Source organism: Desulfatitalea tepidiphila (assembly GCF_001293685.1).
GTDB lineage: Bacteria > Desulfobacterota > Desulfobacteria > Desulfobacterales > Desulfosarcinaceae > Desulfatitalea > Desulfatitalea tepidiphila.
Map to the genome: position 1 here is coordinate 2,330,172 of NZ_BCAG01000003.1, position 115,343 is coordinate 2,445,514.

At 55.0% G+C, this 115,343-nt stretch carries 97 protein-coding genes, 1 tRNA gene and 2 pseudogenes (1 of these 100 only partly in view); 43 read left to right on the forward strand and 57 right to left on the reverse strand.

Annotated elements, in window-relative coordinates; genetic code table 11:
* Positions 1–245, reverse strand: the 5' portion of a protein-coding gene (locus DFT_RS14945) for a LysM peptidoglycan-binding domain-containing protein (RefSeq protein WP_054031950.1). The gene continues 421 nt to the left of window position 1, outside the view; 245 of the gene's 666 nt are visible here — the first part of the coding sequence; the start codon lies at positions 243–245; the stop codon falls past the left edge of the window.
* A 329-nt stretch (positions 246–574) separates the two neighbouring features.
* Between DFT_RS14945 and DFT_RS14950 the strand changes: the two genes are divergently transcribed.
* Complete coding sequence (locus DFT_RS14950; RefSeq protein ID WP_054031951.1) at positions 575–829, forward strand: hypothetical protein; 255 nt, start codon at positions 575–577, stop codon at positions 827–829.
* 90 nt (positions 830–919) lie between these two features.
* Here DFT_RS14950 and DFT_RS14955 read toward each other — a convergent pair whose 3' ends face one another.
* The 4 genes from DFT_RS14955 to DFT_RS14970 form a co-directional block, all read right to left on the reverse strand.
* Positions 920–1,279, reverse strand: a complete 360-nt coding sequence (locus DFT_RS14955; protein WP_054031952.1) for a response regulator — start codon at positions 1,277–1,279, stop codon at positions 920–922.
* Between the two features lie 254 nt (positions 1,280–1,533).
* Positions 1,534–2,031 carry a bifunctional nuclease family protein gene (locus tag DFT_RS14960; RefSeq protein WP_054031953.1) on the reverse strand — a complete coding sequence of 166 codons (498 nt, stop codon included), beginning with the start codon at positions 2,029–2,031 and terminating at the stop codon, positions 1,534–1,536.
* Positions 2,032–2,035: 4 nt separating this feature from the next.
* Positions 2,036–3,451 carry a tRNA (N6-isopentenyl adenosine(37)-C2)-methylthiotransferase MiaB gene (miaB, locus tag DFT_RS14965; protein ID WP_054031954.1) on the reverse strand — a complete coding sequence of 472 codons (1,416 nt, stop codon included), beginning with the start codon at positions 3,449–3,451 and terminating at the stop codon, positions 2,036–2,038.
* A 2-nt stretch (positions 3,452–3,453) separates the two neighbouring features.
* Positions 3,454–3,702 carry a DUF4911 domain-containing protein gene (locus DFT_RS14970; protein ID WP_054031955.1) on the reverse strand — a complete coding sequence of 83 codons (249 nt, stop codon included), beginning with the start codon at positions 3,700–3,702 and terminating at the stop codon, positions 3,454–3,456.
* A 337-nt stretch (positions 3,703–4,039) separates the two neighbouring features.
* On the opposite strand from DFT_RS14970, the gene recJ reads away from it, so the two are divergent.
* From recJ to DFT_RS14990, 4 genes are all read left to right on the forward strand, one after another.
* A complete protein-coding gene (gene recJ / locus DFT_RS14975) occupies positions 4,040–5,755 on the forward strand; it encodes a single-stranded-DNA-specific exonuclease RecJ (RefSeq protein ID WP_054031956.1) in 1,716 nt (571 codons plus the stop codon).
* Between the two features lie 195 nt (positions 5,756–5,950).
* Positions 5,951–6,370 carry a hypothetical protein gene (locus tag DFT_RS14980; protein WP_054031957.1) on the forward strand — a complete coding sequence of 140 codons (420 nt, stop codon included), beginning with the start codon at positions 5,951–5,953 and terminating at the stop codon, positions 6,368–6,370.
* 10 nt (positions 6,371–6,380) lie between these two features.
* The gene (locus DFT_RS14985) at positions 6,381–7,391 is read left to right on the forward strand and encodes a ribonuclease Z (RefSeq protein ID WP_054031958.1); all 1,011 of its coding nucleotides are present in this window, start codon (positions 6,381–6,383) and stop codon (positions 7,389–7,391) included.
* A 52-nt stretch (positions 7,392–7,443) separates the two neighbouring features.
* Positions 7,444–8,229, forward strand: coding sequence for an SDR family NAD(P)-dependent oxidoreductase (locus tag DFT_RS14990; RefSeq protein ID WP_054031959.1), 786 nt, complete (start codon positions 7,444–7,446; stop codon positions 8,227–8,229).
* 23 nt (positions 8,230–8,252) lie between these two features.
* Here DFT_RS14990 and mqnC read toward each other — a convergent pair whose 3' ends face one another.
* From mqnC to DFT_RS15015, 5 genes are all read right to left on the reverse strand, one after another.
* The gene (gene mqnC, locus DFT_RS14995; RefSeq protein WP_054031960.1) at positions 8,253–9,374 is read right to left on the reverse strand and encodes a cyclic dehypoxanthinyl futalosine synthase; all 1,122 of its coding nucleotides are present in this window, start codon (positions 9,372–9,374) and stop codon (positions 8,253–8,255) included.
* 25 nt (positions 9,375–9,399) lie between these two features.
* Positions 9,400–10,209, reverse strand: a complete 810-nt coding sequence (locus DFT_RS15000; protein ID WP_054031961.1) for an MqnA/MqnD/SBP family protein — start codon at positions 10,207–10,209, stop codon at positions 9,400–9,402.
* On the reverse strand, positions 10,206–11,300 hold the full coding sequence (locus tag DFT_RS15005) for a CofH family radical SAM protein (RefSeq protein ID WP_076750741.1): 1,095 nt from the start codon (positions 11,298–11,300) through the stop codon (positions 10,206–10,208). Before DFT_RS15005 ends, DFT_RS15000 begins: the two co-directional genes overlap by 4 nt.
* A gap of 137 nt (positions 11,301–11,437) precedes the next feature.
* Positions 11,438–13,213, reverse strand: a complete 1,776-nt coding sequence (locus tag DFT_RS15010) for a UbiD family decarboxylase (RefSeq protein WP_054031963.1) — start codon at positions 13,211–13,213, stop codon at positions 11,438–11,440.
* A complete protein-coding gene (locus DFT_RS15015) occupies positions 13,213–13,785 on the reverse strand; it encodes a UbiX family flavin prenyltransferase (RefSeq protein ID WP_054031964.1) in 573 nt (190 codons plus the stop codon). Before DFT_RS15015 ends, DFT_RS15010 begins: the two co-directional genes overlap by 1 nt.
* Before the next feature lie 537 nt (positions 13,786–14,322).
* Between DFT_RS15015 and DFT_RS15020 the strand changes: the two genes are divergently transcribed.
* Positions 14,323–15,165 carry a DsbA family protein gene (locus tag DFT_RS15020; protein WP_054031965.1) on the forward strand — a complete coding sequence of 281 codons (843 nt, stop codon included), beginning with the start codon at positions 14,323–14,325 and terminating at the stop codon, positions 15,163–15,165.
* A 37-nt stretch (positions 15,166–15,202) separates the two neighbouring features.
* Here DFT_RS15020 and DFT_RS15025 read toward each other — a convergent pair whose 3' ends face one another.
* The 6 genes from DFT_RS15025 to guaB form a co-directional block, all read right to left on the reverse strand.
* Entirely contained in the window at positions 15,203–16,030 is an 828-nt protein-coding gene (locus DFT_RS15025; protein WP_054031966.1) for a UbiA-like polyprenyltransferase, read from the reverse strand.
* Positions 16,027–16,656 (reverse strand): 5'-methylthioadenosine/S-adenosylhomocysteine nucleosidase family protein, encoded by a 630-nt coding sequence (locus DFT_RS15030; RefSeq protein WP_054031967.1) that lies wholly within the window; start codon positions 16,654–16,656, stop codon positions 16,027–16,029. The genes DFT_RS15025 and DFT_RS15030 overlap by 4 nt, the downstream gene beginning before the upstream one ends.
* Positions 16,653–17,456, reverse strand: a complete 804-nt coding sequence (locus DFT_RS15035; protein WP_054031968.1) for a 1,4-dihydroxy-6-naphtoate synthase — start codon at positions 17,454–17,456, stop codon at positions 16,653–16,655. Before DFT_RS15035 ends, DFT_RS15030 begins: the two co-directional genes overlap by 4 nt.
* Positions 17,457–17,479: 23 nt before the next feature.
* The gene (locus DFT_RS15040) at positions 17,480–18,616 is read right to left on the reverse strand and encodes a DegT/DnrJ/EryC1/StrS family aminotransferase (RefSeq protein WP_054031969.1); all 1,137 of its coding nucleotides are present in this window, start codon (positions 18,614–18,616) and stop codon (positions 17,480–17,482) included.
* A 242-nt stretch (positions 18,617–18,858) separates the two neighbouring features.
* Positions 18,859–22,383, reverse strand: coding sequence for a DNA polymerase III subunit alpha (dnaE, locus tag DFT_RS15045; protein ID WP_054031970.1), 3,525 nt, complete (start codon positions 22,381–22,383; stop codon positions 18,859–18,861).
* Positions 22,384–22,392: 9 nt separating this feature from the next.
* Positions 22,393–23,859 (reverse strand): IMP dehydrogenase, encoded by a 1,467-nt coding sequence (guaB, locus tag DFT_RS15050; protein WP_054031971.1) that lies wholly within the window; start codon positions 23,857–23,859, stop codon positions 22,393–22,395.
* A gap of 327 nt (positions 23,860–24,186) precedes the next feature.
* Here guaB and DFT_RS15055 point away from each other — a divergent pair, with 327 nt between their 5' ends.
* Positions 24,187–24,795 carry an L-threonylcarbamoyladenylate synthase gene (locus DFT_RS15055; RefSeq protein WP_054031972.1) on the forward strand — a complete coding sequence of 203 codons (609 nt, stop codon included), beginning with the start codon at positions 24,187–24,189 and terminating at the stop codon, positions 24,793–24,795.
* 163 nt (positions 24,796–24,958) lie between these two features.
* Here DFT_RS15055 and sppA read toward each other — a convergent pair whose 3' ends face one another.
* The 9 genes from sppA to DFT_RS15100 form a co-directional block, all read right to left on the reverse strand.
* Positions 24,959–25,858: a signal peptide peptidase SppA gene (gene sppA / locus DFT_RS15060; protein WP_054031973.1), complete on the reverse strand. Its 900-nt coding sequence runs from the start codon at positions 25,856–25,858 to the stop codon at positions 24,959–24,961.
* Positions 25,859–26,022: 164 nt separating this feature from the next.
* Complete coding sequence (locus DFT_RS15065) at positions 26,023–27,771, reverse strand: 30S ribosomal protein S1 (protein WP_054031974.1); 1,749 nt, start codon at positions 27,769–27,771, stop codon at positions 26,023–26,025.
* Positions 27,772–27,973: 202 nt separating this feature from the next.
* Positions 27,974–28,666: a (d)CMP kinase gene (gene cmk, locus DFT_RS15070; protein WP_054031975.1), complete on the reverse strand. Its 693-nt coding sequence runs from the start codon at positions 28,664–28,666 to the stop codon at positions 27,974–27,976.
* 79 nt (positions 28,667–28,745) lie between these two features.
* Complete coding sequence (gene hisC, locus DFT_RS15075) at positions 28,746–29,903, reverse strand: histidinol-phosphate transaminase (protein WP_235506239.1); 1,158 nt, start codon at positions 29,901–29,903, stop codon at positions 28,746–28,748.
* A 42-nt stretch (positions 29,904–29,945) separates the two neighbouring features.
* On the reverse strand, positions 29,946–30,482 hold the full coding sequence (locus DFT_RS15080; protein WP_054031976.1) for a 2-oxoacid:ferredoxin oxidoreductase subunit gamma family protein: 537 nt from the start codon (positions 30,480–30,482) through the stop codon (positions 29,946–29,948).
* A gap of 282 nt (positions 30,483–30,764) precedes the next feature.
* Complete coding sequence (locus DFT_RS15085) at positions 30,765–31,544, reverse strand: thiamine pyrophosphate-dependent enzyme (protein ID WP_054031977.1); 780 nt, start codon at positions 31,542–31,544, stop codon at positions 30,765–30,767.
* A gap of 90 nt (positions 31,545–31,634) precedes the next feature.
* Entirely contained in the window at positions 31,635–32,702 is a 1,068-nt protein-coding gene (vorB, locus tag DFT_RS15090; protein ID WP_054031978.1) for a 3-methyl-2-oxobutanoate dehydrogenase subunit VorB, read from the reverse strand.
* A gap of 145 nt (positions 32,703–32,847) precedes the next feature.
* Positions 32,848–33,075, reverse strand: coding sequence for a 4Fe-4S dicluster domain-containing protein (locus tag DFT_RS15095; RefSeq protein ID WP_054031979.1), 228 nt, complete (start codon positions 33,073–33,075; stop codon positions 32,848–32,850).
* 21 nt (positions 33,076–33,096) lie between these two features.
* Entirely contained in the window at positions 33,097–33,813 is a 717-nt protein-coding gene (locus DFT_RS15100) for a hypothetical protein (protein WP_054031980.1), read from the reverse strand.
* Between the two features lie 461 nt (positions 33,814–34,274).
* On the opposite strand from DFT_RS15100, the gene DFT_RS15105 reads away from it, so the two are divergent.
* Together DFT_RS15105 and DFT_RS25545 are read left to right on the forward strand one after the other, a co-directional pair.
* Positions 34,275–35,456, forward strand: coding sequence for an exo-beta-N-acetylmuramidase NamZ family protein (locus DFT_RS15105; protein ID WP_054031981.1), 1,182 nt, complete (start codon positions 34,275–34,277; stop codon positions 35,454–35,456).
* Positions 35,457–35,523: 67 nt separating this feature from the next.
* Complete coding sequence (locus tag DFT_RS25545) at positions 35,524–36,165, forward strand: ribonuclease HI (protein ID WP_161807173.1); 642 nt, start codon at positions 35,524–35,526, stop codon at positions 36,163–36,165.
* Positions 36,166–36,295: 130 nt separating this feature from the next.
* On the opposite strand, the gene DFT_RS15115 is transcribed toward DFT_RS25545, so the two are convergent.
* A complete protein-coding gene (locus DFT_RS15115) occupies positions 36,296–36,574 on the reverse strand; it encodes a hypothetical protein (RefSeq protein ID WP_054031982.1) in 279 nt (92 codons plus the stop codon).
* 372 nt (positions 36,575–36,946) lie between these two features.
* Between DFT_RS15115 and DFT_RS27530 the strand changes: the two are divergent.
* The 5 genes and pseudogenes from DFT_RS27530 to DFT_RS15140 form a co-directional block, all read left to right on the forward strand.
* Positions 36,947–37,783 (forward strand): annotated as a pseudogene (locus tag DFT_RS27530) (hypothetical protein); the annotation flags it as partial.
* A gap of 226 nt (positions 37,784–38,009) precedes the next feature.
* Positions 38,010–39,584 (forward strand): 1-acyl-sn-glycerol-3-phosphate acyltransferase, encoded by a 1,575-nt coding sequence (locus DFT_RS25550; protein ID WP_083453531.1) that lies wholly within the window; start codon positions 38,010–38,012, stop codon positions 39,582–39,584.
* A complete protein-coding gene (locus tag DFT_RS15130) occupies positions 39,581–41,269 on the forward strand; it encodes a sugar phosphate nucleotidyltransferase (RefSeq protein ID WP_054031985.1) in 1,689 nt (562 codons plus the stop codon). The genes DFT_RS25550 and DFT_RS15130 overlap by 4 nt, the downstream gene beginning before the upstream one ends.
* Before the next feature lies 1 nt (position 41,270).
* Complete coding sequence (dapB, locus tag DFT_RS15135) at positions 41,271–42,110, forward strand: dihydrodipicolinate reductase (protein WP_054031986.1); 840 nt, start codon at positions 41,271–41,273, stop codon at positions 42,108–42,110.
* An 81-nt stretch (positions 42,111–42,191) separates the two neighbouring features.
* Entirely contained in the window at positions 42,192–43,025 is an 834-nt protein-coding gene (locus tag DFT_RS15140; protein ID WP_054031987.1) for a cytidylate kinase-like family protein, read from the forward strand.
* A gap of 62 nt (positions 43,026–43,087) precedes the next feature.
* Here DFT_RS15140 and DFT_RS15145 read toward each other — a convergent pair whose 3' ends face one another.
* Positions 43,088–44,161 (reverse strand): hypothetical protein, encoded by a 1,074-nt coding sequence (locus tag DFT_RS15145; protein WP_054031988.1) that lies wholly within the window; start codon positions 44,159–44,161, stop codon positions 43,088–43,090.
* Positions 44,162–44,444: 283 nt separating this feature from the next.
* On the opposite strand from DFT_RS15145, the gene DFT_RS15150 reads away from it, so the two are divergent.
* Entirely contained in the window at positions 44,445–44,903 is a 459-nt protein-coding gene (locus DFT_RS15150; RefSeq protein ID WP_054031989.1) for a chemotaxis protein CheX, read from the forward strand.
* 125 nt (positions 44,904–45,028) lie between these two features.
* Here DFT_RS15150 and alaS read toward each other — a convergent pair whose 3' ends face one another.
* From alaS to DFT_RS15170, 4 genes are all read right to left on the reverse strand, one after another.
* Positions 45,029–47,656, reverse strand: coding sequence for an alanine--tRNA ligase (alaS, locus tag DFT_RS15155; RefSeq protein WP_054031990.1), 2,628 nt, complete (start codon positions 47,654–47,656; stop codon positions 45,029–45,031).
* A gap of 40 nt (positions 47,657–47,696) precedes the next feature.
* A complete protein-coding gene (gene recA / locus DFT_RS15160; RefSeq protein ID WP_054031991.1) occupies positions 47,697–48,731 on the reverse strand; it encodes a recombinase RecA in 1,035 nt (344 codons plus the stop codon).
* 118 nt (positions 48,732–48,849) lie between these two features.
* On the reverse strand, positions 48,850–49,428 hold the full coding sequence (gene thpR / locus DFT_RS15165; protein ID WP_054031992.1) for an RNA 2',3'-cyclic phosphodiesterase: 579 nt from the start codon (positions 49,426–49,428) through the stop codon (positions 48,850–48,852).
* Positions 49,429–49,536: 108 nt separating this feature from the next.
* The gene (locus tag DFT_RS15170; protein WP_054031993.1) at positions 49,537–50,907 is read right to left on the reverse strand and encodes a M23 family metallopeptidase; all 1,371 of its coding nucleotides are present in this window, start codon (positions 50,905–50,907) and stop codon (positions 49,537–49,539) included.
* A gap of 156 nt (positions 50,908–51,063) precedes the next feature.
* Between DFT_RS15170 and kdsA the strand changes: the two genes are divergently transcribed.
* From kdsA to DFT_RS15240, 14 genes are all read left to right on the forward strand, one after another.
* Positions 51,064–51,894, forward strand: coding sequence for a 3-deoxy-8-phosphooctulonate synthase (kdsA, locus tag DFT_RS15175; protein WP_054031994.1), 831 nt, complete (start codon positions 51,064–51,066; stop codon positions 51,892–51,894).
* Positions 51,895–51,897: 3 nt separating this feature from the next.
* Complete coding sequence (locus DFT_RS15180; RefSeq protein ID WP_054031995.1) at positions 51,898–52,419, forward strand: KdsC family phosphatase; 522 nt, start codon at positions 51,898–51,900, stop codon at positions 52,417–52,419.
* Positions 52,412–52,981 (forward strand): LPS export ABC transporter periplasmic protein LptC, encoded by a 570-nt coding sequence (lptC, locus tag DFT_RS15185; RefSeq protein WP_054031996.1) that lies wholly within the window; start codon positions 52,412–52,414, stop codon positions 52,979–52,981. The genes DFT_RS15180 and lptC overlap by 8 nt, the downstream gene beginning before the upstream one ends.
* Positions 52,962–53,543: a lipopolysaccharide transport periplasmic protein LptA gene (gene lptA / locus DFT_RS15190; RefSeq protein ID WP_054031997.1), complete on the forward strand. Its 582-nt coding sequence runs from the start codon at positions 52,962–52,964 to the stop codon at positions 53,541–53,543. Before lptC ends, lptA begins: the two co-directional genes overlap by 20 nt.
* A 56-nt stretch (positions 53,544–53,599) precedes the next feature.
* The gene (gene lptB / locus DFT_RS15195) at positions 53,600–54,322 is read left to right on the forward strand and encodes an LPS export ABC transporter ATP-binding protein (protein WP_054031998.1); all 723 of its coding nucleotides are present in this window, start codon (positions 53,600–53,602) and stop codon (positions 54,320–54,322) included.
* A gap of 1 nt (position 54,323) precedes the next feature.
* Complete coding sequence (gene rpoN, locus DFT_RS15200; RefSeq protein ID WP_054031999.1) at positions 54,324–55,760, forward strand: RNA polymerase factor sigma-54; 1,437 nt, start codon at positions 54,324–54,326, stop codon at positions 55,758–55,760.
* 120 nt (positions 55,761–55,880) lie between these two features.
* On the forward strand, positions 55,881–56,408 hold the full coding sequence (gene hpf, locus DFT_RS15205) for a ribosome hibernation-promoting factor, HPF/YfiA family (RefSeq protein ID WP_054032000.1): 528 nt from the start codon (positions 55,881–55,883) through the stop codon (positions 56,406–56,408).
* A gap of 138 nt (positions 56,409–56,546) precedes the next feature.
* On the forward strand, positions 56,547–57,005 hold the full coding sequence (locus DFT_RS15210) for a PTS sugar transporter subunit IIA (protein ID WP_054032001.1): 459 nt from the start codon (positions 56,547–56,549) through the stop codon (positions 57,003–57,005).
* A gap of 2 nt (positions 57,006–57,007) precedes the next feature.
* Positions 57,008–57,880: an RNase adapter RapZ gene (rapZ, locus tag DFT_RS15215; protein ID WP_054032002.1), complete on the forward strand. Its 873-nt coding sequence runs from the start codon at positions 57,008–57,010 to the stop codon at positions 57,878–57,880.
* A gap of 32 nt (positions 57,881–57,912) precedes the next feature.
* Positions 57,913–58,332 carry a PTS sugar transporter subunit IIA gene (locus DFT_RS15220; protein WP_054032003.1) on the forward strand — a complete coding sequence of 140 codons (420 nt, stop codon included), beginning with the start codon at positions 57,913–57,915 and terminating at the stop codon, positions 58,330–58,332.
* A gap of 55 nt (positions 58,333–58,387) precedes the next feature.
* Positions 58,388–59,392 carry a type I glyceraldehyde-3-phosphate dehydrogenase gene (gap, locus tag DFT_RS15225; protein ID WP_054032004.1) on the forward strand — a complete coding sequence of 335 codons (1,005 nt, stop codon included), beginning with the start codon at positions 58,388–58,390 and terminating at the stop codon, positions 59,390–59,392.
* Between the two features lie 35 nt (positions 59,393–59,427).
* Positions 59,428–60,189, forward strand: coding sequence for a triose-phosphate isomerase (gene tpiA / locus DFT_RS15230; RefSeq protein WP_054032005.1), 762 nt, complete (start codon positions 59,428–59,430; stop codon positions 60,187–60,189).
* Between the two features lie 14 nt (positions 60,190–60,203).
* A complete protein-coding gene (gene secG, locus DFT_RS15235; RefSeq protein WP_054032006.1) occupies positions 60,204–60,614 on the forward strand; it encodes a preprotein translocase subunit SecG in 411 nt (136 codons plus the stop codon).
* A 15-nt stretch (positions 60,615–60,629) separates the two neighbouring features.
* Positions 60,630–60,715: transfer RNA gene (locus tag DFT_RS15240), tRNA-Leu, on the forward strand.
* Between the two features lie 30 nt (positions 60,716–60,745).
* Here the strand turns inward: DFT_RS15240 and DFT_RS15245 are convergent.
* From DFT_RS15245 to DFT_RS15270, 7 genes are all read right to left on the reverse strand, one after another.
* Positions 60,746–62,008 (reverse strand): tyrosine-type recombinase/integrase, encoded by a 1,263-nt coding sequence (locus tag DFT_RS15245; RefSeq protein WP_054032007.1) that lies wholly within the window; start codon positions 62,006–62,008, stop codon positions 60,746–60,748.
* Between the two features lie 70 nt (positions 62,009–62,078).
* Entirely contained in the window at positions 62,079–62,303 is a 225-nt protein-coding gene (locus tag DFT_RS15250; RefSeq protein WP_054032008.1) for a helix-turn-helix domain-containing protein, read from the reverse strand.
* 259 nt (positions 62,304–62,562) lie between these two features.
* Positions 62,563–63,198 (reverse strand): recombinase family protein, encoded by a 636-nt coding sequence (locus DFT_RS15255; protein WP_054032009.1) that lies wholly within the window; start codon positions 63,196–63,198, stop codon positions 62,563–62,565.
* Positions 63,199–63,757: 559 nt separating this feature from the next.
* Entirely contained in the window at positions 63,758–64,084 is a 327-nt protein-coding gene (locus tag DFT_RS25925) for a hypothetical protein (RefSeq protein WP_152972011.1), read from the reverse strand.
* On the reverse strand, positions 64,081–66,738 hold the full coding sequence (locus tag DFT_RS15260) for a DNA primase family protein (RefSeq protein ID WP_054032010.1): 2,658 nt from the start codon (positions 66,736–66,738) through the stop codon (positions 64,081–64,083). Before DFT_RS15260 ends, DFT_RS25925 begins: the two co-directional genes overlap by 4 nt.
* Before the next feature lie 191 nt (positions 66,739–66,929).
* Entirely contained in the window at positions 66,930–67,814 is an 885-nt protein-coding gene (locus tag DFT_RS15265; protein WP_054032011.1) for a hypothetical protein, read from the reverse strand.
* 57 nt (positions 67,815–67,871) lie between these two features.
* Positions 67,872–69,431, reverse strand: coding sequence for a sigma-54-dependent Fis family transcriptional regulator (locus tag DFT_RS15270; RefSeq protein ID WP_235506240.1), 1,560 nt, complete (start codon positions 69,429–69,431; stop codon positions 67,872–67,874).
* Positions 69,432–69,664: 233 nt separating this feature from the next.
* Here DFT_RS15270 and DFT_RS15275 point away from each other — a divergent pair, with 233 nt between their 5' ends.
* From DFT_RS15275 to DFT_RS15290, 4 genes are read left to right on the forward strand one after another with little or no spacing between them, the layout of a single operon-like run.
* A complete protein-coding gene (locus DFT_RS15275) occupies positions 69,665–69,955 on the forward strand; it encodes a hypothetical protein (RefSeq protein ID WP_054032013.1) in 291 nt (96 codons plus the stop codon).
* 5 nt (positions 69,956–69,960) lie between these two features.
* Positions 69,961–71,046, forward strand: a complete 1,086-nt coding sequence (locus tag DFT_RS15280) for an efflux RND transporter periplasmic adaptor subunit (RefSeq protein ID WP_083453533.1) — start codon at positions 69,961–69,963, stop codon at positions 71,044–71,046.
* A 43-nt stretch (positions 71,047–71,089) separates the two neighbouring features.
* Positions 71,090–75,511 carry an efflux RND transporter permease subunit gene (locus DFT_RS15285; RefSeq protein WP_054032015.1) on the forward strand — a complete coding sequence of 1,474 codons (4,422 nt, stop codon included), beginning with the start codon at positions 71,090–71,092 and terminating at the stop codon, positions 75,509–75,511.
* 48 nt (positions 75,512–75,559) lie between these two features.
* Positions 75,560–76,360, forward strand: a complete 801-nt coding sequence (locus DFT_RS15290; protein ID WP_054032016.1) for an enoyl-CoA hydratase/isomerase family protein — start codon at positions 75,560–75,562, stop codon at positions 76,358–76,360.
* Here the strand turns inward: DFT_RS15290 and DFT_RS26530 are convergent.
* Complete coding sequence (locus DFT_RS26530; protein WP_152972012.1) at positions 76,354–76,599, reverse strand: hypothetical protein; 246 nt, start codon at positions 76,597–76,599, stop codon at positions 76,354–76,356. The genes DFT_RS15290 and DFT_RS26530 overlap by 7 nt on opposite strands.
* A 156-nt stretch (positions 76,600–76,755) precedes the next feature.
* Between DFT_RS26530 and DFT_RS26280 the strand changes: the two genes are divergently transcribed.
* Positions 76,756–76,926, forward strand: a complete 171-nt coding sequence (locus DFT_RS26280) for a hypothetical protein (RefSeq protein WP_161807174.1) — start codon at positions 76,756–76,758, stop codon at positions 76,924–76,926.
* A 198-nt stretch (positions 76,927–77,124) separates the two neighbouring features.
* Positions 77,125–78,342 carry an IS256 family transposase gene (locus DFT_RS15295; protein ID WP_054032017.1) on the forward strand — a complete coding sequence of 406 codons (1,218 nt, stop codon included), beginning with the start codon at positions 77,125–77,127 and terminating at the stop codon, positions 78,340–78,342.
* Between the two features lie 382 nt (positions 78,343–78,724).
* Here the strand turns inward: DFT_RS15295 and DFT_RS15300 are convergent, their stop codons facing one another.
* The 9 genes from DFT_RS15300 to DFT_RS15345 form a co-directional block, all read right to left on the reverse strand.
* Entirely contained in the window at positions 78,725–79,213 is a 489-nt protein-coding gene (locus DFT_RS15300; RefSeq protein WP_076750579.1) for a gamma-glutamylcyclotransferase family protein, read from the reverse strand.
* 169 nt (positions 79,214–79,382) lie between these two features.
* Entirely contained in the window at positions 79,383–80,969 is a 1,587-nt protein-coding gene (locus DFT_RS15305; RefSeq protein WP_054032019.1) for a hypothetical protein, read from the reverse strand.
* Complete coding sequence (locus tag DFT_RS15310) at positions 80,962–83,544, reverse strand: phospholipase D-like domain-containing protein (RefSeq protein ID WP_054032020.1); 2,583 nt, start codon at positions 83,542–83,544, stop codon at positions 80,962–80,964. Before DFT_RS15310 ends, DFT_RS15305 begins: the two co-directional genes overlap by 8 nt.
* 207 nt (positions 83,545–83,751) lie before the next feature.
* The gene (locus DFT_RS15315; protein ID WP_200907062.1) at positions 83,752–85,824 is read right to left on the reverse strand and encodes a 3'-5' exonuclease; all 2,073 of its coding nucleotides are present in this window, start codon (positions 85,822–85,824) and stop codon (positions 83,752–83,754) included.
* Positions 85,821–88,325 carry a S8 family peptidase gene (locus tag DFT_RS25155; protein ID WP_076750581.1) on the reverse strand — a complete coding sequence of 835 codons (2,505 nt, stop codon included), beginning with the start codon at positions 88,323–88,325 and terminating at the stop codon, positions 85,821–85,823. Before DFT_RS25155 ends, DFT_RS15315 begins: the two co-directional genes overlap by 4 nt.
* Before the next feature lie 17 nt (positions 88,326–88,342).
* Entirely contained in the window at positions 88,343–89,329 is a 987-nt protein-coding gene (locus DFT_RS15330) for an AAA family ATPase (protein ID WP_054032023.1), read from the reverse strand.
* Positions 89,330–89,377: 48 nt separating this feature from the next.
* Positions 89,378–92,188, reverse strand: a complete 2,811-nt coding sequence (locus tag DFT_RS15335; protein WP_054032024.1) for a site-specific DNA-methyltransferase — start codon at positions 92,186–92,188, stop codon at positions 89,378–89,380.
* 132 nt (positions 92,189–92,320) lie between these two features.
* Positions 92,321–93,397, reverse strand: coding sequence for a Fic family protein (locus DFT_RS15340; protein ID WP_054032025.1), 1,077 nt, complete (start codon positions 93,395–93,397; stop codon positions 92,321–92,323).
* Entirely contained in the window at positions 93,397–96,471 is a 3,075-nt protein-coding gene (locus tag DFT_RS15345; RefSeq protein ID WP_054032026.1) for a BPTD_3080 family restriction endonuclease, read from the reverse strand. Before DFT_RS15345 ends, DFT_RS15340 begins: the two co-directional genes overlap by 1 nt.
* A 216-nt stretch (positions 96,472–96,687) precedes the next feature.
* Here DFT_RS15345 and DFT_RS15350 point away from each other — a divergent pair, with 216 nt between their 5' ends.
* The gene (locus DFT_RS15350) at positions 96,688–97,524 is read left to right on the forward strand and encodes a tyrosine-type recombinase/integrase (protein WP_235506242.1); all 837 of its coding nucleotides are present in this window, start codon (positions 96,688–96,690) and stop codon (positions 97,522–97,524) included.
* A 487-nt stretch (positions 97,525–98,011) separates the two neighbouring features.
* On the opposite strand, the pseudogene DFT_RS15355 reads toward DFT_RS15350, so the two are convergent.
* A pseudogene (locus DFT_RS15355) lies at positions 98,012–98,881 on the reverse strand (vWA domain-containing protein).
* 214 nt (positions 98,882–99,095) lie between these two features.
* On the opposite strand from DFT_RS15355, the gene DFT_RS26990 reads away from it, so the two are divergent.
* Complete coding sequence (locus tag DFT_RS26990; RefSeq protein ID WP_268750675.1) at positions 99,096–99,230, forward strand: hypothetical protein; 135 nt, start codon at positions 99,096–99,098, stop codon at positions 99,228–99,230.
* 290 nt (positions 99,231–99,520) lie between these two features.
* Here the strand turns inward: DFT_RS26990 and DFT_RS15360 are convergent, their stop codons facing one another.
* The 5 genes from DFT_RS15360 to DFT_RS15380 all read right to left on the reverse strand — a co-directional run bounded on the left by DFT_RS15360 (position 99,521) and on the right by DFT_RS15380 (position 103,738).
* A complete protein-coding gene (locus DFT_RS15360; protein ID WP_054032028.1) occupies positions 99,521–99,799 on the reverse strand; it encodes an HU family DNA-binding protein in 279 nt (92 codons plus the stop codon).
* A 284-nt stretch (positions 99,800–100,083) separates the two neighbouring features.
* On the reverse strand, positions 100,084–100,683 hold the full coding sequence (locus tag DFT_RS15365; RefSeq protein ID WP_083453534.1) for a PAS domain S-box protein: 600 nt from the start codon (positions 100,681–100,683) through the stop codon (positions 100,084–100,086).
* A gap of 44 nt (positions 100,684–100,727) precedes the next feature.
* Positions 100,728–102,242 carry a GIY-YIG nuclease family protein gene (locus DFT_RS15370; protein ID WP_161807175.1) on the reverse strand — a complete coding sequence of 505 codons (1,515 nt, stop codon included), beginning with the start codon at positions 102,240–102,242 and terminating at the stop codon, positions 100,728–100,730.
* Positions 102,243–102,559: 317 nt separating this feature from the next.
* Positions 102,560–102,721 (reverse strand): hypothetical protein, encoded by a 162-nt coding sequence (locus DFT_RS26285; RefSeq protein ID WP_161807176.1) that lies wholly within the window; start codon positions 102,719–102,721, stop codon positions 102,560–102,562.
* A gap of 33 nt (positions 102,722–102,754) precedes the next feature.
* Positions 102,755–103,738, reverse strand: coding sequence for a GlxA family transcriptional regulator (locus DFT_RS15380; RefSeq protein ID WP_054032032.1), 984 nt, complete (start codon positions 103,736–103,738; stop codon positions 102,755–102,757).
* Between the two features lie 132 nt (positions 103,739–103,870).
* On the opposite strand from DFT_RS15380, the gene DFT_RS15385 reads away from it, so the two are divergent.
* The 4 genes from DFT_RS15385 (at position 103,871) to DFT_RS15400 (ending at position 106,939) form a co-directional block, all read left to right on the forward strand.
* A complete protein-coding gene (locus DFT_RS15385; protein WP_054032033.1) occupies positions 103,871–104,059 on the forward strand; it encodes a hypothetical protein in 189 nt (62 codons plus the stop codon).
* Between the two features lie 60 nt (positions 104,060–104,119).
* Positions 104,120–105,232, forward strand: a complete 1,113-nt coding sequence (locus DFT_RS15390; RefSeq protein ID WP_054032034.1) for an NADH:flavin oxidoreductase — start codon at positions 104,120–104,122, stop codon at positions 105,230–105,232.
* Between the two features lie 137 nt (positions 105,233–105,369).
* On the forward strand, positions 105,370–106,476 hold the full coding sequence (locus DFT_RS15395; protein ID WP_076750584.1) for an ATP-binding protein: 1,107 nt from the start codon (positions 105,370–105,372) through the stop codon (positions 106,474–106,476).
* 121 nt (positions 106,477–106,597) lie between these two features.
* A complete protein-coding gene (locus DFT_RS15400) occupies positions 106,598–106,939 on the forward strand; it encodes a hypothetical protein (protein WP_152972013.1) in 342 nt (113 codons plus the stop codon).
* Positions 106,940–107,170: 231 nt separating this feature from the next.
* Here the strand turns inward: DFT_RS15400 and DFT_RS15405 are convergent, their stop codons facing one another.
* From DFT_RS15405 to DFT_RS15415, 3 genes are all read right to left on the reverse strand, one after another.
* Complete coding sequence (locus tag DFT_RS15405) at positions 107,171–108,415, reverse strand: CaiB/BaiF CoA transferase family protein (RefSeq protein ID WP_083453535.1); 1,245 nt, start codon at positions 108,413–108,415, stop codon at positions 107,171–107,173.
* A complete protein-coding gene (locus DFT_RS15410) occupies positions 108,412–109,629 on the reverse strand; it encodes a CaiB/BaiF CoA transferase family protein (RefSeq protein ID WP_054032037.1) in 1,218 nt (405 codons plus the stop codon). Before DFT_RS15410 ends, DFT_RS15405 begins: the two co-directional genes overlap by 4 nt.
* 162 nt (positions 109,630–109,791) lie before the next feature.
* The gene (locus DFT_RS15415) at positions 109,792–111,522 is read right to left on the reverse strand and encodes a long-chain-fatty-acid--CoA ligase (RefSeq protein WP_235506243.1); all 1,731 of its coding nucleotides are present in this window, start codon (positions 111,520–111,522) and stop codon (positions 109,792–109,794) included.
* Between the two features lie 394 nt (positions 111,523–111,916).
* Between DFT_RS15415 and DFT_RS15420 the strand changes: the two genes are divergently transcribed.
* Both DFT_RS15420 and DFT_RS15425 read left to right on the forward strand, forming a co-directional pair.
* Positions 111,917–113,119: a TAXI family TRAP transporter solute-binding subunit gene (locus tag DFT_RS15420; protein ID WP_054032039.1), complete on the forward strand. Its 1,203-nt coding sequence runs from the start codon at positions 111,917–111,919 to the stop codon at positions 113,117–113,119.
* Between the two features lie 98 nt (positions 113,120–113,217).
* Positions 113,218–115,155 carry a TRAP transporter permease gene (locus tag DFT_RS15425; RefSeq protein ID WP_054032040.1) on the forward strand — a complete coding sequence of 646 codons (1,938 nt, stop codon included), beginning with the start codon at positions 113,218–113,220 and terminating at the stop codon, positions 115,153–115,155.
* Positions 115,156–115,343: the final 188 nt, after the last annotated feature.

The window sequence follows — 115,343 nt, forward strand, 5'->3', positions numbered from 1 at the left end:
TCCATAGCCACCAATTGACGATTGGCAGAATCATCGTTTTTGTTTAGTAGAAGCATTAACAGGGCTGTTACCGATGTGATAATGGCAAGCCCCAGGAGAATATAAATGACTTGGGTCGCCCCCAATTTGCTGCGCTTCGAAGGATCCTTCGCGGTCGACCAGGGTGAATATTGCTCTTCGTCGAAATACTCTTCTTTTGGTTTCTCTTCGCGATCGCTCATTTCATCGGATTCTTTCCATTTCATGCTCTCACCTCCAAACCTCCGGAGTATCTCTACCGCTTGATGTCAATCGAACACCATTTGAAGGAACGCCAATAACCGCTATCGTTCGGTAATCCAGAATGACCGCAAAGCAGCGCCGGAGGGATAACACCTTCGACAAGCACGGCTTGCCGAAATGGGAACTGCCCGCGTTTTTTCTATATAGACCATTTTATTTAATCGCATCAAGCACAAACATGCCAAGAAATGCAATGTTGCGACATCGATGCTTTTGAAGTATGTAGCCCACCATGGACCAGACAAGCCGCACCAGCTCCCATCGCCCTGATGGCAAACACACAGGAGCCGACATGAAACAACACAGCCATGAGTTTATCGAAATCTATGACGGGATGGTCGGGTTCGGGTTTGATCGTGAAACCGATGAGAATACGGTGGTCTACTATCTTCAGAAATTTTCAGATGATCGTCTCATGGCGGTATTAAAGAAAAGAATGACAGACGAAGATCTTACGGCCCTGTTTGAACTACTGTCGTTGTTGCTGCACAAGCACCTGACCGAACAAGAGTATCATCGCCTCTTTTTGAAAGAAGATCATCCCTGATCCTCGCCCTGCGTCGGGCCATCCATCCTGACGATCGTAGCGACTTCATTGTCTGCAGAGGACCGTCAGCGACGATCATGATGGACGTGATCAACTCGCAATGCGTTCCTGGGTCAGGTGCGTCACTTCTTCTATCAGAGCCCGCACCGCAAACGGCTTTTGCAGTACACGATCGAACTCGCTGTTTTGCAACAGCCAAGGCGTGCCGGACACACCGATGACAGGGGTATCTTGCCGTTTCGATTGCCGGATGTGATGAACCACCGAATGGCCGTCCGCGTCCGGCATACGCACATCAGTGATGACCAGATCATATGCACCTTGATCGAACTTTTTCATGCCGATGGCGCCGCTTTCGGCCGTATCGACCGTGTAATCCAGCACGTGCAATACCTGCTGGAGCAGATCGCGAATTAATTTTTCGTCATCGATGACCAACACGACCCCCATGTTCCACCCCTTATGAACAGATCTTGCCTAACGCTTGAACGGCTATAACAATTTTGCGCATTATATAGTGCCGGATTTAAATGTCAAACACAATATATGGTTAAATTGCGCCGATCTAAAAGCGGGCTGGTTGGGGGCGGACACTCAACAGGCATGATCGAGAGGGGGCCGGCATGTTGCCGTAGCATGGGTATGTCATTTCGGTCCCTTCAGTGTTCCTCAGACCTGGGCGGCATTACCTTTTTGCGCATCCATCAGACCTTATATTTCCCAAAGTCCTCGGGTGAAAGATTTTCCAGATATTCCGCCCACTTCTTCCCCTCCTCACTTTGGTCGAGCACCTCCACGGCCCCCTCGCCCCGCTTGGATTTCTCGATCACCTTCTCGTCGACGTAAATCGGGGCTTCAAATCGCAACGCAATAGCAATGGCATCGCTGGGGCGTGCGTCGAGGGTAAAGGATTGGGCTTCGCCGTCAAAGTGAATCAGCGCAAAGAATGTGTTGTCTCTCAGATCGCAAACCTCCACCTTGGAAACCCGGATGTTGAGGTGCTCACTGAAATTTTTGAAAAGATCGTGGGTCATGGGGCGCTCGAACTGGATCTCTTGAAGGACAGAGGCAATCGATGTGGCCTCCAGCAATCCGATCCAAATGGGTATGGTTTGGTCACCCGCTTCGGTTTTCAGAATGATGATTGGCGTATTGGAGGTGGGGTCCATGGTTAGTCCCGCTACGTTGGCTTTATGCAGCATGGGTCTATTCTCCTTTCGCCACAGATTCGGCGGGGGATGAAATGATGTGCCCCCACAGACTATGCGACATCGCTTTTTCTATCATGATCGCCAGGGTGTGCCCTGTCAACCTCTCATTCAAACCGCCGGTGGAACCTGCCGAGGCAAAATGAACGATTTTATTGGTTCCGGTCCGGCCGGCCCAGTGGTCGACCGCACCCCGATCATCGGGCATCCCCTCTTCCGGGTGGTGCGGTCCGGTTTTTCCCAAACCATCCACCAGAACCTTTTGCACGGTACCCACCAGGGCCTGATTCTTCTGGGCGGTGAAGCCGTCCTGTAAGGCCAACACGGCCTGAAGGCGTTCTTTTTTCTCGGCTTCTGCAATTTTATGGTCGAAGTGCGCCGCCGGCACATTGGGTCGATCCGAATAGATAAACGCAAACAGGCCATCGTATTGCACCTGCCGGATTAAATCCAGCGTCAGTTGAAAATCGCTTTCCGTTTCACCGGGGAAGCCTACGATAATGTCGGAAGTGATGGCAATCGAAGGCAGGAGCCGCCTTAGCCGTTCAACTTTTTCCAAATATTGGTCTCGGGTATATCGCCGGTTCATTCGTTTCAACACGGCGTCCGAACCGGACTGAACCGGCAGGTGAATGTGAGGGCACAACTTATCGAGCGAATTGAAGGCGGCCATCAACTCCTGGGAAAGATCCTTGGGATGCGACGTCGTAAAGCGAATGCGCCCCAGGCCATCGATGCCGTTGACCATGGCCAGAAGTTGGTCAAATCGGCACAACCCCTCTTTTTGGCCGTAGCTGTTCACATTCTGTCCTAAAAGGGTCACTTCCCGAACTCCGTTGGCGACCAATCCACGGATCTCGGTCAAGATCTCTTCGGGCGGCCGGCTCGACTCCCGGCCCCTCACGTAGGGAACGACACAGTAAGTGCAATAGTTGTCGCAGCCCCGCATGATCGTGACATACTCACAGATCTCCGACATATGGGGTATGTCGGTTGAAAAGTCATCTGGCGACACGGTGGTTTCCATCTCCACATCCACCACCCGGCATCTTTTGGCCGTAATACGCTGAATCGTCTGCGGCAGACGCCGAATAGCCTGGGTACCGAAAACCAGGTCCACGTAGGGCATCCGGGACAAGATCTGCCGGCCCTCCTGCTGGGCGACACATCCGCCGATTCCGATGATCAGTTCCGGTTTACGCTCTTTCAGCGGTGCCAACCGCCCTAAAAAGCTGAAGGCCTTTTGTTCTGCCTTGGCGCGAATCGCACAGGTGTTGACGATAATGAGGTCTGCCTCTTCCAGACGATCGGTAACCGAAAAACCCAAAGGAGCCAGTAGCCGTTGAATCTGGCCGGAGTCATAGACATTCATCTGGCATCCCATGGTGTTGATGAAAAGTTTTTTAGATCCCATGTTCATGTACCTGAAGGAGCAGTGGCCCGGTCTCCAGAATCAGGGCGGGCCTCAATTAAAAATTGGCGGCCTAAATCGTCCATGATCCCCTCGACCATGGCCTCGCAACCCGGCGCGATGGCCACCACGATATCCCCTTTGTCATTATCAAGGGTCGAAACCACTGCAATGCCCTCATATGCTTCAAATGTGAATCGCAACATACTGATGTGGCGCCGGTCCACACGATAGTATCGTCTGGTGGTCTTCATCAAAAAAACTGCTCCTTTACTATTAATGTCGATCGGGGACAAGCCCCGTCGGGCAAGCTTCGCGATTCTAACCGGATGCTGTTCTTTTTAAAACCGGCGTGAGTCGAACAGTTGGCCAGGGCCACCCTCGCCTGCAATCTCCGTCGCAATGCGAGTTTTTATCAAACTCCTTCTTTAATGCATGCCCTTCAAGGTAAATCACATTCAGTTAGAACTGCTGGCCAAGATTAGACGGCCTGGTACAGTTTACATGGAATGGGTAAAAACTTGGCGCATTGAAACCAGACCATGACCTTTTGCCCTTGTCCCGCCTTTTGTTATAGGATATGGCCCGATCATGCAAATGCAATGGAAAATTCTACAGCCGGAACGCACAGTGGTGGAGCAGATCCGGCGGCGGTTCGAATGTCATCCGGTCACCGCAACCGTCCTGGCCAACCGCAACATCGGTTCACTCGATCATGTGGTTCGATTCATCCGACCGTCCCTGGATGATTTGCCGCCGCCGGATGCACTGCAAGGACTTTCGGCGGCGGTGGATCGCATCATTCACGCGCTCCAAAACAACGAAAGGATCCTGGTGTTCGGAGATTATGATGCCGACGGGGTGACCGCCGGTGTCGTGATGTTCAACTTTCTCAAGGCTGCAGGCGCCCAGGTCAGCCTCCATTTGCCCCATCGGATCCATGAAGGATACGGCCTGAAACCCATGAGCATCATGCAATTGGCCCTGCCCGCACGGATCGGCCTCATCATCACCGTAGACAATGGGTCCAGTAGTTTTGACGCTGTGACGGCCGCCAAACGCTTCGGCATCGATGTCATCATCACCGATCATCACAATATCGAGGCCAGTGTTCCCGAAGCCGTTGCCGTGGTCAATCCCAAACTAGACCCACCTTCCAGCGAGCTGGCCGACCTTGCGGGGGTCGGCGTGGCCTTCTATCTGGTCATTGCCCTGCGAGCGGCACTTCGCAACATGGGGTGGTGGCGCAAGGATCGTCCGGAGCCCAATTTAAAAGCCTATTGCGATCTGGTTGCCATCGGCACCTTGGCGGACATGGTCCCGTTGCGAAACGTCAATCGCGTGCTCGTATGCGCCGGCCTGGAACAGATCAACTGCGGCACCAGAACCGGCGTGCAGGCACTCTTGAAATCGAGCGGCGTTAAAAACACCCCCATCAGTGCCGACGATATTGCATACCGCATCGCACCCCGCATCAATGCGGCCGGCCGTTTAAACAGTGCCAGGATCGCATTTGACCTCTTGACCTGCGACAACCTTGATTCGGCCGCCACGCTCGCAAACGATCTCAACGCGCTCAACCAGCGCCGCCAGCAAATGGAAAATGATATTTTCGAATACATCATCCGGCACCTGGATAACCGATCCGATTTGCTCGACCGAAAGGCCTTCGTGCTGGCAGGAGCCCAATGGCATGAGGGAGTAATCGGCATTGTCGCCGCCAAACTGGTGGCCCGTTACCACCGACCGGTGATCGTGGTTTCGGCCAAGGATGACATGGCCAAGGGGTCCGGCCGTAGCGTTCCCCACATCGACCTCTACACCGCTATCGCCAAATGCGCCCATCTGCTGGAAGCCTACGGCGGGCATCGCCTGGCCGCCGGAATCAGCCTGCAGACCAAAAACATCGGCGCGCTGCAAAACGCCCTCGAAACCGCGGTGGCAGAGATGACACCACCTGATGAAGCCGGCCCGCAATTGACCATCGATCATGAACTTCAGCTCGACCAGATCTGCCCCCAACTGATCGACGAACTGGAATGGTTGTCGCCGTTCGGCACGGAAAATCCGCCACCGCTGTTTATGGCCCGGGGAGTAAAAGTGACCCGGGCCGCCATCATCGGCCAACGCCACAGGCGAATGCAGCTTTGCCAACCCGATCAATGCAGCCCGCCCATCGGCGCCATCGAGTTCAATCTTGCCCAGGATGCGCCGCGTTTAGAGGCCTTCGAACGACTGGCCTTCCGCCTGCAATGGAACCGGTACAAAGGTGAAAAGGAAATTCAAATGATCATCGAAGCCTACTGACCCTTCCAACGCATTTTGGACGCACGAATCGAGAGGGTTCGGACCGGTAAAAATTAAGTTCCTTTGGAAACAATTGTTCTTGAAAACCCAGGCATGAACCATTATGATGCTTTGTCACATGTTGTGCGGCGGACGACAAATCAGCCTAAGCCGGCATCTGGACGAACTCACACTATGTGCTTAAGGCGGTGTTCAATGGGGAAAGTATTTCGGCCAAGCAATCGCGAATCCAGCATCCTGTCTAAAATCGAATCTTCCAAGGAACACGCCCGGCGGCGAACCATCAGTTTGGCAAGAGATCATGTCGACACCCTCGGCAATGCGATTTCCATGAAGCTGGTGGAAAATCAGCTGGTGGAAACGACCAACAAAAACAGCCTCGAAGAGCAGATCGTCAAGTGCATCGAGGGGCTGTGCCGGGCGGATGATTTCGACATCGATTACATGATCGCTCCTTATCGCCAGCTGGTGCAGCATCCCAACATCGTCAGTCTCTATGTGACCGCCTACCTGCTGGAAAAATTGATCAACCACAAATCGGTGGTGGATATCTACGGATCGGACAGCGAAATCTATGGGTGTATTCACCAGCAGGTGATTAAAATATTGCCCTGACCCAAGGCGCATGCGTCCTTCCTTTCAAGCCAGACTGATCAACGGCCCATTCGACGACCCCGGTCTGATCGTTCATTGCAGCCATCAAAAAAGAGTACTTCTTTTCGACCTCGGCGATCTGGGCGCCCTCTCTCCCAACGACGTTCTCAACATCACCCACATCTTCGTCACCCATACCCACGTCGATCACTTCATCGGATTCGACCACGTGCTGCGATTGCTCCTTGGCCGGGAAAAGGTCATCCGCTTGTATGGCCCCGAAGGATTCTTGAAGAACGTGGCCGGAAAACTGGCGGGCTATTCTTGGAACCTGGTCCACAACTACCACGATGCCCTGGTCATCGAAGCAGCGGAGGTCGCAGACAGTCACATTCGCATCCAGACCTTCGACTGCCAAACCGGATTTGCCGCTTCACCGGTCCGCGAACTGCCAACACCGGACGGCGTGTTGCTCCAGGACCCGATGTTGAAAGTCGAAACCGTCGTTCTGGACCACCAGATCCCATGTCTGGCGTTCAACCTTGAAGAACGCTTTCACGTCAACATTTTAAAGCCTCGCCTGGACGCCTTGGGCTTGACGGTTGGGCCCTGGCTGACCGATTTCAAACGCCGCTTACTGCGTGGAGACAATCCGGCCAGCATACTCCGGATACCTTCGCCTTTTACTGCAGCATCCCAACCGCAGGACTATTCCCTGGGTGATCTGCAGCAGAAAATTACCCGCATTACCCGCGGCCAAAAAATCGCCTACGTGACCGATGCCGCCTACCACCGGTCTAACGTAGAAAAAATCGTGGAGCTGGCGAAGGGTGCCGACCAATTGTTCATCGAAGCCGCATTTTTGGACGCCGAACGCGAGGTCGCCATGGCCAAGCACCATCTCACCGCGCGGCAGGCCGGCCTCATCGGACACAAGGCCGGCGTTCGGCAAATGACCGTCTTTCACTATTCGCCACGCTACGCGGGAATGGCCGAGGTACTGAAAAACGAGGCCCGGCAGGCATTTGAACACGGCCGATAATCGGCCGCCGATGCCCCGTAAGCACTGCCATCAAACGAAAGGAGATCTTCCCATGGAACTGAAAGACGCGGTCGCCATCGTCACCGGCTCCTCATCCGGAATCGGTGCTTCCCTGGCCCGGCAGTTGTGTGCCCGGGGATGTCACGTCACTGTCAATTACAGCCGCAACGAGGCAGGTGCCCGGGAGGTGGCGGCCGAATGCCTTGCGCTGGGGCGCGGCCGGATACTGGTTCAGCAGGCCGACGTGGCCAACGACGATGACTGCCAGGCACTCGTCGCTGCCACCGTCGATAGATTCGGCCGCCTGGATCTTTTGGTCAACAATGCCGGGACCACCAAGTTTTGCATGCATCAGAATCTGGCCGGCTTGAGCAAGGATGATTTTCTGAATATCTACACGGTTAACCTGGTCGGCCCATTTCAAATGACCCGCGCCGCCGAACCATTTCTTCGCAGGCAGCCGGTGGCTCACGTCGTAAACATGGCCTCCATCGCCGCCATTACCGGCGTGGGCAGTTCCATCGCCTATGCCGCCTCCAAGGGCGCCCTGGTAACCATGACCCTCTCCCTGGCCCGGGTCCTCGGGCCCCAGATTCGCGTGAATGCCGTCTGTCCGGGCTTCGTGGCCGGTGAATGGCTCAAGAATGGATTAGGAGAGGAGAAATATGAATCGATCCGCGGTCAATACAACGACATCGCCCCGCTGAAAAGCACCGCGACCCCCGAAACGGTGGCCCAGACCGTGGTCGCCCTGGTGGCCGGGGCGGACTGGACCACCGGCGAAACGTTGATCGTGGATGGCGGCGCCCATCTGCACACCGCCCCTCTGCGTCGCTGACCGTGGTCCGGACCGTTTGGCCGTCATCGGTCCGATTGAACCCCAATGGGTCGGGGCGGCGCGTAATGATGGATGACGTTGTAAAAAGAATCCCTCTGTGCCGGAGTGAAACCAGCCCTTCGAATTATGGTTTGGATGTTTTCCAACGTGGTCGAGCGTTCATGGCCGGCCTGCTGAAGAACATTTTCTTCCACCAGAATGCCGCCGAAATCGTCGGCCCCGGCCAACAGCCCCAATTGCCCGGCGCCCGCATTTTCACTGAACCAGGAGGATTGGATGTGATCGAAGTTGTCCAGCACGAGACGGGCAAGGGCGACGATGCGCACGTATTTGGCCGGGTGGACGCTGCGTGCGAGGTCCCGTCCGAGAGCGGTGTCGCCCGGCTTGAACGACCAGGGAATGAAGCTGGCGAACCCCCCGGTGCGTTCCTGCAGATCGCGAAGCAGAAATAGATGTTCCACAATCTCTTCGTCGCGCTCTACATGGCCGTACATCATGGTGGCCGTGGTTCGAAACCCGATGCGATGCGCGGTTTCACAGACGTCGAGCCACTGCTGGACGTCGGCCTTGGCCGGCGCGATCAGTCGCCGGACGCGTTCGCTGAGAATCTCCGCACCGCCCCCCGGAATGGTCCGAATGCCTTCGTTGTAAACGGCTTGGAGCACGTCGGCGACCTGGCATCCCTCTTGATGCGCCATGAAGAGATACTCGGCCGGACTGAACGGATGGATATGCACCTGGGGGCAGGCAGTGCGGATGGCGCGAATGTAAGCCAACCAATCGTCCAGGTGGATCTTCGGATTGTGACCGCCTTGAAACAGGACGGATGTGGCGCCCTGGTCCACGGCGGAACGGACCCGCTGCGCCACCTGCTCCGGGGTGAGCGTGTAGGCTTCGGGATCGTCGGGCGAGCGGCAGAAGGCACAGAATCGGCAGCGGGTCACGCACACATTGGTGTAATTGGGGTTGGTATCGTAGACGAAGGTCACCACGGCATCGGGATGGCGTGCCATGCGGGCGGCATGCGCCCGCGCCATGAGCACGCCCATAGGAGCGCGGGTCAAAAGGTCCAGTGCCTCGCGGCGATCGACGCGATCGACCCTCTGGAACGCCTGGGTGAGTTGTGCCTTGCTGCTGTTATCCATTGGCATTTATCCTGGCCATCGTTGATTACCCTTCATTTTGAAACCATGTGGCGGGTTGGCTTGCGACGAGTTCGTCCCACGCCTCTAGAAACCGCTTCTGCCCCTCGAGATCTTCCGAAGTGAGGCAGCGCCGGATGACCGTCAAATAGCGATGGACATACTCTTCTGGCAGATGGAGGCGGTCCGCGACACCGGGAACCGATCGCAGGATCAATTCGGTTTCCCGGCGACGGAAATCATCCAACCAGGCGGACAGGCTGTGTCGGACGGCATCGGGTGCATCGTTGCGTACGACCCAACGGGCAAACACGAACGGCAATTGGCAATGACGGTGCCATTGGGCCGCCAGGTCGGTCATATATCTAAACCCCTTGACACCTCCGGTACGCTCCCACTCGTGGTGCCAGAGCAGCGCCGTATCGCCGATCACCAACTCGCCATTGGCCGGCTCGCCGGGCCGGGCCAGGATAGGCATTGGGTTGAACCCATTGGCGTAACCCAGCAACAAATAGAGCAACCGTACACTCGAAGCCGACTCGTCGGTCAAACGCACTTTCAACGCGCCAGCGAACGCCTCGAAAGGACGGTCGGAGAAAAAGAGCACGCTCATCACTTTTCGAAACGCCCCAATGCCGTAGGTTCCCACAGGGGATACATATCGTTCCAATGCCTTTAAACCGCCCACCGGCACGGCGGCCGCCCATAGGGCACCCTCTTTGAGGGCTGCGATGCTGTTGCGCGGCGTACAATTTACGAAGTAGCAAACCGCCGGTGGTCCCTGGGCCGCATAGGGCGCCATATTGGCGTAAGGAATCATGGAGATGGGATAGTTCATCTGTGCCCCTCCCCCGCCTCCTTAAACCGCCCGTCCCGCTCCACCGGTGTAAAGCCGGCCATTCGGATCGTTTCGGTCATGCGATCGCGGGCCATGCCTTTGGGGGTCGGGGCGCCGGCCAGATGGGCGATCTTCTCTTCGGAGATGGTGCCGTCCATATCGTCCGCGCCCCAGCTCAATCCGGCGGCGCCCGTTTCCACCCCGCTCATGGGCCAGTAGGACTTGATGTGCGGGATATTGTCCAGCACCAGGCGGGCAATGCCCACTACGGCCAAAGTTTCCAAAGGAGTGGGGCCGTGGGTGATGAACCGGCCCTCACCGGGTTGAAAGGCCAGCGGTATGAAACAGACAAACCCCTTGGATGCGTCCTGCGTTTCGCGCAAGGTCAGCAGGTGATGAATGCGCTCGGTCCAGGTATCGCCGAAGCCGAACAACATGGTGGCATTGGTGAGGATACCCAGGCTGTGGGCCAGCTTGTGAATGCGCACCCAATCGGCCGGACCGATCTTGTTTTTCCAGTGTTGCCGGTAGAGCCGCTCGGAAAAAATTTCGGCGCCGCCGCCCGGTAGGGTTTCGACACCGGCCGCCTTGAGCTCTTCCAGAACCTGCCGTTCGCTTGTGCGGGCGCATTTGGCAAAGTAGGCGATCTCCACCGCGGTGTAGGCTTTGATATGCAGATCCGGATACCGGTTGCGCAGTTGTCGCACCAGTTCGAGATTGCGTTCATAAGGCCATACCTGGTTCAATCCGCCCACGATATGGGCCTCGGTAGGCTGCAGCTTTTCGACCTTGTCCAGAATTTCGGTTTCGCTCATCACGTAGGCGTGGGCGTCGTTCTTGGAGGCCGCGTAGTTGCAGAACGTGCAGCGCGCCCCACAGATGTTGGCCGGGTTGATCTGCAGGTTGAATACGAAGGTGGCTTTCTCTCCATATCGCGATCGCCGGTTGGCCAGCGCCGCCTTGCCGATGGCGTGCAGTCGGTCGGGAGTAATCCAAGCGGCCAAGGCCATGGCCTCATCCACACTGACACGCTCGCATCGCGCGCCCTTGTCCAACGCCGACCGGTATAGATACTCTGTTTTATCACTCATCATTTACTCTGCTTTGATAGAGACCGAATCGATTAGATAACTTCCTTAACCTTCCTAATTTCATACTTTCCTATTTTCCTGCTTTCATACTTTCCCCGGATGAAGCACACGACACCTGATCCGAAGCCCTATTGCCTTCAATCCATTTTGATACCATACGTTTCCCATCGCGCATCGACCCGTCGGACCACCTCGGGATCGAAGGATACCGGCCGTGGATAGCCCTTTTTCCAGCGGGCGTCAATGGCGATGGGGAACTCGAGAACCAGCCGGTTGCCGCGAACGGTGCGTTGGGCCGGGTGAAGATCCGCCGCGGGATCGAACCGTGTGAACCATCCCCAGAGGAGCATGACCGGGTCATGCAGGGGCACGTCCTCGCTCACTACCACGTGGAAGAGAAAGTCTTTGGCCCCGGGATGATGACGCATGGCCGTGAACAGCGTCTCGACGTCCTCAAACCCCTCTTTTACCTGCACCACCAGGAAAGCCGGCCCGCAATCGGTGACGCCCCGCACGCCGGGGTGCAACGCTTCGGCCTCCGGCCGCGGGGACGATGGCCGGCTGCGCCCCACCGCTTTATCCGGTCCAGTGGCCATCAGAATCAAGCGACTGCCGGTGTTCATGGCCGGTCCGGTAAAATCGAGGGTATCCTGCGCGGTCGGCGCCAGCAGATGCACGCCGTCGGGCGTCAGATACCGCCAGAGCGCCTCACTGACCGCCCTGAAATCGCGGACATTCACCTCGGCACCGACCGTGATCATCACCTTGGTCAAAGAGACCTGCCCCTCGCCGAGCATGCCCAGGGTCAGCTTGAGCGCCTCACGAGGATACCTTTGGCGCACTGCCATGACCGCCAGGGGGTGAAAGCCGGTTTCCGGATAGGCCCACAGGTCGACGATGGCGGGTTTGACCATATGCAGCATGGGCAGGGCGATCTCCTGTAACGCTTCTCCGATGAAGTAGTCCTCCTGCACCGGCTTGCCGACGACCGTGGCCGGATAGATGGCGTTCTTGCGGGATAAAATACGCCGCACGCGGAACACCGGATAATCGGCGGCGTCGGAGTAGTGGCCGAAATGGTCGCCGAAGGGCCCCTCCCGGCGGACATCGCCGGGGCGCACCTCGCCTTCGAGCACAAATTCGGCCCGGCTGGGGATGCGATGCCCGGTGCCCTTGCGCTCGATCACGTCCAGGGGGGCGCCAATGAGGTAAGCGGCCAGCAGGCGCTCGTCCATTCCCTCGGGCAAGGGTGCCACCGCCGCAATGATCAACGCCGGCGGACCGCCGAGAATGACGCTCACCGGCAGGGGCCGCCCCGATCGCACCGCCTTGTCAAAATGAAACCCGCCGCCCTTCTCGATCTGCCAGTGCATGCCGGTGCTGGCCGCATCGAACCGTTGCAGGCGATAAATCCCCAGGTTGCCCTGACCGGTTTCGGGGTCCACCGTGTGAACGAGGGGCAGGGTAAAAAACGCCCCCCCATCCTCAGGCCAACAGGTCAATACTGGCAACTGGCGCAAGTCGGGGGGCGTGATGGTGCGGGCCAGGATAGGTCCATGGTCCAGGCGACGCATGCGGACCGGCAGGAGCCGTTTCAGGTCGTGTCTGATCTGCCATACACCTTTCAGAGATGGCGGCATCAAGTGGTGGGCGATGTGCGCCAGCCGATCGCCCAATTCCCTGGGCGGCGCGCCGCAGGCCATGGCCACACGCCGGGCGGTGCCGAACAGGTTGCTCACCAGCCGATAAGGCGACCCCTTGACCCGCTCGAAAAGCAGGGCCGGACCGCCGGCGGCGATCACCCTGTGTTGGATGACCGTGACCTCCTGATCGGGATCGACCTCGCACTGGATCCGCACCAGGTCACCCTGCCTCTCCAAGTCGCCTATAAACGCACGCAGATCCAGATACATCAGCGCAGATCCTCCCATGTAGCCGCCATCTGCCGCCCCAGAAGAGCCAGTAGACGATCCACATATGCATCCATCAGCTCATGGAGGGTAATCTGATCGGCACGCTTGCCCTGGAACATGAAATAGGGCGGCGTCAGCGGCATGAGAATGGCGCCGGCGGCGGCGACTTTCAATGCGTTCTCCAGATTGATGGTGGTCAACGGGCTCTCCCGAATGGCCAGGATCAGGGGCCGGCGCTCTTTCAAATGGCAATGGGCGGCCCTGGAAATTAAAGTATCGGCGAGGCCCGCGGCGATCTGGCCGAGGGTATTGATCGAGCATGGCGCGATCACCATGCCGGCCGTCGGCACGGAACCTGAAGCGGGCGGCGCTGCCAGGTTATCGGCGTCGTACACCTCACCGGCCAACTGGGCCACCTCGTCAAACGGGCCGCACTCGCGGGCGTAAATCTCCTGGGCCCAGCGGCTGGCGATGAGGATGGTGGGCCAGGGGGATTTGGACAACAGCAGACGGGCGACATAGGCGCCGGAAGCACCGGTCATCGCAACCACGAGACGGGGATTATTTGACATGGGCCACCTCCCTGTGACACGAACCCATGCTTTGTACCAGATTCGTGGGCATGGATAAAGCGCCGATGTGGCGACCCGGCCATACTAACTGATTGCTCTTCATTAAACCCGTCGTGTGTGGAACAGGTGGCCGATGCCACACGCCAAGCGGTCAAGTGCCGCTAAGAATGCACGGCGGGCGGCCCAGAAACTCGCTGCGCTCAAACAGTCTGGGCCGCTTGTCCGCCGTTTGCATTCGAGCGGCACTAGGACCGCAGGCGTACGTGGCCCTGGCCACCTGCTCCACCCACGCCTTCCAAATCCGTTTCGATGCGAATTTTTTTATCAAACTACGTTTGGAAAGCGCGGCCTTCAGGATGAATCACATTCGGTTAGGATCGCTGGTGATGGTTGCCTATCGATCATTGATTTGCCAGACGGGACAATCTGTTTTATAAATGCCAACGGTTGTTTCCAGAACCAAACGGCGCTAAAAACGCTTTCAACGGATTTTCGCCGGGAAGCAACACAAGCAACCGTGCCATCAAAGGAGAAACGATGAAATTCTTACGCACCCTGATCGGTTGGATGCCCCTGTTGTGGTTATTGTCCGGCCTGACGGCGCATGCCGATGTCGACCTGAAAAAGCTGGCCACTCTCAAACTCGAACACGAGCCGATCGATATGGAGGTGTCGTTGAGCGGCAGGCAGATCTACGTGCTAGACGCCGATTCGAAACTTCTCATCTATAACACATCGGGTCGATTGATCGATCAGATGAAGGTACCCCCGGATACGGACCAGATCAAAATCGGACCGCGTGACGATATCCTTTTTCTCAGCAGCCGCAAGGCCAAAACGGTGCAAGTCCTCGAACTGACCTTCACCTATGACCTCGATGTCTCCCAGGCGCCATCCAAGGGCCCTGCCGATGCGCCGGTCACCATCGTGGTCTTCAGCGACTTTCAGTGCCCCTACTGCGCCCGAATCGGTTCGATTATCGATAGTGTAAGGGAGAGCTTCCCCGGAAAAGTCAAATCGGTATTCAAACATTACCCGCTGTCCAGCCATCCCTACTCTGCTTTGGCGGCCCAGGCGGCCGTCGCCGCCGGCGCCCAAGGCAAGTTCTGGGAATTCCATGACCTCCTGTTCCAAAACTACAACCGTCTCAACGAGCAGATAATAGATGATATCCGCCTGTCCCTGAATCTCGACCCAGCCCGGTTCGAGCAGCACAGGCAGGCTCCCCAAACCCTTGCCAGGATCGCTAGGGATAAGCAGGAAGGGGAAGATGCCGGCGTGCACGGCACCCCGACGGTGTTCGTCAACGGCCGCATGGTCAATCGGCCCAATTTCGATGGGATCAAAGCGGCTGTGGAGGCGGCACTGGAGGCAAAATAGCACCGATCCATCTGGAGAGTTTGGCAATCTGATCCGGCTACACAAACAACGGCGTGAGCGCGCCGGCGATGCCGGCCAGGGTGGAAATCGGGAAAAACCGTTTGGGAATCGGGACGAACGGCAGGTGCATCGTAATAAAAAGCCCTACCGTCAGCGCATAACAGGCGACGGCCCAAAAGTCGATCTCCGCTTGCCACAGCAGCAGCCACAACGTGCCCAATGCGACCAGGTGAACAGCGGCAGCCACGACCTGGGCGCCGCCCGGTCCCAATGCCGCCGGCAGGCTATGGATGCCGTTGAGGCGGTCGCTCTCAATATCCAGAAGGGCGTAGATGATATCCGCGCCGCTGAGCCAGAAGAAAACGAAAAGGGCAAACAGTATCACCGAAAGGGAAAATCGTGCATGGCCGGCGGCGGCCACGAAGGCGCCCAACGGCGCCAGGGCCAGACACAAGCCGATGCCGAAATGGCAAAGGGCGGTATAGCGTTTCAACAGGGAGTATCCCAGCAAAGGGATCAGCGGCAGAGGCGACAGCCTCAGGCACCACGGTCCCAGCAGCGCACAGGCGATCAGATAGATCAGCAGGCCGCCCATGGCAATGACCAGCGCCAGGCGGACGCTCATGTGTCCGGCGGGCAGTTCGCGCCCGGCGGTGCGCGGATTGCGCGCATCGATGTGGCGATCGAAGATGCGGTTGAACGACATGCCGAAAATGCGCGCCCCCACAGCAGCCATGACGATCAGGGCCAAGACCCGGGAACCCGGCCATCGATGACCGGCGCCCATCCAGGCGCCGGTAAAGACCAACGGCAGACTGAAGGCCGTGTGCTCGATTTTGATAAAACGCAACACTTTTCCGATCATCGAACCGCCGCCGATCCTGTCAATGCCTGCCACACCCACTCCGCAAGCTGCTCACAAACCCTGTCGAGATTTTCCAGCAGCGTCTGGCGATCACAGGCCAACGCATTGTCGGTAATGCCCTTGACCATTTCACACGGCACACCATACAGGGCGGCGACCCTGGCGATGGCCGCACCCTCCATGTCCACCACGTCGGCCCGTTCTCCGCATCGCTTTCTCTGGATCGGATCGAAAACCGGCAGGTCGCAGGTGATCAGGCGAACCGGCGGCAAACCGTTTCCGATGCCCGACATGCAGACCTCCGGCTGGGGGGGCTTGCCGAACACCTCGTGATCTCCCTCCACGGCGTGGGTGATGTGTACCAGCCGCCCCACCCCCAACTCCTCCCGGTCATGCAGCGCGCCACATGCGCCGATGTTGATGATGCGATCGGTCCGGTGGGAAAGGATCAGTGCCTGGCAGGCGGCTGCGGCGGCCACCTTTCCGATCCGGCAAATGGCGATGCGCAGCCGTTCATCCGCCGGCGAGCGGTACACGACAAAAGGCCGCTCTTCCAACCGCTCCGCCTGGCTGCGTGCCAGAAACGGACGCGCTTCCCGATTCGTCGCAAAAATCAATCCGATCATACCAGAATTCCCGCCTCCACGGCCCGCTGGGACAAGGTGTCGATGGCCCGGCGCCCCATCTCCCCCATGTCGAGGCTGAAGTCGTTGACGAACATGTCGATGTGCGCCTCGAGCACCGCCTCGCTCATCTCTTGAGCATGCGCCCGAATATACGGCAGGGCGGCAGCCGGCTCCAGTCGCGCCAAGGCGATACTCTGACGGATCGCCGCTTCGAGTTGGCCGATCGTCTGTTCGGGCAGTCGTCGGTGAGCTGCCACACACCCCAGCGGAATCGGCAAACCGGTCAGCGTTTCCCACCAGGCGCCCAGATCGACGACGGCCTTGAATCCGAGGCTTTCGTAAGTAAAACGGCTCTCATGGATAATCACCCCGCAGTCCGCCTCGCCCGAATCGATGGCCTCCAGGATCTGGTCATAGCTCACGAAGCTGCGCTGTTCGGCCTCGGGCGCCCAGAGCCGGAACAGCAGGTGGGCCGTGGTCAACTCGCCCGGCAGCACCACCCGGCAGCCGGCCAAGTCCTCACGCCGAAGCGTGCGGCGGGACACCACCAACGGGCCGCACCCATATCCCAAAGCCCCACCGCTGGAGAGCAGCCGATATCTGTCCCGAACCTTCAGCCAGGCATAAAATGAGAGCTTGCTGACATCCAATCTTTCATCAAAGGCCATCTGGTTCAGGGTCTGGACGTCGTGCAGCGACACGGCCAGGCTGTGGCCCGGCAACGGCACCGCCCCGGATACCAAACCATTGAATATGAAGGTATCGTTGGGACAGGGCGAAAACCCCAATGAGATCCGCATCCCAGCCAACCTCTTGAATCCATTCAACGATCAAAAAACGCCGTGATGCAGTCCACCACGTAGGACAGCTGCTCCTGGGTGAGCTCGGGATAGATGGGCAGGGCCAGGGTTTCTTCAGCCGCGCGCTCGGCTTCGGGAAAATCCCCCCGGCCATAGCCCAAATCCGCAAAGCAGGCCTGCAGGTGCAATGGCACCGGGTAGTACACCTCCGTACCGACGCCCTGCTGACCGAGGAAATCCTTCAAGCCATCGCGCTGCCCGGACACCCGCACGACGAACTGATTGTAGATGTGCCGGCTTTGCACCTCGGCAGGCAGGATCACCCGATCCTCCAGGCCGGCCGCCTTGAATAACTGCCGATAGGTGGCGGCGTTCTGGCGACGCCCGCTCGTCCATTCGTCCAGATGATCGAGCTTGATCGCCACGACAGCGGCTTGTAAGGCGTCGATGCGGAAATTGCCGCCGATGATCTGATGGTAGTATTTAGGCTCCATGCCGTGTACGCGCAGCATGCGCAGGCGGTCATCCAACTCCTTGGATTGGGCCGTGACGAGTCCGGCATCGCCAAAAGCCCCCAGATTCTTTGAAGGAAAAAAGGAGAAACAGCCTAAATCTCCCATGGTGCCGGCACGCTGGCCCTGGTACTCGGCACCGATGGCTTGGGCCGCGTCTTCGATGACGGTCAGACGATACCGCCGACAGATATCCATCAGAAGCCCCATCTCCGCGCATTGGCCGTAGAGGTGAACCGGAATCACCGCCTTGACGGTAGCGCGCCGGCCGGCATTCATCTTCTCCAGCGTCTCCGCCAGACCATGGACATCGAGGTTGTAGGTCGTCGGCTCGATATCCACGAACACCGGCACTGCACCGAGTCGTGCAATCGCTCCGGCCGTGGCGAAAAAGGTATAGGGACTGGTGATCACCCGGTCTCCCGGTCCGATCCCCGCCGCCATGAGCGCGATGAGCAACGCATCGGTGCCCGAGGAGACGCCCACGGCATAAGGCACGTTACAATAGGCCGCAAGCTTGGCTTCCATCTGTTCGACATGCGGACCGAGAATAAAATACTGGCTCTCGCAAATCTCGTCGATGCATGGACGAATCTCCGACTTGATGCTTTGATACTGGGCCTTCAAATCCAGGAGGGGTACCTTCATGATAAATCCTCTTCAGTGTCCATCCACAAATGGCCAATTGGCCCGATATCGGCGTTGCCCGAAAAATTCAATCCTCGGAATATCGACCATATGCCTGCGGTTAAATTTTTCGTTCGCCTTGATCTCGACCCAATTTGCCTATTTGTGGACGGACACTCATTAGAAAAATCTCTATAGAGTATTGGAATGGTCCTGTTCCTTAACTTTACACTTAACACTTTAAACTTTACACTTTATTTTTTTTATCTTCTTCCGCCATACCCGTTCCGAGGCTTGAACCCGTTGACGGCTTTGATTTCACCGCATTGGGTCTGCACCGCCGGGTAGCCCAAAAGGGCATTGACTTCACGGCGCAGATCCTCTCCGGGCTGGAAACGCCAGTCTTCCGTGATGGCGATCACGGCTTCGACCTCGTCCGCCATCTTCAAGTGCAGCCATCCCAGGCAATCCCCCGGGTAACGCCGGATGATCTCGCGCAGGCGTTCCAGGTGCTTTTTGTCGGTCCGCTCCACTTGAATGTTGAAGTGAACCTCGGCGGTCCATTGCGTCTCGGCCTCTTCCATGGCGATGATGGTGTCGGCCAGAAGCTTGGCCCCTTTTTCATCCTTCTGGACCTTGCCTTGCACCAGGATCGGGCGATCGTCGGTCAACAGATGCTGGCAATCCGCATAGACCGAAGGAAAGATGACCACCTCGATGCCACCCTCCAGATCGTCGAGTTGCAGAAAGGCCATCAACTCTTCCTTCTTGGTTCGGATCACCTTGCTTCCGGTCACCATGCCGCCCATGCGCACCATCTGACCGTCGGCCACCTCTTCGATGGCGGTGGTCGTCGTGGTGCCGAACTTATCCATGGTCTTGTGGTGCGGTGCCAGCGGATGTCCAGTGATATAAAACCCGAGGGATTCCTTTTCACGCGCCAGTCGTTCGCGCTCGGACCACTCCGGAATTTTAGGCAGCCCCGGCGGATCGATGGAGAGGTTGCAGCTCGCGCCATCGTCAAACAGCCCCATCTGGGGGTCGCAGCGCTCCCGCTGGACCTTCTGCCCGTATTCCAGGGCATCTTCCAAAATGGCCATCATCTGGGAACGATGCGCCCCTGTGGAATCGAACGCACCGCAGGCGATCAGGCTCTCTACCACCCGCTTGTTGACCTTGCGCAAATCCACCCGTTCGCAAAATGCGATCATCGATTCGTAGGGCCCGTTTTGGCGCCGTTCTTCCACGATGGCCTCCACCGCCCCCTCGCCCACATTCTTCACCGCGACCAAACCGAAATGAATTTTGCCATCGGCCACGGTAAAGGTGGTATCGCCGCCGTTGATATCCGGCGGCAGAACGTCGATCTGGTGTTTGCGGCATTCGTTGATGTATTTGACCACGCCGTCGATGGAGTGCATTTCGCTGGTCAGCAGGGCGGCGATGAACTCCACCGGGAAATGGGCCTTCAGATAGGCGGTCTGATATGCGATCAGGGCATAGGCCGCGCTGTGCGATTTGTTAAAGCCGTAGCCGCCGAACTTCTCCATCAGGTCGAACAGGGCGACCGCCTTTTTTTCGTCGTGTCCGTTCTCCACCGCACCCTTGACAAACCGCTCGCGGTGTTCGGCCATCATGGCCGCGATTTTCTTTCCCATGGCCTTGCGCAGCCCGTCGGCTTCGGCCATGGTGTAACTGGCCAGGGCGCTGGCAATCTTCATTACCTGCTCCTGGTAGACGATTACCCCGTAGGTCTCTTTAAGAAGGGGTTCGAGATCAGGCAACATGTATTCGACGGCTTTTCGGCCATGCTTGCGCTCGACGAAATCATCCACCATGCCGCTGTCCAACGGACCCGGTCGATAGAGAGCCACCAGGGCGGTGACGTCATCGAAGGACTCCGGCTTCATGCGCACCAGCAGGTCTTTCATGCCCGAACTTTCCAGCTGAAAAACGCCGGTGGTATCCCCTTTGCCCAGGAGCTCGTAAGTCGCCGCGTCGTCAAAATCGATATTGGCCAGGTTTGGCGGGGTTTTGCCCTGCTGTTCGATGAGCTTGAGGGTGTTGTCGATGACCGTTAGGTTGCGCAGCCCCAGAAAGTCGAATTTGACCAGTCCGATCTTCTCCACGTGTTTCATGTCGAACTGGGTGACCACTTCGCCCTTTTTACCCTTATACAACGGAAGATAATCGACCAGCGGTTTGTCGCCGATCACCACGCCGGCGGCATGAGTCGACGCATGCCGGGGCAACCCTTCCAGGGTGCGGCTGATGGCGAACAGTTCGGCCACATCGGGTCGGGTGCTCTCGAGTTCGCGCAGCTTGGGCTCCTGGGCCAGGGCTTCGTCCAGGGAGATATTGAGCACGTCGGGCACCAGCTTGGCGATGGCGTCCACTTCGCCCAGGGGAATGTCCAGTGCCCGTCCCACATCGCGAATCACGGCCCGGGTCTTGAGCTTTCCAAAAGTGATGATCTGGGCCACATAATCCCAGCCGCCGTAACGCTCTACCACGTACTTGAAAACTTTCTCGCGGCCGTTGATACAGAAGTCCACGTCGATATCCGGCATGCTGATGCGGTCGGGATTGAGAAAGCGCTCGAAGATCAATCCGTGGGCCAGGGGATCCAGGTCCGTGATGCCCAGTGAATAGGCCACCAGGCTACCGGCCGCCGAACCGCGGCCGGGCCCGACGGGAACGCTGTTTTGCTTGGCGTAATTGATGAAATCGGCCACGATCAGGAAGTATCCGGGAAACCCCATCTTGTTGATCACCCCGATCTCATATTCGAGACGCTCCCGGTAGATCTTATCGTCGGCATCCGGACGCTTGGCGCGAATCAGCGCCCACACCCGCTCGAAACCCTCATGCGCCTTGCGGGTGAAAAGTGCTTCGGCACTCAACCCGGATGGATCCGTGAAGAGCGGAAAATGGTAGCTCTTGAAATCGAAGCTGACATGGCACCGTTCCGCAATGGCTACGCTGTTTTCGATGGCACCGGGAAAATCCTTGAAATAGGAGATCATCTCCTCTTTTGACTTGAAGTAGAGTTGATCGGTGCGAAAGCGAAAACGTTCGGCATCGTTGACGGTCTTGCCGGTCTGTACGCACAGCAGCACATCATGAGCGCGCACATCGCTCTTATCCAGGTAGTGGCAATCGTTGCTGGCCACCAGCGGGATGGAGAGTTCGGTGCTCATGTCGCGCAGGGCCGCGTTGACCACGTCCTGCACGTCAATGCCGTTGTTCTGCACCTCCAGGAAGAAGTTGCCCGCTCCGAAAAGCTCTTGATAGAACAGGGCCGCTTCCCGCGCGCGTGCCAGGTGACCGGCTTTGATCAACTGGGGGATCTCGCCGTGCAGGCAGGCCGACATGCCGATGAGACCTTCGTGGTGCGCCTGAAGAATTTGCTTATCGATGCGCGGCCGGTAATAAAACCCTTCGGTCTGCGCCAGCGTGGCCAGCCGGCAAAGATTGCGGTATCCCGTCTGGTTTTCGGCCAGCAGCACCAGGTGGGTGAGGCCTTTGGCGTCCTGCGGGGTCTTGTCCGCCATGGTGCGCGGTGCGACGTAGCATTCGCAGCCGATGATCGGCTTGATCCCGCCCTTGACCGCCTTTTCATAAAATTCGAGCACATTGAACATGGTGCCGTGGTCGGTGATGGCCACGCTGTGCATGCCGAACGCCTTGATCCGCTCGATCAACGCATCCAGGCGGATAGCGCCGTCGAGCAGGCTGTACATGGTATGCACATGAAGATGGACGAAATCGGTCGGCGTTTCGCTCATCGTCCGTCCCTACTGCTCCACCCGGTAATTAGGCGCCTCTTTGGTGATGATGACGTCATGGACGTGGCTTTCACGCAACCCGGCGGCGGTGATCCGCATGAAGCGGGCTTTGTCGCGCAACTCTTCGATGGTGCGGCAGCCCACATAGCCCATGCCGGCCTTCAGGCCGCCGATGAGCTGATGGATATTGCCGGCCAGGGAGCCGCGGTAAGGCACACGCCCGACGATGCCTTCGGGCACCAGCTTGTCGTCTTCTTCCTGTTCGGTTTGATAATAGCGATCCTTGCTGCCTCGCCGCATCGCCTCGATGGACCCCATGCCGCGGTAGACTTTGTAACTGCGCCCCTGATAGAGAATCGTTTCGCCCGGACTCTCCTCGGTCCCGGCGAAGAGGCCGCCGATCATGACGGTATGGGCTCCGGCGCCGAGAGCCTTGGTGATGTCGCCGGAAAACTTGATACCCCCGTCGGCGATCAGCGGGACACCGGTCTTGTTGGACACTGGTTTGCAATTCATGATCGCCGTCACCTGCGGCACGCCGATGCCGGCCACGATACGGGTGGTGCAGATCGATCCGGGACCGATACCGATTTTTACGGCGTCCACACCCGCTTCGATCAGCTCTTCGGTTCCTTTGGCCGTGGCCACGTTGCCGGCGATCAACTCGATGGACTTGAAGGTCGACTTCAACTCCCGCACCGTATCGATCACGTTCTGGGTGTGGCCATGCGATGTATCGATCAGGATCACATCGGCGCCGGCTTTAAGCAGCGCCTCTGCGCGTTCCAATCGATCCGGCCCCACGCCGATGGCGGCGCCGACGCGCAGTCGTCCCATGTCGTCCTTGCACGCCTTGGGATACTTCTTGATCTTCTCGATATCTTTGATGGTGATCATCCCTTTCAGGCGACCGGTAGTGTCGACGACGAGCAGTTTTTCGATGCGGTGTTCGTGCAGCAGCTTTTTGGACTCCTCCAGACTGATACCTTCGGGTACGGTGACCAGGTTCTCCTTGGTCATCACCGCAGAAATTTTCTTTTCCATATCGGTTTCAAAACGCAAATCCCGATTGGTGACAATACCGACCAGGCGATCGCCGTCAACCACCGGCACACCGGATATCCGGTACTTGGCCATGAGATCCAGAACGGCCTGGACTTTCTGGTCCGGATGAATGGTCACCGGGTCGATGATCATGCCGCTTTCCGACTTCTTGACCTGGTCGACCTCCAAGGCCTGGTTTTCAATACTCATATTGCGATGAATAAAACCGATGCCGCCCTCCCGCGCCATGGTGATGGCGGTTTGCGCCTCGGTGACTGTGTCCATGGCCGCACTGACAATCGGTATATTCACGCGTAAATGGCGGGAAAGCTGGGTGCTGACATCAACGTCTTTGGGAAGCACATCGGAGTAATTGGGAATCAGGAGAACATCGTCGAAGGAAAAACCTTCCTCGGGTGGAATTTTGTTCATATCATCCTCCACGTCATCGTGTTTGCAGGAATTTAGGGTATATTCGATGAGATTTCAAACAGGTACAATTTGTTGGGTATTAAAATGAATGACATTACCATATATAGTATTCACCGATCAACCCTCTCCTGTGCCTGTCGGTGATTTTCACTGGTCTCGACCTCTTGCCTCCAACGCAGGTCGGTCATCCAGCTCATTCTGACTATTGGAGTCGGTATCTGGATCTCGGTTTCGCCTGCCGTCTTGACAAGCGGCCTGACCGATAATAAACATCCATATTCGCAAAACCGCCAAAGCTCATTTTTGATAGAGGACTGGAAACAAGCCGTGCTGGTCGAAATCAATCCCACAAATCCGCAACCCCGGAAAATCGAAAAAGTTGCGGAAATATTGCGAAACGGCGGTGTGATCGCCTATCCCACCGATACGATTTACGGTATCGGTTGCGATATCAACAATAAAAAGGCCATTCAGCGGATCTATCAAATCAAACAACGTCCTAAAAACCAGCCGTTCAGCTTCATCTGCTCGGACCTGAAAAATATCAGCCAGTATGCCAAGGTCTCGAACTATGCCTATAAGACCATGCGCCGCCTCTTACCGGGGCCCTACACCTTCATACTGGAGGGCTCCAACGAGGTCCCAAAGATGATGCTCACCAAACGCAAGACCGCCGGAATTCGTGTGCCCGACCACCCCATCTGTATCAGCCTGATCCAGGCGTTGGGCAATCCCATCATCTCCACCAGCGCCGCAACCCCTGACGGAGAGTTGCTCAGGGAGCCGTGGTTGATCGAAGCCCAGTATGGCAAACTGCTGGATGCGGTCATCGACGGCGGCCCTGTTCCAGGGGAACCCTCCAGTGTCATCTCGCTGATCGACGATGAACCGGTGGTTCTGCGGGCAGCGCTGGGGGATGTGTCCCTCTTTTCTTAGAATCTCGTTCATCAGTGCCCATCCACAAACGGCCAATTGGCCCCATATCGGCGTTGCGCGAAAAATCTAATCCTCGGAATATCATCCATACGCCCGCGGTTAAATTTTTCGCGCGCCTTGATCTCGACCCAATTTGCCTATTTGTGGACGGGCACTCGTCAGGTTAAATGTTCGGGGTCGGCACCCACTTCGCTTCAGGATGGTGCCGCACCGTCAAGCCGCTCTGGGAAACGAGTTTCAAGGCGGATTCCATGAGATACTCAATGAAGGGGGGGCGTTCTTCCTCAGGATAAACGGTTTCGATCTCCCCCTGGATGCCGCCCAGTTCTCCGGCCCACTGCACCGCATCCTGGAAGTTTCCCAGGCGATCCACCAATCCCAGATCCTTAGCCTCTTGCCCGGTAAAAATGCGGCCATCGGCAATCGGCTCGATCCGGTCCACTTCCAAGCGGCGGCCCGCCGCAATGTCGTCGATAAACTGCCGGTGGATCTTTTGAGTCAAGGACGTCAACAACGCCCGCTCATCATCTTTCATTTCACGCACCGGTGATCCCATGTCCTTGAATTCTCCGCTCTTGATCACCACCGGTTGCAGACCGATCTTTTCCAACAACGCTTCGAAATTGGTGTATCCCATGATCACGCCGATGCTGCCCGTGATGGTGCCGGGATTGGCGACAATGCCATCGGTCGCAGCCGCCACGTAATAGCCGCCCGATGCGGCCACCGACCCCATGGAGGCGACCACCTTCTTTTCCGCCGCGGTCTTCCGGATTTCACGATAGATTTCCTGGGAGGGCCCCACGCCGCCGCCGGGAGAATCGATACGGACTACGATGGCTTTTATGGACTCGGCCTCACGGAACTCCTTGATCTGTTCGAGGAACTGCTTGCTGTCGACGATGGCGCCGACCAATTCGATGACACCGACTTTCTCGCCATCGCTATCCACCGGCTCACCGGTCAATGCGGTCACCGTGATCGAAAAAAAAATCATCGAAACCGTTCCCAGCGCCGCCATGACCAGTAGAGCGAACAGATAAGGGTGCCTGCGTGTAAACATGAATCGTCTCCTTCGAATTGGTTTCACATTACCCGGTCACAGAAATCCTCCTGACCGCGCGCTGGGTATCGCCAAAGACGAAACGGCCGACGGAAGTAAACTTCCCGTTCGGCCGTTGAGTATCGAATGAATTGGAATACCGGTGTATTGTTCCGGACGATGACCTAATCTTCGTTCAGCTTTTCCTGAAGGTTCTCCCGCAGGATTTCGCCAAAACTGGAAGTTGCCGGTCCCATATTGTTCACGTAGTCGCTCAGGTATTCCTGGTCGCTTTCCATCTCCAGGCGCTTGATGGACAGACCGATGCGCCGTTCATCGCTGTTGATGTTCATGACCCGGGCGTTGAGCACATCACCGACGTTGAACATGCCCACCGGCGTTTTGACCTTCTCCTTGCTGATTTCGGAAACATGCACCAGGCCTTCGATGCCCTCTTCCAATTCAACGAAAACGCCGAAATCGGTGACGTTGGTGACTGTACCTGTGATTTCCTTGCCTACTTCATAGCGCTGGGCGACCGAATCCCAGGGATCGGCCTGAAGCTGTTTGACGCCCAGGGAGAATCGCTCGTTTTCCTTATCGATCTCCAGAACGATGGCCTGCACCGTATCGCCCTTCTTGTAAAGCTCGGAGGGATGTTTGATACGCTTGGTCCAGGAAAGGTCGGAGATGTGGACCAGGCCATCGATGCCCTCATCGATACCGATAAACAGACCGAAGTCCGTAATGTTCTTGATCTTCCCCTCGATGGTGGTGCCGACCGGGTACTTGTCGCTGATCACGTCCCAGGGGTTGGGCACCGCCTGTTTCATGCCCAGAGAAATCCGCCGGTTGTCCGGTTTGATATCCAGAACCAGGGCTTCGACCTCCTCGCCCACGGAAACCACCTTGTTGGGGTGTCGCACCTTGCGCGTCCAGGACATCTCGGAGACATGGATCAAACCTTCGATGCCCTCTTCCAACTCCACGAAGGCACCATAATCGGTCAGGCTCACGACGCGGCCGGAAACCCGGGACCCCACCGGATACTTTTCGGCGGCGGTGCTCCAGGGATCGGGGGCCAGCTGTTTCATGCCCAGCGATACGCGCTCCCGTTCAAGGTCCAGATTGAGAATTTTGACCGTGATTTCATCGCCCACGGAGAACATTTCCGAGGGGTGCTTGACCCGTCCCCAGGAAATATCGGTGATATGCAAAAGCCCGTCGACGCCGCCGAGATCGACGAATACGCCGTATTCGGTGATGTTTTTGACGATGCCCTTAACCACCTTGCCTTCGTGAATGGTACTCAAGGTCTTGCTGCGCTTGGATTCACGCTCGCTTTCGAGGATCACGCGGCGGGACAGCACGATATTGCTGCGTTTACGGTTGAATTTGAGCACCTTGAATTTGTAAGTTTTGCCGACCATTTCGTCCAGATTGCGCACCGGACGAAGATCGGCCTGGGAACCGGGCAAAAACGCGTTGACGCCGATGTCGACCGAGAACCCCCCCTTGACCCGGCTGGCGATGACACCCTCGACAGGTTCATCCGCCTCATAAGCGCGCTTGATCTCCTCCCAGACCTTGACCTTTTCGGCCTTCTCCTTGGAGAGCACGACGACTTCATTTTCGTCGTCCCACCACTCCACCATCACTTCGACCTTATCATCGGTATGAACATCCACATTGCCGTTTTCGTCCTGGAACTCGTGGATGCGAATCTGGCCCTCGGATTTGTATCCAATGTCGACGATCACATAATCTTTATCCACAGAGATGACACGTCCGGTCACCACTTCGCCCTCGGCAAAGCGCTTGAAGCTCTCCTCGTACATATCCATGAGATCTTCCATGGAGGCTTCCGAGGATTGAGATGAATCGGTTGGGTTGGTCGTTGGTTGTTTGGATGTGTTTTCAACAATGTCATTCATGTGCTTAAAAGTTCTCCCCTCAGCCTAATTTTCCGGCACCTGCCGGTAGCATAATCAGGGTTCTATAGTACAAGGCCCGACGATAATGCAATGATAAAATGAAATGTTATCGTTTTGATCCGATGGGTCGCCCCCGGCGCATGTTGAATTTTTCAGTGACGGCCGGGTGATAGGTAGGGATTGGAACGGCAGGGAAGGGGCATCAGGAAATGGCGGAAAGATGGGCGATCATCCGAGCGACGACCTCCTCCGGGGTCATATGGGTCGAATCGATCACGAGAGCGTCGGCGGCCGCCTTGAGCGGGGCCAGCGGTCGGGTGCTGTCGTTATGATCCCGCTGGACCATCTCCCTTTCGACCGTCTCCAGATCAGGTGCGGCGGCGCCTTTCATCTTCAACTCTTCATAGCGGCGCCTGGCCCTGATGCCGCTGTCGGCGTCGAGAAAAAACTTGGCCTCGGCCTGGGGAAAAACCACCGTGCCCATGTCGCGCCCCTCGGCGACGATCCCGCCTTGGGCGCCAAGTGCCCGCTGGGTGTCCAGGAGAAACGATCGAACCGCAGGCCGAGCCGAAACGGCCGATGCCATCATTGAAATTTCGGGGGTCCGAATCTGCTCGGTGACATCCTTTTGGTTCAAAAGAACCCGTAATCCCTCGCCGGTCTCTCGAAGATCAAGCGTCATACCGCGGCATAACTCGGCCAGGGCCGCGTCGTCGTCCGCTGCCACCCTGGCCTCGACCGCGGCCACGGCCACGGCCCGGTAGAGTGCCCCGGTATCCATATAGCGATATCCCAGCCGTTGTGCCAGCAGCTTACTGATCGTCGTTTTTCCGGCGCCGGCCGGACCGTCGATGGTGACGATCAGGGACCGTCGCAGCTTCTCCTTCGCACCCATGCCAACATCCATTTTCTTTGGGGATCGCAATCGACTTTCTTTGGGGATCGCAATCGACCGGTACTCCCGGCGCATAGATCTATTGGACTTGAGCACCCGGCGCACAAGCCCGATCCAGGGCGGTCAAAAACCGTTGATTGTCTTCGGGACGCCCCACGCTCAGACGAATATATTGGGGATAGCCATAGGCCCGCATCGAGCGCACGATGACCCCCTGGCGAAGCATCCGTTCGAACAGGTCGTCGGCCGGTCGTTGCACATCAATGAGCAGGAAATTGGCCTCGCTGGGAAACGCCTGAAATCCGCGACGGCCCAATTCCCTATACAGGAAATCGAGCCCCTGGTGTACCGTATCCAACGTATGTTTAAGGAAATCCACATCATCCAAGGCCGCAACGGCCGCGGCCTGTGCCAGGCTGTTCACGTTGAAGGGCATGCGCACGCGATTCAGGTACCCGGCCAAAGGTACGGGCATGACGCCGTAGCCCACCCGCAATCCGGCCAGGCCATATGCCTTGCTGAAGGTCCGCAGGGTCACCACCGTCTGCTCGGCTTTCAAATAGTTAAGCCCGGACACGGCGTTCCGATCGCGGACAAATTCGAAATAGGCCTCGTCCACCACCACCAACACATGGGGCGGCACGGCGGCCAGGAACGATTCGAAGGCCTGGCGGCCAGCGACGGTTCCCGTGGGATTGTTGGGATTGCAGACGAACACCATCCGGGTCCGAGGCCCGATGCGTTCCAGCATCCCATCCAAATCGATGCAGAGCTGTTTCAGGGGCACCTTGACCGGCGTGGCACCGGCGCTCTGCGCCACGATGGTGTACATGAGAAACGATGGATCGGGGACGACAACCTCGTCGCCGGGCTTGAGCAGGACCCGCGCCAGCATGCCGAGCAGGTCGTCCGAGCCATTGCCCAATACAATTTCCCGGGCCGTCACTTTCAAATGTGAGGCCAATCGTTCGACCAGCTCGTAACCGGCCCCGTCCGGATAGCGGTGCAAGCGAGCGAGGGCCCGATCCAGGGCCGCGATGGCCTTGGGCGAGGGCCCCAATGGATTCTCGTTGGAGGCCAGTTTGACCGAATCGGAGATACCATATTCCCGTTCGAGCTCCTCGATGGGCTTGCCCGGGACGTATGGCGCGATGTTCTGGATATAATCGGGAATGGGGAGTTTCATGACCTTCATCTCATCGAATCGGTGTCCGCCTTCGGACGCCACCGGCGACATGATGCCTGTCCACAAATAGGCCCTTTGTGGATTGGGCACAACCTAATTGTTTGCCGCTGCGACACCGGCCTCCATGGCCTTCATGTTCAGCGGTATGAGCTTGGGTCTGCTCTGGAACTCCTCTTCGATGCACCGTTTGAGGGTCTCCAGGGGAACCAGTTTGGTGCGGGCCACGAAGGCCGCCAGTGCCACGATATTCGCTGCCTTTGAACTGCCGTTGTCCGTGGCGATTTCCACCACCGGCACTTTAAGTACATCCACATCGTTACGCTGCACATCGTCGGGAATCAAAGACGAATTGATCATCACCACGCCGCCGGATTTTATGGTCGAAACGAATTTTTGCAGCGAGGGCCGATTCATGGCGACCAGATGGGAAGGATTCTTGATGATCGGTGAGCCGATCGGCTGATCACCGATGACGACCATGCAATAGGCCGTGCCTCCGCGCATTTCCGGTCCGTAGGAGGGAATCCAGGCCACTTCATACCCCTCTTCCATGGCGGCATGGGCCAAAATTTTTCCAATCAGCATGATGCCTTGTCCACCGAAACCGGCAAACATCACTTCACTTTGCATGGCGTCTCCTTGCCCTCGGCCCATCGTCGAATGGGCCCCACGTTCAACAGTTCTTGAGGTCGATTTTTGAGTTGATGGCTTCGCACAAAACGGTTTCCCCCGCTTCGCGGTGGAACTTTTTATCCCAGGAAACGGGCCACCAACATGACGCTTCCATAGTAGCCCGGAATAAGATTCCCCCGTCATTCCGGCGTAAGCCGATAGCCAGTATTTTCAATTTCTTCTGGGTGCCGGATCGCGTCCGGCATGGCGCTTCTGCAGTAGTTTACGAGTTCATCAAAATTATGCGGCGCCGGCTGCGGCGACCAGCTTCTCCGTCACTTCCCTGTCCGGGGTTTTCTTGTCACCCAATGGGTAATACGGCAGCAGCACATCCTCGGCCCACTGGACGGCATCTTTGGGCGTCATCCCCCAGTTGGTGGGGCAGGTGCTGATCACCTCCACGAAAGAAAAACACCGATTTTCCATCTGATAGACGAAAGCGCGCTCGATCGCTTTTTTGGCCTTTTGAATATGCTTGGGTTTGATGACGGTCTGCCGTGTAATGTAACCGGGAGTTCTTAGCGTGGCCAACAACTCGGCCATGCGAATGGGCATGCCCACCTCCTCGGTCTTCCGACCGAAGGGCGATGTGGTGGTGCGCTGATTGGGCATGGTCGTGGGTGCCATCTGCCCCCCGGTCATGCCGTAGATGGCGTTGTTGACAAAAATGGTGGTGAATTTTTCTCCCCGGTTGGCGGCATGGACGATCTCTCCCATGCCGATGCTCGCCAGATCACCATCCCCCTGATAGGTGAACACCATCAGGTCGGGCCGCACTCGCTTGATGCCCGTGGCCATGGCCGGCGCCCGCCCGTGGGCGGCCTCCTGGAAATCGCAATCAATATAGTTATAAGCCATAACGGCGCAGCCTACGGGTGCAATACCCACGGTGCGTCCCCGTATGTCCAATGCGTCGATGGTTTCGGCCACCAACCGATGGATCACGCCATGGGTGCATCCCGGACAGTAGTGGGTGCTCACATCGAACATGGATTTGGGTCTTTGAAATAACTTGGCCATTGGATTATCTCCTTGGGGTGGTTCCGCGCTTTCAACCCTTGCATCTTAATGGTGAAGGCCAGCGGACCGTTTCCTGACTGATTTCATCGTCTATACGCTGGCCTTGACCAGATCGATAATCTCCTCGGGCGTCGGCACTTCGCCGCCGCACTTGCCGTACCACTCCACCGGCCGGATGCCATGGAGGCAGCGTTCCACGTCGTCGACCATCTGTCCCATGCTCATTTCAATGGACAAGACGGTCCGGCAGCTCGGTTTGGCGGCCGCCTCCCGGATAGCGACGTCCGGAAAGGGGAACAACGTTTGCGGCCGTATCAGACCGACCTCGATCCCCTGGCCTTTGAGGGCATTTATCGCGGTCTTGCATACGCGGCTCATGGTACCGTAGGAAACGATCAGAACCTGGTAATCCCCGTCGGTGTTATAAGCCTCGAAGCGCACCTCTTCCGCCTTCATACGCTCGTATTTGGCTCTGAGTATCAGATTGTTGTTGTTCAGCGCCTCGGGATCCAAAAAGAGCGAACGGACCAGATTTCGCGTCGTGCCGTTGCGATGGTCGATGCCGTTGGTGGCCCAACTGTCCTTATTGGAGGGTTCGCTTTTCAGATGATCGGGGAATTCCACCGGTTCCATCATCTGACCGATGAGGCCGTCGCCTAAAAGCATCACCGGATTGCGGTACTTCTCGGCCAGCGGAAAGGCCATCATCACCATTTCGGCCGCCTCCTGCACGCTGGCCGGCGCCATCACCAGCAGGCGGCAATCCCCGTGGCCTACGCCTCGGGTGGCCTGGTTGTAATCGGCCTGGGAGGGCAGAATGCCGCCCAGCCCCGGCCCGCCGCGCATGATGTTGACGAACACGGCCGGCAGTTGGGCGCCGCACAGGTAGCTGATCCCCTCGCTCATCAGACTGATACCGGGACTCGAAGAGGTGGTGAACACCCTCACCCCGGCGCCGGCGGCGCCGAAGATCATGTACGAGACCGCCACCTCGCTCTCGCCCTGAAGGAAAACCCCGTTGACTTCGGCCATACGCCAGGAAAGATACTCGGCAACCTCGGATTGGGGCGTGATGGGATAGGCAAAATAGTTGAGACAACCGGCACGAATGGCGGCCTCGGCAATGGCTTCGTTGCCTTTCATCAATACCTTGGACATGTTTTGATCTCCCTGTTTTCCTTTGCGCTGTGGCCAGGATCGCAGCAGCGTCCGGACCGCACAAACGGAATAAACTGACAGTGAATCGTGCCTGACCGCATCGGCTTCAGCACCCATCCGGCAGGTCATCAACCGAATATGGGTTTCAAGGACACGTATCGGATGCCGTTTCAGTAATACTGATGGCCACATCCGGGCACATGGTACAGCAGATCGCACACAAGATACAATCTTCCGGCCGCGCCTGATAGGCCGGAAAATAGCCCATGCTGTTCACTTGGGTCGACAGCTCGAGCACCTTTTTCGGACACACGGCCACGCAAAGACCACACCCTTTGCAGCGGTCCGTTTCAATATGGTAGCAATAGGTCATCGTCATCACTCCTTCGACCGATCAGTCGATCGCATGCCACTGTGCTGGTTTGAGCCATGGCGGCACCAGCTGACGGCGGATCGTTAAAGTCGGGCAGTTCAGTCCCATGTCACGGGTCTGCGCAACGAGGGTTTCACTGGCGGTTATACATAAGAGGGGCAGCCCGCTATCTTTGGAAAGGGCTTGCATCAATTCGTAGCCCTCCCGGATATGGTCGGCCGTCGTCTCACTCAGCAGGTGGGCATTGCCGATCCAACCGGTCACCTTCAGCCGGGAGGCCGCCTCGATGGTACGCTTCATGGCCAGGCATTGTGCCACGGTCTGTGTGTTCGGGCGAAATGGATTGACCACCTGAAACACTTGCAGCGAAGCGCCTGGGGCCTGGAAGGCATCGGCCAATGCAGCCAGCACGGTAGCCCCGACGCCGTCACCGCCGGCATCCAAGATCGCCAACTCTCCTGGATTCCGGATCAAACCACCGACCTTGGGGGTCAAAATGGGAAGATCGGCCTGTAACCAGCCTTCGGGCGGCAGGATCATCTCGATCCCCAGGCTGGACATCAGACGGCGCACCTCCCGGGTCCGGAAATAGGGATTGACCAGATCCAGATCCGCAAGCCGTACATGAACCCCCCGGCCGTGCTGGTCCAAGGCCAGATTGACAGCGACTTCTGTCTTACCACTCCCGTAGTTGCCGACGATGACAACGATACCCTTAAGGTCGATGTGTCCCACCATGGCCACCCACCATCTGAATTGGGAAACACCGTCTCGCCAAAGAACGCGCCAGGCCCTCAATGAGTTCGTTCATACTGAACAATGAACGACAATATCGTGATTCCCATGTCGACTAAATTGAACGAAACGCTTAATTTATTGGGTTCGTTCGGATGTGTCAAGCTGTTTTCAGGTTTACTTTCCAGACCGGATCCTCTATGTAGGCGATCATTAGTCAGTGTCCGCCCTCAAATAGGCAAATTGGGTCGAGATCACGGCGTGCGAAAAATTTTACCGCAGGCATGTAGTTGATATTCCGATGATAAAATTTTGAGCAGTACGCAGATACCGCCCAAATTGGCCATTTGTGGATGGGCACTGGTCGAGCCGATCGCAGCGCCGGCCGGAAGGCGTTGCGACACATCAACCCTACACCTTTGTCGACGCTCCGCGCTATCGATTGAAAATCATCAGGGACCGTTATGACCATCGTCACCACAGGGCTCGAACAACTGACGGCCGAACCGCCGGCGTACCTTCGTGGAAAACGACTGGGGCTGTTGTGCAATGTAGCGTCGGTGGATCGTCATCTGGTCCATGCCCGCCAATTGGTCCACGAATGTTTCGGTGAGCGGCTGGTTCAGCTCTTTTCCCCTCAACATGGCCTGTTCGCAGAAAAACAGGACAACATGATCGAGTCGGACCATCGTCGCGATCCGTTGCTCGATCTTCCGGTCTACAGCCTCTACAGCAACATCCGCGAGCCGTCCCAAGAGATGTTCGATGCCATCGATGTTGTTCTCATCGACCTACAGGATGTCGGTACCCGCGTCTATACCTTTATTTACACCATGTCCTACTGCATGGAGGCGGCCCGAAAATTTGCCAAAAAGGTGGTGGTCCTGGATCGCCCCAATCCCATTGGCGGCGACATCGTCGAGGGCAACTGCCTGGACCCGGCCTGGCGTTCGTTCGTGGGCCGATACCCCCTGCCCATGCGCCACGGCATGACGATCGGCGAATTGGCCATGCTCTTCAACCGGGCCTATGGGATCGGTTGTGACTTGGATGTGATCCCCATGAAAGGTTGGCGGCGTTGCATGTATTTCGAGCAGACCGGCCTGCCCTGGGTGGCCCCCTCCCCGAACCTGCCGACCTCGGCATCGGCCGTGGTCTACCCCGGCCAGGTCATCTGGGAAGGGACCAACGTCTCCGAGGGCCGCGGCACGACTCTCCCGTTTGAATTGTTCGGAGCGCCTTTTATCGCGCCGCAAAAGATATTGGACATCCTGGGAGGCAGAATCCAGCCGGGCCTCGTACTCCGGGTCACGGAATTCGAGCCCACAGCAAATAAATGGCAGGGTCAGCCGTGTCACGGATTTCAACTGCATGTCACCGACCGGAATCTTTACCGTCCCTACCGGACGAGCCTGATGCTCCTCCAGGCCGTTCTCGCATGTCATCCCCAGTCGTTTGAATGGAAATCGCCGCCGTATGAATACGAATATGAACGGCTGCCCATCGACCTGATTATCGGCGATCGGCAAGTCCGCCTGGGTCTTGAGCAGATGACCGCCATCGATGCCCTGGAATCCTCCTGGCGGAAAGGACTGCGAGCTTTTGACAACCTTAGGCGGAATTATTTCCTCTACGGGAACGATTAAAGCGAGGTCCGTGTTGACCCCCCCAACGCACCCAAAGACCCCGAACGATATACCCCAGTGGCAACGTATGCAATTCAAAGGCAACAAGGTGTGGGTGGCCCTGAATGCCGACCGGAAGCCGCTGGTTAAAAACGGCAAGCAGCTGATCAAATACCAGCTGGACCAACCCCATGAGTACTGGGTCCAGCCGTCCAACCTCGTGCCGTTGGATCAGGCGGGTACCGCCCCGGCTGGCACCAGACCCCGGAAAAAGCCACGCGGCGGGCTCCGGTTGACCGATGATGCTTCGGCGCTGCCGGAGGGTCTATGCAATAACGCTGTCTGCATCTATACGGACGGCGCCTGCTCGGGAAATCCCGGACCGGCGGGTATTGGCGTGGTGATGCACTACAAGGAAAAGCAAAAAGAGATATCGCGCTATCTGGGCATCGGCACCAACAACATCGCCGAACTCGAGGCGATCCGGACCGGATTGCTGGCGGTGAAAAACAGGCAACTGCCGGTGATCGTTTTTACCGATAGCGCCTATGCCTTGGGCTTGTTGACAAAGGGATGGAAAGCGAAACAGAACCAGGAGCTGGTCGCCGATATCAGGGAGCTGGTGTCAAGTTTTAAACAGATCAGGTTCGTTAAAGTCAAAGGGCACGCCGGGCATCCGGAAAACGAACGTGCCGATCAGCTGGCAGTGGAGAGCATAAAAGGCAAGTAAATGTATTGAACCTAAACAAAAACCCCCTTCGTCTCAAGCAATGCGCGGCGCGTCATCCGGGTCGAGGCTGGATCCCGGGCGCAGGCATAGTTTCAGACGCAGGGGGCTTCGTGACGATATAAGTGAAGCGCTAAGCCTTTTCGGTCTTCAGGGTTTCGATCTCTTTCTTCAAATCTTCGATCTCTTGTTTGTACTTACCGGGATCATCGCTGCTCTCGCTGGGCTCTTCATCCCCTTTTTTCCAGGAGTCTTTCAGTTCATCGAATCCAAGGTAGATGGCAAGCCCGCCACCGAGCAACAGCATGATGGGAATGGCGCCGGCCAATAACTGAAGGAACGCCGGAAACCAAATGGTCAGCCCGATCAGGCCGATCACCGCCGCAATTGCGCCACCGATTAACGTTTTCATAAAACAGCAACCTCCTTTACATTAAGCTATGAATCACCATCGACCCTTTATTGAAACCAAAATACGATAGTACCCTTGTTTATAACTTATGGATATTTCTTTTATAGAGGTCTGACCGACATCAACCGAAGCAGGTGTTGAGAATTATCATATGCCCCAGGCCGGCGCAAGTCTATTTTGGGATGAATTTTGAGGTGGTGCGACGATCCGCCATGGCCCGGCTTTGTCGGCCTTATCTCATTGGAACGTAGATCGACAATTGCAAATCACCTTCAATTTTGTTAGCTTTCCCAGTCATCCGACTGCACGACCGAAAATTGCCGGAGCATCAGACCGGATCATCCAAAAAGAACCCGTCACAGGTGAAATTTCATGCCGAATTCAGAGCATACCGCCACGGAAACATGGCGCGATAAATGGCATCGTCTGATATACAAACTGCTCAAGGGGACCCACGACCATTATCTGTTTCAATTTCCTCCCAACCAGGGTCTTGTGCCCTGGCTGCTCAAGCGGTTCTTCAACGGCATCACCATTGACGAACGACATTTACGGCGATTGCGCGAACTGCCTGCACAATCCATTGTCGTCTATACCACTAAATACCGAAGCCAATTCGAATATCTTTTTTACCACTCACGTTACCAGAAAGAGAAGGTGCCGATACCGGAACTCGGTTTCGGATTTCGGCTCTGGCTGTTGCAACCCCTTTCAAGGATTTTTCGCTCTATTCTGGCCCACCTGGATGGGCTGGCGCGACAACGCAAATGGCTCGATCCCTACGACACCGGTTTTTGGCGGCAGGCGCTGCTCGACGGTCATGCGGCCCTGCTGCCGCTAGTGGAAAAGCACGGCTTTTATCGACGTTTCGTAAAGGCGCAGACCGACCCGTTGCGCTTTTTGATCGAACTGCAACGATCCACCGAACGGCCCGTCGTGCTGGTGCCCCACTTGATGTTCTTCAGCAAAAATCCGGCTTCATCCATCCCACGCTTACGGGACATCCTGTTCGGCAGCGAGCAACGTCCGGGGCTCATGCGCCGAATGTTCACCCTGCTGCGCCACCCGGGAAAAGTGTTCGTCGAAATATCTCAACCCCTCGACCTGCGCACCTTCATCCAATCTACCGGGCCCGAGGAGGCCAATACGGAATATCTGGCCTTGATGTTACGCCGCCAGCTTCTGATGCAGCACAACCGTCATCGCCAGACCATCACCGGACCGGTCATCAAGTCCCACGAAGAGTTTAAAGAGAGCGTCCTGTCCGGCCAACGCCTGCGCGAATTCATGGCTCAATATTCCGAAAGCCGCAATACGACCATCTACGAGGTGCGCAAGCAGGCCGACAGTTATCTCGACGAGATCGCCGCAAAATACAGCCCAACTTTTGTCAGCTGGGCATCCAAGCCGGTGGATTGGCTGCTTGAAAGCATGTATGACGGCATGGTCGTCGACGAAGAGGGTCTGCAACGGGTCAAAACCATGTCCCAGAAGGGACCGCTCACTCCTGGTGCCTTGCCACAAGAGTCACATGGACTACCTGATTCTCTCCTATCTGTTTTACACCTACAACATGCCGGCCCCCCATACCGCAGCCGGAAAAAACTTGTCGTTCTGGCCCATGGGCCCTCTTTTCCGGGCCGGCGGCGCCTTTTTCGTCCGGCGCACCTTCAGCGGCGCGGTGGTCTATTCCAAGGTGTTTTCCGAATATATTTCCAAGCTCCTGGAAGAGGGCTTCAATATCGAGCTGTTCATCGAGGGGGGCCGCAGCCGCAGCGGCAAACTGCTGATGCCCAAACTCGGCTTCCTGATGCTGCTGCTCAACGCTTTCAAGAACAATGTCTGCGAAGATATGATCTTCGTGCCCGTATTTATCGGATATGACCAGGTGCTCGAGGAGACCGCCTATCTTCAGGAGGTGACCGGAGGCAAGAAGGAGCCGGAGAGCATCTCCCAAGTCCTGCGGGCGCGTCGGTTCCTGAAACGCCGTTATGGCAAAATCTACATCAATTTCAGCAATCCCATCTCGTTCAACGACATGCTGGCAGAGTTGAACACCGGCTTCGATCAGATGCCGGCCAAGGAGCAGAACGCCCTTTGTCGAAATCTGGGCTGGCGAATTATCAATGCCATCGACGAGGTCAGCGTAGTGACCCCCCATGCGCTGGTGGCATCGGCGGCCCTCAACTGCTCGGCCACCCGCTTTACGGCCGAAGAATTGATCCAGATCACCGAAACCTACACGGCCTTCCTCAACTCTCAGATGGCCAAACTGGCCGATACCTTGATCGTGGATCCGATCCGGGCCTGTCAGCAGGCGCTCGACAATTACGTGCAACGCAAATTCATCGAACTTCCCGGCGGCGAAAAGGAGATGCCGTCGGAAATCGCCCAATACGTGCTGCCGCCCGGCAAACGGCTTCAACTCGAATATTACAAGAACAATTGCATCGCCTATTTTGTGCCGGCCGCTTTTACTGCGATTTCGATCCTGGAAATGGACGCTTTCCAATTCTCGAAGGCCGATTTGCATGAACGTTACCGCTTCCTGCAGGATTTCTTCAAATACGAATTCGCCTTCAACAACGAAAAGAGCGCGGAAGTCATCGTGCGCAAGAGCATCAAGGCCTTTATCGACGATGCGATCCTCATCCCCCACCCCACCCTGCCCGACACCTACCAGATCACCTCGGCCGGGTACCGCAAACTCAAGCTCTTTGCACGCTTTCTGCTCACCTATTTCGAATCCTATTGGGTGGTGCTGACCTATTTCAAACAGACCCCGCGCAAAGAGGCCGTAGCCAAGGACCGCATGAAACGGATCCAGGCCCTGGGAAAGACCATGCTCAAGGAACAGGAAATTTTGCTGGCCGAATCGCTTTCCAAGATCAACTACGAAAACGGTATCAACTATTTCACCAGTCACGGCGTCAAAGGTGCGGAGAGCACGGAACGTGTGGACATGTACGAGCAAGCCATTCGAAATTTCACTTTCCTCATCAAACAATGAAAGCCCTGATACTGGCAGCCGGCCTGGGCACCCGTTTGCTGCCTTACACCCGACATACGCCCAAGCCGCTTTTCACCATCAATCGGCGGCCGGTGCTGGCATTGACCATAGAGCGCCTGCAACGTGCCGGTTGCCGCGCCGTTATCGTCAACACCCACCACCTGCATGAACGCATTGAAGCCTTTCTGTCTGAGACTACCTGGTCGCTGCCGGTGACAGCGCGCTACGAACCCGAGATCCTGGGCACGGGCGGAGCCGTTCGCAATACCGCCGACCTCTGGGCCGATGGCCCTTTGCTGGTGATCAACGCGGACGTCGTGAGCGACATCGACCTGGCGCAGGTCTATCGATATCACCGCCAGGCTGAATGCAGCGTCACCATGGTGATGCACGACTGGCCGGAGTTCAACACGGTGACCGTGGACGCCGATGACCGCGTGGTCGATTTCGCGGCGGGAGAACCCCAAGCCGGCCAGCACCGGATGGCCTTCACCGGCATCCACGTCCTGAACCGCCGCGTCCTCGACTATCTGCCGCCACAGGGCCCGGCCCATATCATCGACGCCTATGCCGCCATGATCAAGACCGGCAAGCCGATCGCGGCAATGGTCCTGGACCATCCCTACTGGCGCGACATCGGCACCCCTCAAAGCTACTTTCTCGCCGCCGCCGAGCAGATGGCGCCCCTTGCCTTTGAAAAGGCTCTGGGGAGACGCCCCTCGGCGCCCATCGAGCGGTTCCCGTTGCAGGGAGACGGTTCCGACCGCCGATGGTATCGAGTCGCATGCGGCACCCACAGCCTCGTCATGGTCGATCATGGGATCCGGCCGGCGCGCGACGGCCAACAGGAGGTGGATGCCTTTATCGATATCGGCAACCACCTCGCCGCCAAGGGGGTGGCCGTGCCCCGGATATGGCTCCACGACCGTTTCTCCGGGTTGGTCTTCCTCGAAGATCTCGGCCAAACGCATCTGCAGGACATCGCTGCCAGGCAAAACAACCCGGAGCTGCTGCAAATCTACCGGAAAGTGATCGATCAGTGGCTGCACATGGCCCTATCCGGTAAGCAGGACTTTTCCACCCGGTGGACATGGCAGACCCCCTGCTATGACCGGGAATTGATCCTCGAACGGGAGTGCCGATATTTTGTCGACGCTTTCCTGGTCGGCTACCTGGGCCGTAGCGAGACCTACGCCGACCTGGTCGCTGATTTCTCGCCACTGGCCGACCGCACCATCGATCACGGGATCCCCGGGTTTCTGCACCGCGATCTGCAGTCGCGCAACATCATGGTGAAAGAAGAACGAATCTATTTCATCGATTTCCAGGGGGGCCGATTGGGCCCCCTGCAATACGACCTGGCCTCCCTGCTCATCGATCCGTATGTCCAATTGCCGCCCGAAATGCAAAAAGAGCTGTTGGCCTATGCCCTGCATCGACTCAAGGCCATCGCAAATATCGATGCAGATGGATTTCAAAGGGGCTACGACTGCTGCGCCCTGACCCGAAATCTGCAGATGCTCGGCGCATTTGGATACTTGACCCGGGTGAAGGAAAAGGGCTATTTTGAAGCATACATCCCTGCGGCCGTGAGCACCCTGCAACGGCATCTCAACTCGCAGACCACCCTGCGCCTGCCGAGACTGACGGCCATTATCAACGAAATCGCGGATGAGGAGCGTTGAGATGAAAAAAATAAAAGTGATGATCAATGGTCTGCCCGGCAATGTGGCCAGGGTAATCGCCCGGCACGCCCTGGCCGACGAGCGTCTGGCCGTTCTCCCCTTCGCCCTGACCGGGCCGGACATCGACGCCCCCCATTGCCATGTCGACGGCGTCGCCGTCGAACTCATCCGACCCGAAGCGCGCGAAGACCAAATCGCGAAGATCATTGCAGCGGAGGGACCGTTCATATGTGTGGACTTCACCCATCCCAGCGGCGTCAACGCCAACGCCGAATTCTACGGCCGCCACCGGCTGCCGTTTGTCATGGGCACCACTGGAGGTGACCGGGAGAAGCTGGCAGCCGCGGTGACCGATGCGGGCAACACTGCCGTCATCGCACCCAACATGGCCAAGCAAATCGTGGGATTTCAAGCGATGATGGCCTATGCGGCCGAAAACTTCCCGGACCTGTTTAAAGGCTACCGCCTGACCATCCGGGAAAGCCATCAGGCCGGAAAAGCCGACACCAGCGGAACCGCCAGAGCCATGGTGACCTATTTCAACCGCATGGGCATCCCGTTCCAGGACGACCAGATCCAGAAGGAGCGTGATCCGGAACGGCAGCTCAACTTGTGGGGTGTGCCGGCCGAACACCTGGGAGGCCACGGTTGGCACACCTATACCCTGGTTTCGCCCGATGGCACGGTCCGGTTCGAATTCACCCACAACATCAACGGACGCGATGTTTACGGGGACGGCACCATGGATGCGATCTGCTTTTTGGCGGACAAAATCGCCCAGGGCATTACCGGCAAGGTCTTCACCATGATCGATGTCCTCAAGGCAGGGTCACTCATGTAAGGGACATACAGGACACCATAATCCAAAACCCCATCATCCAATACGCTATAAGTTAATTAGAGATCCACGACAGGAGGAACAATGCCGATTGTTACCATAAACAGGGGCTCGTACAGCCGGGGCAAGGCAGTTGCCGAACAGCTGGCCCGAAAATTGAACTACGAATGTATTTCACGGGACGTCCTGCTGGACGCCTCCGATGAGTTCAATATTCCGGAAATAAAGCTCATTCGCGCGCTGCATGACGCACCGTCCGTCCTCGAGCGTTTTACCAACGGCAGGGAGCGATATATCAGCTACCTCTATTCCTCTCTTCTCCAGATGGCGCGCAAGGACAATGTCGTCTACCACGGCCTGGCCGGGCAGTATTTTCTTTGCGATATCTCGCATGTCCTGAAAGTCAGAATCATCGCCGACATCGAGGACCGGGTGGCGGAAGAGATGAAGCGGGAAAACATATCCGCCGAAAAGGCCCTCTACATCCTGAAAAAAGACGATGAAGAACGCCGCAAGTGGGGACTGCAGGTCTATGGCACCGACACCTGGGACAGCCGGCTCTACGATGTCGTATTGAACATCCACAAACTGACGGTGGATGACGCCGTGGAGATTCTCTATCAGATGGTCCAGAAACCGGCCTTTCAAGCTACGGCGGAATCCCGCAAAAAGGTAGAAGATCTTGCCCTTTCGGCCAGGATCAAAGCCAAACTGGCCATGATCGCGCCCAAGATCCAGGTGGCATCAGACGACGGGAAAGTCTTAATCCACCATTTCGATGCCAAGGCGGGAAATGAAGCGTTCGAAAAAATAAAGGGGATCGTCTCGACCATCGAAGGGGTAAAAGAGGTGAATGTCAGCCTCCTTTCTCCCAAGGAACAACATGACCATATCAACCCGTTTCACAATATCGGGTAGAAAGGTGCGACATCCGAGCCCCTGGAGGGCATGTCATGCAGTCCTGAAATGAGCGTTTACCACTAAGAATTTCCGGCGAACTGGGCCAGCAGCTGCTCGAACATCGGCCGCACTTTCTTCTCGACCTGCATGCGGCCGATGCTCGTTGCAATGGATTTCCCGATCGCGACATTGACTTTCTCGGTAAACGCCTGATTCAGCAACACCACCAGGGTGCCCTCGGTATGCACCAGGCAGCCGATCACGACCTGCAGGCTGTTGAGGGAGTGGTTCAGATAGAACTGCCGTTCGGTGATCACGGCGTGCTCCGGATGGATTTCCAGCAGCCAGTGCTTCAGCGAAAACATGGGACGCCCGCCTTCGAGCTGTTTGACCCAGAAAAACCGGTGATGGATCCCGCCAGGGCACGCCTCGGGGTAGTTGCGCAGGCACGTGTAATAGGAGGGCATGCCCTGCCTGAGCATGACCAGCGATTCGGTCGCCAGGGCCAGCTCTTCGGAAGGATTCGCCGTCCCATTGTTCTTGATCTGATAGGGAAGGAGACCTTCGAGACCGTTTTCACGGTAGGAAAGGTATCGACCCTTCAGGATGTCTCCCATGGCCGAAGACATCGCAATGACCAATCGATCGTCAGCAATGGCGTCCGCAACGGCATCATCAAGGGCATTTATTTCAAGTGCGCGCACGCGGTCGTCGATCGATGCAATCTCTTCCGGACTGAAATTATAATCGGCTCTGGCCGATGCGTCGAGCAGGCGTTTGACCTCGCCGATCTCTTCCTTGCTGTAGGCCACTTTTGCGAATACGTTGTCCAATTCGGCCCCGGAAAGCCCATCGCCGATCTCTTCCACGATCAGCACCCCGTTGTCGTTGGCCTGGCGCTGTAGCGCGGTCAGCGTGTCGTCGAAAGGCGCAGGCACCAATATGCTCATCAACACCTTGAGTTCCGTATCCGAATCCACTTCCGGCAATCCGATGGAGACGATCTTGCCCTGTTTCAAGTCGTTGAGGTGCCGGTCCAGGGTGGTAGTGGACAACACCTCGGCCATCGTAAATGGCGGTTCGGCCGCAACGGACTGTGCAATCAAGAACTGCAGGAGAACCAAAAGTCCCCTGACGAGCGATCTTCCGGCCATCCTGTGGCCTCCTTTCGTTGGTTGATCCTGTCGGCCACAAGAACAGCAGCGCGACTGCAAACATGCCAGATCTGAAGCATCGATGATGCGCCGAGCGGATTGCCAGAAAAAGCGAGGCGAGCGGGTAAAGTTCGCCAAACATGTGCCGATGATACCCTTGATACGATTGGGGCCAGTCAACCCGACTCGATGATTGTCTTTTTGCATGACGACGGTTGAACTGGCGCTGTTTATCGGCCGTGAGTCTGTTCGCGCCTATCGTGATGATTGAAATGGAGATGAAATGGACCCCAATTACATAAAGCCGTTCGTGGTGGCGGTCAAGCGTGTTTTTGAAACCATGATTACCGTTCCCTTTTCATTGGGTAAACCCACCTTGAAAAAGGGCAGCGAAGTTCCCCATGAAATCAGCGGTATCATCGGATTGTCCGGCAATGTCAGCGGCAGCGTGGTGATCAGCCTGACCCAGGAGGTCGCGTTTCAATTGGCATCCAACCTGATCGGAGACGAGATCAACGAACTGGATGAAGTCTGCACCGATGCCATCGGTGAAATCGCCAACATGATCGCCGGCAATGCCAAAACCGATTTTCCCAGCAATGACAACGCCATTTCGGTGCCCAGCGTCGTGATCGGCAAACACAAGGTCAGCTATCCATCGGGCATTCCCATCATCACCATCCCCTGCAGCACCGACAAAGGGGGAATCGTTATCGAAGTGGCCCTCAAAGTCAAAACGTGACGTGCCACCTATCTATCTCGAACAACACAAAAGGCGCTCGAAACGAGCGCCTTTTGTGTCGGCATCGAGAATACGCGTGATCCGGCAGTCTCCATTCAGAAGTCTGGGCGACCACCAGGCAGACGCTACATTTGAGAAATCACCTCATACGCTTTTTCCAGGGCCGCGTCCAGGTGTTCCGGCTGGGGCCCACCGGCCTGGGCCATGTCGGGTCGACCGCCGCCGCCACCGCCGACGGCCGCGGCCACGGCCTTGATGATCTTGCCGGCATGAAAACGCTTTTCCAGGTCCTTGGTCACCCCGACAATCAGCAACGCCTTGCCGCCGGCCTCGCTGCCGAGGACCACCACACCCGATTTGATGCGATCCTTGAATCGATCGGCCAGCTCCCGCATTGCCCCGGGGTTATCGACGGCGACCCGCTTGACCAGGACGGCCACGTCGTTGATCATTCGCGGCGCGTCGTCACCGGATTGGGCTTTGGCATCGGCAACGGCGGCCTTGAGTTTCTCGACCTCTTTTTCAGCCGCCTTCTGACCGCTGATCAACTGCTGTATGCGGGGGAGCATCTCATCCGGTTTGACGCGCAGCAGATGGGCGACCTGCTGTGCAACTCGGGCGGTGTGCTGGACCAGGGCCAGGGCCGCCTCGCCCGTCATCGCCTCGATACGTCGTACGCCCGAGGCGACACTCGTCTCGCTGGCGATCTTGAACAGTCCGATGTCACCGGTGTATCCGGTATGGGTCCCGCCGCAGAGCTCTTTGCTGAAATCGGCCAGGGAGACAACCCTCACCCGGTCGCCGTATTTCTCCTCGAAGAGCGCCATGGCACCGGAGTGCATGGCTGCATCGGCGTCCATCTCCTCGGTCTGAACCGGCACATTGGCGCGAATACGATCGTTCACGATGGTCTCGATCCGATCCAGCTCGTCGGGCGTCACCTGGCTGAAATGGGTGAAGTCGAACCGTAACCGGTCCGGCGCCACCAGGGAACCGGCCTGCTTGACATGTTCCCCGAGCACCTGGCGCAAGGCGGCATGCAGCAAATGGGTGGCCGTATGATTGCAGGCCGTGGCCCGCCGCTTGGCCGCATCCACGCTCAGGGTAACGCGCTGCCCCTTAGCGATGCGGCCGGAAACCACCTTGCCCTTGTGAATGATCAATCCGGTAGGGTCCTTGCGCGTGGCGGTCACGATCATCGTCATATCGTCGCCCGAAATGGTGCCCTGATCGCCCACCTGCCCGCCGGCTTCTCCGTAAAACGGTGTGGCGGCGGTGACCACCTCGATCTCCTCGCCTTCAACGGCCTCGGGCACCTCTTGACCTGCCTGGACCACCACGAGCACATCGGACTGGGCCTGCAGGGATTGGTATCCCTTGAATTCCGGCTTGATGGCCTGGGAAGAGAGCGCCTTATAGGCATCGGCAAGGCTGTCGAAGACGACCTTGGCGCGGCTGCGTTTGCGCTGATCTTCCATGTGCGCGTTGAACCCTTGCAAATCCACCTTCATCCGGGTGTCGCGAACCACGTCCTGGACGATATCCACCGGAAACCCGTACGTGTCGTAAAGTTTGAATATGAGATCGCCGGGGATGGTGGTCTGGCCCCTGGCCTGCAGTTCGGCCAGCGAATCGTTGAGCAACTTCAGCCCCGTATCCAGGGTCTCCATGAAGCGCTCTTCCTCATTTGAGATCACCTTGCGGATAAAGGCCGAGGCTTCTCCCAGCTCCGGGTAGGCCGACCGCATGATGTCGAAAACCGTCTCGGCCGTTTGATGCAAAAAGGGCCGGTTCAAGCCGATGTTACGGCCATAGCGGATGGCTCGCCGCATGATTCTGCGCAGCACGTAACCGCGTCCCTCGTTGGACGGCAGCACGCCATCGCCGATCAGGAAGGCGGCCGCGCGGCTGTGGTCGGCGATCACCTTCATGGCCACATCCACCGCTGCATCCTGGCCGTAGGCCTTCTCGGCGAGTTGCTCGGTATGGGCGATGATGGGCCGCAGCAGGTCCGTATCGAAGTTGGTGGCTGTGTTCTGCAGCACCGAGGCCAGACGCTCGAGCCCCATACCCGTATCGATGCTCGGCTTTGGAAGCGGCGTCATCCGACCGGTCTCATCCTGGTTGAACTGCATGAACACCAGGTTCCAGATCTCCAGAAAACGGTCGCAGTCGCAATCCACCCCGCAATCCGGCCGGCCGCAGCCGTAGGCATCGCCGCGGTCCAAATGGATCTCGCTGCAGGGGCCGCACGGTCCGGTATCTCCCATGGCCCAGAAGTTGTCTTCTTTGCCCAGACGCACCATGCGCTCGGTGGGAATGCCGATTTTCCGGTGCCACAAATCGTAAGCCTCATCATCGTCGAGATAGACCGACGCCCAAAGCCGCTCTCCCGGCAGGCCGTAACCATTGGTCAGCAGGTCCCAGGCAAAGTCGACGGCTTTTTCCTTGAAGTAATCTCCAAAGGAGAAATTGCCCAGCATTTCGAAAAAGGTGTGATGCCTGGCCGTGTAGCCCACGTTCTCCAGGTCGTTGTGTTTGCCGCCGGCGCGGACACATTTCTGGGAGGTGACGGCGCGATCGTATCCGCGCTTTTCTTCTCCCATGAAGGTTCGCTTGAACTGAACCATCCCGGCATTGGTAAACAGCAGGGTGGGATCGTCATGGGGCACCAGCGATGAGCTTCTCACCACGCGATGGGCATGCTTCTCGAAATAGTCCAGAAATCGCTTGCGGATCTCGTTTCCTGTCATTGTGCCTGCTCCCTGAAAATCGTATCGGGTCCACCCACGGTTATTGGGCTTGCTCCTGAACCGGTTTCTCTTCGTTCTTTTTCACAATGCCGACGGCTGCGCGTACCTGCTCGTCCAGGGCCGTGAAGATATCGGGATTGTCGCCGAGAAAACTCTTCACGTTCTCGCGCCCCTGCCCGATGCGTTCGCCATTGTAGGAATACCACGCACCGCTTTTCTCCACGATCCCGGCTTCCACGCCGATGTCCAGCAGGTCCCCCACCTGCGAAATGCCCTCGCCGTACATGACGTCAAATTCGGCCTCCTTGAACGGCGGCGCCATTTTATTCTTCACCACCTTGACCCGCGTGCGGTTGCCCACCACGTCGGCGCCGTTCTTGATCGATCCCGTGCGCCGGATCTCCAGGCGGACGGAGGCGTAGAACTTGAGGGCATTACCGCCGGTGGTGGTTTCCGGGTTGCCGAAAACGACCCCGATTTTCATGCGGATCTGGTTGATGAAAATCAGACAGGTATTGGTCTTCCCGATGGTTCCGGTAAGCTTGCGCAAGGCCTGGGACATGAGCCGCGCCTGAAGCCCCATGTGAGCATCTCCCATCTCGCCCTCGATCTCGGCACGCGGCACCAGGGCCGCCACCGAATCGATCACCAATACATCGATGGCGCCGCTGCGCAGGAGCATATCGGCAATCTCCAGGGCCTGTTCCCCGGTGTCGGGCTGCGAGACCAGCAATTCATCGCAGTTCACGCCCAACTTTTTGGCATAACTGGTGTCCAGAGCGTGCTCGGCGTCGATGAAGGCCGCGATACCGCCTTTTTTCTGGGCATTGGCCACGGCATGGAGCGCCAGGGTTGTTTTGCCCGAGGATTCCGGGCCATATATCTCCACGACCCTGCCCCTGGGCAGTCCACCGATTCCCAACGCCCGGTCCAAAGCGATGGAACCTGTGGGGATCACCGGCACATCCACGATGGGGCGGCTGCCCAGTTTCATGATCGATCCCTTGCCGAACTGACGTTCAATCTGCCCCATGGCCGAATCGATCGCCTTTGTCTTGTCCACCGAAACGCTCATCTCATCCTCCTGCTCTGCCTTGTCCTGATAGGTTCGGCCAATCCACGCCGATGCATGCGCTTCGGAGATTGACTGGTCACCACTATTCCGAAAAATCGGCCGAAACGTCAATAGGGATTCACGCGCCTTGTGCCAACGTCGCCCGATCCAGGGCGGTATAAATGGCCCCTTGGGGCTTTAAATCGCTTTGAAACAGCACCCACTCGGTCAATCGAAACCCCACCGGATCATACCGGCCGACCGTCTGAATGCCTTCCAACAAAAGAGCGGGGTCCACCGCCTGCTTGATCCTCGCCAGCGTGAGATGAGGCCGGAACGGACGCCGCTCCCTGGCAAAACCCTTTGCAGCCAGGGCGTCCTCCAAGTGCTGGCAGGCCTCGCCGAGAAGATCGACCTGCCCCCCGAGTCCGAACCATAACACCCTCGGCTGACGCATGCCGGGAAATATCCCCAGTCCCTGAGCGCAGACCTCCATCGGCACGGCCTCGAGCGCCGCATGGTGCAGGGCTGCGGCCACGTCGCCGATGCGCGCCTGGCCCACCTCGCCCAGAAATTTCACGGTCAGGTGCATATTCTGGGGGCGAACCCACTGCAGCTTAAGACCATGTCGTTTCAAACGCGCCTGCAGATCCTTGGCCAACGCAAGGACACGATCGGGCAATTCGAAAGCGATAAAGAGTCGCGCGGTCTCTTTCATAGGCTCCGGTCTGTCGGTTCAAGCGATCGATACCCTTGCCGGGGAAACGGCAAGCATCAAATGAAGGGACGATGGCACCGGCGGTTTTCTCAGAGCGAGATACCCCGGTTAATTGGCGACCGCCTCAAGCTTGGAAGTGATGTTGTTTCGAACCCACTGACCATCCCACCATTCCATCGGATTGACGAAGGTGTGATGGATCATGATACCGTAGTGCAGGTGGTCGCCTCCGGCCAATCCGGTCACACCGGTGGCGCCGATGATGTCGCCCTTTGAAACCATCCGGCCTTCGGTGGCGGTCATCTGACTCAAGTGGGAATACATGCTGAAAAGACCCAAACCATGATCGATGACGATGGTGCCGCCGTAGATCCCGATCGTACCGGCGAAAACCACCTTGCCGCTGTTGGCGGCGGGAACCGGAGATTGGGCCAACGATGCCAGATCGATACCCATGTGGGTCTGTTCGTCGACGACCTTCCCCTTGTAGATGTAGGAGCGGTGATCGGCGAAACCGGCCCTGTTGGCGGCGGCCGGCAACCGCAGAAACTCGCCTTTCCAATGGGCAGCTGGATCGGATTGCGCGGTCACCTTTTTCAATGTTTCGTAATTGGCACGTCGCAAATCACGGTTGACCGCGAGAAACACATCGAGGTGGGATGCACCCGGCACAACATCGACCTGGCTGACGAACTCCGGCATTTTCCAATCCAGAAAGCCGTCGGAAAGGGCGATTTTATCTCGCTTGAAGGTCCGGGCATTGATGAGGTGCTGAAGCCCGACGCGACTCTCGTTACCGGCGAAATCGGTCGCCGTCACCGCAACCGGCGTTCCCGGCCCAAGGCGGTAATCGATAGCAATCATGGCTGCGTGAATGGCCGGATCCTCGAACACCCCCGAGAACCCCCGATAGAAGTGTTCTCCCACCGTTACGCCGCTGGTCGGGCACTCTTCGGCAAGCTTGTAAACGACGATCCCCGCGCCACCCTGGGATAGATAATGCGCCCGGCTGAGCACATTGATCACCGGCGGATGGGTGTCGATGACGATCTCCTGCTCCTGGTACTGGACATTGCCCTTACCCCAGTTGCGCCAGGAAAAATCCCTGCCGACGAACCGCAACACGGCTTTGCCGTCTTTAATACCTTTCGCTTTTGGTTCAAACGGTATTTCAAGCGTTTCCTCATGCGTCTGGCCGCCGGCCAAAAGCCCCGCCGAAGAATAGGTCTTGTCCAGCAACGGGACCTCCTGACCATCCTTCAGTACAGCGACCCATACCTTGCGAATGCCACTCTTCCGGTCGATCACATGCAACTTGAGGTTCTGACTGGCGCCCAATGCAGGCGACGTCAGCGCCATTGTCATCTCCGGCGATTCTCCTTCCATTCGTCGAACCAGAAAGACCGTCAGGGTGACCACAATAAGAAGCGCCGGCAAAATCAACAGCCAGCGTCTGGATGCATTCTTTTTAGCATTCAATGGGTTAACTTCCCCCTTTCCAGTAAAATCGAGCAACGAAGCATACCAGCTCTACTTTCGCGAATCAAGGCAAAGTTTCCCGGCTTGACTTTTAGGGGGGGGCAGGCTAAATTTTTGCAATAGAAACAGGGAATACAAAAGGATGTAAAGGGGAACATGAACACGATCGTTCAAGTAGAAAATCTACGCATCGGCAAAGGCATGCCGCTGGTCTTGATCGCCGGGCCGTGCGTGATCGAAGATTTTGAGCTCACCTTCCACATCGCCGCCACATTGAAGCAATTGACCGAGCGGCTGGAGATACCGTTTATCTTCAAAGCCTCCTATGACAAGGCCAACCGGACGGCCATCGATGCTTACCGCGGCCCTGGTCTGGATGAAGGACTCGAGATCCTTTCCAGGATCAAGGCCGAGCTGGGCATCCCGGTCCTCTCCGACGTACACGAGACCGGGCAGGTCGAAAAGGCCGCCGAGGTGCTGGACGTGATTCAAATTCCGGCCTTCTTATGCCGGCAAACCGATTTCATACTGGAGGTGGCACGCAGCGCAAAGCCGGTGAATATCAAAAAGGGACAATTCCTAGCCCCCTGGGACATCACCCATGTGGTCGAAAAAATCAGATCCATAGGCAACGACCGCATCCTTCTCACCGAACGGGGCGCCATGTTTGGCTATAACAACCTGGTCGTGGACTTCAGGGCCATTCCGATCATGCAGGCCACCGGGTTCCCTGTCATTTTCGACGCCACGCACAGCGTTCAACTGCCCGGCGGTGCGGGCAACAGCTCCGGCGGCCAGCGTCAATATGCGCCGCTTCTGGCGCGCGCCGCCGTTGCCGCCGGCGCCGACGGGGTGTTCCTCGAGGTCCACCCAGATCCGGACAACGCGCGCTGCGACGGGCCCAATTCACTGCCGTTAGATGACCTGAGCGATATATTCGCGCAATTGAAAGCGATTCACCAGGTCGTATCCACCGGAGCCTTTTGAAAGATGACGTCCCCTATGCTCGAACAGATCGAATTGTTGCTGCTTGACGTCGACGGGGTCCTGACGGCCGGAGAGATCGTCTACACGGACAGTGGCGAGCAATTGAAAATATTCAACGTCAAGGACGGGTTGGGGATTCGCCTGCTCCGGGATGCCGGTGTTCAGGTCGGTATTGTCACCGGTCGCAGCGGACAGGCGCTGAGGCATCGCTGCGCCAATCTGGGGATCGATCTGATCTTCGACGGCACCCGCGACAAGGCCCGGGTACTGCCCGAAATCGAACAAAGGACCGGCGTCACCGCCGACCGCACCGCGTTTATCGGGGACGATCTGCCCGACCTGGCGATCATGCAGCGGGTGGGGGTGCCCATGGCCGTGGCCGACGCACACGAAACGGTACGCAAAGCCGCCCGTTTGGTGACCCGGGCGCCGGGTGGCCGGGGTGCCGTTCGGGAGGCGTGCGAAATGATCCTCAAGGCGCAGGGCCGCTGGGAGGGTCTGTTGGACACGATGGCCAATGGCTAACCGCAAACGCACCTTCAAAATTGCGCTCACATGCGCCGCCGCTGCCGGTCTGATCTTCCTGGTCATCGTATTCCTGCAATTGCGCAGCCAGCAGGGCGGGTCCGTGCCCATCCCCATGCCAGCCGCCAAGGCCTTGATGACCCTGGCCAAAGTGCATCAAACGGCCACCAAGGACGGCAAGGTGCAATGGGAACTCGATGCCGACTCGGCCCAGCTCGAGGCCAGTGGCGGACGCATGATTTTGACGGCACCCAAAGTGAAGTTTCACATGGAGGACGGCACCCTGGTCCATCTGACGGCCGAACAGGGCATCCTGCACACCGACAACAATGACATGAAAGTGACGGGCCGGGTGCACCTTCACAATGATCAATATACCCTGACGACCGAGATCCTTGTCTACCTGCACGATCAGCGGCTGCTTAGAGCAGACGCGCCGGTTCGCATCGAGAGTTCGACGGCTTCCCTGCGCGCAGACCGGATGACCTACGACCTGACACAGAATCGGGCGCATTTCGAAGGCCAAGTTGAAGGAGATCTCCATGAACGACCGGCGATATAACCTGCGATATGAGCGACATGATAGGATACGCCTATCGGGTGCGCCACGCCTCCTTATCGTCGCCCTGCTGGGGGTCATCTTGAGCGCCGGCATCCTGGCGGCGGAGGAGCCCCAGGCACCCGAAACGCCGGCCGACCCGATTCACATCACGGCCGATCGCCTCGTCAGCGACACCCAACGCCGCAACGCCCAGTTCAGCGGCAATGTCAAAGTGGTGCAAGGCGATACGACCATCACGGCCGATCGCCTGACCCTGGTCTACGCCGAGGGTGCCTCCTCTGAAGACGGAACCACCGCCGACAGCATCGAGCGCATCGAAGCCGATGGCAACGTGCGTATCGTCATGGATGGTCGGGTGGCCGAAAGCGAACGCGCCATCTATCGCACCGATGAACGCACCCTGGTGTTGACCGGACAGAACGCCAAGGTGACCAGTGGACAGGATGTGATCGAAAGCAGCAAGATCACCTTTTATCGCGACAGTGGCAATGTGAAGATGGAAGGCGACCCAAAGGGCCAGGTCAAGGCCATTATTCGGTCCAATCAAAGAGGCTTGAACTGATTTGAGCGAGCTGCTATACCAACTTTCCGGCATCGACTGGGAAAGACAGGAACTTCATGGCAACCTTAGCCATTGAAAATTTAGCAAAAAGCTACAACGGCCGCCAAGTCGTCAAAACGGTCAACCTTCGGGTGTCTTCCGGAGAGGTCATCGGATTGTTGGGGCCCAATGGGGCCGGTAAAACCACGACCTTCTACATGGTGGTCGGCATGGTAAAACCGGAAGCCGGGAGAGTGCTTCTTGACGAAGAGGACATCACCGACTACCCCATGTACATGCGGGCTCGCAAGGGCGTTGGATACTTGCCACAGGAGGCATCGATCTTCCGTAAGCTGACCGTATCGGAAAATATCCTGGCCATCCTGGAGACGATGCCCATTCCCAAGCCGGAACAAAAACAAAGGACAGAGGCGCTATTGGAAGAACTGGGGATCAAACATCTGAGCCATCAAAAAGCCAGCGTCCTGTCGGGTGGTGAGCGGCGCCGGCTGGAAATCAGCCGGGCCTTGGCGACCAATCCGGATTTTATTTTGCTGGACGAGCCGTTTGCCGGTATCGATCCATTGGCCGTCATCGATATTAAAAAAATCATCGGGCACCTGAAACAGCGTAACATCGGTATCTTGATTTCGGACCACAACGTGCGCGAAACTCTGGAAGCCTGCGACCAGGCGTTCATATTAGCCAACGGAGAAGTCATCGAATCGGGAACTCCGCAAACCATCGCCAACAGCAAAATCGCCCGGCAAATCTACCTGGGTGAAGAATTCAGGTTGTAACATGGCCATTGAACTTCGACAACAACTCAAACTGACCCAGCAGCTGATCATGACCCCGCAGCTGCAGATGGCTATCAAGCTGCTGCAGCTGTCGCGTCTGGAGCTGATGGATGCCATCCGGCAGGAGTTGGAAGAAAACCCGACTCTCGAAGAGAGTCTGGAAACGGTGTCCAAGGATCAACTGGCCGGCGATGAGCAGGTCCAGGTAGAGGTCCCTGAAAAAACCCAGGAAGTCACCATCGATGAAAAAATCCCCAGCGATATCGACTGGAGCAACTATATCGATGAGTACAACTCACCCGGTCGTATCCGTTTTGAAACCGAGGACCGCGACACGCCCCAATACGAGGCGTTCATTTCCCACAAGGAATCTCTCAGCGACCATCTTTTGTGGCAACTTTTAATGGCCTCTCCGTCGGAGGAAGAAAAACGTATCGGGTCCCTGATCATCGGCAATCTGGACAAGGACGGTTACCTGCAATCCAGCACGGAAGAGCTGGCTGTTCAGGCAGGCGTGACCGCAGATGATATCGAAGAAGTACTTTTCCTATTGCAAAGCTTCGATCCCATCGGCGTGTGCGCCAGGGATCTGACCGAATGTCTTCTGCTGCAAGCCCGCGCCCTCGGCTTGAAAGACTCCCTGGTCACCCGAATCATCTCAGATCATATCAACCACCTGGAAAACAAAAACTACAAGGCCATCTGCAAGGCCTTGAAAGTCAGCATCGATGAAGTCATCGCGGCGGTCGAAGTCATCACCAACATGGAGCCCAAACCCGGCCGGGCTTTCAGCGACGATGAACCCCAATACATTACGCCAGACATCTATGTTTATAAAACCGAAGATGACTTTGCCATTGTCATCAACGATGACGGCCTGCCCAAGCTCAAGGTCAACTCGTTTTACAAGCAGGCCATCACCCGTGACAAGGACGTCGGCGGCAATGCCCGAAACTATATTCAAGACAAGCTGCGCTCCGCCGCATGGCTGATTCGCAGCATTCATCAACGCCAGAAAACGATTTACAAGGTGATGGAGAGTATTCTCAAATACCAGCGTGCTTTTTTCGACCAGGGCATCACCCACCTCAAGCCCATGGTGCTCCGTGATGTGGCCGAAGATATCGGTATGCACGAATCGACCATCAGTCGGGTGACGACCAACAAATATGCCTATACGCCGCAAGGCATATTCGAACTGAAATACTTCTTCAACAGTTCAATCAAGAGGGTCCATGGAGAAGCCATTGCATCCGCCAGCGTGATGGAAAAAATCCGCCGACTGATTGAATCCGAAAACCCCCGCAAGCCCCATTCCGACAGCAAAATGGCCGACCTTCTCAAAGCCCAGAATATTGACATCGCCCGGCGGACGGTGGCCAAATATCGCGAAATGATGGGCGTTTTGCCATCGAGCAAACGTAAAAAATATACGTAAGCAGGGCACATGAAACAGTTGCAATCCGTTCAACCATATTTAAATTTAAAATGTTAGGTCGGGTTTGGTATGCATGCATACCCATTTGCGATGACCCTTATCCACAAGGAGGCATCTTTTATGCAAACATCTGTTACCTTCAAGAATCTCGACCCCTCCGATCACATCAAAAACTACATCGTTGAAAAACTCAACCGCTTCGACAAATACCTTCACAACCCGGGTGAAGCCAACGTGGTCCTCTCCGTGGAAAAGTTCAGACACACCGCCGAGGTCAACATCACAGGCGATCGCATGACCATCAACGGCAAGGAAGAGACCGAGGACATGTACTCGGCCATCGACATGGTTCTGGACAAACTCGAAAAGCAGATCAAGAAAGGCAAACAGAAGGTAAGAGACCGCCGTTCCAACAAAGGCAAAGCCAAAACTGTCATGGGAGGAGCCGGCCCGGTGGAGAGAGAGGGAGAGAGGCGCGTCATGGTCCAGAACATCGAATACAAGCCCATGGATGTCGATGAAGCCATCATGCAAATGGACCTGGTGGAGGACTCCTTTCTCGTCTTTACCAATGCCCGATCCGATCGGGTCAATGTCCTGTACCGGCGAAAAGACGGCAACTACGGTCTCATTCAACCCAACCCCTGACAAGGAATCGTTTCTTTATTAAACCTGTTGTCCAAAACCCTTCGGGTGGATATGCGCTAACGCGCGTATCCACGCCTGCGGGGCCCGACTCATACGCGCCACGACGTCCGAGGCGAAAACGAACAGCGGTGAATCCCAATGAAGATCCTGGATGTACTGACTCCCGACACGATCTGCATCGATCTGAAAGCTAGAGACAAAAAGGGCATTCTGGATGAACTGGTCGCACCGGTCGTCGCCATGACGGGCACCAGCCACGAAGAGCTGTTAAAAGTGCTCATGGAACGGGAACGCCTCGGCAGCACGGGTATCGGCGGCGGCATCGGCATTCCCCATGGAAAACTGAAAAATCTGGACCAGCTGATACTTGGTTTCGGGTTGAGCCGCAGAGGCGCCAACTTCGAATCCATGGACAACCGGCCGACCCACATCTTTTTCCTGCTGCTCACCCCCGAAGACTCTGCCGGGCTGCATTTAAAGCTGCTTGCCCGCCTCTCGCGACTGCTCAAGAACGAAGATTTCAAGTCCCAACTCATGCAGGCCACCCGAACCGAAGAGATCCTCGACATCATCCGTGAAAAGGATGAAGACTTTTAAACATGCAAAAAAGGCCGATCATCATCGTGACCGGGTGCTCCGGGTCGGGCAAAAGCACGGCCCTGGCTGCCTTTGAAGATGCGGGGTTCCACTGCATCGACAATATGCCCACGCAGCTCGTGCATCACTTTTTGCAGGTCCTGGAAAAACAGAACCCGACAGACGAAATTGCCGGCTGGGTCTTTGGCATGGACCTGCGCGACAAAAACTTTTTAAAACATTACCCCGGCTTGCTGGCCGATTTGAAAAACAGCGGGTACACCACCAGGATCGTATTTCTGGAAGCCGACGAGCAGGTCCTGTTGCGGCGCTACAACCAAACACGCCGCCATCATCCGCTGGGGCGATCCGGCAGTCTTCTCGATGCCATTCAGGCCGAAAAGACCAAGATCAAACCGTTGCGTGATGCGTCGGACCACATCATCGATACGACCCACCTCAGCGTGCATGAGCTGAAGTTTGCCATATTGAACCTTGCCCGGCAGCACACGGCCATCTCGGGAATGGCCATCAACGTGGTCTCCTTCGGATTCAAGCATGGCAGTCCTCCGGAAGCGGACCTGTTGATGGATGTGCGTTTTTTGCCAAACCCCTATTTTGTTCCTGAACTCAAGGCCTTGGACGGTGAAAACAAGGAAATCCAGGACTTCGTCTTGAAAGCCCCCGAAACGGGCTTATTTTTAAATAATTTTTTGAAACTTCTGGACCCATTGATTCCGTTATACGAAAAGGAAGGCAAGGCCTACTTGACCATTGCCATCGGGTGCACCGGCGGGCGCCATCGATCGGTTGTGATCGCCAAGCAGATCTACGATCATATTCACAAGACCCAGCCCACGGTGCGACTGGTTCACCGAGACATCCAATCCGGTTGAGCACAAACCCATAAAAAGGAAAATTGCCAAAAATGATCGGAATCCTCATCGTCAGCCACCGGCAACTCGGCGACGCGCTGATTGATTGCGTCGAGTTTATCATGGGTGAACGTCCCAGTGCATTGGCCGCCATATCCATCGATCTTCGTGAAAATGCCGCCGATTTGCGAACCAAAATCGAAAAGGGAATCAAGGAAGTAGGAAAGGGCGACGGCGTTCTGATCATGACCGACATGTTCGGCGGCACCCCCTCCAATTTGAGTTACGCTTTCTTGGACGAGGGCCACATCGAGGTCATTTCCGGTGTCAATTTACCCATGGTGGTCAAGGCCGTTGGCATGCGGGATAAAAAGGGCTTGTCTCAACTGGCCGAATACCTGGAAAACTTCGGCAAAAAGAGCATCTCCCTGGCCAGTGGTATCCTGAAAGGAAACAAACGCAGCCAGGGATGATCGCCTTATTCCCATTAAGCAACCTCATACCTCGAACGTACGAAAAGGAGGCAAGATGAGCATCAAGTTAGCAATCAATGGATTTGGCAGGATCGGCCGGGTAGTCTTCAGGGCGTCCTTGAAACATCCCGAAATCCAAGTCGTGGCCATCAATGACCTGACCGACGCCGCCACCATGGCCCACCTGCTCAAGCACGATTCGGTCCACGGCAAGCTCGACATGGAGATCCACGCAGAGGACAACGCCATCGTGGTGGACGGACGCAGCGTCGCCTACACGGCCGTGAAGGATCCTGCCCAACTGCCGTGGCAGTCGATGGGTGTGGACATCGTCATGGAGTGTACCGGCCTTTTCCGGGACCGGGCCAGTGCCGCCAAACACCTTACCGCCGGCGCCCGCAAGGTCATCATTTCAGCCCCGGCCAAAGAACCGGACGCCACCATCGTCATGGGCGTCAACCACACCACCTATGATCCCAAACAACATCACGTGATCTCCAATGCATCCTGCACCACCAACTGCCTGGCCCCGGTGGCCAAGGTGTTGATGGAAAAGTTCGGTATCCAGAACGGTCTCATGACCACCATCCACTCCTATACCGGCGATCAGCGGCTGCTCGACTTTCCCCATAAAGATCTCCGCCGGGCCCGTGCCGCAGCCCTTTCCATGATCCCTACTACCACCGGCGCGGCCAAGGCGGTCGCCCTGGTCCTGCCCGAACTGACCGGAAAGCTCAACGGCCTGGCCATACGCGTTCCCACTCCCAACGTCTCTTTGGTCGACGTGGTGGTGAACGTCAACAAGAGCGGCGTCACCGTAACGGATGTCAACGACGCCTTGAAAGCCGCAGCCGAAGGCGAACTGGCCGGCATCCTGGGATTCAGTGACTTGCCCCTGGTTTCGTCCGACTTCAACGGCAGCACCCTCTCTTCCATAGTCGATGCGGACAACACTTATGCCATCGATCAGATGGTCAAGGTTCTTTCGTGGTACGACAACGAAACAGGGTACTCTCATCGCATGGTGGACCTGGCCGCCATGATCGGCAAGACGCTGTAAAAAGTATGGACACTTAACCTCACGGGAGGAGTCTCATGTCCAACCGCCGCCCTCTCATCGCCGGTAATTGGAAAATGCATAAGACCGGCAAGGAAGCCGTCGAGGCCGCAAAAGCACTGAAAGCACTGGTGGCCGGCGTCACCTCGGTGGAAGTGATGATCGCACCGACCTTTACCACACTGGCCCAGGTATCGGCCGAAATCGCGACCAGCCCAATCGCATTGGGCGCCCAGAACATGCACTGGGAACCCAAAGGCGCTTTCACGGGTGAAATAGCCGCCGACATGCTGGTGGACGCCGGGTGCCGTTATGTGATCCTGGGCCACTCGGAACGCCGCCAGTTCTTTGGAGAGACCGACCAGACCGTCAACAAAAAAATCCGGGCCGCCGTCCAGTCTGGTTTGAGCCCTGTGTTCTGTATCGGTGAAAGTGAAGCCGAGCGAGAAGCCGGACAGACATTTTCTGTACTTGACAAACAGATCCGAAAAGGTTTAGAGAGCTTTGTTTTACAGGATCTGCAGGCCCTTGTGGTGGCCTACGAGCCGGTCTGGGCCATCGGTACCGGCAAGACCGCCACCAAGGAACAGGCCCAGGAAGTCCATGCCCATCTCCGCGCCGAACTCGGGCAGATGTTCGGTGCCGATTTTGCCCAGCGCATGCGGATCCTATACGGTGGAAGCGTCAAACCTTCCAACGTGAAAGAGTTGATGGCCATGCCGGATGTGGACGGTGCGCTGGTGGGTGGCGCCAGCCTCGATCCGGAAACTTTCAGCCAGCTGGTTCATTACCAAAGCTGATCAACGGGTAGAAAATGTCGATACTGATCGTAGTCGTTCATGTAATTGTTTGCATCGCGCTGATTCTCATCGTCCTGCTCCAGACCGGTAAAGGGGCGGACATGGGCGCGGCCTTCGGCGGCGGGGGCAGCCAGACGCTGTTCGGTGCCACAGGCGCCTCCACCTTTCTGAGCAAGGCGACCACCGCGGCCGCCATCGTCTTCATGCTCACCTCCCTGGCATTGGCCTACATGTACAGCAGCCCGGGTGAAAAGCGACTGGTCACCGATCTGCCAAACCAGGAACAATCCCAAACCCTGCCGGCCGCAACGGACGATAACGCTCCGGCGACAGAAGCGCAGAGCACCGATCAGCAACCCGCTGCCCAGGAAGCCGCACCGGCGCCCCAAACACCGGCAGCTACGGAGGAGCCAGAAAAGAACTGATCGCATACATTTTGTGCCGAAGTGGTGGAACTTGGTAGACACGCTATCTTGAGGGGGTAGTGGCGCGAGCCGTGCCGGTTCAAGTCCGGCCTTCGGCACCAAATCTGAAATAAACGAAGGGTCTCGGTAACTTACCGGGGCCCTTTGTCGTCATATGCAAAAATATGCATATTTGGTACACGATTTGGTACACCTTTTTCTCCCACCAATGCTTCTTCCAAACCGTCTCTTCCCTCCCCCGGCAGCCAGTGGCAGTAGACATCCATGGTAATCGAAATCGAGCTGTGGCCGAGCTGTTTTTGGACATAGCCGGGGCTGCGGTGCGCGGTCAAAAGCAGGGTTGCATAGGTGTGTCTCAAATCGTGGGGGTTGCGCACCCGCAGGGCGGCGGCGTTGCAGACCCTTTTCATCAGATAAAGCACCTTACGCTGGGAATACGGCCAGTTACCTTGTTCGGTAGGATCGACGAACAACAGATCGATGCGCCCTCCCCTGCCCTCTTTGAGGCTATCCTTTTTTAGCAGCTGGCAATAGACTTGAAGATCGGCGACCAAAAAATCGGGCAGATCGATCAAACGGGTCTTGCCAGCCTTGGGCCGGCCAAACTCGCGGCACTTATAGCTTTGGGCCACGTAATACGTGCGCCGTGACGGGTTGAAATGCTCGGCGCGCATGGCCAGCGCCTCCCCCAGCCGCAAGCCGGCAAAGGCCATCATTTTGAGGATCATCACCTCGGTGGGGGTTGCGATCCTTTGGGCGTGGGCAAGAAAATGCTCCAGCTCGCTGCGTGAAAACGGATCGGGGGCTTTGAGATCGCGGCGGTTTTTCGGCGGCAAAATCGACTTAAGCAAACCGGCGCTGGGATTGCCGCTGACCAGTTCGTCATCCATCGCCTCGTTGTACACCCCGCTGATCACGCCATGTACGGCTTCGATGGTCGCCGGCGACATGGTACGGGCAAGCTCCTTTAAGAACACCTTGATCTCCTTGCGTCCGATTTCGGCCAGGTGCTTTTTAAAAATCGCATGTGGCCAAATGTGCAGCCTGAAAATCTGCTCATAGCGCTCCTGGGTGTAAGGGGACCAGCGGGCCGTGTTTCCGACCAGCCACTGCCGGCTGTAATCTTTAAAGGGCGGGCCTTTGGATTTTTCATGGGGTTTAATCTCTCCGGCCGGGACCAGCTTATCGATCTTGGCCGCGATCGCTTCGGCGGCCTTGATCGCCGCAACGAGTCCAGGCCGTCCGTCCCCGATGGTCTTGTTCTTGCGCAGCCCGTTTTTGGTGGCATATACGGTCCACTTGCCCCGCTGGTCTTTGCGAACCTGAATGCCTTTGGCCACGTGATAGACGGAACCGAACTTACCTTCCTTGGAACTGTATTTGCGCCAGGGCATGGATTGCCTCCTTTCGTTTTACCCTGACTGCATATTCGCAGCCCCAAGGTATCAAAAGGTTGCGCTCGGTTCAAGCACAGCCAAAATCCACATCCTCGAAAATCTCATCGAGGTTGTCATAATCGGTCTGCGTGCTGCTTTTAAATTGCTGCAACCAGGCCTGAAATTCCTCGGTGTTGACCAGGATCTTTCTACGGACTCGATAGTGGGGCAGGCCCAGCTTGAGATACTGGCGCAGCGACCCGATTGAAATCGAGGTTTGATCGGACAAGGCTTTGAGGTCGATGAGTTTCATTGTCCCATTCCTTTTTTTCGGGAGACGATAGCGGCCCCTAAGGCTTGCTGAAAAAAGGGGGCTAAAATGGTGGAAAATTTTCATACCCACCTTGATTGGTGGGGGGATGGGACTCCAGTCGGGGGGTTTTGGTTTTGACAATCGATTTTTTTTCGATCATCACCCCGAAGGGCGAACACAAGGCTGATGCAGCATTCGGATCGGCATCATGTTCATCGCAAGCCCCGGCCAAATCCGCCCGGGGCCTGCGATTCCATTTTCACGCCTTGGCCTTGCCCAATGCCTCCATCCCTCTTTTTTTTAACCAGTGGCGCAGGTTCAACGGTGTCGTGCCGAGCTTTTCGGCCAGGCGCTTGCGGGTGATACCCAGCTCCAGCAGCTCGATGATCTCATCGCGTTTAGAATCCAGCTTGGATCGACCCGGCCCCTTGGGCCGCCCGAGTTTAACGCCTTGGGCCCTTTTGGTCGCCAGGGCCGCCTTGGTGCGCTGGGAGATCAGATCCCTCTCGATTTCGGCGGCCATGGAAAAACACATGGCCACCAGCTTGGACTGAATCGTTCCATCGAGGGCCCAGCTGCCCTTGGCGGCAAACACCCGAACGCCGGCTTGGGAGGCGATGCTCAAAATCTCCATGATCTCGAGCATCGACCTTCCCAGCCGCGAAAGCTCGCATACCAGCAGTGCATCGTCACGGCTCAGTTCCTCCAGGGCGCCGGCCAGCTTCCGGCTGCGCCAGTTTTTTCGGCCCGTGACTGTCTCTTCGACAAATCGCACTTTGCCGAGCCCACGATCGTTGGCCATCTTGAGGATTTCGAGCCGCTGGTTTTCCATATCCTGTTTGTCGGTGGATACCCGCACATATGCGATGGTTTTGCCCGGATGCTTTGCCTTCATTTTCGACCTGCCTGGCTGTGGGTTAATAAAAAGGTAAAATTTAACAATTTATTACCCACATAAGAATATATTTGTAAATATATTTCTTTATCCTTTTTAGAAATCAACAAACGACCGTTTATTATTTCCTTCGCATTGTTCCTTTTGGACCAAACCCAAGGCCAGAATTTTCAGCGCACATCCAGAGTATTTCGTCGGCTGCGTTTCAACCCACCATCCGCACTCGATTCCGTCACAACCATAGGCGTCTTCACGAATTTTATTATCCCCAGAGTAAGCATAACTCCCTGCGACTTTCAGCGGACACGATTTCATTGAATCACCTCCCAATGCATTTACTAAACTAAGTAGTGTTTACAGCACGTTACACCCTTTCCCCCTTCCCCCTTTGTTCTTTCAAAAAAAAGGCCGATCACTACTGACCTATCTATGATGTTTTCCACCGAAGCTTTTGCAAAAAATTTCAAAAAATACACACCGAAACCATGTGTTAATGCACAAACATCCAGGTTTTAGGCGCTCCCTGCCAAAGATCGCAGCATGCGAGCCGGTTTAAAATCTAAACCTTCCGGCTTGGGGAGCGATACACTTGCAACGCTTTTCGGTAACAACCTTTTTTTCCTTTTTTTCTTCTTTTTTTTCTATCGCGCGATGAAGGGATTAAATGATAAAAAAGTAGTTTGAAAAAACTGTATCGACCGTATATCCAATCAGACATCAACAACTTAGACAACACCTCACGATACGTTTTTGCGTATCGCCACAACGGAAAGCCTCCGTGCTCGAAACCGGGGGCGGGGGATGTCGAAAGCGGTGGCATGCTCTTAATTTGAAGCCTGGCTTCGGCATGTCCACTCAAAGAACTGCAAGCAAGAAATGCTTTCATGCTGAGAAGGCCTCGTCTCTGATACAAATACCGGCAAAACAGCGCTGGCGCACCGGATTGTCCGCGATCGGCTTTAGCTTTTCGGTCACCTGGGGATAGCCTATCATCAATTGGTCGTAGAACTTGTTGCGACTAAGAGCGCGGTTGCCGCCTTCCTGGCACCACTCCTTGTATTTGGCGTAAAGCCGGGTTTTCTGAACATTCAGGCTGTCGGTCGGGCCATTAGCTTCCGCACTGGCCAACACACAGCATTCATCCACAAAAATCAAAAGCGGATTGAGCGCCTGCATGAACCTGCGCGTTTCTTCCTTGACCTGCGAAGGTATGTTGAAACCGCCCTCGGATAGAAGCTGAGCTAGTCCATCCAGCGCCCACATAAAAATGCCATCGATCTCTTCCACCAGCTTTTCGGTCATCCGGGGGTCCATTTCGTTTTCGGTGAACTTGCGCTTGAAATCGAGAACGATCAGGCGCCGCTCAAAACCAGAGCTTTTGTCGGGAATCACCGGGATGTCGTTCATGGCCACCAAGAACTTGGCATGAGGCCTGAAACTGTATGGTTCGCCATATTTTCGCTCAGCGGCAATGGAGTCGCCTGCAACTACGGCCTTAAATATTTCAGTGCCTATCGGATCACGCGTGTTGGTCTCGGTGGCAATATTGACCAACTTGTTTTGCAAAAATTGCGTTTGAAATCGAAGTCCGAGACTTGCAATCGAAAGGGAACTGGTATTCTCGCGACCGACCATGGTCTCCAAGATGTTTAGGACAGTCGATTTGCCATTGGCGCCGGTCCCATACAAAAAAAGAGCTTTCTGGAAACGGCAGTCCTTTAGCAGGCAGTAACCGAAGAAGCGTTGCAAAATAGACGATTTGATATGCCTTTCCTTTCTCCGGCCATCGTTTGTGAGGTCAAAATGATCTTCCGGGAAGACCTGGGTAAGAAAACGGGCCCACCGATCGAATTCGGCATCCAGATCGAACCGACACGGTATCTGAACCCGGCTACCGAATTTCGCATCATGCGGAACTAACGCTTCGGTGAACTTGCCGCGATATAATGCTTCAATATCAATCATGCCATTGATGCAATTGATATAGCCAGATTGTTCGGGCCACTCCGTTTCTTCTTTGTTAACCAAACCGGCTGCGACCTTTATTCCTTTTTCGACGTAATCAGGCTGAACCAGATCCCCCATGGCATAAGTCCCCGCGGAAAAAAGAATGGAGCGTCCTATCTTTCTCCATAGACCGTTTCGATATTGCCAAAATTCACCGTCGGTGAATGAAATCGGCTCGAAAAGGCGGATAAGATATTTTGCCAAATAAGCGGGAATGAATTTTGGGCGCCCTTTTTCGCCTTTCTCGAAAAACCAAAGCTGGGGATCGACTTTTTCGGGCGGGGGAACAGGGGCATCGATGATACAGATTGCAGGTCCAAAAGAAGCATCGGCATTGATCTGAATTTCAACGGCAGGGCTTGCCTGTTGGACAGGCGGTTTCCAGCCCGTTTCGTAACCCTCGCAAAAAGGGGCTAAACTATCATTTCCGCTGATGTGTTCTCTTGCCTCGCGCCAGGTCCGGTTCCGGCAGCTGCTATGAAAGCACTGATAGGTAAGATAAGGGGCGGTGTCGCTTTGGACGATGGCGGCTTCATTGCCGCGATGATTCGGATCGAAAAGACACTCGCTCAAACAAAACAACACAGCGCCCGAACCGGTCGGTTTTTCTTTGATCACATTGATCCCATAATGCTCAAGATACGCTCTGACATCCATCTTGCCGAGCGACTGTGGTGAACGCCATGGGCGTTTTTGAACCGGATGGACTGGAGCGGTCTCGGTTGCTTTTTGGGGATTGCTTACAGACGGAAGTGGTCTTCTAGGCGATTCTTCCGGCGCCATTTCGATCAATTTAAGCAACTTTGCTTTTTCCGTGACCGGCACATCCGATAGTAATCCTGGCTGCCCATCGAGCATGTGTGATTTACGGTGTGGCCGTTCGGCGGTGTCGTCGCCCTTTCGGGCCCAGGTCCCATAGAGCTTCCAGATTCGCGCGGGATTGAAAACCTTTTTGTCAACGTCCACATGGTCATCATCGAACTTCTCACCCAGAGTCAATAGGCACTTGCGCAGCACCCTCTTATTTTCTTCGGTGTTAGCAAGATCCTCAATGCGGTATAGAAGGTGAAATCCATTTCCGGATTCCGCCCGGATTCCTCGCCCGAATTTCAACTCATCCTCCAAAAAAGCGGCAATCATCTGCGCTTTTTGCCTTGCAGCGTCAAATTCCTCATCGGTTGAGCTAATGCCGGCCGGCCGGCGCGGATCCAAATCAATGAGTAACCACCTTATAAGTGAAACATCGGTGTCGCTTGCCTGGTGTTTGGCATTTGGTTCGACACGATTTGCACATCGGGCCAGCAAAGCAGGCTTTAGAGGATTGATGGTGAAATAGACGCCGGATGCACCAGCGTCATCAAGTTCGGCCGCCGCTGTAGCGAATGTCTGCGGATCATTGAAATAGCCACGCACGATTCCGCCATCGTGACGCGAACAAAAACCTGGCCAAACCTTGCTTTTTCCGCTGAGCCCCAGTGCACGGATTTCGCAAACCTCATTATTATGGAAAAAGCGGTTGAATAGACTTTCCAAAGATTGAGCCTTTCGCACAGCACCATCTAATTGAATCAGCCAATAACAACAAGCCATTGGACGAAAAAAGGCGCACTCAGTATGAGTTGCGCCTCACATATAGTTCAGCAGCGAAATCATGTCGCAGCTAAAAAGCAGCTTTTTTCAATTATAAGAATCTGTAATTCTTAAATAATCAAAAAAGCTGCCTTTCAGCTACTTTTGTTCAGTTTTTTGAGTCTTTGATACCTCTCAAACAGTCTTTGTTTGCTATAGCTTTTTTGGTGAGGCAACACCCGCGTCACCAATCTTTGTAGCACCCCTGCTTTGAATTTTTTTCTTGGATCTTTGGACCACGAATACAGGTCCTTGCTATCAATATCTTCTTTGGCAATTAGGCAGCCACCTTTATTTCTCGCATAATTTTTGAGCCCAAATAATGCATTTTTGCGCAATTTTTCTCGCGATTCTTCTTTTAATAGGCTGTTGTTTATGTTTCTCACCATTGTTCTCCAGATAGCCTCGACGGGCTCCATTGCCTGCTCAAGCAACTGGTCCAATTGGTTGTTAAAGTCATCTTCCAGTTGTAAATTGGCTCCTGTATTTGAAACTTCCTCTGTCAAGGATTCATCTATATTGATTTTATTATACAAGACAATCTTTGGGTCCTCTAAATAGATATCTACAAGAGAAACAAAGGTTTCCGGATGGTCTGATGGGACAATTACCTTTTTTTTTTCATGCAGCTCGTTTTTTTTCGATTGATGAGAGAGTGCATGATTATCCAGCACAGAAATGTCTATATGCCATTCTCTTTGATATCCAAAATTAGGCAAGTCTTTATAACAGGCCACAAACGTGCCGGAAAAATATTTTTCCTCCTTCAATAAGAAATCTATTTGCGAGTTCAATTCTTTTGGAATTTGCGTAACGTCCCATTTAATTAAATATTTAAACCCATATTTTTCAGGCTCATGGCATATATATAAAGACACGCGAAATATTTCAGGGTGAATTTTTGCCCACTTTTTCGCCTCCCTCTGGAGAACCGGAATGTGGAATTCTGGAAATGATTCTGAAGCAGTTTTAGATATCATGGGTGTTTCAGATTCTTTGGTTAATCTGTTACATCGGGATCATCAGCAAGCGATTGATCAGGAATTGGCAAACAGGTTGTTTACCCTGGTGGTCTTTCTCCCGAAAGCAATGCCCAACTTATCCATGCGGCTGCGCAACGTGCTCGGATGGATGCCGAGGAGGGCGGCCGCGCCCACCCTGCCTTGGATTCTGCCGTGGGTCGAGCGCAGGACGGCTTCGATATGCCGGCGCATGGCCGCATCCAGGGAGAGATGCGGACGAAGTGTTTCATCTGCCCTCGCCGGGGCGTCGTCGTCGGGCCGATCGTCGACCAGGCCTGCAAACGAGAGGGGTTCCTCTTCGGAGCGGCTTTGATGGCGGATCAGGGCCCGCTCGACTATGTTTTCGAGTTCCCGGACGTTTCCCGGCCAGGGGTAGGCCGCGAGCAGATCCATGGTGCCCGCCGCCAGGCCCGGATGCTTGTAGAGATTGAACGCCTTGAGTTTTCGGTCGATGAAGTGGTGGACCAGGGCCGGAATGTCGGATTTGCGCCGGCGCAGGGGTGGGATGTGAATGGGAAAAACATTGAGCCGGAAGAGCAGATCCTCCCGAAACCGCCCGCTTTTGACCATCTCGGCCAGGTTGCGATGGGTAGCTGCGACGATCCGCACATCCACCTCGATGGGGTCGGTCCCGCCGACCCGCTCAATGATGCCGTCCTGAAGCACCCGCAGGAGCCGGACCTGGGCCGCCAGTGGCAGTTCGCCGACCTCGTCCAGGAAAAGCGTGCCGCGGTGGGCCCGCTCGAAACGCCCCCGTTTGCTGCGGATGGCGCCGGTGAAGGCCCCCTTTTCGTGACCGAACAGCTCGCTGTCGAGCAGGTTGTCGGGAATGGCGCCGCAGTTCACCTTGACCAGCGGACCGTCGCGCCGCGGCGAGGTGAAGTGAATAACGTTGGCGATGACCTCTTTTCCCACCCCGGTCTCGCCGGTGAGCATGACGTGGCTGTTCAGGGGGGCCACCTGCCGGACCATCTCCATCACGTCGCGAAGCCCATACCGAGCTCCGACAATTTCGTCTCCGGAAAGATAGCGCAGCTCCTGTTGCAGGTAGCGATTGTCATCGGCCAGCAGATCCTTTAACCGCAAAAGCTCTCGGTGCTGGAGCACATTGGCCATGGCAATGGCGAAGGGATCGTGAAGCAACCCGATCAGCCGGACATGCTCGGGGGTAAAGCTGTTCTCGTCATCTGAAAAAACCTGCACGACCCCTAGCTTTTTCTCGTCAATTTTGAGCGGCAATACGATTTCGGAAAAAGGTGAGATCCCCAGGGCCCCCCCCACTTCACGGCCAATGGGATCGTCCGCCGAATGGGGTAACAGGAGGACCTCATCGCCCGAGGTCGTGAGACGGGCTTGCGCCTCGGAAGACAAATAGATCGGTTTGGTCCAGGCGGAGATGGGCAAGGTCGCGGCCAGGGAGAGCACGCGGACAGCCCCTTTTTCCGGTTCATAAGTACAAAGCATTATCCCCTTTATAGGGAGATAGTGTTTTAAATAGGCGAAGCATTCCCGGACCACCTTGTCGATATCCAGGCTGCCGCAGATTTTCAGGGTCGCCTGATGGAAAAAATTCATGTCGCCATTCATCGCATCACCCTCGCATTCGAAATATCGAAGATTCTTGTTTTAAATGCCATATTTCACATTTAAAAGCACGATATTTCGCGGTAAATACCGTAAAATTACATAACCTATTGATTTTAAGAAAACTTTATCATGGCACGATCTTTGATTAAATCAGCGGAATGCCAAGAAGTGATCGTGGCGTCACATCATCGTTGCACGGTTTATTGAATAGCGAGGTCCACTTGCGGTGGGTTAAAATCATCAATGTCCGCGTTGCCGCGACCACGGCGCCTTCGATACTGGAGCGTCTATTCGGCGACATCCGGCGCAATGTCACTGCAGGTGCCGAGGGCGTGGTGCGGCTGGTCATCTACCGAGGCAGCCTGGTGGACAGCGATTGGGCCATCCACATTCACCGGGAAACCAATGAAAGCCCCATGGGTCGAACGGCGCTGGGGATCGAATTGGCGGACGAGGTGCGACACATGGGCCTAGTGGATCATTCGATTTGGATTGAAGCGGAGGGAGAGTGAAGCAGATGAAAGAACATCGTAGGTCGATACAAGCGGGGATTGTGGGGATCGCCACCCTCGCCCTCGTTCTCTGGGGCCTGGTCGGCTGCAGCCTGGAGGAAAAGCCAGCTGCCTTGACTCAACTGGCCGCATCGACGCCGGTGGCAACGGTACTGGTCACCCAAGTGGCGGCCAACCAGGTGGTGGCGGTCAGCGGGACGTTGACCGCCGACAAGACCGCACCGCTGAGTTTTCTGGTGCCGGGCAAGGTGAGTCGCGTTTACGTGGATGAAGGTGATCACGTCCGTCGCGGAGATCTTTTGGCCACCGTGGAATCCCACGATTACCGCAACAATCTCGACATCTCCGAGGCGGCGCTGCTCAAGGCCGACGACGCCTATAACCGCTATGAACCCCTTTACCGGGAAGGCGCCTTTACGGAGAAGAACCTGATCGAGCTGAAAACGGGCCTGGCCCAGGCGGTTGCCGCCCGCAACATCGCGCGCAAGGCCCTGGCCGATACCGACCTGTCCGCCCCCATATCCGGCATCGTAGGGCAAAAGGGCATAGAAATCGGCCAACTCGTATCGCCCCAGGTCCTGGCGTTTACCATAGTCAAAACCGATGTGATTTACGCCCGAGTGTCGGTCCCCGAAGCGGAGGTTGGCCAGGTGTCCATGGGGCAGAAGGCCGAGGTCACAATCCCGGCCCTGGCGGGCCATTCCTTCATCGGCAAGGTCTCCATGATCGGCGCCGTGGCCGATGCGCGCAGCCGGACCTTTGCGGTCAAGGTTGAACTGGACAATCCGGATTTCATCCTGCGTCCGGGCATGATCGTGCAGACCGAGATCATGACTGACCAGCGCGTGAACCTGTTGACAGTCCCGGGCAGCGCCATCGTGCGCGACGCGGACGACCTCACCTATGTGTTTGTGGCCGATGCGCAGACCGGTCTGGCCCAGCGCAGGCGGGTCATCCCCGGCTCGGCCTTTGGCAACGAGATCGAAATCAAAAGCGGAGTGACAGCCAAGGATGCCGTGATCGTTTCCGGCCAACACAAGCTCACCGACGGCGCCCCCATCACGATCGCCAAAGGGAACAGCGACGCCTGATGATTCCATGTACACCTGCCACCCCCTCTGAAGAGTGTATACAATGAAATTTTTTGAAGCTGCCCTCAAGCACCGGCAGATCACGCTGCTGTTGACCCTGATTTTCGTTCTCGCCGGCATGCACTCCCTGCAACACATGCCGCGACGGGAAGACCCGAAGATGACCATTCGCCAGGGCCTGGTCATCATGCTCTATCCCGGCGCAACGACCCTGGAGATGGAAGAACAGGTGACCAAAAAGGTCGAAGCGCTCCTCTTTCGGTACGAGGAGGTCAAGAAAGACGAAACCGAATCGACCACCAAGGACGGCGAGATGATCATCCAGGTGGAATTGCAGGAGTGGCTCTTCGACAAGGACCGGTTCTGGTCCAAAGCGCGCCACGATCTCAACGAGCTGAAGGCCGAGCTTCCGCCCGGGGTCATCGGACCTATCATCAACAGTGATTTTGGCGACACCGTGGCTTTGCTGATCGCCGTCTCCTCCCAGCGCCACAGCTACTCGGAACTGGAGGACTTCTTGGAAATCATCGAAGACGAGCTGCGTCCCCTGGCAGAGGTCTCTAAGCTCAAACGTTACGGCGAGCAGGCGGAGCAGATCTATGTCACCACCGATTCCCGCAAACTGTCGCAGTACGGGCTGACTCATGGCCAGGTGGTTGAGGCCCTGCAATCCATGAACACCATCACCTATGCCGGCGAGATCAAATCCGGCGGTGCACAGATCCCGGTCCACACCACCCATCTGTATGGGTCCATCGACCAGATTGAACACCAGATCGTCGACATCTCGTCCCAGGGCCAGGTCGTGCGTCTAAAAGACGTGGCCGGAGTCGTGCGGCGTTACGAGGAGCCGGATGCCTTTATCCGCCTCAACGGGCAAAAAGCCGTGCTTCTCTCCGTGGAGATGCAGAACGGCTTCAATATCGTGGAATTCGGGCATAAGGTGGACCAGCGCCTGGCGGTCGCCCAGGAGAGGATCCCTTCGGATGTGAGCGTCAAGAAGACCATCGACCAACCCCAGGTGGTGGATGCCAATATCAGCCATTTCATGAAAGAGTTCGCGATCGCCATCGCGGCGGTCATCCTGGTCACCATGCTGCTGCTGCCCCTGCGGGTGGCCATGGTGGCGGCCCTGGCCATCCCCATCACCATCATGATCACTTTCGGGTTCCTCGACTATTTCAATATCAACTTGCAGCAGATGACACTGGCCGGGTTGATCGTGGTGTTGGGCATGGTAGTCGACAATGCCATCGTCATTGTCGACGACTATGTCGAACGACTGGATCAGGGCGCCTCGACCTGGCAAGCGGCCGTAAAGAGCGCCACGGATCTCTTCGTGCCGGTTTTTTCCGCCACCCTGGCCATCATCTGCGCCTTCATTCCCCTGAACCTGATTCTCACGGGCAACAGCCAGGAGTTTCTCCACACCCTGCCCATCGCGGTTCTGGTGGCGCTGTTGGTTTCCCTGGTGGTAGCGGTGTTTCTCATTCCTCTGCTCTGCCACGTCTTCATCAAGAGGGGTTTACATTCGGGTCACGGCAAAAAACCTCGGTTCTCTTTTCTCGACGGGGTCCAGCGGTTGTACGATACAGTGTTGAGCAAGGCTTTCAAGTGGCCCAGACTGACCATCCTGCTCGGCATCCTCTCCGTGGTCGGAACCGTCGGTCTGGCAGCGCTCGTTCCCGTGCGGATGTTTCCCAATGCCCAGCGGGACCAGTTCTGCCTGGAGGTCTACATGGACAAGGGCAACCGTCTGGAAGCCACCGATCTTGCGGTCCGAAAGGTCGAAACGCTGCTCGCCGCAGACAATCGCATCCTCGAGGTCACCAGCTTTATCGGAACCGCCTCGCCACGGTTTTACATGACCTATGCACCCCAGTTTCCGGACAAAAACTACGCCCAGATCCTGATTGCCACCCGTTCGGCAAAGGATACCGAGGAATTGGTCACCAAACTGGTTCCCGGGCTGCACCATTTTCTTCCCAATGGCGAGATCCTGGTCAAACAGCTGGTGCAGGGACCGCCGGTGGAGGCGCCCATCGAAGTCCGCGTGAAGGGCAACGACCTGGCGGCCATTCGGCACATCGGCGAAGATATCACCGCACTGCTGAAAAACACCGAAGGGACCAATTTCATCCGCACCACCTTTCAACAGGACTATTACGGCCTGCGCGTCAAGGTGAACGAGGAGGTGGCCAATCGGCTCGGGTTCGCCAGCCAGGACATCGCCCGAATGCTGGGCGGTGGACTCAAGGGCGTGCCGGTCTCCACCCTGTGGGAGGGAGACCATCCGGTCGACATCCTGCTGCGCCTTGACGCTGAACAGCGCGACGCCTTCGATGACATCGACAACATCTACCTGGTCTCTCCGGTCACCGGCGCCAAGGTGACGCTGCGCCAGTTGGCCGACCTGGAACCGGAGTGGCAGCACGGTCGCATCCGACGCCGAAACGGCGTGCGCACCCTCACCGTGCGTACTGAAGCGCAGCTCGGACGCATGCCCAACGACATCCTGGCCGAAATTAAGCCCAAAATCGACGCCATGGAACTTCCCCCGGGAATCACCATCGACTACGGCGGCGAACTGGAAGACCAGGAGAAGGTCATGGGCGAGCAGACGACCTCACTGCTCACCAGCCTGGTGTTGATCTTCATGGTGCTGCTCTTCCAGTTCAAGGGGATTGGAAAATCGCTGATCATCATGGCCGCCATTCCCATGAGCTGGTTCGGCGCCTTCCTGGGGCTCTATGTCACCGGCAACCCATTCAGTTTTACCGGGTTCCTCGGGGTGATCAGCCTGAGCGGCCTGGTGGTGAGAAACGGCATCATCCTGGTGGAATACGCGGACAAACTCACGATTCAGGACGACTCCCGGGATCTGAAAAGTGTGGCCATGGATGCTGGCAAACGGCGCATGCGGCCGGTCTTTCTCACGGCCATGGCCGCGGCCATGGGCGTGGTCCCCATGATCATCAGCGGATCGCCGCTCTGGGGGCCTTTGGGATCGGTGCTGGCCGTGGGGCTGGTCTTCGGCATGGCCCTGACCCTGCTGGTGATGCCCGTCCTCTACTGGAAGGCGCTCCAGCCCGGCCGAAAGCGGGTTCGGAAAAAGGTGGGGATGGCCAAGTCGCTGGCGGTTTCCGTGGTGGCGTTGCTCATGTTTTACGGCGCAGGCGTTCCTTCGGTCTCCGCCGATGACGGCGGCGCTGTTCTGACCCTGCCACAGGCCATCGACATCGCCATGGAAAGGAACCCGGCGATGGGAAGGTCCACGGAAAACCTGATCGGCGCCGAGCATGCCGAAAAGAGCGCGAGGGCGGAATATTTCCCGACCCTATCGGCCGATTACACCTATACCGCCCTTGACCGGGCCCCCTACATGATCACCGGCGGTCGGCGCATTCAAGTAGCCCACGACGACCAGTACCAATGGGGCCTGCGGCTCGTTCAGCCGCTCTTTACGGGCTTTGCGATCTCGTCGCGACATAAAATGGGAAAACTGGGCGTCGAGATCAAGGAGAAAGAGAAGCAGCAGACGGTCCTCGACATCGCCAGGGGCGTCAAAGGCGCCTACTATCGTGTGCTGCTCGCCCAAAAAATGGAGATTGTCGCCGATGAAGCCGTCCACACCCTCTCATCCCATGAAGAGGAGGCCCGGATGTTCTTTGATCGCGGCATCATTCGGCGCAACGATCTCCTGCGAGCTAAGGTGACCCTCTCCAATGCCGTTCAGTTCAAGGAGCGGACCCACGCCGATACCCGCATCGCCGTGGCCGACCTGAACCGTTGGCTTTGCTTGGACATCCATGCCGACACCCGCATTGCGGACATCGACAGGGTCCGGACCGTCGCCTGGCCGCTCGATGCGCTCATCGAAAAAGGGCTGCAAACCCGCCCCCAGCTCCAGGCCATGGTGCTGGTCCGGGAATCTTTGACGCATGCCATCAGCCTGGAAAAGAGCGCCAGGTACCCCCAGGTGGCGGCCGTCGCCGGTTACTTGCAACACGGCGACTCGCCCGAAGCGTACAGCAACGACTATGAAAACGATCACAACGCGGCCATTGGACTCCAGGCCACGTGGACCCTTTTCGACGGCCGCAAGACCCGCTCCAGGGTGGGCAAGGCCGCATCGGAGAAACGCGCTTACGAGGAGACGATGCGGGAGGTCCAAGACCGGGTCCGTTTGGAAATCAAGAGCGCCCATCTCGATCTCGGGGTGGCCGAAAACAACATCGAAACCGCCCGGGTCGCCGTGTCACAGGCCGAAGAGAATTTGCGCATCACGAGACTGGGATACCGGCAGGAGGCGGCCACCTCCACCGAGGTGCTCGATGCCCGCACCGACCTGACCCAGGCCCAAACCAATTACTACACCGCTTTGTACAGTTACCTGGACGCCCTGGCCGCGCTCGAGAGGGCCGTGGGACAAGGCTTGGACGACCCGCAAGTCCGGAACCATTAAATCGCCACAGGGCCCAATCGAAGTGAATGATGCTATGTGAGGTGCACCATGCATGACAACGAACTCAGTGTCTCTTATCCCGGCTTTTTTGTCTCCGAATTTCGCGAGGACTCCCTCTGGCTGAAATTTTCGGGTAACTTCTTTCACAATTTTCTAATATTCGATCACAAGGATCTCTTCCCGGACTTCTTCGGCCGGATTTCCGCAAACGCCGATATCCGGACCATCGTCATCCACTCGGAATTTCACGAATCGGGCAGCGACGAATACCTGCGATTTTTCCTTATGGAGTGCCCCGAACGAAATCTCGGGCATTTCGGGTTTTCCAACACCATGGACCGTTACGAGTTGCATCGTTTCTGCAACTTCATCGACCAGACCCTGCTGCAAATCGTTGCCATGGACAAACCGGTGATCCATATCTGCGGGGGGGATGTGTTGTCTCTCTTCATGAACATCTCCCTGGCCTGTGATTACCGGATCATCTCCTCGGACACGGTCTTCCACAACATTTTTCAGGAAATCGGCATGCTACCCAAGGGCGGGGCGCCTTTCTTCCTCAGTAAAATCAACGGGCCGAGCAGGGCCAAGGCGCTGCTGTTGCTCAAACAGCGGATTACGGCCGCTGAAGCCCTGGAAAACCGAATTGCAGACCGGGTGGTCCCGCCGGCGGATCTCGAAACGGCGGCATTGGAAGCCGCCAGAAAATTGGGCCAAATTCCCGACCAGACGCTTTTCGGCATCAAAAGACTGGCCAATTTTACCTTCAGAGAACTGAAAAATTATCTCGAATACGAGACGCAGCAGATCCTGAAGCTTTGCCATCGCCAACAATTCAGCGATCAGTAGAAGATGCGGGAGGTGTAGGAGATGCGGCCGGACTGCTCAACCAGCTGTTTCGCGAGGCGTTTTCCAAGACCCATCAGAGTCGTCGAGGCGGGCAGGCCCCAGGCTTCCGGGATCACCGAACAGCCGCAGTCATATAGGTGGTCATAGCCGGTCACACTCCCCCGTGACTGGTCCCATCGCGCCCCCCTGCTCCGGACCCGCTTTGGTATGGATATCTGGTTCGGTCGTGGTCGGCGCACGAGGAAGCCGCCTATTTCTGAGGGCTAAAAAAAAATCCCTTCCTCAAAAAAACTGCCCCCACCGGCAGCTTCGCCACCGACGGAGACAGTCCCCCCTCTCATAGGCTCCCCGCACATTCCAGCCACCCAAAGTCCTTTCACAGGAAATTATTCCGCATGGACAAATGCATCATGGACGCCGCATTTCAGTATTCAGAAAATGACTTGCCCCTCGATCGGCTCGAGGTCTTGGCCGTGGATTACCGGCAACCGCCGCAGATCCCGACAAGGGCGGTCTGCTGGAGATTGGTTTCGTGGCGGCAGCGCGGCAAGGCCTGTTCATACTAGCGCATCCCGGCCCCATGTGATCCGCCAATCTGAAGGTTCAGCGGTCTCGGTGCATGTTTTGAAGATAACGAGCATTTCGGATCCGGACATAGATCGGGATAACGTATAATATTTTTCGCACATTTTGAAAGAGTAGCCCTCAATCTGGTATGGTTTGGGTCACCACAACTCAAACGTATACCATCAGGAGGGCTACAAATGCACAATAGCAAACCCGCGCGTTCAAACAAAGAGGCAAAAGCCGGCCAAATTATCCGTATCGAACAGGACCAGTTGAACAAGCACCTGGACAAGGTCGTTAGAGGAACGGTGGAACGCACCCTAAATTCCCTATTGGACGCCGAAGCGGACAGGCTATGTCAAGCTGGGCGCTATGAGCGCACCGAAGCCCGCAAAGACACACGCGCAGGGCATTATACCCGCAATTTGGAGACCAAGGCCGGCACGGTCAAACTCAGGGTTCCAAAGCTACGCACCTTGACCTTTGAGACGGCCATTATCGAACGATACCGTCGGCGCGAGAGTTCGGTCGAAGAAGCACTGATCGAGATGTATCTTGCGGGCATATCGGTCCGACGTGTCGAAGACATCACCGAAGCCTTATGGGGCACTCGGGTCAGCCCGTCGACGGTGAGCAATTTGAACAAGAAGGTGTATGGCCGCATCGATAAATGGCTCAAGGCACCGATTGAGGGCAAATTCGTATATGTATTCTTAGACGGTATCTGGCTCAAGCGCTGCTGGGCCGGCGAAGTCAAAAATGTCAGTGTATTGGTGGCCATCGGTGTGGATCAATACGGATACCGTCAGGTGCTGGGCATCAAAGAAGGCGCCAAAGAGGATCAAGAGAGCTGGATTGCCTTCATGCGTTATTTAAAAGAGCGCGGCCTGACAGGTGTGGAGCTTTTTGTCAGTGATAAATGCCTGGGGCTTGTCGATTCATTGGCTGATTTTTATCCTAAAGCAAAATGGCAACGCTGCACGGTTCATTTTTACCGCAATGTCTTTACGGTGGTGCCCAAGTCGAAAGTTAAGAATGTGGCGGCCATGCTCAAAGCAATCCATGCGCAAGAGGATCGAGCGGCAGCCGAAGAGAAAGTCATTGCGGTAACGAAAAAGCTAAGAAGTATGAAATTATCTGAAGCGGCTCAACTGGTTGAAAAGGGAGCTGCAGAGACATTGTCATATTATGCCTTTCCGAGTCAGCATTGGCGATCGATTCGCACCAACAACCCACTCGAGAGGCTCATGCGCGAGATCAGGCGAAGAACCCGCGTAGTGGGTGCCTTTCCAGATGGTAAGTCAGCGTTGATGCTGGTGGCCGCCAGGTTGAGGCATGTAGCCGGTACCAAGTGGGGCACACGAAGATATATGAATATGGACCGACTCAAAGAAATAAAGTGTTCGATAGCTTAGTCGCCCCCCGCCTCAGGGGGCATGCCCCCTGAGGCGGGGATCTTCCCCGAACCATCAGGTTGATGGGCAGCTAAAAGAAAAAGTGCGAAAAACTCTGGACACTACCTAGATCGGGGCATCATCTACAGCGAGGCGGGCCATATGCTTTTTGAAGCAGCGCGTGATGTGGCCCCCGCAATTCATCATCTCGGTGTAATTAAAAGTTTTGAATGGCCCAGCATTGATAGGATACTATTCTCATATCGCAGGTTTGACTGACCCACGGATATGATGTGAATATAGCAGGTGTTTACTGGCGTTTTTCCCGCACATAGGCCGGTTTTGATCAGCCACAAAGCGGCGAATCATTCGCCAGGTAACTATCTTCGGCTGGATTTGTTTGTTAGCGGTAAGTTGCCAGCTCACGCTCGCTCCTTGTAGCGTCCGGATCCTCGACAGCCTCAATCGCTTCAATCTGAGCGATGTATTCGGGGGGCAACCCGTACTCACGGGCCCCAACTAAGACGTGCTCTTTGTACCAGCGGTAAGGTTTCAACGCGGAATTTATTCTTGTGGCGAAATACATCAAAGAAGTCAAATTCCCTTGATCCGTAATCACCTCGACCTCTTTTTCATCGTATCCAGACCCCAGTCCCTCTTTCCGGTCAAGGTCAGGTTTTTCGTCATTTGCAATCTCGTACACCACACCATAAACACGATCATTGGGGTTTTCGGTTTCCTCAGCGTCGCATTTTCCGGAGTTATCTCTACTGACTTTGTGGAATCGAAGCCTATGAGCTGGCAAAATCGCAACCGCGACAAATCGAGCTGATGGCACACGATCTTGTAAACGCGCGAGCGACATATTAGAACCATACGAAAAGCAGAGCACGAATCCTCCTCACCGTTGAGCATCTGTATTCTCATATCAGAGGCTTGGCTGAATTTGTGATTTCAATAAAATACCCAAAAAGACATAGTGCGCTGAATTGCCATTTTAGAGCTCAATTCTTTTGAACCCTTGAACTCTCAAGGCTACTTTGGTTCGCCTACGTAGATGGTCACAGGGCCGAAATTTGGTCGCCATTTCTGGACACATATTCTAAGTCCTCCATTAGATTGGCTAAGGAAAGCAAACGATCCGCCATAAAAGGAGGTTTGGCTTTAGCGAAGTTATCAAGATTTGCAGTTGGGCTGATTCCATGGTCCCCCAGTGAAAACCTCAATCGGGTTCCATCCTCACCCAGCCGCGACATTCCTATCCTGAGGTGCTGGGAATATACGAAGTCTGCCATTAAATCTTTACAGGTATTTATGAATTTATCTTCCATGCGATCCGAAAGCCAGTCATGAAGTTCCTTCATAGGTACTCGACCCGATTCGTCCGGAAGTTTTCCAAGTTGCTCAGCTAATTCTGCATTACCAGAAAGCCGCATCCACCAGCCCGCAAGCATCGCCATCGAATCAGCGAACATCTCTGCACCCTCATGGAACTCTATATATTCAAAATTTTCGTGGTGAGGGTTGATTTTTTGACTCCACAAGAGACCCAACTTCTCATTGCTCTTTATTCCCGCGCCTTGGCAGACGTGACGCAACAAATCCGCGAATGTTTCGATAGAATAGCCCTCCGTGGCTTCCATCCACTCCAACAAAAAAGTATCAACCACCTCCTCGATTGAAAGACATCCTAGATCAACTGCCCTTTCGAGACAACATAGCAATGATTCCAGGGTATATCTCAGGATTTGCCGGGAATAAAAAATGCCCCATTTTCTGGATTGTTGTTGCAGTTCTTCATGTTCCAAAGCAAATAATTTTCCCGAAGGGGTTAGGCCTGTGTACCAGACCCGTCTAAGGTCCTCTTCGGTGAGCGGCCCCAGCTTTTTAAGTGTAGCGATGATTAAATCGGCAGTAGTTTTCCGTTTGTTGCCCGGGTGGAATAGCTTGGATTCTAAAGCTCTCTTCAGATTTCCGCGAGGACTTCGGTAGGAACCGGCACAAAGGCCTGTTGTCCCAAGTTCATCAATTTCATCTAAAGTCAGATGAGCTCTGTCACCTTGTAATAGCTTTTCGTAATATGGACACTGTTGAAGTTTATTATTAACATAACCGCAGATCGCTTTCGTGTCTTCGTCAGGCAAAGCCATTTGAAAGCCAGCTGAACGGCCGTCTTCGGCTCGGGCATCAGCAGTCAGTTCAATCCACCGTAATGAGGGGCCATACTGAGCCGCATAGAAGATTGATGCGCTTAAACCCCTGCCCATGTTTTCAAAGGTGAGAGGTAACGATAAATCAATTTTTTGGTTTTTCCCGATTCGATTGCGGGGTACCGGGTGTTTTATATTAACTGGTGAACCATCACGGGTTGCATGGGAAATCGCCACTTCGATAGCCTGGCTAAATTTTCTAAAATTATCCCGAGTATACTTATACATTCCCGGCTGGTTGCATAGCTCACTGAATTTCCAAGCTATCCATACACCAAGGACATATGTGCCCAAATCACGTGTCGCGTTATTAATCCCCGGGATCAAATGGGATTCAAGAAATATCAAGTTGACATTTCTCATCCCAAGATAATCAATACCTTTCCCTTGCGGTGAAAAGTCTTCTGGCAGAAAGGGACTGGTTGGGAAATCAGCCATGTTGAGCCTCTATAATATCGAACAGAATATCAGGGATTAATGCAGATCCACAGTACTCACAAATAGCGGGCTTTAATTGCTCTATCCCCCCAAGCTCCGCCTGTGTAATATATTTATTTCTACAATCCTCAGCGACACAAAATCTACGAAATCGATCGACCCTAACGTAGGGGGTTAGATTTCTGCTTATTCTATTCGCAAGTTGTTTTATTGATGCATGATTTTGGTCACCCAACAATGTCTCATCTAATTCCCTTTTTTCCCTGACGGAATCGATGATTTCCTTTGCAGCGATATATCCTGGATGAATAGCCCATTCTTTCTGCTTGAGCTGTTCAAGCGCTTCTGAAAAACTTGACTCAGAAGCACCCCTCTCATGCCATGGGAAATGTCTTGTATAACGGTCCCAAATACTCTCATGTGCTGAAATAAAAATATCAAAGTGGTTTTTGCAGAGACTCTTAAACTTGAGCCATGAGTTAATAGGAAAATCATCCGCTTTGGCCAATATCAACTCGGAAAAGGCTGTAAGAATGTCTTCTGCAAATTGCCTATAGATGGGGACTTGATACCTTTTGTGACACATCTCAGCAATGCTGTAATCTGTTATTCCCAAGGAGTTTGAGCGATCGGCAAAAAGTGTCTTAATCATCCTACTTGAAATATTGGATGGGGTATCCATGAGCTCGTCCGCGTCGGTCACTTTCTCCGAATTGGAAGTCCTAATGGATAAGAGCATAAGATGGGCAAGTATAGCTGTGGGGTATACGCAGTTTGCTTGGTTGGCGTCTATGGACAGGCCCTTGAATTTTTTTTCTATGCTCTCGACCCTTTTTAGTGCCTCTACCCATTCTTTAGGTGGTTTAGGTATTTTTTCTTCAGTTTCAACAGCCTCTGTTGATTCGCCATCTGGGACCCCTTCACTGGATGAGGGAGGAACATTTGGTTTCTTTGTATTAAAAACGCGAAGCATCCTGTCGAGCCAATAATAATAATGTTTGCCGCTGATATCATTCACGCCAGCGCCTTCTGTAGGTGGAATAACAGGCTCAGGTGGCCAAATCGCAATCCGGTCCGCTTCGGAGGCCGGACCCTTAGAGGGTGAACGTTTTCCTCCTCCGCCCAATTCAAACCCGTCATCCAGCGCTCCTTCAATGTATTTGAAGTATTCAATGATGTCAGTGAGTTCAGGCGATTCCCCCCGGCACGCAGCACTCGCGGCCCTGGTTGCTCCTTTCTCGCGAGCTGATGACTTTAAGGTATTTATATCATCAATGACGCACGTAATGTTAAACGACCTACCATTTGCATCTTTTCCACTGATAACCAAGTAGGGTGATGCAAAGATACTTGATGGGAATTCTCGATCAAATTCATCTTTTCTGACGAGTCCTGTAGTACCATCTACAAACAACTTTTTGAACTGAGCGGTGGCACGTCTGACTCCCACTCTGTATTCCAGAACTATTTCAAAGAATGGGGTCAATAATGGATTACCGGCCGGTACCGTGAGTTTCAGGCCATCATCCGTATACGCTGCAAAAATGAAAGGAATCGTATTCAACCCATCATTATTATCTTCTTTCTGATAGTGAGGGATCTCTTCCAGCCTTTCGCAAGAGAATAACGATGAGAAATTTTCATGGGTAGCCGACAGAAGCACCCCGGCCTCAATATTCTTTCCCATAAAGGCAGGATAGGTGCAATTTGCACTGCCACAGTAGATCCAATTCTCTTTTGAGGATATCCCTTGGTGACCATAGAGTTTGAAATGCTCACCCTTGCGTGGAGTTTTGCAAAACTTGACCTTCATAATATCCACACCTGTTAGTGGAAGTTTATTTTTTTGAAGATCAACATCAACATGGCCCTCCCGCATCATCCCAGGACAAAGGGTGACATTGGAAGGTTTAATCGTATCTACCAGCAGTTCATAACCAGCCAGACCACCTCCAAAATAAGGAGATGATATAAATAGTTTTCCGCCGGCGCCGTAGTGCTGAATCTCAGTGGGCAGAGACGCATGGAAAGAGGTTAAAAAACGAGGGAGGGAACGGTCACCATTGCCTTCAGGGATCAAATTATATAGCGCGTTCATCAGGCTTTGCGCAAGCTGGATAGAGGGGATATTTTTGTCGACAAGCGCTATAAGCCCATCAAGAAATAGTCGGATATCATCACTGATCGCTCCGACGTTCTGGTTATGGTCAAGATGAGTTGCCCAAAACAGCTCAACATTATCAATAAAACCGGATTGCGTCAGATTTCCGCTGCCTACTAATAAGGCAACCTTCTCTTCATTGGCCGCCAGCCATACCTTGGGGTGGAATTTTCTCTTGGCTATAATAGGCACAACAAAGTAGCGGGCACCAATATCGCGGAGTGCTCCAGCCTCGGACAATGCCCGGCGGTAACCAAGATTGTCGCAAAGTATAAGGCAGTTATCGAGATTGTTTTTAGGGATTGTCGGCCAAACCACTGACTCGAAGAATGTCAGAGAGAGGGTATAAGTTGTCCCGAGAAGGTATTTTGGTTTAAGGGATGAAAAAAACTCTGACAATTTCAGTTTCTGCACTAACTGTCTCCTGTGCAGGGATGTGATATATTATTACTTCATTAGTTTTCTTTTATGAAATGTCGTTACCAGAAATGAAGTTTCATTGTCACTTTTGATCTTTTGAGGCATGGGATAACTCCGTTTGCGCTGGACAAGAAGGGCTTTCATGTCATCGTCGCATAGAATGATCAAATGATCTGCTCACCTTACTCTCGGCGTATATTCCTATTCTGATAAATCATCTAAAAATTCGGATGATGGATCAGCACTTGTAATAAGCAGGCGGTCCCGGGCTCTGGTACAGGCGACATAAAGAAGGTGGCGTTCGGTGTTATAAACCTCCTCCAGGTCCGAATCATCGGTTACTCTTTCAATGCGCTGCTGGGAAGGGATTACCTCATCGTCGCAGGCCATGACTGCCACAGCCCTGAATTCAAGCCCCTTGGCAAGATGCATGGTGCCGATCATAATATGCCCACTGCTGATGGTCATTTTGTGGTCTATGATTTTGTAGGGCAGTTTTGCATTCTCGGCTGCCTTGCAGGCTCTGTCTAATTGGTCATCGGATCGTACAAAGATGCCGATTTCGTGAGGCGATAAACCTTCACTGGTGAGTTGCGTAACCCAGCTGGCCACCACTTGGCTTTCTTCATCTGCAGTTTCCAGGACTTTGACAGCAGGACTGGGGCCATTGAACACCGAAATAGTTCCGCGTCGGTCTTCTGTGTTACCGTCCACATCAGACAACTCTGGCGCCAGAAGGCGATCGGCTTGCATCCGGATCTGATGAGAGGTGCGGTAGTTGATGCGCAGGGTGCGTGACCGGCCGCGGATGTCGATGCCGAGCGCCCGCCAGGAAAACGGTTGTTGGAATATGCGCTGGCCCAGATCGCCGGTGAACATCAAACAATCTGGCTTCCCGGCGCTAAAAGAGGCAAGGAACCGAAGTTGGGCCACGCTGATGTCTTGGGCTTCATCCACTACGGCGTAATCGAAGGGTTTCTGATTGTTTTTAAAATACTCAGCCAGGCTACTGAACATATCGGCGTGGGTCATCAGATTCCTGCCTTGAAGGGCTGAACGAACCTCGCTGAAAAGCGACCAGAGCACGGCCCGTTGTTTTTCCGGTAGGCGTGTTTTGCGGCCCAGGCGCACCACATCACGGTAGGCTTCCCAGGTGGTCAACTGCCAGGCATCGACCACCTCTTCCCATTCTGTAAATAGAAAGTGCGGACTGAATTTGTGGCCTTCAATCTTTGAGGCGATTTGCGCGATGAGCTGATGGGCAACCTCGTCGGGTGCAAGCTGCAGTTTTCCGATATTGAATTCATAGAGTCGTCGAGCAATGGCGTCGATGGCATGCACCTCCAAGCGCTCCGCTATACGGGGCGTATTGCTGATCAGCAATCGCAGCTTGGTTTGAAGGGCATTGGCGAGAATTTCGGAAAAGGTGGTCAACAGTACTCTGGCGTCGGGGTTATTGCGCGCAAGGTGAACTGCACGATGCAATGCGACGATGGTTTTTCCTGTACCGGCCGAGCCAGACACCCTGACGGGACCGCTGAAGGCCTGTTCCACCAATTGGCGCTGGGCCGGATGAAGGAAGACAGTCCACTTCTCCCAGGGATAAGACAAGGCGTGTTCCAGCTCTTCCACATCGTTCATGACCCTGAAGCGGCGCTGGGCATCGGGATGGTCGAATGGATTAACCAATTGGAGTGCTTCGGTCCTGAATATAGGTTTCGACCCGGTGGCCAAATCCAAGAGCGCTTCGGCCGCTTCAGCGGGCAGGTGATCTGCTAATTCGAGGATGGAGTCCTCATCCGCCCGGCGCACATCGGCTATCCATTCAGGGGGCACGCCATAGGTCAAAAATTCTTCTTCTGCGATGCCGGCGAACAAGAGCGGCTTTTGAGACGCCAAATGCTCTTCGGATACATACGCTGGAACGGTCACCTCTTTGACCAGCTCACGGATTTCGACCAATTGGGCTGCGCCAGTTTTAGGGTGCACTTCGAGTTTTCGGCGTTCAGCCCAGCGGTAGGCATCATCGTGATGGCCGACATAACACAGCAGCAGGCTTTCGGCGGTGCGGTGCACAATCAGACGCAGGTCACTGCCGGCCCGTATGGACCAGAAATTGGGGTCTTTCGATTTGGCCAGTTTGTGGAACTGCATCCCTGGTTGGGATGGATTGACTTGGAGATCAAAGGTTGTGGTTTTGACGGCCTTTTGTTCCTCGTTGGCGAGTTTGGCGAGGCTGGTTGTGAAGGTGTCTGAAATACGGAATTCCATCATACGTCTACAACGGATTGAACTGAAATTTTATTTTTTATTGCATTATAGAGCTCAACCTCTATTTCAGGCGCATGAATCGAAACAATCAATGAATAGCGTGCCATCCTATCGTATCGCTCAAGACGGGTTCTCGTTTTCCACCAACCTAAAGCAGGGTAAACCGCCAATATCCCACGACTGGCAAGATCAGCGGCTGCCCCCTTCCAAATATCGGAATGCAGAGCCCCTTTATGGCGGTTTTGGGGTCCTATCAACCAACCCGAGTCTTCGCCTCTGGATCGAGAGCCTGTCTCTTCATCCCTTGCCGCTGCATTTATCCGGGAACGAAAATCATCTCCTGATTCGTAGGGACGCTTGACATCAAAACGCAACCCATGCGATTCATAGCGGTATCTCGTACGAATCCATCTTTCCGACGGGTTCGGTTCAATGAAATAGGATAGTGTGACCCGCATTTCAACTTGTGTCTCACCAAGTGATTCAAGCTCTTCCAAAGGCCAAGGCAATTGATGCAGGTTCATATCCCGTAGCTTTGGCTGTGCTTGCCCATGCCGCTGGAAGGGATGCAAAGAGCTTTCCACAATTAGTGTCAATGAATTTGAAACACTCCATAATGCCCGATGCAAATTTGGTACTCCGTAACCACAATGACGTACCAACTGTGTGTATTCGCTTTTTGAAGGTCGTGGACTGGTTAGAAAAGTACTGCGCATCGCATCTGTCCAATCCGCCGAGTGAACAATCAGACCTCGGACAGTTTCGGGCTTAAGCTCTGGATATACTGTCATGATCTGCGCTGCCATTCGCGAAGCAAGAGCCGTTGCAGCACTAGTCGCGTTGGCTGTTGTGAACATGCGCTCTGTGGGCAGATGGTGGGTTGTCAAGAGACACAAACTCGGCATCCAGACAGCGCCTATTTCATCTTTAGCCGCATTTCCACCTTCAAAAACGACATCAGGTTTCAACGGCCAATGTGGTTGCCAAGTGCATGATGTCGTGCTGAAGGGGCTCAGACCGCCGGCAGGTGCTATTGGCAGATAGCCTGCTGCATCCGGCTCCGTAATATGAACAAGCTCAGTGTAAGCCCCCACAGTCAGGGCATTCCAGGCCTGCGCCGGGTCGTGAATGCCATCACTGCTATTACTATGTGGACATTGAGCCCATGCATTAGGGTCGCTGATATTCCCTGCCGAAACTATTATCAAACGCGGATTTGTGGCATCTCCTTCAGCGTCCGCAGCCAGTCTGTCCAAGGTTGCCGACCATGCCGACGGACGACCCCGGTCCCGGTTGTCTCTGGCGGTCACCGCCATACTGAAGACACGTCTCCGGTTTGGCGCTGTTACTTCTGGTCTCGCAACAGCTTCTATTGTTAGATAACCATGGTGTTTTGATTCGCCTGGATTATCACCATTGGTTGACAATAATTTCACCGACTCCAAACGGTGCCCTATCTCTATTTGCTCACTGGAATCTAAGGTGTCAGTTAAATCGCCAACCAAAGATAAGCCCGCCAGTGCTGTTCCATGTCCGTGGTCGTCATTTTTTCCCCATGCGGGATTGACAGTATGAAGATCTCTACTGGTAATTGCCGGCCCAATAAACGGATGGCCGTTGTTGATACCCGTATCAAGAAGGCATACATGCGGCGTGTCATCACTTTCTTCTGCAAACCGACAGCGTTCCATCAGTTCTTCTAACCAGTCGGCTTGCTCTTCAAGGGGCGAATCGTCAAAAAAATAAGCTGTTTCTTTCGCCCGTCTTAATTCAGCAATGCTGTTGAGCGTCATTATGGAGCGAGCCATTTGTTCAGCGGAACCATGGATAATTAACACGATCCTTTCCGGAAAATTCAATTCTCCCGGGGCTATTTGGAATCCCTGCATTTCAGCCAGCCTACGAAATGTCACGACGGATGCTATCCGATCTTCACGTACCGGCAGCCAGACTTCCCACCAAAAGGATTCATCATCCGTGTCAGGGAATACTTCCGGATCATCAGTCCACAGGGCATGCAAGGTTGCTAACCGAATCTGCCGAATGGTATTGACCAGTTTTTGATGGTCACGTAGCCGACCAGCACGATCCTTTTTTTCATCGATATAATCTTGAATCACGTTTTCAAAATGTGCCAGTTTCCCATCTGGGACAAACACGGTGGCATATGTTCGCTGTCCATCATGCCGGGCATTCAGCAGCTCAATCCCAGAGCGTTCTCTTGCCAGGCTGTCAAAAGCTATTTCGATTTCAGGGAAACTTTCAAATTCTACTTGCAAGCCAAAACCACTTTCCAGGCCTGCATTTTCTTGCAGTTGACGGGCGGTTGAAAAGGCGGGTTTCAATGATTCGATCTGACTGCGGAGCCTGTACCCGTGGCGATGACGATCTTGTTGGGGCACCCGTGATGGTTCAATCGGTCTCACAGGTCGAGAGAAAGGTTCGGATTGAGTAAAACCATCTAATATGAAGTGTTTATTCCGTGTATCATTTGGGTCGGTCATTGCAAATCATCTCGGAACTATCTGTTGTTCTGTAGTTTTTCTGTTACAGCCTTCCTTTCGGCCAGCATTTTAAAGATATCTGTTTCAATGATATTTTCACGGCCCTGAATAAGGGCCTCCTTTAATACCTCCTCGGCAGCCCTGGTGATTTCAGCATAGCTCAGCCCGACCGCTGATTGGGCAAGTCTACTCCATGATATATCCTTCTGGCAAAAGTTTGATAGTCGCGCTTTCAATAAAAGTGCAATCTGACTTTCGGATGGGAGGTTATACTGCAGCACATCATCAAATCGCCGAAAAAGTGCATAATCCAAAATCTCAACATGATTGGTAGCGGCAAGAATAAGACTGTGGGAGCAATCCTGTTCGATCATTTGTAAAAAACTATTGAGTATACGTCGAATTTCGCCGACATCATTCCCCAAACTGCGTTGGGAACCGATGGCATCAAATTCATCGAAAAAATAAATCCCACGCGCCTTGTTTGTTGCTTCGAATATCTGGCGTAATTTTGCAGCCGTTTCTCCCATATATTTTGTAAGCAAACCATCCAGGCGGACTTGAAACAAGGGAATACCCAACTCTCCACCCAGAACTGAAGCGGTCATCGTTTTGCCTGTCCCTGGCAACCCAACCAGCAAAAGCTTGCGACGTGGTGAAAGGCCATGTGCCAAAATCTGCTGTGCATGCCGCTGTTCCCTGATGACACGCTCAATTTGTTGTTTCAGCTCATCATCCAGCACCATATCGTTTAAATGGTTTTTTGGATAAGAAACCGTTAGCAGATTGGCCAGTTCGCCCCGGGGACGGCTGATGGGCGTCGGTTTTTCAGTGGCGTTCTGACTTTTGGCTCGATCAATGAGCGCCCGCAGTTCCTCAGCTAGTTTGCCGTGTCCCATTCTTGCTTCATGAGCAGCAAGCTGCATGGCCACTGAATAGAAACGCTGATCATCGCCTTCAATGTGCGATTTTAACAGGGCTTTTATTTGGTCTGCACTTGGCATGGCAATTCTCCTAATTGAATAAATAGGATGATATACCAAATCGATTCATTATGACACCTTAAACACTTTCATCACTTCATCCCCCAAATGGTTGATTACCTTTACCGCGATGCGGCCGGATTTGGGTTTATGGAACGGGCGGGAGGTGTCGCTGTTGAGGGTGGCCCAAGCGTCGGCGCTAATTTCAGCTTTTAGGGTGGTTTTGAGGGCTTTGTAGGGATCGTTGGCGCCGAGGAAATAGGCGTGACGGACGAAGAAGCTCTCTTCGTTGTAATCGGTGTCGATGAACCAGCAGGCGATGCCGTCGGAGCCGTCGCTGCGCACCTCGCCGGTGTTGGGGTGGAAGACGTCCACGCCGTTGATCTTGACCTGGATTTGGCCATCTTGGGCATTGAGGATGTCGATGTCGGGTTCGCCGAAAATGACGAAGAGGTTGCCCTTGCCGGTGTTCTTGAGGTCGTCGGCCATGTGCAGGTCGGCATTCATGCGGGCCTTGAGGATGGGGATGCGGCCGAGTTTGGCGAACTCTGAGGAGTGGGCGTCGTAGTTGAAGGCGCAGGTGATGAGGGCATCGAAACCGGCGTCTCCGGCTTCCCGGGCAGCAGCCACCAGGTCGGGACGGGAGACGGTGCCGAATTCCGGGCCGATGAAGATGGCGGCGCGTTTCTGGCTGCCGGTGGCCTGGTCGCCTTCCTGGTAGAGGCCTTCGGCGCATACCAGATCGCCGGGCCAGGGAGTGATGGAAATGAACTGGATCTTGTCTTCCTTGTGGGCCTGCTGGACGCCGGCGGTTTTCAGGTTATCCAGAATCATCTGGGTGAAGTCATAGCCTTCGAAGTGGCTGGCGTTGGATTGGGAGACGCCGTCAATCAGTTCGTCGTTTTCATCTACGCCCAGCACGCGATGGGGTGAAAGGCTTTCCACCGTGAAGGGGCCGGCCACGCGGACTTTCTTTTTATCTTCATAGGGTTTGTCGTAGAGATACTCGACATCGGCCTTGGCGGCGATGGAAGCGTCGATCTCCTTCTGGCGGGCGATACGCCGTTGCCACCACTGGTCGTGGAGCTTTTGGGCGGCGTCAGGCCATTTGATGTCCGCCTCGCGGGGGATCTCCCACTCCTCCCATTGCTTCTTCAATGCCTGGTTAAGCTTCGCGCGCAGGGGTTCCAGGGTTTTCTGGTACTGTTCCCAGATCACGTCGATTTCGGAGTTGTTGGCAATCGATTTGAGGGTGATGTGGGGCACGCGCTCGTAGACGAATCCTTGGCGGATGTCGCCGTGGGCAGGGGCTTCGGATGGGGCCGTGCGGGTGACCTCGGCCTCCTTGAGCTGCCCGTCGCGGCTATCGGATAGCAAGTAATACAGATAACGGGCGCCCATGATGCGGGCACGGGCGAGGGCCAGGGCTACACGGGATGTGTCAATGGTGATCCAGCGACGTCCCCATTGTTCGGCGACATAGGCCGTGGTCCCCGAGCCGCAGGTGGGGTCGAGGACGAGGTCGCCGGGGTCTGTCGCCATGAGAATGCAACGTTGAATTACAAGCGGATTTGTCTGGACGACATATTTTTTGTCCGACCCGAAAGAAACAAATACAGTATCAGTCCATATGTTTGCCATCTGGATGTAAAAATTATCTTCATTGCAAAGTCGAAAAGCAACCGACTTGCCTCTGGCAATTAAACGGCAAGCCTTTGCTGCGCGCTCAAACCCGCCAATAGAAGTTCTCCATCCCCCTGTGTTTGGAGGCTGAAAATTGGTACCTTGAAATGATAGGATAAAACGTGAGGACTCTCCTCCCGACTGGCTTTGAGTCTGTCCGGGCCTAAAACGCTTTACACCCGGTGGCAAATCCAATTGCCCATTGCGCTCAGCTGAGGTCATCATCCTAAATGTCCCGTCAGGAAACTGAACATATGTATATGCTGTTTCAAGTTGTTTTTCTGTGCGCTCTCTTTTTAATTTTCTGAATTTAGCCTGCTCCTTGTTTCGAGCATACCAAACAAGTATATCGTACACGCCATCCAATCCATCAGATATTCTACCACTTGAAGTTTGAAAAATGATTTGATCGACAAAGTTATTGTTGCCAAATACTTCATCCATTAAAGCCCTTATAAGGTGCACATTCTCATCCCCAATCTGAACAAAAATCGAGCCGCTATCCGTTAGCAAGTCCCGCGCCACGGTCAATCGATCCCGCAGATAGGTTAGATAGGAGTGAATCCCATCCCGCCAGGTATCCCGAAACGCCTTGACCTGCTCTGGCTCGCGGGTGATGTGATCCGCTTTACCGTCTTTCACATCCCGGCTGGTAGTGGACCACTGAAAATTGGAGTTGAACTTGATGCCGTAAGGCGGGTCGATGTAGATGCACTGCACCTTGCCGCGCAGGCCTTCACGCTCGGCCAGTGAGGCCATGACCTGGAGGGAATCGCCCAGGATCATACGGTTGGACCAGTTGCCATCGTGCTGGTAGAACTCGGTGCGGGCGTTATCGCTGGGCAGGCCGTTAAAGTCGGCAAAGAGATCAAGCTGCTCGGGCACACCTGATGGTTGTTGGGCGGCCTGGGCCTTTTTGAGCAGGTCGTCGATGAGCACCTTGGGGTGCACCTTTTCCTGGATGTAGAGAGGCGGTGCATGCACCACTAGGTCGGACCAGTCCTGCTCGTCCTTGCCTCGCCACACCAGTTGAGGGTCGAGGTCGCGGTTGCGGCGCTCGTAGGCCACCCGCAGGGGCGAGAGTTCTTCGGTGCGCATCACGGACTGGTATTCGGCCGTGGGAATGTTTTTGCGGGTGGCCTCGTCATGGGTAAGGGTTTCAACGGTCAGCTTGGAGTTTGTTTTTTTCTTGGCCATGCTATTTCCGAGTAAGTTAGAAGGTACAGACGAAATAGTGATATTCAGTCAATAATTTCGACACGTTTCTACGATATGTCGATATTTTAATTTTTTTTCGACACATTATAAAAATATGTCGATGGCGTCACCCTATTCTTTTAAGATGGCCAGCAAAGGCATGTTCATGAAATAGACCTCGCGCCCTACCTTCAGGCTTTGAAGCAGGCCGATCTCTTCAAGGGTTTTGAGGTACACGGAAGCGGTCTGCCGTTTTGCAAGGGCGCGCTGCTCCAGAAAGCGGATCTTGCAATAGGGCTGCTCAAAAATCAGCTCGATCAAGTCCTTGGAATAAATCTTGGGGGCCTTGGTGCGCGCTGTTTCCTGGGCCGCATTCACCAAGTCGCGGATGCGAAAAATCTTGTCCCGTGTCTGCCGGGCCGTGGCGGCGATGGCCTCCAGCATGTACAAAATCCATTCTTCCCAGGCATTCTGCTCGGTCACCCGGCGCAGGCCGGCATAATAGTCCGCCTTGTTGCGGATGATGTAGTGGCTCAGGTAAAGCACGGGGATTTTCAGCAGCTCTTGTTCCACCAGATAAAGGATATTGATGATGCGGCCGGTGCGGCCGTTTCCGTCCGTAAAGGGATGAATGGCCTCGAATTGATAGTGAAAGACCGCCAGTTTCACCAGGGGGTCGATGCCGTCTTCGGCGTTCATAAAGCGTTCGAGGTTGGCCAACAGTTCGCGCAGCAGAGCTTCGCCTTCTGGTGGCGTATAAACGATTTGCCCTCGACTGTCGGCGATTTTGGTGCCGGGCACTTTGCGGATGCCCAGATCGATTTGTTTGATGATCCCCACCAGTTCAATGAAAAGATTGGTGGATAACGGTCTTGTTTTCAGATTCTCGAAGCCATGCCACAAGGCCTCGCGGTAATGCAGGACCTCCTTGGTGGGTTGGTCCACTTTGCTCGGATCTTCATCGGCGGCCTTGTAAAGCTCGTCGCTGGTGGTGACGATGTTTTCGATTTCCGATGACAAACGCGCTTCCTGCAGGACGATGGAGTTGACCAATATGGCCTGATTGGGGATGGCATCGCCGGCGCCTTTGAGTTCAGCCAATTCACGATTGGCGGCAATGGCTTTCTTTAAAATCGCCTTGGATTCCAAATCCACGTCCGGTGGCAGCAACGGCAGATCATTGAAAGGTTTGTCGCGATCAAAAACCATTATGCCTCCATGGTCGCGTCGGGCGCATCGTTTACTCCCACGTCCTCGATCATTTTGTTGAACTCGGCTTCGACCCTATTCTCGAAATCGGACTCGATGCGATAGACCTCGGTGAACTCGGCAAAGGCCCAGCGGCCATATTTTTTCAGGTTATTGACCCCGGGCACCCAGTAGGTCTCCATGGTGGCTTTTTTCTCCTTGGCGTCTTCGCGGCGATAGCCTTTGATTTCGACCACCAGGTGGAGCGGGTCTTTTTGGCCGTCATCCACAAGGACAATGAAGTCGGGCCGATAGATGCGCTTTTCCGATCCATATCGGTAAGGCACTTCAAATCCCAAGTTGTGATTTTTTACATAGGCTTTGACCCTGGGGTGGGCTTCGGCCACGCGACAGAATTCGGCTTCCCAGTCGCTGTCCAAAATGACCCAGTTGATATGGCAGCGGCGGACATCGGTCTCCCAGCGGCTCTTTTTGGAGGTGTTGAAATTGACGTGGATGGTGGCGCCGGTGGGGTTATAAGGGGCGAGCACCGCCTTGATGGGATTGTCGCCCAGAAGTGAACGGGTGATGCCGGCGGTGATGCGTTCGCAGGCCATGTCCGCCAGTTCCTGGTACATAAGCTGGGCCGGGAAGGTGCCTCCCTTGCACACAAGGCATTGGTCGAGCCACTGTTTGGTGATGCGCTTGAGCTGGCCGAAGAGATGCAGTTTGGGCTCCTCGCCGGGGTCGCGCCACTGGGTGAAAATCAGGCGCCGGGTCACGTGAAACAGCAGCGTCGAGCGGCGCAGGTCGCCGGTGTGGAGCAGGTTGAGATCGACACCTTCGCCGATGATGCCGGAATTGCGGGTGATGGTGGGACCGACAATATCGGGAGTGAGCTCCAGTAACGAATCATCATTGAAGGTAGCGGTGAGCCGTTCGCCGGCCAGTTCCACCCGGTAACCCTCCACCCGCGGGAATCGGATTTCAAGGTGGTCGCGTTCCGGTCGCACCGCATGGACGCGGATGGTTTCCCGCGGCGGCTGGGGTGGGGCGATCACAGGCTTGGCCGTAAAGTCGAAGGGAATACCCAAGACATCGGCATATTCGACGTTGAAGCGCCCTTCTTCGTTGAGGTCATAGGATTGCCGGCGCAGGCCGCGGCCGATGACCTGTTCACAAAGAAGCTGGGTGCCGAAGGCGCGCACGCCCAGCACGTGGGTTACTGTGTTGGCATCCCAGCCTTCGGTGAGCATGGAGACCGAGACGACACAACGGATTGATTCCCCCAGGCGCCCCTGCTTGCCCACAGTGTTCATGACCTCGCGCAGCAGGTCTTGGTCGGTGAGGTTCTCTGCCTGGCGACGGTCGCCGGTACGTTCGATGATTTCTCGACGGAAACGGGCGATTTCATCGGCGGCCATTTTGCGGAAGTTTTCGTCCAGGGCATCACCGGATTCGAGTTGCTCGCTGTCGATGAGCAGGGTGTATGGGCGGGAATACTGGTTGCCGTGCTCGTTGAAATTGCGGAAGAGCTCAAATCGGCCATTGACCAACGTGCTCGATCCGTCATCGTTTTCCTGGTGAAAGCCGGAGATGTAATCGTAGACCAGCTTGGAGGTGGAGGTGTTGTTGCACACGACAATGAAGCAGGGCGGCACATGGATGCCGTTTTCCTGCCATAGTTTAAATGTCTTTTCGTAATGGCCATAGAGCGCTTCCAGAGCGGTCTGCAGTTCCACGGGCAGGCTGAGGGGATCGAGGGTCTTGGCTTTGCCGCGTCCTTTCTTGGGCATGCGGGTGCGGATGTGTTCCCAGAGGTTGCGGAACTTGGGCATGTCGCCGCCGGGAATGTTGTCGGCCACCGGTACCCGCGGCAGCTTGACGATGCCGCACTCGATGGCATCCATGAGGGAAAAATCACTCATGGTCCAGGGGAAAAGGGTTCCTTCCGCATAACCCGACCCTCTCAGGAAAAAGGGTGTGGCCGATAGATCGATGACGCGCGTGATGCCGAGTTTGTGGCCGATGATTTCAAGGCCGGTGATCCAGAGCCGGGCGGCTTCGTTTCTTTTTTCCGCTTCTTTCTTATCATCGCCTTTAAGGTCGGCGGTATCTTCTTCGCCCGGTTTTTCCCGGTAGCAATGATGGGCTTCGTCATTGAGCACCATGATGTGTTTCATGCCCATGAGATCCGGCATCACCCGTTGGATCATCTGGCCTTCGGTCTCAAGCGTATTCAAAGCGGCGCCACGTCCTTGCAACAAAGAGCGACCGCCCTTGGATAACTCCATGCGCTCGCGGAGTTTGAAAGCGTGGTAATTGGTGATGACGATCTTGGCCCGCGTCAGGTCGTCCAGCATGTCGCTGGGTATCAGCTCCCGGCTTTGGTAGTAGCTGTCAGGGTCGTTGGGCATCAACACCCTCAGACGGTCGCGAATGGTCAGGCCGGGTGTGACTACCAGAAACCCGCGCGTGAATCTTTTGCTGGCGGATCGACGCACGGCATTGATGGTTTGCCAGGCGATGAGCATGGCCATGACCGTGGTTTTACCGGCACCGGTGGCCATTTTGAGGGCCAGCCGCATCAGTTCCGGATTGGCATCGTTGTTGGCATTGACCAAGTGATCCAGAAAGCCCTTGCCGGCTTTGCCGATTTGGGGCGCCACCTCGGTCAGCCAGATGACAGTTTCGGCTGCCTCAACCTGGCAAAAAAAAGGGCGAATGTTGCCGAAGCGGTGGTCGCGCCAGTGTTGCAACAACCGGGCAGTTTCAGGGGTTACGCGCCAATCGTTGGGGTTGGGGAGCTCACGCCATCGGTCAACCTGAGTGCGAAGTTCATTGATGATTGGGGTCGGGTCATATCGCTGGACCTGGGTTGAGATTCCCTTGCCTTCGTCGAACACGAATTGTTGTTGTTCATGGGCTTTTTGCCGGCGTTTTTTTGGTTTGGGTATCGGTGTGATCAGCTCGACAAAACGTCGTCGCTCAATGATTTTCTGAGTAGGCTGGCCATCCTTATCGAGCTCCCAGTGCCGCGATGGATACTCATAAGGGGAGTTGAGGATCGGTCTTTTAAAAAATAGGTTATCCATCAGGATGTGACTCTCCTTATCGCGCAATACGAAGTGGGATTAATCGATTAGGTTGAGCACACGATCGAATCCATCATAATCCAAGTTCTAGTTGACGGAATCAGAGAGATGGTTCTGTCATATCTGCAGGTGCCCGAAAGGTCAAGGAAATGCTAAGTCTTATCAAGCGAGTGAATAAAATGGTTGCCGAGGGAATCCAACAAAAGGAGGTATTCCATGAAACTTTCAGAGGCATCAAAACCTTGGCTCGGGTACCACAGGGCGCATTCCAAAGAAAATTCAATACGCGCCTATCAGGCTTTGGTTGAATTACTCGATGAAGAGTTCGGGAATGTGCACTTGGAAGATGTCACCGTCGAAAGAATTTTACCGTTCATTAATCGCATCACCGAGGGTAAGAAGCCGACAACCAAACGGACACGCTATTCACATTTGCTGGCATTTTTCAACTTTATCAAAAACAACATCGATGCTGACTTTCGCAACCCTTGCGACACACCCATGCTGAAAAAGCTTTTCAGGGCCAGACCATCTCACAACTGGATACCGCTCGAAAAAGAGACCGTAGACGAAATCATCTTCAGAACCGCAAAACCCAGAAACCGTTTGATGCTTGAACTGATGGCCAGGGGCGGCATGCGCATCAGCGAGGTGTTAAAGCTAACCCCCGCCGATATCAATGACCGGCGCTTAACCTTGAAGGAACCCAAGAGCGGAAAAGAGCAGGAATTTATCTTCGTCCTGCAGCGGCTTGCCGAACGGTTTAAGGACTACATCAAAGCAAAAGGGGTCCGACCTCATGAGCGTGTATTTCCAATTGGCTATGAAGCTGCCCGGGAGATGGTAGCCAATGCCGGCAATGTCGTGGGCATCCATTTGCGACCCCATGACCTGAGACGCCATGCCGCCACTTATGCCAGTCGCTCGGGTGTGCCCATTGAGATCATTTCCAAAGTCATTTTACGGCATGCCAACTTGTCAACCACGGAGCGGTACCTTGGGAAAATTAGCGATACGGAGGCCATGCGATGGATCGATAATCTTTACGCTTAAACAGTATTATGCTGTTTGGCAAAATGCGGTTTGGCACAATAAATCAATAACCGAAAAGTATATATTCTTCTTGAAGGCGCCCTTCATCGCCCCCCTCAGTCTAAATCTCAAAATCTCCTGTGATACCTGTAGAATTTCGGTACCTATTTTTGCTCTTTCAAAACCCCAGATATGTCTTTAATATCAGATTGTTAAATGGTTGTGATACGGTCGACTTTATCCAAGCAGCACATAGCAGCGACCACCCCCACCAGGTCAAAAACCTGGCAGGGGCAGCCCTACCCCCGATCTTCAATCCACAAGGTACCCGTATAGCTTCTGACCTCCTTTGTAGATCCCGTTTCCGACGCCGGCAGCCAACGCCGTAATACCGGCAGCAATCCCCACCGCCACGATCCGGGAAGAATCCCCCTTGGCTTGCATTAAGACGCTTTTTCCCACCTCCATCGCAAAGTCGATGAGATTTATTTCCTCGGTTTCCGTAAGATCACCCCCCTCCCGTTATTTCAATGACCTCGCCAAACGGCACCAAACATCGAGCAACACCAAACTGCACCCAAAGCACTGGATAGTCCGGCGTGTCAGAAGGAAAACGGTTGCACTCCAGGTCCGTAAAGTAGATCAGGCAACAGGGTTCAAGCCCTGTCGCGACCCATTAAAACACGGGTCTAAAGTCGGTGCCGCCACCGCCAATGGGATTCAGTTTCAACGGCAGGTCGGCTCTGCCATATACCTGGTGCGCCTGGATCCGGGTATCGCAATAGACGACATCGATGACGGTGTTATACTCTTCCAAAATCGCAGATATCTCGGCTGCAAACTGGTTCAAGGCAACGGTATCGACGCTCCCGGACATATCCACGGCAATCACGAGCCGCCCCAGTTCCTTGGAGTGAAAACCCGGCAGGAATATTCCCTGTGCAAGATACCGCCGCGAGGGCGGCAGCCAGGCATAATCGTTTATGGCCGCCTGCTCGACAAAGTGCCGAAGCAGCACTCGCCAATCGACCGCAGGGTGCAGCACCGTATCGATGGACCTTTTGATACCGGCCGGCAGACTTCCCATGGCCTGGGCCTGCTGGGCCGCCTGGGCGAGGTTTACCCGCCATTGGGCTTCGGCCTGCTTCAGATCAGCGCCGGTGTTGCCTGGCGCATCCCGCACCTCACCCGGTCCGGACGTGGCTCTGGACCCGACGGGATCTGCGCCCCCGTTCCCGCCACTGCCTTGCTGATCCGGCAGCAGGGCATAGATCGCCTCGGCCGACTTGCCGTCAAAGCAATCATCCAACAGGAACCCGGCCGGTGTCTTAAATCCGGCATCATTTAACACCGCGTTGATGGCATAGTCCGCGGCCACGTTCCATTAGATCGGTGGGTTTCAATGGTATTCCTCCTTCAATTAAAAAGCCACGCGGTAGCCCGATCAAACAGCCACGAATCTCCATGATGGTGGTTTCATCCTACCAATACCCATCCAATCGGTCCGCATTGCACAACTCCCATTGAGCCGCATCTTATTGGCAAATGAAACACAAACCAAAAACCAAGAAAATCAACCGGAGAGGTGACATATGGACGACAATAGAATTCAAGACTACTTTGACGACAGGAACGAGGGACACGTGGACACCCGTGAAGCCAATTTCAAATGCGACAACCCTGATGAGCATCTGGGCTGTGACATGGGAATCGACGTTCAGGGATAAGCAACAAAAGGAAGGTGCCTTATGATTGGAATCATGCTGACGATAATAGTTCTTGGGTACTTCATCAATCACTGCATCAACGGTCGAGTGGCCGTGGCAGCGTGCAAACTGTAGCCAGGTAGGGTTCAAGGCAGAGCTTCATAACATAGGCAAACAGATATAGTCCGCTAATCAAACGGCATATAAAAAAAAGGCAGGGCCTCGATTGAGGCTCTGCCTTTTTTAGTGTGCCAGGCATGGCGTAATTCTATAAGGTGTAAGTGCCGAACAGTCCGTAGCGGTCAGAGCCACTATTGACCATCAACGCGCTCTTTCAGTTCCGTTCCCACCTTGAAAAACGGCAACCGCTTGGGCTTGACCGTGACCATTTCACCGCTTTTGGGGTTGCGCCCCGTGTAGCTGTCGTACTCTTTGACCTTGAAGGAACACAGTCCTCGGATCTCCACGCGGTCGCCTCTGATGAGTGCGTCGGATACGTGGTTAAAAAACAGGTCAACCACGTTCTTGGATTCCGCCCTGGAAAGCCCTTGCTCCTCTGCCAGCTTCGTTATCAATTCGAGTTTGTTCATCGTAGCTCCATAAGTAATGGCCAATAGTGAGATATCGAGCTTCTATTGCTCTATAAGCTAACGGTCAAGAATATAATGATAATTTTGATTGCCTGACTTTTTTTTACGTATTTTTGTTCGTAATTGTCATATACAAATATCAAAAAAAATTGAACACTATAAGGGAGACATGAAGAAGCCCTATCGATTGATGCCTGGATAGAGAGCTTCTTTAGCGGTAGGAGCAAGGAGATCGCCCCGAATCTGGACTGGTATGACGCGGTCGCCTGAAGGTTGACGGGATCCTATTCCATTTCCGGATAGAGCACATCCTTGCAGCCCGGGCAGATGGTGTGGGAGAAAGACGAGTTGGTGTGTTCCTTGACATAGAGTTCAAGGGGCCACCATTTGCCGTGATCGTCGCGGATGCGGCGGCAGCCGCTGCAGATGGGCAGCAGGGCCTTGAGGATCTTCATCTCCTTCAGTAGATGTTCTTTTTCCGCAAGGGCGGTGGCCAGTCGTATGTTCAAGTCCGCCTGCGCCTGCTCGGCCCGTTTGCGGGCGGTGATATCCCGGGTTAGGCCGATCAGCTTCATCGGTTCGTCCGGCTCTTCGAAGAACTTGGCCCGTATCTCCACCCAGTAGGTGTCCCCGTTTTTATGGACCAGCTCCAACTCCATGGCGCGCATGGTTCGGATCCCCCGCTGATACTCCGATTGGACCCGGCGCCACATGTCCGTGGCGGCTTTCAACGATTCGGTGGTGAGCCGGTCCAGCGCCGAGGTGCCGATGAGCTCACCATTACCGCATGGAGACAGATCATCGCACCTTTGGGGACTTGTCCTACGGCTGCTGCGATGAGGTGAGCACGATGCCGCGGAAAAAGTTCTTACCGACCTTTTGATTACATACTCCCTATCACATGCGTACCCCGTAGCTTTTTATATCCTTATACCCACCGAAGGGCCTTGTGCAAATCAGACGAAGACAAAAACACATTCGGCCCCAATCGCAACAGGATGTTGCGATCCTTGTCCAATAGCCTGCGCAACTCGCTCGTGACCACGCGCATCCGATCATAAGTGGCGAGATCAAGGTTGTTTCGCCGATCAACCCAGGAACGAAGATGTCCTGGCGGTACTGGAGGGCTTTGCTCGATCTGTAGCACCGAGCGATGGCTCAGGCGCCCACGCTCGAACACCACCAGATGCTTGAGCTGGTGAGGGTCCTGCTCGGAGCCCCATGCCAGCGACGATTCGCTCAACAGGCAAAACCAGCGGCCGCGCCGGATCAAATGAGCGCTGTGCACGATGATGCCCGCCAGGGTGGCGGCGACTTTTTCCGGCGTCCAGGTGCCTTCGTCGCCGGCCGCACCCCCTGCCGGGTCAGGATCATCGTCTCTTTCGATCTGTATATCAGCTCCCGATTCCATGGCGGTAGTGGTATTCAACCGCTCGCGCCAAATTTTAGCCCCCAGTTCGGTGACCATGCGAAGGGGCGGGCGATGAGCCAGATCTTCCTGATGGAGATTGTAAAACAGGTTTAAACCCTCTTCCAAACATTGGACATTGGGCAGACGGTCCGGGGGCCGCGCCAGCAAAGGGCCGCCGATGTCCAACAGGTCCTTATCCCGTATTGACTCACGGCTGGTCCACCAGCGGTCAAAGGCAGTGAGCGCATCAGCCATTCGGCCGCTGGGCAACGGCCCGATGCACCGCTGCCGGTTGCTGCCGGGGCCATACCGTTTGAGATCCCTGCTGAAAAAGACGAGGCTGCGCTGACCCGGTTGCAGAGCCTTGTTGTATGGCGGGCGGTTGCGTTTGATCTCATCGGCCTCTAAAACGGCGGCTTCCAGGGCCGATGCTGTCACGGAAAAATCGATATCCCGGGCCTGGCTGAGCAACTCCAGGATGTGTTCCGGATGTGGCGTCCTGCTTCTAAAATAGCTGTTGACCCGTTTTTTGAGCGATTTGGCTTTGCCGATATAAAGAAGATCGCCGCCGAGGCTGCGCATCCGGTAGACGCCCGGATGGTCTGGAAGGGCCTGACGGGTCGCTGCGGGCATGGGAAATACCCTTTTGCCTCGCACGGGCCGAGGCGCCAGGGCAAGCCAATCCTGCAACTGCCCATAGGTGGTAATGTTGCATACTTCGGAGAGCAGGGCCACTAAATTGCGCCAGACACCCATCGTGGCAACGGCATGGCCGGTGCTGCGTTTGAGGACCGGCACACGGTGGCCAAAATATCCTGCCAATGCACGGATACCTTTTCGGGGAAGATCGGGCAGCAGTTTTTGCGCGATACGGTGGGTACATATGATGTCCAGCGGAAATGGCGTCCCCAGGGCGTTGTCGCGGTGTAGCCGTTCCAAAAAGGGAATTTCAAAGCGCGCATAATGGATGATCGTCGGGCACATAGAGGATGAATTGCGGGAAGCCACACGACGCGCTGCTTCAAAAAGCATACAAGCCGCCTCGCTATTGGTGATGCCCCGATCCAGGTCTGCCTCCGAAATGCCCGTTATCTTCAATACATGCGCCGGGACCGCTGAACCTTCAGGTTGGCGGATCAAATGGGACCGGCAAGCGTCAGTAGGAACAGCCCTTGCCGCACTGCCGGCCATGAAACCTATTTCCAGCAAATGGCCCTTTTCGGGATTGGCCGCGGTTGCCTGGCAGTCCACGGCCAAAACCTCGAGCCGATCGAGGGGTGAGTCATTTTGTAAATACTGAAATGCGGCGTCCATGAAGGTTGTTTAGCATTTTTCACTTCGGAATAATATCATATGAAAGGACTTTGGGTGGTGGAAGGTGCAGAGCAATAGAAGATCACATCGATGCGGGGCCCCATCAGTACCTCGCCTTGAAGATTGCCGATCAGGTCGAAAAACAGGTAGCGCGTCTCGAAGTGGTCTTGGCCGGGACCATCGTTGCAGTCACCCATGACCAGGATCCCGGGGTTTGGCAATTGCACATGTCAGGCCTTCCTTTTGAATCGATTCCTGTAATCCCTTAGTGAAAAGCCAGTGTTTTTCTTGAAAAGCCTGCGAAACGAGTTGGGGTCTTCATAGCCCACTTGCCGTGTAATCTCTTCTATCGCATGGCTCGTATTCTCCAGTTTTTGCTTGGCGATTTCTATTCTGAGGCGTTGCAGATAGACCAACGGCGGGTCGCCGGTGGCCTTTTTGAACCGGCGGATGAAATGGCGGGGGCTGATGCCCAGATCCTTTGCCAAGGACTCGACACTGATTGGTGCCCCAAAGTTTTTTTCCATTTGGCTTTGCGCTTTTTCTACAACACGGTCGCCATGTTGTTTCTGATAATCGAATATCACATAGGGCGCTTGGCTGCGTTTGGGGTCCAGCAGCATCATTTTGCCGGTAACGGCCGCCAGCTCTCCAAAGCCAAATTTTTCAATCAGGTAGATACACAGGTCCAGGTACGATGAGGTGGCCCCCGAGCAGAGCAAGCCGTTGTCTTCCGTGATAATCCGTTGAGGTTTCAGGTTGACGGAAGGGTACAGGTTCCGGAAATAGGCCGCAAAATTGATGTTGGTGGTGGCCGTCCTTCCATCCAGGATACCGGTCTCGGCCAGGAGAAACGCACCGGTACAAGTGGAACCGATCAAGGTATTGTCCTTGTGCCAACACCTGATCCAATCGATCAGTTCCTCGGGTACGTTGCCGATAAATTTCAGTGGGAAAAGAAATCCGGGGATCAATATAAAGTCGGTTGGTGCCTTGTCATGGATGCTACGATGGGGAATAATCGTGATCCAGCCCTCTGCCTGCACCGGCCTGCCGTCCAGCGATACGATATCCCATTGAAACAGTTGATCTGTGTCGTTTCTGTTTTTATTCAAATGCTTGTGCCATCTGTTGGCAATAGATAGCGCGTCGATGAAGCCATAAAGTCCTGAAGCTGCGCAGTTTTCGTATGCAAGAAGTGTTATGTGGGGCATATGCACCTCTTTGGAAAAATGTCCTATTTGGCATGTTTTAAGTCATAAATGCCTCTTTTGAATTGCCGTGTCAACGACTAAGGTAGATCTGTATCCACCCGGAACCCGAATATTCAGCGGAGAAGCCTAACTATGGAAAAATGGTTTAAGACAGGATGGGTCCTGTGTCCGCAAAACTGCAGCATTGAAGTGCTGGTGGAAAGCAACAAAGTGGTTAAAGTGCAGCCGGACAAAGAGAATCCGCGCAGTGAGGGTTATACCTGCCGAAAAGGACTCAATGTCATTTATCATCAATATCCCCGGTGCCACTTCAGGGCCTGAGACGAAATTGCGTGCCGATAACGAGCATAAACATTTACGGAAACAGGAGGACTTTTTCTCATGAGTAAGCTCTTTGAACCCGGAGTGATCAATAGCATGGAACTCTCCAACCGGTTTGTCCGGTCAGCCACTTGGGAAGGTATGGCGGCGGACGACGGTAAGGTGACGCCAAAACTGACAGAAACCATGGTTGCGCTGGCCAAAGGTGGCGTCGGAATGATCATCACCAGTCACGCCTATGTCCGGAAGGAGGGCCAGGCCGGACCGTGGCAGATTGGCGTGCATGAAGATGGTCTGATCGACGGACTGAAAGAGATGGCGGCAGCCGTCCACGAAAACGGCGGCAAGATCGTCATGCAGATCGCCCATGCAGGAAATTTTGCCGTCGAACAACTGACGGGACTTGAGCCCTGGGTGGTGTCGGACTTCGAGGGACTGGCTCAGACACCCCGCCACGAGATGACTCTCGAGGATATCCGGGCGCTTACGGTATCGTTCGCCGAAGCGGCCAAGAGGGCTAAGTCTGCAGGATTTGATGGCGTGCAATTGCATTGCGCGCACGGGTACCTGCTCAGCCAGTTCTTGTCTCCTCTGTATAATCGACGCATGGATGATTACGGAGGCAGCATCGAAAACCGAGCCAGGATACATCTTGAGGTCCTGGGTGCCGTCCGCAAGACCGTGGGCCACGATTTCCCAATTCTGGCGAAACTCAACTGCGGCGACTTCGTCGAGGGCGGACTGAATACCGCAGATGCGCTTCAGGTTGCGCGGATGCTGGCGGACGCCGGATTGGATGCCCTGGAGATCAGCGGTGGAGTGATCACGGGCGGCCGGATGAGTCCCAGCCGGATGGTAAAGAACGAGGAGCAGGAGGCCTATTTTAAGACCGAAGCCCGGGCCCTTGGCAATCAGTTCAAGATCCCTTTAATCCTTGTGGGTGGCATGCGGTCTTTCGAAACGGCTGAAGCGCTATTGGCGGATGGGACGGCGGATTTCATCTCCATGTGCCGTCCCTTCATTCGCGAGCCCGACCTTGTAAACCGCTGGAAGTCGGGCGACCGTCGCAGGGCGTTGTGTAAATCGGATAACGCCTGCTTCAAACCGGGCATGAAAGGCAAGGGCATCTACTGCGTCACCGCCGAGGTTGAAAAAGCGAAATTGAAGGCTTAGAAAGGCCCCCTTGAATGTTTTAATATTAATTTAATATCAAAATGTTAGAATCAATAACACCATCAACAAACGGTAGGCATTTCTCGGTCGAGTACAGAGTGCTTTCGCCGGAAGATTTATAACAAGGAGTAAATAAAATGAATGATGAAATGCTTTATCAAAACCTGGCCAAACATCTCGACAGCCTGCCTGAAGGTTACCCCGCCACCGAATCCGGCGTGGAGCTGCGCATCTTGAAGTACTTGTTTACCCCGGAATACGCCAACTTGGCCGTGCACCTGCAGCCCACGCCCCAACCGGCCGAGGCCGTGGCCCAGCGGGCGGGTATGGAAGCTGCCAAGGTGGCCGAAATGCTGGAGGACATGTCGGCCAAGGGCCTGATCTTTAGTCTCAAACCCCCGGGCAAGGAACCGATGTACATGGCTGCGCCCTTTGTCATCGGCATCTGGGAATACCAGCTCAACCGCTTGGAGCCAGAGTTTAACCGCATGGTCAGAGAGTACATGCCGGAGTTCCAGAAGGCTTCTCAGCACCTGCCGCCCCAACTGCGCACCATCCCGGTGGAAAAGAGTATCGATGCCAGGGGCGAGGTGTTGGTCTACGAGCAGGCCAGGGAATTGATCAAGGGCCAGAAAAAGATCGTAGTCTCGCCATGCATTTGCCGTAAGGAACACAAGATGATGGGAGAGGGCTGCGACAAGCCCCTGGAGAGTTGCCTGAGCTTCGGCTGGGGTGCTGATTATTACGAACGCAACGGCCTGGGTCGGGCCATAGACGAGACGGAGGCCCTGGCGGTGCTGCAACGGGCCGAGGAGACCGGCCTGGTGCTGCAGCCCAGCAACGCCCAGAAGATCGTGGCGCTTTGCTGTTGCTGCGGCGATTGCTGCGAGACGCTCAAGGCCTTCAAAATGCACCCTAAACCGGCCAGCCTGGCTTCGTCGGCCTTTGTGGCCAGCGTGAATCGGGACGAATGCATTGGCTGCGAGACCTGCCTGGAGCGCTGCCAGATGGAGGCGCTGACCATCGACGATGACAGCGTGGCCGTTGTGGACCCGGACCGCTGCATCGGCTGCGGCCTATGCGTCACCACCTGCCCAACGGAGGCCATCAGCCTGGAGCGAAAGCCTGAGGGCCAGATCCGCCCTGTTCCGGCCAACATGATGGATGCCTACATGGAGCGCATGCAGTTGAGGGCCCAGGCCGAAGTGGCGGACAGGGCCGACCGCCTCACGAAATTGCAATGACGGGCTGCACCGCTGGCAAGTAGGAAAGTGGGAAATCATTTCTTGGGCCCCGCCTGCCTGGCGCCAACTATTGACATCCAAGCCGATAGTCGAGGCCTTCGGGAAGTTACGGGTAGAGGCCATGGTAACCTCCCAGGACATGGCTGGATATCACAGGTATTTCGATGACCGGGAGACAGCCTTGATGTGGCAATCCCTGATGTTCAGAATGACTTACCGGTGCAGCTACTGCATGGCCGTGTGCCCGGCGGGAGAGGATCTGGCTGTCGGATATCGCCAGAATAAAAGGCAACACGTCGAAAAGATTCTCAATCCGCTCAAGGACCGGAAGGAGCCAGTTTACGTGACCGCCGGCTCCAAGGCGGAAGACAAGGCCAAGGGCAATCCCAACAAGGAGGTAAGGATTGTGACTGGCCTGGGTAGAACTCCTTCGAAGACCGGCGGCAAGGGCTCGCAATCATAGGGCTTGCTGCGGAAGGTAGCTATAATAGGAGAAGACTATCTGCGTATTGTGCCGATATTGCAATTAAGCCATCTCTATGTTCTGACCCTCTCCTTGAGCCTGACATGGGTCTCATCAATGGGTTTTGTCAGAACATCGATCCAAAATCTATTGTCCAATGCTTGTTTTTTTGGCGTTTTATAATTGAATCGAGTCCGATCACTGCTATGTCGTCCAGTATTAACTTCAATTTCAATAGATTACATTGCCGTTTTTCAACCTGGCAATTTCATCCGAAGACATCCCCAGATAGTCCTTGAAGATTTCTTCGGTGTGCTCCCCTATCCTGGGACCGCACGAACGGATGGCCGCCGGCGTCTCGGAGAATTGCCAAGGCGGTGCAATGACCCAGTTTTTGCCGATGACGGGATGATCGACCTGCCGAAAGACCTTTCTCTCTTTCAGGTGAGGATCGTTGAAAAGCGCTTCACTGGACATGGACGGCGTGGCGGCAACACCGGCATGTTGCAACAGGGCCATCACGTCATAGGGATCCTTGTCCCCGGTCCAGGCGGACATGATGGTGTCCAGTTCGGCCTCGTTCGCCTTGCGACGGGCATTGCCGGCAAACCGGGGATCGTCGATGAGATCGCTTCGGCCCATTGTGCGGCACAGGTTTTCCCACTCCGGCTGGGTGGCCACCGCGATGCTGATCCACTTGTCCTCGCCTCTACAGCGGTAGCAGTTATGCGGTGCCATGACGTCGTTCCGATTGCCCTGGCGCATGGGAACCCGCTGGTTCATCACGTAGTCCAGGAAGATATCGCCGGCATATGTGGCGATGGCCTCCTGGGAGGCCAGATCGATATACTGTCCCTCTCCGGTCTGCTGATGATAATAGAGCGCGGCCAGGATGGCGAAGGCCGATGTGCACGCGCTTCTCAAATCGATGGAGCCGAGAAAGTTACTCGGGGGCCAATCGGGATAGCCGGTCACATGCGGCAATCCGGCCAGGGCGGCAAAGGTCGGTGCATAGCCGATATACTCCCTGTCCGGTCCTGTCTGGCCGCACGCCGAAGAAGAGATGTAGATAATGTCCGGCTTGATCGCTCGGGCATCCTCATACCCCAGGCCGAGACGCGGCACCACACCCGGTCGCATATTTTCCATGACCACATCGCTGACCTGGATGAGCTTTTTGGCGATTTCCACCGCTTCGGGCATTTTCAGGTTCAGGCAGACGCTGCGCTTGTTCAGATTCAGATTGTTGAAGACTTCCGATTCATCGAGGGTTTGAAATGCCTTTCCCGTCGTAAAAGAGATTATCCTCGAATGGTCCGGTCGTTGCCGGCTTTCCACCTTGATCACTTCGGCGCCCAGAAAGCCGAGCAGACAGGTGGCGTAAGGACCGGCCCAGGCCGATGTGAATTCAACGACCCGGATACCCTCCAAGGGGCCGATATTGTCCATGAGTTCCCCTTTTTGTCTTGTTGTCATATGATTCCCGCATCTTTAAAAGTTTCCAGATCTTCGGTGGTGTAGTCGAGCTTTTCACAAAATATCATCTCGTTATGCTCTCCCAGGCATGGGGCCGGTCTTGCGACCGCCCATGGGGTTTTGGAGAACCGGTAGGGACGAGATGGGAATTTCTCCAGTTTTCCCATCACCGGGTGGTCGATTTCCACAAAAAAGCCCCGGGCATTGAAATGGGGGGAGGACACCACGTCTTCGGCCGTGTTGATCTGTGCCACCGGCACACTGAACGCCTGGCCTTTTCTGAAGATCTCCTCCTTGGGTTTGTCCTTCATCCACTCCAGGATATAGGCGTTGATTTCCTCCGCATGGTTGCCGCGCTCAAATCGGTTTTGACACCAGGGCTCTTTAGACCATGGGGGATCGCCGATCAGTTTCATGAAATTTTGCCACTGGTGCTCTTCGGGAGTCACAATGGAGACGAAACCATCCTTACACGGAAATATTCCGTTGCCGCTCATTCGCAGAGACTCCCCCTTGCGACTCATATTGATGCCGCTGTTGGGAAACGTCACGCTTTCCACACGCTGCATGGCGATCGAGGCTTCCATTTTCGACATGCCGATGTATTGCCCTTTGCCGGACGCTCCCCGCCGGAACAGGGCGGCCATGACCGCAAGGGAAGCCGTCAGCCCGGCATCGAAGTTGCCGCTGTTGCCCCCGATTTGAACCGGCGCACGATCCAGGTCCGGCGCCACCAGCGGCAGCAGATAGCCTTGCCCGCTCATGTGTGAGATGTTCAGCTGGTAGGCTTTATAGTCCTTGTAGGGGCCTGTCTGGCCAAATGGCGTAATGGCCATCATGATGAGACCGGGATTGCTTTTTTTTAATGTATCATACCCGAGCCCCATCTCTTCCATCTCGCCGGGTCGGTGATCTTCGATCAGGATGTCCGCCTGGCGGACCAGCCGCTCAAAGATCTCTTTACCTTTGGGCTTCGACGGATCGAGGGTGATGCCGAACTTGTTGGTGTTGATATACAAAAAGAGCCCTGATTTTTCGGGGTCCGGGTCATCGTTCTGGAAAGGCGGCCTTCTTCTCGCTTCGTCTCCGATCACCGGCGGCTCTATCTTGATCACCTCCGCTCCGAGATCGGCCATCAATTTGCCGCAATAGGCACCGCTGATAGTGGTGCAGAATTCGATGATCTTAACGCCGTTGAGCGCGTTAGGTGCCATAGCTATTTATCTCCGATGATGGTCGAATGATACAGCAAAAAACATTTTAATCAAAATAGTCACACCTTTCCTCCGGCATAAGCTCCTCGTTCACTTGGGAAAATTTAATGAGGATATTGTCCGGGACAGGGACCCGCTTTTCATCAAAATAGACTGTTGTGGTTATGGCTGCTTATTCTGTTCCTCGTCTCTTAAAATCTTCCGCAGTATTTTTCCGGCCGCCGACTGTGGCAGTGAGGCCCTGAATTCGATCTCGCGTGGCACCTTGTAAGGTGCCATTTTCTCTTTGCAATAGGCGATGATCTCTTCGGCCGTGATAGTTTCACCTTCCCTTGGAACAATGAAACTCTTGACTGTTTCACCTCGATAGGTATCTGGAATGCCGACAGTGACGGCGTCTTTGATTTTGGGATGTCCATATAGTACTTCGTCGACCTCGCGCGGATAGATGTTAAACCCTCCTGCGATAATCATGTCTTTTTTTCGGTCGACGATAAATAGAAAACCATCTTCGTCCTGTATGACGACATCGCCGGTATGGAGCCATCCGTCAACCAGTTGACCAGCCGTCTCTTCTGGATTGTTCCAGTACTCCTTCATGACCGCAGGACCCTTGATGAGCAACTCTCCGGGCTGCCCCTGGGGGACATCGGTGACGCCATCTTCTGTGTCCACAATACGGATGTCGTTGTCGGGCGCAGGAATACCTATACTGCCGGATTTCTTTTTGCCTAGAATAGGGTTGAAGGCGCCCAAACCCGATGTTTCACTCATTCCCCAGGCTTCGGTGATAAAGACACCCATGTCGCGCAGCCGTTCAATCAGCTCGACCGGGCAGGGTGCTGCACCGGAGTTAACGATGTGAATCTTTCGACTCAAATCAATTTCCCCGATTCTTGGATGATTGATCAGGGCGGTCAGAATGGTGGGTACGGCCGGAAAATAAGTGATTTCTTCCACCTTCAAGAGCAGATCGATGATCTCGTCCGCGTTAAATCGTGGTACTAGAATAAGGGTGGCTGCGTTGAAAAGCGCCCAGTTGGCGATCAAATTGCCATATACGTGATATAATGGAATAATAATCAGAGCAGTACGACGCTCTGGTGAGATGAACTGCAAGATCGGATACATACGCGGTGAGGTTTGCATTACGGCCGCGATCAGGTTAGCATGGGTGAGTACGACACCTTTGGGAACCCCGGTCGTGCCGCCCGTAAACTGAATTACAGCTGGGTCCTCGTTGTCGACCTCCACACGGGGCCTACAGTTATTGCCGCACCCCTCCAACAGCGATGAGAACGTATACCAGCCCGATGCCATATCACAGGCAATTTCATTCTTTTTATCTTTTGCATACATTCGTCGATTCGTAACGATAATTCTGGAGATGTGAACATCGCGACAAACCCCCTGGACGAGAACTGCTGATTCATCAAGCGTAAAAAGTGTATCGAGTCCCGTATCGGCCACAATCAAGGCAAGCTCGTTTTTTGTATAGGCTGGGTTCAAATTAACGACAATGCCTCCCAGACATAGTGTGGCATAGTAGGCGATAAGATATTGTGGACAATTGGGTAATTGAATGCCAACCCGGTCCCCTTTCTTGACCCCGATAGAGGCCAGCGCATTGGCCAAACGCAACACCAGGTCACGATATTGTCGATGGGTGATGTGAACGCCCTCGTAGTACAAAGCCGCCTTGTCCGGTAGAGCATTTGCCGGAATCTGAAGAAGATCATGCACAGCAATCTGCGGATAACGAATTGAAACTGGAACGCTGTAGTCGTAGTGCTGGTGCCAAATGCGCGAGAACGTGTTTTTTCCTTGAACCATTGAAGAATTTCCTCCCATGAATGATTGAATAAACCAAGCTTTTGAAATGGCGGGCACCATACCGAGATTATATCCCCAAAGCAAGCACACGATACCCTAATTCACAACCCATTTTGTGTTTGATATAAACGAACATAATTCAGTAATAAAAAAAGCGAGCGTACGCTTTTTTCTTGGCAATCGTCCTGCTAAATGTTAATTGAACATCCTTTTAAACTTGGCATATCGGAAAAATTCAGGTTCATGCCGGTTATGAAAGCGGTTGCGGTCGAGACATCCTGGTTCAGCCGCCCCGAAACAGTTACCATCCAGTATAGAACCTGTCATGCCCATAATCTCCAATAGAGGAGTCGACTGGACGATTTTGTCTCGCCGAAGTGATCCCTGACAAGACGCCTACGATTTGTTTTGTCAACGGGGATTGTCTAACTACACAGAAACCAGAGGAGTGAGTATGAAAAGAACATTGCTATTCGGATGGTTGATCGGCTTCATCACTATGATGTTGAGTTGGAGTCCTGCGGCTTTTGCCGGGAATGAAACCAAGCAGGCCTTTAAGTGGCCTTCCTTTTTGAGGATCGCCACACCAACCACCCAAAGCGCCAGTTTCGCCTCAGTCAATGGTTGGGGGCCGATCCTGCAGTCAGAAACCGGCATGAACGTCCGCGTCGTTCCAGAGGACAGCGAGATTCGCAGATATATCCGATTTGCCTTGAATAAAGAGTTCGAGTTGGTTTCGACCTCCATAGCCGAAGTTGGCCTATCCATTCAAGGTGAAAGCGGTTACGCCATCCAAGAAGCAGCGCAACAGCGTGCAGTTTGGCACCACAACGATACCCCTTGGAGTTTTGCGGTCAGGGGTGACTCGAAATATAAAACAATCTTCGATTTAAAGCAAAAAGGGGTGCGGGTGGCGCTTTCTTCACAGTCGCCGCCCATGATGCTGGCGGTACAGGAAGCCTTGCCGGCTTTTCTCGGATGGACCAAGGAAGAAGCCGCCGCAAACTGGACATTCGTGCCGGTCGGCAGCTACGCTGAAAACTGCCGGGCTGTCACCGATGGAAAAGCCGATGTGAGCTATATGACTCCCATCAGCTCTATCACTTACGAAATGGAAGCCCATCCCCTTAAAATTCGATGGCTTGCTATGCCTGCCGACAATCAGGCCGGATGGGATGGTTACCTGAAGGTACGACCTACAGTTATTCCAAACAAAATTGACTTCGGCGTTCCATCCGCGATCGGGGTCGAGGCGATGACCTCCCCTTTTATTTTCTGGACAAGGCCCGACGTCGACCAAGAGACAGTCTACCAGTTGACCAAGTGGCTTCACGAGCGTTTTGAACAATATAAGGGTGTGCACGCCATCAACGCAAGAATGTCGATGACACATACGCGCAAGTTTCTGGATCGCAGCCCATTCCCCGTTGCCGAAGGAACCATTCGCTATCTGCGTGAGATCGGCCAATGGTCCGAAGCGGATGACAAGTGGAATCAAGCTCAGATTGAGCTGATGGACCGATGGATTGCCGCGCGAAATGCAACCCTTGCGGAAGCAAAATCCAAGAAGGTCAAGCTGCACTGGGAAAACAAGGAATACCTCGATATTCTCAAAAAGCACACGGAAGGTCTTCCGGTGTTTAAGACCCGCATGTAAGTTGAATTCGAGCTGCGTTCGGGTGGAGGCCCCTCAACAAGGCTTCCACCTGTGCTCCGACCTAAATCAGAGCTGCACAGCATCGTTCCGGAGGGACCATGGATCAAAAGAAATCGGTCGAAAAGCAGAAGGCGGACAACACACGTTTAGGTGCATTAACCAGTTGGCAAGGCATCCTTTTTCTGGTGTTGTCCATCGTCGGCATCGGCCTGTCCATCTATTACATGTTCGGATTTCAGATCGGGGGGCGAGTGCTTCTCGATGTTGAATATTACTGGCTTTTCATAGGTCTGTTTTCGGCAGCAGTCTTTATCGCGATACCGGCTACCAGTAGGCCTGGCGGACCCCCTTGGTATGATCTCATCATCGCGGCAGTAATTTTCGGCACCTGCATCTTTTTTTTCCTTAATGCTCGTGACATGATCATCATGGGCTGGAGTCATATCCCTCTCGGTATTTTGACATGGCTCGTCATGATGGAAGCCGCCAGGCGCAGCGGCGGTTTTTCCTATTTTTTGGTGGTTCTGCTGCTGGGTGTCTACCCCCTCATCGCAGATTGGTTTCCCGGAATTTTCAAAGGGATCAACTACCCCTTCACCCAAATCATCGAGGCCCATGTCTTCAGAAATGAGGGTATGATGGGTATCACAACCAAGATCATTGCCGAAATCATACTGGGCTTTCTAGTTTTCGCCGGCGTGCTGCTGGCTACCGGGGCCGGTGATTTCTTTATCGATCTGGCCAACGCTATTTTCGGCAGGTATCGCGGCGGTCCGGCCAAAGTGTCGGTCGTAGCCAGCGCATTTTTCGGCAGTTTGAGCGGCAGCGTCTTCTCGAATATCGTGGGCACCGGTTCGATCACCATTCGTACCATGAAAAAAACTGGTTACCCGCCTGATTATGCCGGAGCCATTGAGGCCTGTGCATCTACAGGTGGAGTGTTGATGCCCCCGGTGATGGGGGCCATTGCGTTCGTCATGGCTGTCACCATTGGGGTCGACTACAGCGTCATCATGATCGCCGCCATCGTTCCTTCATTCCTCTATTATCTCGGGCTGCTTCTTCAAGTAGACGGTTATGCCGCTAGGGCGGGCTTGACCGGTTTACCAAAGGAAGAGATTCCCTCCTTGCGAAAGGTGTTGGGCCGGGGATGGCCCTTCCTTTCGGTGATGATCTTTCTAGTATGGGGGCTGCTGGTGATGCGCTGGGAATACTTAGCACCGTGGTATGCTTCAGTGCTCATGTTCGCACTCTCCTTCTTAAACAAGCAGACATGGATGACGCCCAAGCGTTTGTTTACGACCATTCGGCAGATCGGCTTGCTGATCTGCCAGACCGCTGCCATCATTCTTCCGATTGCTTTCGTGGTAAGCGGCTTGACCATAACTGGCGTCTCGGGATCGGTTACCTCAGGTTTGGTGAATCTGGGCGGCGGAAACATCTATTTGGTCCTGCTGCTAGGGATCGGTGCATGCTATGTGCTCGGAATGGCGGGCCTTTCGATTGTTGCATATATTTTTCTTTCCGTTACGCTGGCACCGGCCATTATTACCTTGGGCGGGATGAATGTCGTGGCTGTGCATCTGTTTATCGTATACTACGCCATGCTGTCGGGCATTACCCCTCCAGTGGCGGCCGCGGCATTCCTTGGTGCAACAATATCCGGTGCCCCACCAATGAAGACCGCGTGGACGGCAATGCGTCTAGGGATCGTTATCTATTTCGTGCCCTTGTTTTTTGTGTTTCAACCGGCGTTGGTGCTGCAGGGCAGTTTGATGCCACTGCTTTATATTTTGCCCTCATGTGTTTTTGGCATCGCTTTGATTAGTGGCGGCTGCGAGGGATATCTTCAGGGGGTGGGCAGGGTTCCCAACTGGGCGCGGCTGCCCTTGTTGCTCGCTGGATTCCTATTGAGCTTTCCCACCTTACTGGTTACTATTATCGGCCTGATTTTATCGGCGGTTATGATCGGAATCATACTAGGGTATAACCGAAATGTCGCGCTGGTAGGGCGCAAGGAAATAGTTGGTGCTTAAGCGGATGGTCCAAGGAACCATCGCCCGCAGGTCACAGGAATAGAACAGCCAGTGGGCGATGGTTTAACCTACAATTAATACACCAGGTTTCTGTTAGTATTAAGGTCGCATGCATCTGCACGAGCACGGACCATCTTCACGGCGGTTTCGCCCCCTGCTCGACGCCCATAAAAAAGACGCCTCTTGTT

What these genes read in the sequence shown, in the direction of transcription:
- DFT_RS14950 (WP_054031951.1), top strand. Translation starts at nt 575, where the DNA reads ATGAAACAACACAGCCATGAGTTTATCGAAATCTATGACGGGATGGTC.
- DFT_RS14955 (WP_054031952.1), bottom strand. Translation starts at nt 1,279, where the DNA reads ATGGGGGTCGTGTTGGTCATCGATGACGAAAAATTAATTCGCGATCTG.
- DFT_RS14960 (WP_054031953.1), bottom strand. Translation starts at nt 2,031, where the DNA reads ATGCTGCATAAAGCCAACGTAGCGGGACTAACCATGGACCCCACCTCC.
- miaB (WP_054031954.1), bottom strand. Translation starts at nt 3,451, where the DNA reads ATGGGATCTAAAAAACTTTTCATCAACACCATGGGATGCCAGATGAAT.
- DFT_RS14970 (WP_054031955.1), bottom strand. Translation starts at nt 3,702, where the DNA reads ATGAAGACCACCAGACGATACTATCGTGTGGACCGGCGCCACATCAGT.
- recJ (WP_054031956.1), top strand. Translation starts at nt 4,040, where the DNA reads ATGCAAATGCAATGGAAAATTCTACAGCCGGAACGCACAGTGGTGGAG.
- DFT_RS14980 (WP_054031957.1), top strand. Translation starts at nt 5,951, where the DNA reads ATGGGGAAAGTATTTCGGCCAAGCAATCGCGAATCCAGCATCCTGTCT.
- DFT_RS14985 (WP_054031958.1), top strand. Translation starts at nt 6,381, where the DNA reads ATGCGTCCTTCCTTTCAAGCCAGACTGATCAACGGCCCATTCGACGAC.
- DFT_RS14990 (WP_054031959.1), top strand. Translation starts at nt 7,444, where the DNA reads ATGGAACTGAAAGACGCGGTCGCCATCGTCACCGGCTCCTCATCCGGA.
- mqnC (WP_054031960.1), bottom strand. Translation starts at nt 9,374, where the DNA reads ATGGATAACAGCAGCAAGGCACAACTCACCCAGGCGTTCCAGAGGGTC.
- DFT_RS15000 (WP_054031961.1), bottom strand. Translation starts at nt 10,209, where the DNA reads ATGAACTATCCCATCTCCATGATTCCTTACGCCAATATGGCGCCCTAT.
- DFT_RS15005 (WP_076750741.1), bottom strand. Translation starts at nt 11,300, where the DNA reads ATGAGTGATAAAACAGAGTATCTATACCGGTCGGCGTTGGACAAGGGC.
- DFT_RS15010 (WP_054031963.1), bottom strand. Translation starts at nt 13,213, where the DNA reads ATGTATCTGGATCTGCGTGCGTTTATAGGCGACTTGGAGAGGCAGGGT.
- DFT_RS15015 (WP_054031964.1), bottom strand. Translation starts at nt 13,785, where the DNA reads ATGTCAAATAATCCCCGTCTCGTGGTTGCGATGACCGGTGCTTCCGGC.
- DFT_RS15020 (WP_054031965.1), top strand. Translation starts at nt 14,323, where the DNA reads ATGAAATTCTTACGCACCCTGATCGGTTGGATGCCCCTGTTGTGGTTA.
- DFT_RS15025 (WP_054031966.1), bottom strand. Translation starts at nt 16,030, where the DNA reads ATGATCGGAAAAGTGTTGCGTTTTATCAAAATCGAGCACACGGCCTTC.
- DFT_RS15030 (WP_054031967.1), bottom strand. Translation starts at nt 16,656, where the DNA reads ATGATCGGATTGATTTTTGCGACGAATCGGGAAGCGCGTCCGTTTCTG.
- DFT_RS15035 (WP_054031968.1), bottom strand. Translation starts at nt 17,456, where the DNA reads ATGCGGATCTCATTGGGGTTTTCGCCCTGTCCCAACGATACCTTCATA.
- DFT_RS15040 (WP_054031969.1), bottom strand. Translation starts at nt 18,616, where the DNA reads ATGAAGGTACCCCTCCTGGATTTGAAGGCCCAGTATCAAAGCATCAAG.
- dnaE (WP_054031970.1), bottom strand. Translation starts at nt 22,383, where the DNA reads ATGAGCGAAACGCCGACCGATTTCGTCCATCTTCATGTGCATACCATG.
- guaB (WP_054031971.1), bottom strand. Translation starts at nt 23,859, where the DNA reads ATGAACAAAATTCCACCCGAGGAAGGTTTTTCCTTCGACGATGTTCTC.
- sppA (WP_054031973.1), bottom strand. Translation starts at nt 25,858, where the DNA reads ATGTTTACACGCAGGCACCCTTATCTGTTCGCTCTACTGGTCATGGCG.
- DFT_RS15065 (WP_054031974.1), bottom strand. Translation starts at nt 27,771, where the DNA reads ATGAATGACATTGTTGAAAACACATCCAAACAACCAACGACCAACCCA.
- cmk (WP_054031975.1), bottom strand. Translation starts at nt 28,666, where the DNA reads ATGGGTGCGAAGGAGAAGCTGCGACGGTCCCTGATCGTCACCATCGAC.
- hisC (WP_235506239.1), bottom strand. Translation starts at nt 29,903, where the DNA reads ATGTCGCCGGTGGCGTCCGAAGGCGGACACCGATTCGATGAGATGAAG.
- DFT_RS15080 (WP_054031976.1), bottom strand. Translation starts at nt 30,482, where the DNA reads ATGCAAAGTGAAGTGATGTTTGCCGGTTTCGGTGGACAAGGCATCATG.
- DFT_RS15085 (WP_054031977.1), bottom strand. Translation starts at nt 31,544, where the DNA reads ATGGCCAAGTTATTTCAAAGACCCAAATCCATGTTCGATGTGAGCACC.
- vorB (WP_054031978.1), bottom strand. Translation starts at nt 32,702, where the DNA reads ATGTCCAAGGTATTGATGAAAGGCAACGAAGCCATTGCCGAGGCCGCC.
- DFT_RS15095 (WP_054031979.1), bottom strand. Translation starts at nt 33,075, where the DNA reads ATGACCTATTGCTACCATATTGAAACGGACCGCTGCAAAGGGTGTGGT.
- DFT_RS15100 (WP_054031980.1), bottom strand. Translation starts at nt 33,813, where the DNA reads ATGGTGGGACACATCGACCTTAAGGGTATCGTTGTCATCGTCGGCAAC.
- DFT_RS15105 (WP_054031981.1), top strand. Translation starts at nt 34,275, where the DNA reads ATGACCATCGTCACCACAGGGCTCGAACAACTGACGGCCGAACCGCCG.
- DFT_RS25545 (WP_161807173.1), top strand. Translation starts at nt 35,524, where the DNA reads ATGCAATTCAAAGGCAACAAGGTGTGGGTGGCCCTGAATGCCGACCGG.
- DFT_RS15115 (WP_054031982.1), bottom strand. Translation starts at nt 36,574, where the DNA reads ATGAAAACGTTAATCGGTGGCGCAATTGCGGCGGTGATCGGCCTGATC.
- DFT_RS25550 (WP_083453531.1), top strand. Translation starts at nt 38,010, where the DNA reads ATGACGGCATGGTCGTCGACGAAGAGGGTCTGCAACGGGTCAAAACCA.
- DFT_RS15130 (WP_054031985.1), top strand. Translation starts at nt 39,581, where the DNA reads ATGAAAGCCCTGATACTGGCAGCCGGCCTGGGCACCCGTTTGCTGCCT.
- dapB (WP_054031986.1), top strand. Translation starts at nt 41,271, where the DNA reads ATGAAAAAAATAAAAGTGATGATCAATGGTCTGCCCGGCAATGTGGCC.
- DFT_RS15140 (WP_054031987.1), top strand. Translation starts at nt 42,192, where the DNA reads ATGCCGATTGTTACCATAAACAGGGGCTCGTACAGCCGGGGCAAGGCA.
- DFT_RS15145 (WP_054031988.1), bottom strand. Translation starts at nt 44,161, where the DNA reads ATGGCCGGAAGATCGCTCGTCAGGGGACTTTTGGTTCTCCTGCAGTTC.
- DFT_RS15150 (WP_054031989.1), top strand. Translation starts at nt 44,445, where the DNA reads ATGGACCCCAATTACATAAAGCCGTTCGTGGTGGCGGTCAAGCGTGTT.
- alaS (WP_054031990.1), bottom strand. Translation starts at nt 47,656, where the DNA reads ATGACAGGAAACGAGATCCGCAAGCGATTTCTGGACTATTTCGAGAAG.
- recA (WP_054031991.1), bottom strand. Translation starts at nt 48,731, where the DNA reads ATGAGCGTTTCGGTGGACAAGACAAAGGCGATCGATTCGGCCATGGGG.
- thpR (WP_054031992.1), bottom strand. Translation starts at nt 49,428, where the DNA reads ATGAAAGAGACCGCGCGACTCTTTATCGCTTTCGAATTGCCCGATCGT.
- kdsA (WP_054031994.1), top strand. Translation starts at nt 51,064, where the DNA reads ATGAACACGATCGTTCAAGTAGAAAATCTACGCATCGGCAAAGGCATG.
- DFT_RS15180 (WP_054031995.1), top strand. Translation starts at nt 51,898, where the DNA reads ATGACGTCCCCTATGCTCGAACAGATCGAATTGTTGCTGCTTGACGTC.
- lptC (WP_054031996.1), top strand. Translation starts at nt 52,412, where the DNA reads ATGGCTAACCGCAAACGCACCTTCAAAATTGCGCTCACATGCGCCGCC.
- lptA (WP_054031997.1), top strand. Translation starts at nt 52,962, where the DNA reads ATGAACGACCGGCGATATAACCTGCGATATGAGCGACATGATAGGATA.
- lptB (WP_054031998.1), top strand. Translation starts at nt 53,600, where the DNA reads ATGGCAACCTTAGCCATTGAAAATTTAGCAAAAAGCTACAACGGCCGC.
- rpoN (WP_054031999.1), top strand. Translation starts at nt 54,324, where the DNA reads ATGGCCATTGAACTTCGACAACAACTCAAACTGACCCAGCAGCTGATC.
- hpf (WP_054032000.1), top strand. Translation starts at nt 55,881, where the DNA reads ATGCAAACATCTGTTACCTTCAAGAATCTCGACCCCTCCGATCACATC.
- DFT_RS15210 (WP_054032001.1), top strand. Translation starts at nt 56,547, where the DNA reads ATGAAGATCCTGGATGTACTGACTCCCGACACGATCTGCATCGATCTG.
- rapZ (WP_054032002.1), top strand. Translation starts at nt 57,008, where the DNA reads ATGCAAAAAAGGCCGATCATCATCGTGACCGGGTGCTCCGGGTCGGGC.
- DFT_RS15220 (WP_054032003.1), top strand. Translation starts at nt 57,913, where the DNA reads ATGATCGGAATCCTCATCGTCAGCCACCGGCAACTCGGCGACGCGCTG.
- gap (WP_054032004.1), top strand. Translation starts at nt 58,388, where the DNA reads ATGAGCATCAAGTTAGCAATCAATGGATTTGGCAGGATCGGCCGGGTA.
- tpiA (WP_054032005.1), top strand. Translation starts at nt 59,428, where the DNA reads ATGTCCAACCGCCGCCCTCTCATCGCCGGTAATTGGAAAATGCATAAG.
- secG (WP_054032006.1), top strand. Translation starts at nt 60,204, where the DNA reads ATGTCGATACTGATCGTAGTCGTTCATGTAATTGTTTGCATCGCGCTG.
- DFT_RS15245 (WP_054032007.1), bottom strand. Translation starts at nt 62,008, where the DNA reads ATGCCCTGGCGCAAATACAGTTCCAAGGAAGGTAAGTTCGGTTCCGTC.
- DFT_RS15250 (WP_054032008.1), bottom strand. Translation starts at nt 62,303, where the DNA reads ATGAAACTCATCGACCTCAAAGCCTTGTCCGATCAAACCTCGATTTCA.
- DFT_RS15255 (WP_054032009.1), bottom strand. Translation starts at nt 63,198, where the DNA reads ATGAAGGCAAAGCATCCGGGCAAAACCATCGCATATGTGCGGGTATCC.
- DFT_RS25925 (WP_152972011.1), bottom strand. Translation starts at nt 64,084, where the DNA reads ATGAAAGCATTTCTTGCTTGCAGTTCTTTGAGTGGACATGCCGAAGCC.
- DFT_RS15265 (WP_054032011.1), bottom strand. Translation starts at nt 67,814, where the DNA reads ATGATATCTAAAACTGCTTCAGAATCATTTCCAGAATTCCACATTCCG.
- DFT_RS15270 (WP_235506240.1), bottom strand. Translation starts at nt 69,431, where the DNA reads ATGAATTTTTTCCATCAGGCGACCCTGAAAATCTGCGGCAGCCTGGAT.
- DFT_RS15280 (WP_083453533.1), top strand. Translation starts at nt 69,961, where the DNA reads ATGAAAGAACATCGTAGGTCGATACAAGCGGGGATTGTGGGGATCGCC.
- DFT_RS15285 (WP_054032015.1), top strand. Translation starts at nt 71,090, where the DNA reads ATGAAATTTTTTGAAGCTGCCCTCAAGCACCGGCAGATCACGCTGCTG.
- DFT_RS15290 (WP_054032016.1), top strand. Translation starts at nt 75,560, where the DNA reads ATGCATGACAACGAACTCAGTGTCTCTTATCCCGGCTTTTTTGTCTCC.
- DFT_RS26280 (WP_161807174.1), top strand. Translation starts at nt 76,756, where the DNA reads ATGGACAAATGCATCATGGACGCCGCATTTCAGTATTCAGAAAATGAC.
- DFT_RS15295 (WP_054032017.1), top strand. Translation starts at nt 77,125, where the DNA reads ATGCACAATAGCAAACCCGCGCGTTCAAACAAAGAGGCAAAAGCCGGC.
- DFT_RS15305 (WP_054032019.1), bottom strand. Translation starts at nt 80,969, where the DNA reads ATGGCTGATTTCCCAACCAGTCCCTTTCTGCCAGAAGACTTTTCACCG.
- DFT_RS15315 (WP_200907062.1), bottom strand. Translation starts at nt 85,824, where the DNA reads ATGATGGAATTCCGTATTTCAGACACCTTCACAACCAGCCTCGCCAAA.
- DFT_RS25155 (WP_076750581.1), bottom strand. Translation starts at nt 88,325, where the DNA reads ATGACCGACCCAAATGATACACGGAATAAACACTTCATATTAGATGGT.
- DFT_RS15330 (WP_054032023.1), bottom strand. Translation starts at nt 89,329, where the DNA reads ATGCCAAGTGCAGACCAAATAAAAGCCCTGTTAAAATCGCACATTGAA.
- DFT_RS15335 (WP_054032024.1), bottom strand. Translation starts at nt 92,188, where the DNA reads ATGGCCAAGAAAAAAACAAACTCCAAGCTGACCGTTGAAACCCTTACC.
- DFT_RS15340 (WP_054032025.1), bottom strand. Translation starts at nt 93,397, where the DNA reads ATGGTTTTTGATCGCGACAAACCTTTCAATGATCTGCCGTTGCTGCCA.
- DFT_RS15345 (WP_054032026.1), bottom strand. Translation starts at nt 96,471, where the DNA reads ATGGATAACCTATTTTTTAAAAGACCGATCCTCAACTCCCCTTATGAG.
- DFT_RS15350 (WP_235506242.1), top strand. Translation starts at nt 96,688, where the DNA reads ATGAAACTTTCAGAGGCATCAAAACCTTGGCTCGGGTACCACAGGGCG.
- DFT_RS26990 (WP_268750675.1), top strand. Translation starts at nt 99,096, where the DNA reads ATGGACGACAATAGAATTCAAGACTACTTTGACGACAGGAACGAGGGA.
- DFT_RS15360 (WP_054032028.1), bottom strand. Translation starts at nt 99,799, where the DNA reads ATGAACAAACTCGAATTGATAACGAAGCTGGCAGAGGAGCAAGGGCTT.
- DFT_RS15370 (WP_161807175.1), bottom strand. Translation starts at nt 102,242, where the DNA reads ATGCTTTTTGAAGCAGCGCGTCGTGTGGCTTCCCGCAATTCATCCTCT.
- DFT_RS26285 (WP_161807176.1), bottom strand. Translation starts at nt 102,721, where the DNA reads ATGGGTGACTGCAACGATGGTCCCGGCCAAGACCACTTCGAGACGCGC.
- DFT_RS15380 (WP_054032032.1), bottom strand. Translation starts at nt 103,738, where the DNA reads ATGCCCCACATAACACTTCTTGCATACGAAAACTGCGCAGCTTCAGGA.
- DFT_RS15385 (WP_054032033.1), top strand. Translation starts at nt 103,871, where the DNA reads ATGGAAAAATGGTTTAAGACAGGATGGGTCCTGTGTCCGCAAAACTGC.
- DFT_RS15390 (WP_054032034.1), top strand. Translation starts at nt 104,120, where the DNA reads ATGAGTAAGCTCTTTGAACCCGGAGTGATCAATAGCATGGAACTCTCC.
- DFT_RS15395 (WP_076750584.1), top strand. Translation starts at nt 105,370, where the DNA reads ATGAATGATGAAATGCTTTATCAAAACCTGGCCAAACATCTCGACAGC.
- DFT_RS15400 (WP_152972013.1), top strand. Translation starts at nt 106,598, where the DNA reads ATGGTAACCTCCCAGGACATGGCTGGATATCACAGGTATTTCGATGAC.
- DFT_RS15405 (WP_083453535.1), bottom strand. Translation starts at nt 108,415, where the DNA reads ATGACAACAAGACAAAAAGGGGAACTCATGGACAATATCGGCCCCTTG.
- DFT_RS15410 (WP_054032037.1), bottom strand. Translation starts at nt 109,629, where the DNA reads ATGGCACCTAACGCGCTCAACGGCGTTAAGATCATCGAATTCTGCACC.
- DFT_RS15415 (WP_235506243.1), bottom strand. Translation starts at nt 111,522, where the DNA reads ATGGTGCCCGCCATTTCAAAAGCTTGGTTTATTCAATCATTCATGGGA.
- DFT_RS15420 (WP_054032039.1), top strand. Translation starts at nt 111,917, where the DNA reads ATGAAAAGAACATTGCTATTCGGATGGTTGATCGGCTTCATCACTATG.
- DFT_RS15425 (WP_054032040.1), top strand. Translation starts at nt 113,218, where the DNA reads ATGGATCAAAAGAAATCGGTCGAAAAGCAGAAGGCGGACAACACACGT.